Origin of the sequence: Porphyrobacter sp. AAP60, from assembly GCF_001296025.1 — a bacterium.
In the GTDB taxonomy this organism is placed as follows: Bacteria; Pseudomonadota; Alphaproteobacteria; order Sphingomonadales; family Sphingomonadaceae; genus Erythrobacter.
This window is the reverse complement of the sequence record NZ_LJHV01000002.1, coordinates 280365-392929: the sequence shown is the minus strand read 5'-3', so window position 1 is coordinate 392929 and position 112565 is coordinate 280365. Positions and strand designations below refer to the sequence as shown.

The following is a 112565-nucleotide window of genomic DNA, read 5'->3' as shown; positions in this document are numbered from 1 at the left end:
CGGGTTGCTTCTTCCAACGCTTCGTGCGTCCCGGAGATGTGTAACTGCTGAAGCGGCTGCATTGATCCGGTCGGCACATCGTGAAAGGTAATGCCTTCGGGCAATTTATCTCTGATCGCGGCCAGTTCCGCCCCTGCCAGCAGGCTGCTGGCACCCACACGCAGCCGGGTGTGAAAAATGCGCCGGACATTGTCGGGTATCACGCTGTTGTCGCGCAACAGCCGGGGCATCACCAGCCACAGATATGGCAGGGCGAACAGTGCCGCCACCAACACGATGGGCGTAAACTCGAATACGCCGATCGTGTCCATGCCGATATCCTGGGCGATGCTCACGACAAGGATGTTTGTCGATGTGCCGATCGTGGTCGCCATCCCGCCGATCAGCACCGCAGCGTTGATCGGCATGAGCGATTTTGACGAGGCAATCAGGCCCTTGCCCGCCAGCGCCACAAGAACGGGCAACAACAGCACCATCACCGGTGTGTCATTGACGAACATCGAGAGGCTCATCGCGATCAGGAGGGCTACAAGCAGGCCCAGTTGGCCATTGATCCGGAACAGGCTTTCAAGCAGCCTGGCAAAGGGCTCAAGCGCACCCGTGACCACCAGACCGCGTCCCATGATCATCAGAGCGCAGATCGTAATCAACGCCTGATGCCCGAAACCGCCAAAGGCGATAACAAGACCATCGGTTGGCTTAGCCCCTTCAAGCGGCGCGAAATACAGCCCCACGCCGATCACGGCGATGGTAATCAGCGAGATGATCTCTTCGGGATAACGGCCCCGCGCGAAGGCGATGAACATGGCGATCGTAACAGCCATGGCCGCAATCGCGTGATAAGATGGAGCTTCAAGCATGGTTCCCGCAGGGGCTAACCACTGCAGCAGGTCTTCGACAAGCTGTTTATGGTTCGCTGCATGCGATCGATCATGATTTGGGGTTTTTCAACAGCAATCCGGCCCACCAAAATTTTTTTGAGATGCCATGAAACATTGCCGCAAAAGCGATGTTTTCCCGTCTGCATCGACAAAGGACCCCGATGCTCCCGAACTGCGCCTCCGCCATCCCAGCGATGTCGGAGGCGTTTTTTCGTGCTGCTCGAGTCCCGAAGAGTGAGAAAAAAATGCCGGGCCGCGGCGGAACATTCGAAAAAAGTCACGGTTAACCCCACCACACTTCAAGGAGATGGTGAAATGACTTTTATTATGGTTATTGTTGTCGGCGGCATTCTTGGCTGGTTGGCAAGTATTGTTATGCGCACTGACGCTCAGCAGGGCATTCTTCTCAATGTCGTCGTCGGCATTGTCGGCGCGGTTGTGGCAGGATTTCTTATCACCCCGCTTATCGGCGGCGCGCCGATCACCAGCGGTGCTTTTGACATCCGTTCGCTGATCGCGTCGTTCATCGGTGCAGTTGTACTGCTCGGCGTCATCAACCTGCTTCGTCGCGGTTCGGTTCGCTAAGAGTTTGTCATGGCCCGGTTGCTGACCCTTGTCCTTTCCGGTCCCGCCAGCCTGGCCCTGATTGCTTGCAATCAGGGACCAGCGGCGGAGGCCAACAGGGAAGCAGAGGCCATCGAAGCCATGACCAACGATCTGCGCAGCGATGCTGAACAAGCGTCAAAACGCGCTGATGATGAAGACGCTGTAAAATCGGGTTTGGTCGACGGCCACAGCAAAACAGATGGTGATGCGTCAGCCGCAAAGGCTAACCCGGCAACCAATTAAAGCGAAAATATTGCATGGCATGAAGCGTAACATGCGAAACATAGGAAGCGGGCCTGTTCACTTGAACAGGCCCGCTTTCTTGTCTCTATGTTACCGATAAAAAAGAGATAGGACCCGTGCGAACCACATGAATCCTCAGGGGGCTTTGCGCGCGATCAGCCGATGGAAAAAAGCGATGTCAGCCGACCAGCTCGGGCGGCGCGCCTTCGACCATCTGCTTTATTGCCACACGTCCGCGATTGAGGCGGCTTTTCACTGTTCCGATGTTGCAGCCAGCCACTTCGGCGGCTTCTTCATAGCTGAGCCCAGCACCTGCGATCAGCAGCAAAATTTCCCGCTGCTGCGCCGGCAACTTGAGCATTGCCTTACTTACATCATCAACATTGATACCGTTTTCTTGGGTTGGCTCTTGCACCAGAATCCGTTCAGCCGCCTCAGGATCCCAAGAGGTAAGGCGATTGTTTTTGCGTACGGCTGTATAAAAGTGATTGCGCAGGATTTTGAACATCCAGGCACGAAAATTGGTTCCGGGGGTATAAGTATGACGCGACGCCCACGCCCGCATCATGGCTTCCTGAACCAGATCATCGGCGAATACGCGGTCGCGGCAAAGGCCGCGCGCAAAGGCGCGTAGTGCCGGGATCAAGGCAACCAAATCGTCCCTGAAGTCCAATGGTTCAGCGTCAGCCGGCGCGGTGGAGGGATCTTCGCCCATCTATTTCGCTTTCGGCTCATTGGGATTTTTGCCAAGCTTGGCGACGAGATCAGCGAAATCAGCGGGAACGTCCTCCGACGCCACATCATCAAAAATCTGCCGCAATGCTGCTTCAACTGGGTCAAAAGCCATCGGGGGCCCATCTTTGGAGCCCTTTTCCTTCGGCTGCTTACGCTCGGTCATTTATGGTTCCGTTTTGGCCTTCGCGAGAGGCTGACAAAAAGGTTAACCGCGGCACGGAGCCGGACACGGCTGCGGGCGGTGTACTGCTCAAAGCGCCCTTTTTCAAAAATTGTTCCACAAGAGCGGAACAATTTTTCCAGGGCGCGGGTTTGAACGCCTATGGAGGGCTACCAAAGATGACTTTTCAAACTGCAATTGCCAACGAATTACCCTTTCTGCGGCGCTATGCCCGCACGCTCACCGGATCTCAGGCTGTTGGCGATGCTGCCGTGCGCGAAACCCTTGAAGCGCTGATCGCCGCGCCCGATGAATTCATCGGCGATGCAGGTGTCAGGATTGAACTGTATCGTGTGTTCCACAAGATCTGGACCGATACCTCGCTGCGACCAATTGATATTCCAGGCGCAATCGTAGGCTCGATGCCTCGGCCGCTGCGCAAAGCGTTGCTGCTGACCACCATCGAAGGCTTTTCCGCAAGCGAAGCCGCCTACATCCTTGGCATGACCGAAGAAGAGGTTCTTGCCAGTGTCAGCAGTGCGCGCGAGGCTGTACATGCCATGCTTTCGGCCAAGGTGATGATCATCGAGGACGAGGCCATCATTGCGATGCACCTCAAATCGCTGCTGGTTTCCATGGGCAATGATGTTGCCGCCATCGTGCGCACCGAGAGCGAAGCGATTGCAACGGCCCAGCAAATCCAGCCCGAACTCATTCTGGCTGACGTCAATCTGGCTGACGGTTCAAGCGGGATCGACGCGGTTGACCATATCCTGACCGAAATGACTGTGCCGGTGATCTTCATTACCGCCTTCCCGGAAAAACTGCTGACCGGGGACAAGGTTGAACCGGCCTATGTCATCAGCAAGCCGTTCAATCCCGACGATGTCGTGGCCACCGTGTGGCAATCATTGCTGGTGGCGCGCGAAAAGGCTGCGATGGCAGAATTCTCATAACGCCTTTCCTGAACGCCGCCGCAGAACTGTGCGGCGGCGGCTCCATCAATCGCAATGCCCCGAAGCTGCAGGCCGATTGCAAGCATTGCGAGATTTTTTCCGAACAATGACCAAAGTTGCCCCACTTCCCTTGCCAGCGATCACGGAGCCAGTCGTCAGGCTGGCGCGAACCTTTTCGTTCGCACGCCCTTGGCTGCCACTGACAGCGGGGCTGCTGATCGTCGTGGTGGTCGGCATGTTCACCGCCAGCACGCTGGTCCAGTCACAGAAGTATGACATTCAGGTGCGCCGTTCGCTCGTCGCGCTAAGCTCGGTCGACGCGCTGCTGTTGACCGTGCTTGAAATGAATAATGCCCAGCGCGGTTATGTTCTCAGCGGCGATCCTGCATTTATCGAGCGATATCGCAGGGAACGGGACAGCATCGAAGACAATTTGCGCAAGCTCAGCGCAATTTTGCCGGCTGCCGGTGCATCGCAGGAGTCGATCGAAAATTTCGAACGATCATTCCAGCAGCGCATGGGGGCTTTCGAAGAAATTGATGAGCTTATCAACGATAGCGAATTCGCCACGGCAGGGCGTTATTCGGCCTATACCCGCACGAACACCGACGGTGTTCGGCAATCGCTGGCGGTGATCAAAACGCAATTGTTTGACAGTCTAAGCCGGCAGCAGCAGGTTTCGAAACAAAGTAGCGATCGGGCACTGTTTCTCATGATCGCCGGCCTGATCAGTGCTGCATTGCTGATCCTGATCTCGATCATTTTTCTCGTCCGCCGATCAAACGAAGTCGAGCGCGCCAATGCTGAAATCCGCGAAATGGCCACCAGTCTGGAAAGGCGCGTTGACGAACGCACTGCCGATCTTGCCGAGGCGAATGATGAAATCCAGCGCTTTGCCTATATCGTCAGTCACGATCTGCGCAGCCCGCTGGTCAACGTAATGGGCTTTACCGCTGAGCTTGAAGACGCCCAGCAAACCATGGCCGACTATGTTTCTGCTGCCGATGCGACCGGGGCTGATGCCATCCCGGCCGATGTGCGCGCTGCAGTGATGGAAGACATGCCCGAAGCCATGGGCTTCATCCGCGCTGCGACGGGACGGATGGACCGGCTGATCAAAGCCATTCTGCAAATTTCGCGCGAAGGCCGTCGCTCGCTTGCGGCCGAAACTGTGGAACTGGACGAGCTGTTCGCCGAATTGCAAGATTCACTCGCCGGACAGCTTGATGCGGTGGGCGCTGAATTGGAAATTGGCGCACTGCCGCAGATCCATTGCGACCCGCTGGCAATGGAACAGGTGTTCGGCAATCTGCTCGACAATGCGATCAAATACCTGCGACCGGGCGTTCCGGGCCGCATCGCGGTGACGGGCGAAGCACGGGCAGGCAAGGCAATCATCCGGATCGAGGACAATGGTCGCGGTGTCGGCCCGCATGACCAGCGCCGGATTTTCGAACTTTTCCGCCGGGCAGGCGAACAGGACCAGACCGGCGAAGGGATCGGCCTTGCGCATGTTCAGGCGCTGTTACGACGACTTGGCGGAACCATTCAACTTACCAGCACGCTGGGCGAGGGAAGTTGCTTTACGGTGACTTTACCGCTCTCTATGGCGCGCGGCGGACGATAAAAGGAAGGCAGCAATGGCGCCCAAGGAACACCATCAAGTCACCATTCTCATGGTCGAGGATGATCTGGGTCACGCCCGGCTGATCGAAAAGAACATCCGCCGCGCCGGGGTGATGAACGAGGTAATCCACGCCACCGATGGCACCACCGCGCTCAACCATCTGAAAAAGGGCCTGGCTGCCGAACACCGCCCGTTTCTGGTGCTGCTTGATCTGAACCTGCCCGACATGAGCGGAACGACGATCCTTGAACACCTCAAATCGGATGCGGGCTTGCGCCGCTTTCCGGTGATCGTGCTGACCACCACCGATGACGAGCGCGAGATCCAGCGTTGTTATGATCTGGGCGCGAATGTCTATATTACCAAGCCGGTCGATTATGAAGCTTTCACCACAGCGATCCGGCAACTGGGCCTGTTTCTTGCGGTGATGCAAGTCCCCGGCGCGGACGACCTGACGTGACCACAGAGGCGCCCCGCCCTCGCCTTCTCTACATCGACGATGACGAAGGATTTGCGAGACTATTGTCGCGCAATCTCGACCGGCTGGGCTTTTCCGTTACACATTTTGCCAATGGCAAAGCAGGCCTTGAGGCATTGGCAGAGCACGATTTCGATATCATCGCTCTCGATCACTACATGCCCGGCATGTCAGGCGAAGAGACGCTGGCGCATATCGTAGAACAGCGGGATCACCCGCCTGTGGTCTATCTCACAGCATCGGACGAATGCCTGGTTGCCGTCACTGCGCTCAAGGCCGGCGCGACGGATTACGTGATCAAGGATGTCGGCGCGGGCTTTTACGAGCTTCTCGCCGCGATCCTGTCGCAGGCGATCGAAGGTGACCGACTGAAACGGGCAGAAAAGGATGCGCAGGCCGAAGTGGCCCTTGCACGCGAGCGGGCGGAGCTGCTGCTCAAGGAGGTCAATCACCGTGTTGCCAACAGCCTCACGCTGGTGGTTTCGATGGCGCATTTGCAAGCCGGATCATTGCCACACGGCGATGCGCGCGACGCGATGGAGGATTTCGCAAACCGCGTTTACGCCATCGCCCAGGTGCACAAGCGGCTTTATACCTCGCAGGACATCCGCACCGTTTCGCTTGAAACCTATCTGGCCGAACTGGTGCGCGATCTGCATCGCAGCGTCACGAGCCAGAAAGCGCTGACCCGGATCACTTTTGAATGCCCGCCTTTGGCAGTCAGCATCGACAAGGCGATTTCACTCGGCGTGATCGTGTCGGAACTGATTACCAATGCCAGCAAATATGCCTACCCCGGCGACCTGAAGGGTGAAGTGCGGGTGAGAATTGCCTGCGATTCGCCGGGCGAGGCGATGATGGTGGTCGATGATGATGGTGTCGGACTTGGTGACGGTGTGCCGGGCGGTACCCGTCTGGGCACGCAGGTGATGGAGGCGCTGGCAACTGGTCTCAACGGACGGCTCGAACTGATCGGCAAAGATCGCGGCGCGCAGGCCACGCTGCATTTCCCGGTGGACTTGGAAACAGAATAAATCCCCGCAGGGGCCGCACCTTTCGTCCACGTCAAAGCCTTTTGACCTGCGATCGCGGAACATTCGAGTCTCCTTGCGGTTATGCCGCTTCTAAGGAGACACACAATGATCAGGAACCTGATCGGTGCCAAACTCGGCGCCGAATTTGCCAAGAAGTCGTCGAATGTGGGCACCGGACGCGGCGCTGCTATCGGCGCGCTCGCACCCCTCGCCATTGCGCGGTTGAGCCTGCCTGCGCTCGTAGCGATTGGTGCAGGCGGGTACCTTTTCAAGCGGTATCGTGACGGAAAGGCGCCTCAGACCCCGGCGCAGAATCCGGCCAACCAGACCCCGTCAGGTGCAGTGCGCCCCCCCGTGACCGGCGCCTGACACCCCCCGGGGCGGCGGCACTCAACAGCTGCCGCCCCACCCTTTTTCCGCAAGTTCGACAGGAGTCCGCGATGTCCGCAGCCCCGCAACGCAATGCCCGTGCAAAAGAAACCGAAGCGAAATCCGCAGCCTTCGCGCAGGCAAAGCGCCTTGCACCGCACTTGGCGGTGCGCATCGGCAGCACCCCTGCGACCACGTTTCGCGGAAACCCCGACATTTTCGGGCGCCTTGTCGAAGACCACGATCATCACCGCGCGTTGATCGCCATGGTCGAGGAAACCACGGGCGATTCCGAGGATCGCCGAATGTTGTTTGCTGAACTGACCCGCGAAATGCAGTCCCATGCTGCGGCAGAGGAACAGGCCTTGTGGTCAAGCGTGCTACGCAAGCCCGAGACAACCGACGACGGCCGCCATGCCGTGGCCGAACACTACCAGATCGACAAGCTGATCGAAGAGCTTGAAGAAATCGACATGGCATCATCGGCTTGGTTGCGCCGGTTTGATGCGCTCAAGGAAAAATATCTCCACCACCTGCGCGAGGAAGAGCAGGAACAGTTCGTTGCGGCGGAAAAGCATCTGAACGATGCGGATCTGCGTCATATGAAGAGCGTTTTCGAACGCCGCAAAACGGAGGAGAAGGCGGCGCAGTAACAGCCGCAACAATCGGCAGCGGTGAAGGTGGTGCCCCTGGCCAGACTCGAACTGGCACTTCTTTCGAAACTCGATTTTGAGTCGAGCGCGTCTACCAATTCCACCACAGGGGCGCCTGCGCGGGAGCACGGCTGTTAGCGAGGTGTGCGGCCTGCATCAAGCATCTTGCGCCAGTGTTTCACGTGAAACATGGGCCTAAGCCGAACCTGGCAGGGGTCACGACGGGTCTGGACCGCACCTGGCGCGGCCAAAACGCCGTCTGAAACCCTATCGCAAAGCCCCGGCGAGCAATTTGTGCAACTTGGAATGCAGCGCATCATTGGCTGCCAGTACCTGCGCGGCGTGAATCGGTTCCGACCGTCCGCGGAAATCGGACACGAAACCGCCCGCCTCGCGCACCAGCAGGCAGCCTGCTGCCGTATCCCAATCGGACAGGCCGCTTTCCCAGAACCCGTCAAACCGGCCCTGCGCCACGTAAGCCAGATCGAGCGATGCTGCGCCGAACCGGCGGATGCCCGTCACTTCAGGCCCGATCGCGCCGAAAATCCGGCTCCATTCGGCAAAGTCGCCGTGGCCGAAGAATGGCACGCCGGTCGCCACCAGCGAATCCGCCAGACGCGAACGGGCCGAAACCCGAAGGCGCGCATCCTGCAACCATGCGCCGCGTGATTTTTCGGCCCAGAAGGTCTGATCGGTGATCGGCTGATACACCACCCCTGCCACCACATCGCCCCAGCCCTTGCCATCAAGCCGCGGTTCCTGCGCGGCGATGGAAATAGCGAAATGCGGGATGCCGTGGAGGAAATTGGTCGTGCCATCCAAGGGATCGACGATCCAGCGCGGCATGCCGGGATCGCCTTCGATCACGCCGGCTTCTTCCATGACAAAGCCCCAGCCCGGACGGGCGGCGAGCAATTCGTCATAGATCGTGCGTTCGGCGCGAATATCGGCCTTGCTCACGAAATCGGCCGGGCCCTTGCGGCTCGCCTGCAAATGTTCGACTTCGCCGAAATCGCGCCGCAAACGCCCGCCCGCTTTGCGCGCGGCGCGTTCCATCACGCGGATCAGGCCGGAAATAGCTGCCATTTCAAACTCTCTGCCTTTCGTCTCGAGCCGGGTCGAGAGGCCTTGCCGTTACGCAAGGGTGTCTCGACTTCGCTCGACACGAACGGGGTGTTCGCTTCACACGAACGGGGATGTTCGCTCGACACGAACGGTGGGTGCGGCCTCAGCTCGCCTTGCCGACGTAGGCCTGTTCGTACACATCGACGATGATGCGCGTGCCGCTGCCGATATGCGGCGGCACCATGATGCGCACGCCGTTATCGAGGATCGCCGGCTTGTAGCTGGACGAAGCGGTCTGCCCCTTCACCACGGCATCGGCTTCCACGATCATGGCTTCGATCTGCGAGGGCAGTTCAACCGAGATCGGCTTTTCGTCCCACAATTCCAGGTTAACCTGCATCCCGTCCTGAAGGAAGGGGCGCGCATCGCCCAGCAGATCGCCGGGCAGCGTGATCTGTTCGAAGGTGTCATTATCCATGAACACCAGGTCTTCGCCTTCGGCATAAAGGAACTGGTGTTCCTTGGTGTCGAGCCGAACGCGTTCGACCGTGTCGGCGCTGCGGAAACGCACGTTGGTTTTGCGGCCATCCTGCAGGTTCTTCATTTCGACCTGCATATAGGCCCCGCCCTTGCCCGGCTGGGTGTGCTGGATCTTGGCGACCTTCCAGATGCCTTTTTCATATTCAAGGATATTGCCGGGGCGAATATCGACGCCGCTGATCTTCATGGGGCTATGGGCCTTTGTGCGAGACTGAGGAGAGGCGCAACGCCGCAACCGGCGTATCCTGCTCAAATGATGCGCGCCCATAGCCGAGCCTGCCGATCCGGGCAAGCGCAGGGCTATCGGCAGCGGAAAAGACGTGGCTTATCGCAGGATCGGCTGGTAAGGGCCGCATCCTTATGAAGACCCGTTATGTCATCCTGCTGATTGTTGGCGCTGCTGCTGCTGCTGCCACCATCCCCGATCATGCCCGCAGCCAGAACGCCGCCGCCCGGCCATCAACGGGGATGCTCGGCATTCTGCAACATGGCGATTGGCAGTGCACGCTGCCCGGTGACGCCGGAAGCGCGGCCTTTGTCGAAGTGCCCGAAGAAGGCTTTCGGATTGGCACGGCCTCAAGCTATCTCAACGACGAAGGCACGGGCATCTATCTGATGCGCGGCAACGAGGTAATTTTCACCCGCGGCCCGAAGAAAGACCAGCGCTTCAAGCGGCTTGGCGAAAATACCCTGCAAAAACTGAACCGCGATGGTTCACCCAGCAAGCTGATCTGCACCCGGCTCGGCGGAGCGGGCTAGGCTGAGAAGCGGGGAGTGCGGATCGGCCTCAAGGCTATGTCCGCTTGTGCTGCCTGAGGGACAAAACCTGCCGGTCGGCAAGCGACCCCAAAGTGGTCATTGCGGCCATACTGATCATCGTCGAGGGTCCAGCCATTTGGTAGCGATTAAGAATAGCGTAAACGGTCCTGCTTAAGCGAACACATTGCGCGTGTGCTGCGGGAGAAAGTGCGATGGTCTATTCGCTTGGCAAGGTCAGTGTCTATGAGACGACGCCCGACATTGAAACTGTGGGCGGCAATGAAGCATGGACAAAGGTCGATTATCTGCATCCAGATGCGGTGGACCTGCATGCAAAAAGCCAAAGTAATCCTAGTCGGCGCTTGGGCTATGGTCATCCCATCGCGCCTGAAACTGCTCCGAAGGCGATGATCTGGAAAAGCAAAAGCAAGTTGCCGCCTGATTACGCCTTCGGCAATAACGAGATCATGCTGGTATCGGGAAGGTTCCGCGATCTGGTTGAATGTTTTGAACCCGGAGTGCATCAGTTCTTACCGGTTGAAATGTATTTCAATCGAAACGATACCGATCCGTTCGATACCTTCTACTGGTTTGTTTGCTGCACTTTGATCGATAGCCTTGATCCTGAGCATACGACCATCCCGTGGGACGGAGACTATAACAAACGAAAAGATGATGGGTTTCGTTTAGGTTCGTGGCACATCGATGCTGAGGCTGAACCTCCTCAGAAGCCGGTATTCAGCCTCGCAGCCATTGGAGAAAACCATCTGTGGCGCGATCCTCATCGTGTGCGGGGCTTTGTGCACTGCTCCAATGCTTTTGGCGATGCAATGGAGGCTGCTGATTTGAGGGGCTTTGGCCTTAAGGAGTTCGATCAGGTCTAGACCATCATACCAGACATTCCCCTTTCCACCCAGTTCCGGCCATCGGCAGCCATCTCGGCCATTCCCGAAACCCGTCATCCATCGACTGATCCCGCCCAACATCATCGCACCGTGCTTGACGCGGGGCTTGGCTGACTTTGGTGAGGGGCGAAAAGCCAGAACCCGGATCAAGCCTGGGCGGCGCAAGTGGTGATTATCGCTGCATCACCTTCGCAAAGGCTTCGATGGCCGCGACTTCATCCCCGGCCCACACAGCGCCCGACACGGCAAGGAAGTCCGCACCCGCTGCGATCAGCGGCGCGCAGTTATCCGGCGTGATCCCGCCGATGGCGACGCAGGGGATTTCGAAAATCTGCGTCCACCATTGCAGCAGTTCAAGATCGGGCACCTCGGCGTCCGGGCCCTTATCCTTGGTGGTCGAGGGGTAGAACGCGCCAAACGCGACGTAATCGGCCCCCGCCTCGCCCGCATCCATGGCCATGTGGCGGCTGGCATGGCAGGTGACGCCGATCTGCCCCTCGCGGCCCAGTTCCTCGCGTGCGTCGCGCGGTGAACCGTCGTCCTGCCCCAGATGCACCCCGTCAGCCTTCAGCCGCTTGGCGAGGCTCACCGAATCATTGACGATAAAGGCCACATCATGCGCCGCGCAGATCGCCTGCAGCGGTTCTGCCAGTGCGGCGGCCTCGTGGCTGTCCACGCCCTTCACCCGGAACTGGAAGGCCGTAACCAGCCCCTTCCCCGCCACCAGCGCCCGTTCGAGCCGTTGGGGAAAGTCGCCGGTCACATCGAGCGGCGAGATGAGATAGAGCTGGGTATCGGTCATGCGGCGCTCGCTAATGCTTTACGCCGCGCCTGTCACGCTTTGCCGCTTCAGACGCTGGCGCTAGCGATCTGGTCGATCGCCTTGCCGAGCACGGTGTTGAATTCGTCATCCGACTGGCCCTTGCGCAGATCCTGCAACAGCCCGCGGCTGAAGCTGGCGATCATGCCGGGGTTGCGAGCAAGGCGCGAACAGGCATCATCGGTCGAGAACCCGCCCGACAGCGCAACCACGCGCAGCACCTTGGGATGCTGGGTCAGCGGGGTGTAGAGGCCCGCTGTGGCCGGGATCGAAAGTTTGAGCATAACCTGCTGGCCTTCCGGTAGGGCATCCACGTGCTTCGTGATCTCGCCCAGCAGGATCGCCTCGCCCTCGGCGCGGTCTTCGGCTGTGATATCATATTCGGGTTCGATGATCGGCATCAGCCCTGCGGCGATGATCTGAGCGCCAACCTCGAATTGCTGGGCGACGATTGCGGCAATCCCTGCGGGGTTGGCTGACTTGATCACCGAACGCATCTTGGTGCCGTACATGCCGGCCGCGACCGACTTTTCGAGCAATGCCGCCAGTTTCACCATCGGCTTCATCAACTGGACGCCATCAGCCTCGTCCGCCAGACCTTCATCGACCTTGATGAAGGGCACAATGCCGCGCGCCTTCAGCGCATCGCCGGTGGACTTGCCGTCGACTTGCCCGTCCATCGTGCGTTCGAACAAAATCGCGCCGAGCACCTTGCCGCTGCCGAAGCAGGGCGAGGTGATCACGCGGGCGCGCATGGCGTGGATCGCCTGGAACATCTCGTCCTCGCCCGACCATTCGCCATCATCCACCCCGTAACCGCGCAGCGCCTTGGGGGTCGATCCGCCCGACTGGTCAAGCGCGGCGATGAACCCCTGTCCGGTGGCGATGCGGGCAGTCATTTCCTGGGTGTTCATTGCGGCGTTCTCCAATGGCGCGGTGGCGGTGTGTGATGCGGCCCGGTGGTCTGTGCATACCTATGCATAAACCCGTGACCGCGCCCTTAGCGCCCCGCTTGCATCGCTGCAACAGCCGATGCTGCACTTGCACAAAACCGGCAGATGTACGGTTTCAGCGCCTCGAAAGGCGGCGAATAATCCCGCTGAAGCTGAGCGCCGGTTGCCCGTCGCCCGTCACCAATCCGCGCACGAAAATGGTCTTGCCGCCGCCGCGCGTCACCTCGCCCCGCGCCTCGACCAGCGCGCCCGATTGCACCGACCCCAGAAAGTCGCCCGCAAGGTTCAGCGTCACTGCATGATCGCCAGCCAGTGTATCAGTGGCGATGGCAAACAGCGCGAAATCGGCGAAGGTCAGCAGGCACCCGCCGTGCATGAAACCGCCGCCGTTCATGTGGCGCGGTTCGGCGCGGAAGGCGCTGATGTAGGTGCCGTCATCTTCGCGGCGGTAGTAAAACGGGCCGGAGCGGGTTTCGAACGGATCGCCCTGCCAGAACCGCCAACCGGAAAATTCGCCCGATTCCATCACCGAAAGCCTGCCGTAACTGGTTTCTACCGCTTCGCTCATGCTCACTTCCACAATTGCAGCTTGCTGACCGCGGCAGCGAAGCCATCAGCCTCTTCCAGCTTTCCAAGGCTCAATTCGGCCAGCTTCCAGCCACCGATCGCGCCCTTGCGCCACAGGCCGGACAGGAGAAACGGGCCGGACCACGCCTGAAGGCCCGATCGCAGATCCAGTTCGGCCCCTGCCGCCAGCCAGGCCGCCTTGCCATGCTGCCTCACGTACACCTCTCGCAGGGCGAATTTGGTGCAGGCAAAGCCGCGATCCAGCGCTGCCAGAAAGCTGGGCCGGTCGAGCAGCTGCGGCGGCAGCGTGCCGATCATCGCAGTAAAGTCGCGCGCCAGCAGCTTTTTGGCTTCCTTGCCATCGCTCGCCACCCAGGCCCGCATGAAGCGCAATTGCGCCGCCTCGATTTCGCCGGTTACGTCACCCATATCAGGCTTCGAGCGCGGCGACGCCGGGCAGCACGCAGCCTTCCATCCATTCGAGGAAGGCCCCACCAGCGGTTGAAATATAGGTGAAATCACCCGTCACACCGGCCTGCGCCAGCGCCGCAACCGTATCGCCGCCACCCGCCACGCTGATCAACGATCCATCCTGTGTCAGCGCCGCTGCGGTGCGCGCCAGCGCGACTGTGGCGGTATCGAAGGGCTCGGTCTCGAACGCGCCCAGCGGCCCGTTCCACACCAGCGTGCGGCAGGTCTTGAGCACATCGGCGAGCGCTTCGGTCGCCTGCGGGCCGAGATCGAGGATCATCTCGTCCGCGGCGACTTCATGGACGTTGCAGGTGCGCAAGCTGGCGGGGTTAGCGGCAAATTCGGTCGCCACCACCACATCATAGGGCAGATGTACGGTGCATCCGGCAAGATCGGCTTCGTCCATGATGCGGGCAACGGTATCCGCCAATTCATGTTCGCACAGCGACTTGCCGACATTGACCCCGCGCGCGGCAAGGAAGGTGTTGGCCATGCCGCCGCCAATGATCAGGTGCTGCACCTTGCCGACCAGATGTTCGAGCACGGCCAGCTTGCTCGAAACCTTCGCCCCGCCCACCACGGCGGCAACCGGCTGCTGCGGCGTGCCGAGCGCGGCGTCGAGCGCTTTCAGTTCGGCTTCCATCGAACGACCGGCATAGGCAGGCAGGAACTGCGCCAGCCCTTCGGTGGTCGCGTGCGCCCGGTGCGCGGCGCTGAAGGCATCGTTGACATACAGCGTGCCGTTGGCCGCAATCGCCTGCGCGAAATTGGGATCATTGGCTTCTTCGCCCGGCCAGAAGCGCGTATTATCAAGCAAGCCGATATCGCCGCTGCGCAAGATGCCGACCGATTGTGCCACCACGGGGCCGGTGAGTTCGGGGATGAACATAATTTCCTCCCCCAGCACTTCTTCGACATCGCCAACGACCATGCTGGTCGACAGCATCGAGGAGCGCTGGCCGCCCGGTCGCCCGAAATGCGCCAGCATCAGCACCTTGGCCCCGCGCCCGGCGAGTTCGAGGATGGTGGGCCGCACCGCCTCCACCCGCGTGACATCTGTGGCCGAACCATCCTTCATCGGCAGGTTGAGATCGACGCGCACCAAAGCGACCTCGCCGGTCAGGTCGGCGGGCAGATCATCGAGGGTTTTGAACTTGGGCATTGCTTGCTCCTTCCCCCCTCCCGCCTGCGGGAGGGGCCGGGGGTGGGCACGAGCGCGGCGCAGGCCCACCCCGCTGCGACTAGCGAGCAAGCTCGCAAGTCTCGCTCCCCTCCCGCAAGCGGGAGGGGAGAGCGGTTACAAAAACTTCGCCATTACCCCGGCGGTGTCGATCATCCGGTTGGAGAAGCCCCATTCGTTATCATACCAGCTGACCACGCGGGCAAGCTTGCCTTCCATCACGCTGGTTTCCAGCGAATCGACGGTCGAAGACGCCGGATAGTGATTGAAATCGCTCGAAACCAGCGGCTGATTGGTGAAATCGAGCACACCCTTCATCGGGCCATCGGCAGCGGCCTTCAGCGCGGCGTTGACTTCCTCGGCCGAGGTATCGCGGCTTGGCACGAAGACCAGATCGACCATCGAGACATTCGGCGTCGGCACTCGCACGCTCGATCCATCCAGCTTGCCCTTCAGTTCCGGCAGCACCAGGCCGACAGCGCGGGCCGCGCCGGTCGTGGTCGGGATCATGTTCTGCGCGCCCGCCCGCGCACGGCGCAGATCGGAGTGGATCTGGTCGAGCATCCGCTGATCGTTGGTGTAGCTGTGGATCGTGGTCATGAATCCGCGCTCGATCCCGATCGCGTCGTTCAACACCTTCGCCACCGGCGCGAGGCAATTGGTGGTGCAGCTGGCGTTGGAGATGATCACATCATCGGCCGTCAGCGTTTCGTGGTTCACGCCGTAAACGATGGTCTTCGACACGCCGGTTGCAGGCGCGGAGATAAGCACGCGCTTGGCCCCTGCGGACAGATGCGGGCGGCTGGCTTCGTCCGACTGGAAGAAGCCGGTGCATTCCAGCACGATATCCACGCCCATCGCGGCATGCGGCAGATTGGCGGGATCACGTTCCTTGGTCACCGCGATCCGCTTGCCATTGACGATGATCGCATCGCCATCGGCGGTCACTTCGCCAGCAAAACGGCCATGCACCGAGTCGAAAGCGAACAGCAGCGCGTTCGACTTGGCATCGGCCAGATCGTTGATCGCGACCAGATCGAGATCATGATCGGTGCGTTCAAGAATGGCGCGGGCGACAAGCCGACCGATGCGACCGAAGCCGTTGATGGCAACTTTGGTGGCCATGAGAGGTTCTCCTGCTTAAGCGTTCAATTTGTTCTGGATTTGCGGCACGATTGCCGCTGCGGTGAGGCCGAAATGGGCGTAAAGATCGGCAATCGGGGCCGAAGCGCCGAAGCTGTCGATCCCGATGTTGAGGCCGCCGGTGCCGGTGTAACGCTGCCAGCCAAAGGTGCTGGCTGCCTCGATCGAAACGACCAGCGCATCGCCGGAAATCACATCGGAGCGGTAGGCGGCATCCTGTTCATCGAACAATTCGGTGCAGACCATCGAGACGACATCCACGCCTACCCCTGCCGTTTCCAGCTCGGCGGCGCAGGCCATGGCGATTTCGACTTCCGAACCGCTGGCAAGGATCACGACCTTGCGCGCAGCGTCCGCCTGCTTGATGCGGTAGGCGCCCTTGGCCGAAAGGTTCTCGCCCGCTTCTGTGCGCAATTGCGGCAGGTTCTGGCGGGTCAGCGCCAGCACGGTCGGGCGGTCGGCCTGGCGCAGGGCAAGTTCCCAGCACTCGGCAGTTTCCACCGCGTCTGCAGGGCGCATCACCAGCAGATTGGGCATGGCCCGCAGCGAGGCAAGGTGTTCGATCGGCTGGTGGGTCGGCCCGTCTTCGCCCAGCCCGATGCTGTCATGCGTCATCACATAGATCACGCGCGCGCGCTGCAAGGCAGACAGGCGAATTGCGCCGCGGGCATAGTCGGTAAAGACGAGGAACGTGCCGCCATAGGGAATCACGCCGCCGTGCAGCGCCATGCCGTTCATTGCCGCAGCCATGCCGAATTCGCGGATGCCGTAATAGACATAGCGGCCGGCGTAATTGTCACGGTTGAAGGTGCCGATCCCGCCCGCCAGCGTGTTGTTCGACCCGGTCAGGTCGGCGCTGCCGCCAATGGTGTCGGCCAGCATCGGGTTGATCGCGGCGAGAGCGATTTCGGATGCCTTGCGGGTGGCGATCTTTTGCGGCGCGGCGATCAGGCCGTTGATGTGGTCATCAAGGCTGAAACCTTCCGGCAGTTCGCCTGCCATGCGTCGTTCGAATTCGGCCTTGTGCGGACTGGCTTCGAGGTGGCCCGCCCAGGTTCCATGCGCGCGGCGGCCCGGTTCGCCCGCCATGTGCCAATCGGCGAGGATTTCCGAAGGGATCACGAACGGCTCGGCGCTCCAGCCCAGTGTTTCGCGGGCAGCAGCAACTTCGGCCGCGCCGAGTGCTGCGCCGTGCGTGGCGCTGGTGCCCTGCTTGTTGGGCGCGCCCTTGCCGATGACCGTGCGGCAGGCGACGAGCGAGGGGCGCGGATCGGCCTTGGCCTCGTTCAGCGCACGCTCGATATCGGCGAAATCATGCCCGTCGCACTCGGTGACATGCCAGCCTGTGGCGGCATAGCGGGCCTTGATGTCTTCCGAGGTCGAAAGATCGGTCGCCCCGTCGATGGTGATGCGGTTGTCGTCCCACAGCACGTTGAGGTGGCCGAGGCCAAGGTGGCCGGCCAGCCCGATGGCTTCGTGGTTGATGCCTTCCATCAGGCACCCGTCACCCGCAATCACCCAAGTGCGGTGATCGACCAGTTCATGGCCGAACACGGCATTCAGATGCCGCTCGGCCATCGCCATGCCGACTGCCATCGCAATGCCCTGCCCCAGCGGCCCGGTGGTGCATTCCACTCCGTCAAGCAGGAAGTTTTCGGGGTGTCCGGCGCAAGGGCTTGAAAGCTTGCGGAAATTGCGGATGTCGTCAATTGTCGGCGCAGCATAGCCCGACAGGTGCAGCAGGCTGTAGATCAGCATCGAACCATGGCCCGCGCTCAGCACGAAGCGGTCCCTGTCGGCCCAGTCCGGCGCGGAGGGATCGAACTTGAGATGACCGGTAAACAGCACCGTGGCCACATCGGCCATGCCCATCGGCATGCCAGGGTGACCGGAATTGGCGGCCTCCACCGCATCCATCGAAAGGGCGCGGATGGCATTGGCCATCTGCTGGAGGCGGGCTGGTTCGAACGTCATAGGCGCGCGTATCTCCTGATGCTGCCCTGATCATCGCTGATCCGGGCCAAAACCGACCGCGCCTTGATCTTCGAGCCATAGCGGCGGGCGAGCGATTCGATGCCTCGATTGCGGGCTGTGCCATTGCCGAGCGATCAGGACAGGTCAACCTTGCGCGGGCATGGTGTGCCGGGTCAATCCACCGGCCGGTCGCAGGCATTTATCAACAGACCCCATCAAGCCTTTGCGCTGCCACCGCTATCTTGGTATCGCTACGCCCCATGAGTGCCGAGCGTATCGACAGCGCGATGAAACGCATCAAAGCCGCGTTGGAGCGGATCGAAGCCGCGCGTGATGCGGTTGGCGATGCTGGCGGAAAGGCCGCAGGCGGATCGGCGCGGGTCATCGGGCTGGTCAACACCCATGAAAAGTTGCGCGAACAAGTTGCGGAAACCCTTCGCGAACTTGACGATGTTCTGGCCAAGCTGGAAGAGTAACGCCCGATGAGCACCGTAACTCTCACGATTGGCCCCAAAAGTTACTCCGTGGCCTGTGCCGATGGGCAGGAAGCGCACATCACACAGCTGGGCGCGATGATAGCGGAAAAATACGCGCAGCTAGGCACGTCGCGTGCGCCGCTGGAAGCGCAGAACCTGCTGTTTGCCGCGCTGTTCCTTGCCGATGAGCTGGCCGAGGCGCGTAAGGGTATGGGGGATGCGCCTGCCGCCCCTGCCACAGTCGACCCCGAAGCAGTCGAGGCGCTGCGTGCCGCGATCAGCGAGCTGGAGCGTGATCTGGGCGAGGCCCGCGCCGCTGCCGCCGCGCCGGCTGTCCTCGACCAGGAAGCCGGCCCCACCCCAACCGACCAGCTGACTGACAATCTTGCCAGCCAGCTGGAAGCGCTCGCCGATCGCGCCGAAGCCAATGCAGCCGCGCTTGAAGCGGCGGTCACAAGCGCCTAGATAGGATACGGCGGGACTGCCCGGCACGAGCCGATTGAACATCCCTGAGGCTATAAGTAATCCAAATGGGAGCTGTCCCTGCCCTTGCCTGCCGGTTCGTCCGGAAAGCTTGGGCATACGGCGCCCACCTGACGTAAAACGCGTCAGAGGATTTCTAGCGCAAACGACCCATGGTGGTTCCGTCACTTTCTTGTTTCCGCACGCCCCTCCGGGCGTGCGATTTCCTCGCTCATGCGGCCCGAGGGCCGCGTCGCTGCGGGCGCCCGGTCGGGCTTGCGGCCCCCCGGGCCGTTTTTGTGTTCCGCCCCCCTTATATCCGTTTTGTGCCAGCCACCGTTCGGGCTGAGCTTGTCGAAGCCCTGCTTTTTCTTCACTTGCGAGGCAGAGGTCATGCAATGAACACCAAACCAGAACTCCGCCGCTCTCTGCGCGCTGCGCGCAAGGCCCATGTGGAGGCACTGCCGGATTCGATCCGCGGGCTGCTGTTTCACAGGCCGCCTGCGCCGATCGCAGCGCGTGTCCCGTCCGACGCGGTGATAGGGCTTTATCATTCCGGCCCATACGAAGCACCCGCGCAGGGCTATGCCCGGTTCTTCCATGAAGCCGGGCACGCCATCGCCCTGCCCCGGTTTGAGACCCGCGATTCGCCGATGGTCTTTGCCCGCCACACCGATCCTCACGCACACAGCGATCTTGCGCCCGGCCCGTTCGGCATGATGCAGCCAGCGAGCGATGCCGAACTGTTGATCCCCGACATCCTGTTCGTCCCATTGATCGGTTTCACCGCCGAGGGGCAGCGTCTTGGACAGGGCGGCGGGCATTATGATCGCTGGCTGGCGGAACATCCGGCGCGCCTGACCATTGGGATGGCGTGGGACGTGCAGCTGTGCGCCTCCTTGCCACTTGAACCCCATGATATGCCGCTAAACGCGGTTGTCACCCCAACCCGCATTTACGGAATCAGCTGATGCGTGAAACCCCGACCTGGCGAATTCCCTTCGGCATCATCAGCCTGTTCATCGGGCTGATCGTCTATGGCGTGATCATCGCCCGTTACGCCCCCGGTATCATCGGAAGCTGGCCGGGCCTGGCGCAAACGGTTGTTTATGTGGTGCTGGGCCTGATCTGGCTGTTGCCGCTCAAGCGGTTCCTGATCTGGATGGAAACCGGCAGCTGGAGCCCGCCCGTGTCAGGCGAACCGCAGGAATAACCTGCGGCTTTCAAGGATCAATGCGTCTGGGGGATGGGCCACTTCCCGCTTGGGGAAAGTGGCGCGAGTGACGGGGCTCGAACCCGCGACCTTCGGCGTGACAGGCCGACGCTCTAACCAACTGAGCTACACCCGCGCATTGTTTCCTCCGGAGCGTTTCGGCGATGCCGTCCCGCTCGTTGGAGCAGCGCCATTAGGGCGGTCGCTTCGGGCTGTCAACGCCCTCCGCGCACCCGCCGGCGCAATATTTCAAGTCAATCCACCAGCAGCAACGCCGGGGTTTCGATCAGGCGCTTGATGCCCTGAATAAAGCTTGCCGCATCATGGCCATCAACCACGCGGTGATCGCAGCTGATCGAGATATTCATCAGCTTGCGCTTGGCGATTCGTTCGCCGCCCATGCCGTCGGAAACGAACATCGGGCGTTCGACAATGCGGTTGGGGCCGATGATCGCAACTTCCGGACGGTTGATCACGGGCGTGGTCGCCACCCCGCCCAGCGGGCCGAGCGAGGTGACCGTCAGGGTCGATCCGGAAAGCTCCTCCGATGTCGCCTTGCCGCTGCGCGCGGCCTCGGCCAGACGCCCGATTTCACGCGCCAGCTGCCACAGATTGCGGCTTTGGGCGTCGCGAATCACCGGCACCATCAGCCCGGCATCGGTCTGCGCCGCCATGCCGAGGTGGATGCTGCCATAACGCGTCACCACATTCGCCTCGTCATCGAAGCGCGCATTGATCATCGGGAATTGCGGCACCACTTTGCAGATCGCGGTAATCAGCAACGGCAGCATTGTCAGCTTGGGGCGATCGCCACGGCCTTCGTTCAGCTGGGCGCGCAGCACTTCGAGATCAGTGACATCGCATTCCTCGACATAGGTGAAATGCGGGATGTTGCGCTTGGCGGCGGCCATGTTCTGGGCAATGCGCTTGCGCAGGCCGATCACCTTGATCGACTCGTCAGCGCGCACCTTGCCCGCCGCTCCGAAACCGCTGCCTGCGTTGTAGGCGAGGAAAGCATCCAGATCGCCGTGGCGCACGCGGCCATCCTCGGCAGGCTTCACCTCGGCCAGGTCCACGCCCAGATCGCGCGCACGCTGGCGCACGGCGGGGCTGGCGAGAACTTTCGTATGGGCCTCTGGCGCTGACGCGGGAGCAGGTGCGGGTGCGGTTGAGGCCGCCTCTTCCGCTCCTTCGGCATCGGACATTTCGTTTTCAATCTGGTCGGCGCTCGCTTCTGCCTCGGCTTCTGCCTGTGCTTCTGCCTGTGCATCGCCCTCTATCGTCGCTTCGGCCTTGGCTTCGGGTTCCGGCTCAGCCTCACCCTCGCCATCGGCCTCGATCACCAGCAGCATCGCGCCGATGGCGATGGTGTCACCCACCTCGCCCGCCAGCGCGACCACGGTTCCGCCCACCGGGCTTTCGATATCGATGGTCGCCTTGTCGGTCATCACATCGACAAGGTGCTGGTCTTCCTCGACCCGGTCACCGATCTTGACGTGCCACTCGACGATTTCCGCCTCGGCCACGCCTTCGCCCACGTCGGGCATATTGAATGTGAACTTGGCCATTGGGGTCAGTCCTTCAGAAGCTTGTCGATGGCCTCGCCGATGCGGACAGGGCCGGGGAAATAGGCCCATTCGAGGCTGTGGGGATAGGGCGTGTCAAAGCCGGTCACACGTTCGACCGGGGCTTCGAGATGGTAGAAACAGCGTTCGGTCACCAGCGCGGAAAGCTCTGCGCCAAAGCCGGACGTGCGGGTCGCCTCGTGCACGATCATGCAGCGGCCGGTTTTTTCGACCGAAGCTTCGATCGCCTTGATATCCAGCGGTACCAGCGTGCGCAGATCGAGGATATCGGCATCCACGCCCTTTGCCTCGCACACCGCCTGCGCCACGTGCACCATGGTGCCATAGGCCAGCACGGTCAGCGCCTCGCCTTCACGTAAGTGCCGCGCCTTGCCCAACGGGATGCGATAGTAACCTTCGGGCACCACAGAATCGGGGTGCTTTTTCCACGGTTCGACCGGCTTGTCGTAAAAGCCGGTGAAGGGGCCGTTGTAGATCCGTTTGGGTTCGAAAAAGATCACCGGATCATTGTCTTCGATCGCGGCAATCAGCAGGCCCTTGGCATCATAGGGCGTTGCCGGGATCACCGTTTTCAGGCCCGAAACATGAGTGAACAATGCCTCGGGGCTCTGGCTGTGGGTCTGCCCGCCGAAAATCCCGCCGCCGAAGGGTGAGCGCACCGTCATCGGCGCGATGTAGTCGCCCGCCGAACGGTAACGCAGCCGCGCCGCTTCGGAAATCAGCTGATCGAGGCCGGGGTAGATGTAATCGGCAAACTGGATTTCGGGCACCGGGCGCAGACCGTAAGCCCCCATCCCCACTGCCGCGCCGATAATCCCGCATTCGCTGATCGGCGTATCGAACACGCGGTTCTTGCCGTGCTTGGCCTGCAATCCGGCGGTGGCGCGGAACACCCCGCCGAAATAGCCGACATCTTCGCCCATGATGATCACATCGGGATCGCGGGTCAGCATGATATCGAGCGCTTCGTTGATCGCCTCGATCATGTTGATCCGGCGCTCAGGTGCATCGGCGGGCGCGTCGGCGGCGATGGCATCGCCAATGTTTGCGGTCTTCTCGCTCATCCGAAAGGCCTTTCGCTGCCGAACTTGGTAATGCGTTCGCGGATTGCCTGTTCGGCCTGTTCCTCAAGGTGCCAGGGCAGCTCTTCGTAGACATCCTCGAACATGGTGTGGAACGGGTGGTGGAGGCCATGGCCGAGGATGCCGTTCTTTTCGGCTTCCTTGGTGACGGCCTTGACCTGCTCGGCGCAGGCAAGATCCATCGCCGCGTGGCGATCCTCGTCCCACTCACCGATTGTAATCAGGTGCTTTTTCAGGCGCGTGACCGGATCGCCCAGCGGCCATTCCTCGCGTTCCTGCGCGCTGCGATAGCCGCTGGGATCATCGGAGGTGGAATGGCCTTCGGCGCGGTAGGTGAAGTATTCGATCAGGGTTGGCCCGTGGTTGCCGCGCGCCCGGTTTGCGGCCCATTCGGCTGCGGCATAGCAGGCCAGCGCGTCGTTCCCGTCCACCCGCAGCGCGGCGATGCCATAACCCAGCCCGCGCGCAGCAAAGGTGGTGCGTTCGCCCCCGGCAAACCCGCTGAAGCTGCTGATCGCCCATTGGTTGTTGACCACGTTGAGGATCACCGGTGCATTGTAAACGGCGGCAAAGGTGCAGGCAGCGTGAAAATCGCCTTCGGCTGTGGAGCCTTCACCCACCCAAGTCGCAGCAATGCGGCTGTCGCCCTTGATCGCCGATGCCATCGCCCAGCCCACCGCCTGCGGGCATTGGGTGGCAAGGTTGCCGGAAATCGAGAAGAAGCTGTGCTCGCGGCTCGAATACATGATCGGAAGCTGGCGGCCCTTCAGCTTGTCGGCACGGTTGGAATAGATCTGGTTGATCATCTCCAGCAACGGGTATCCGCGCGCGATCAGGATGCCCTGCTGGCGGTAGCTGGGAAAGATCATGTCATCGCTCGCCAGCGCCATCGACGATGAGACGCTGGTCGCCTCCTCGCCAGTGCACTTCATGTAGAAGCTGGTCTTGCCCTGCCGCTGCCCGCGAAACATGCGTTCATCAAAGGCCCGCACCATCGCCATGTGGCCGAGCATGGTGCGCAACATTTCGGGATCGAGCCGGGGGTTCCACGGGCCATGCGCCTGATTATCATCGCCCAGCACCCGCACGAGACTGTAGGCAAGCTCGCCCATTTCCGATGGGTGCGCAGCTTCATCCGGTCGCGGCTGCCCGCCTGCCGTACCGACATCGATATGGGCGAAATCCACCGGATCGCCGGGACGATAGGTCGGTTCCGGCACATGCAGCGCGAGTGCGGGGCGATTGGTATCTGCCGGTTTCGCAGTGTCGGCCATGGCGGCGCTCTCCCCGTGCTGGCACCTGCGCGCATGCGGGTGCGATCATTGCTTGAATACGTATTTTTATTTCAACGCCGGGGAGCGGTCAAGCGCGGTGCGCAGTATGGGCCTAGACCGCAACAGGGGCACTGATCGGCGGTAGCGGGGCGTAATCATGCACCACGAAATCCTCGATCCGGTAATCGAATATTGTTTCAGGCTTGCGGGTGATCTCGAGCACCGGACGGCCATGCGGCTCGCGGGTGAGCTGTTCTTCGATCAGATGCGCATGGTTGAGATAAAGGTGCACATCGCCCCCCATCCACACCAACTCGCCCGGCTGCATCCCCACCTGCTGCGCGATCATCCGCGTCAGTAGCGCGGCCGACCACAGGTTGAACGGCAGGCCCAGCGCGACATCGCAACTGCGCTGATAGAGCAGGCAATTCAGCCGAGCGTCCGCACCCTCCCCTGCGACATGGAACTGGTAGGTCTTGTGGCACGGCGGCAAAGCCATCCGGTCAAGCTCGGCCACGTTCCACCCTTCGATGATGTGACGGCGGCTGCCGGGGCTGGCGCGCAGCGATTCGATCACGGCAGACACCTGATTGATCCCCTCGCCCTTTTCGTAAAGGCCGTCCGCGCGGTAACGGTAGGTCGGCCAATCGACCCATTGTTTGCCGTAGACCGGCCCCAGATCGCCCCAGCGCAGCGCAAAAGCCTCGTCATCCGCGATCCGTGCGACAAAATCTTCAAGCCCGATCTGATCGCCCGTTTCGCGCACATAATCGGCATGCGGCCACTCGTTCCAGATCTTAACGCCTTGCAGCACCAGTGGGCGGATATTGGTGCTGCCAGTCAGAAACCACAGCAATTCGCGCGTCGCGGTTTTCCAATACACCCGTTTGGTGGTGAGCAGCGGCATCGCCCCGCCCGCCAGATCATATCGCAGCATGCTTCCGCAAACCGAACGGGTGCCGATGCCGGTACGATCGATCCGCTCGCTGCCCCCCTCCCATATGCTGCGCATCAGGTCGAGATATTGCTGCTCGGGATGCGGATCGGCCGGGTCGGAAAAGGGAATCGCTGGGCTCGCCATGTGGGTGACTATAGGTGCGCAATTGTCCGCTTGCCACCCCGCCCTGTCCCTCCTATAGGGCGCGCCTTGCCTCGATCCGCAGGGGTTTTTGCCCTTGCGGAGCCGACACGGTCGGGGAGTAGCTCAGCCTGGTAGAGCACTGTCTTCGGGAGGCAGGGGCCGGAGGTTCGAATCCTCTCTCCCCGACCAATTTCGGCGCCTGGCGCCCCCCACTCATCATCTCACCCGCGCCGCGTTGGATAGAAGCGTGCATCCGCACTATCGCGACGCACCCCCATTGACTCCGACTGCCGCCGTGATATTTTGATATTTCTCGAAAGGTGGTTCAATGGACGATCACGCAACACAGGTCTGGGCAGTCGACGCCTTGGGCGCGCTGGCGCATGAAACGCGGCTTGCCGTGTTCCGGTTGCTGGTCACGGCCGGGCCGGATGGCATGATTGCCGGCGCCATTGCCGAACGTCAGGGCGTGCCGCCGTCCACCATGTCGCATCATCTTGCCACGCTGGAACGCGCCGGACTGGTGCAATCCGAGCGTGAAAGCCGTCTGATCCACTACCGCGCCGATTATCAGGGCATGCGCCGCCTGATGACCTTCCTGATGCAGGATTGTTGCGGCGGCGCGCCTGAAATGTGTTCCGGCCTGATGGCCGGACTGACCTGCGAACCCGCGGCCGGAGGCTGATGATGTCCGATAACCCCTTCACCGTGCTGGTGCTGTGCACTGGCAATTCCGCCCGCTCGATTCTTGGCGAGGCGCTGTTCAATCATCTGGGCGCGGGCGAAGTGCGAGCCTTCAGCGCCGGCAGCAAGCCCAAGGGCGTGCCCCACCCCGGCGCGCTGCGGTTGCTGGAACGGCGCGGAATCGACACAACGGCCTTCCGGTCGAAATCCTGGGACGAATTCACCGGCACCGATGCGCCCGCGATTGATCTTGCCATAACCGTATGCGGCAATGCTGCGGGCGAGGCTTGCCCCGTGTTTCTCGGCAGCCCGCTGAAAGCCCACTGGGGCCTGCCAGATCCCGCCGACGTGACCGGCACCGATGCGCAGGTCGATGCCGCTTTCGAAGAAACCTGGCGCCTGCTGGAAATGCGGGTGCGGGCATTTCTCGCCATTGACCGGGCGGCGATGGACAAGGCGGCATTGCAGTCTGCTCTGGCCGAAATCGGCGCGATGGAAGGTGCGGCATGACTGCCGCCGCATCCCCGCTCGGCCTGTTCGAGCGTTACCTTTCGGTCTGGGTGCTGCTTGCCATTCTGGGCGGGTTGGGACTGGGGCTGGCTGCACCCGGTGCCGTCGGCGTGCTTGCCGGACTGGAATATGCTTCGGTCAATCTGGTCGTGGCGGTGCTGATCTGGGCGATGATTTTCCCGATGATGGTCGGCGTCGATTTCGCCAGCATCAAGGACATTGGCAAAAAGCCCAAAGGGCTGGTGATCACGCTGGCGATCAACTGGCTGGTCAAGCCGTTCACCATGGCGGCCCTCGCCGTGCTGTTCTTCGACTACATTTATGCAGACCTGCTCCCCCGCGCCGATGCGCAGGAATATATCGCCGGGCTGATTCTGCTGGGCGCCGCGCCCTGCACCGCGATGGTGTTCGTGTGGTCGCAGATGACCCGCGGAGACCCGGCCTATACGCTGGTGCAGGTATCGGTGAACGATCTGGTGATGATCATCGCCTTTGCGCCGCTGGTGGCGCTGCTTTTGGGCGTGACCGACATTGTCGTGCCGTGGGAAACGCTGCTGCTTTCGGTCGCGTTGTATGTCGTGATCCCGCTGGTGGCGGGGGCGTTGACCCGCAGCCGTGTAATTGCAGGCCATGGCGGCGATGCGGCGGCGGTCGATGCTTTCACGGCCATGCTGAAGCCGTGGTCGATCATCGGCCTGCTGGCGACGGTGGTGCTATTGTTCGCCTTTCAAGCAGGCACGATCATCGGCAATCCGCTTCTGATTGCGCTGATCGCCTTGCCGATCATCATCCAGTCTTACGCCATCTTCGCCGCCGCCTATGCCTGGGCTTATGCATGGCGCGTGCCGCACACTATTGCTGCACCCTGCGCGCTGATCGGCACTTCCAACTTCTTTGAACTGGCCGTGGCAGTGGCGATCGGGCTGTTCGGCCTTTCGAGCGGCGCGGCGCTGGCCACGGTGGTGGGCGTGCTGGTTGAAGTGCCGGTGATGCTGTCGCTGGTGGCCTTCGCCAACCGCACCCGTGCCCGCTTTCCCGGAGAAGCAGCATGACCGAATATACACGCCTGCGCACCCTGCCCGATCCGGCACATCTTCCTGCGCTCAAGCCGGAATATGTCCACGCCCGCCCGGCGCTGGGACTTGGCGCGCTCGATCCGCCGCCGCGCGTGCTGCTGCTCTATGGATCGCTGCGCGAGCGGTCTTTCTCGCGCCTGGCTGCCGAGGAAGCGGCGCGGTTGTTGCAATTCTTCGGCTGCGAGACGCGGATCTTCGATCCCTCGGATCTCCCCCTGCCCGACCTGCACACCGCCGACGATCACCCGGCAGTGCACGAACTGCGCGAACATTCGCTGTGGTCGGAAGCGCAGGTGTGGTGCAGCCCGGAACGGCACGGAACGATCACCGGGATCATGAAGGCGCAGATCGATCACCTGCCGCTCGCCTATCAGGGGATGCGCCCGACACAGGGGCGCACCCTGGCGGTGATGCAGGTGTGTGCCGGATCGCAGAGCTTCAACACCGTCAACGCCCTGCGCATTCTGGGCCGCTGGATGCGGATGTTTACCATCCCCAACCAGTCCTCAGTCGCCAAAGCCTATATGGAGTTCGACGAGGCCGGACGGATGAAGCCATCTGCCTATTACGACCGGATTGTCGATGTGATGGAGGAACTGGTGCGGTTTACCATACTGATTCGGCCTCATGCCGCGCAGATGGTGGATCGTTATTCCGAAAGGGTTGACGCAGATCGCCCGGTTTCACCGGCCAGCGGGATCCTAGGATCGATCAGCACAAAAGGCTGAAGCGAACTTTACCGCCATTTTCAACGGATAAACACAGATGCTTAAACGAAAAAAGCCCCGGTTTCCCGAGGCTTTTTATCAAAAAGCGCGACGCCGTATTAGCGACCGCCCAAGAGAAGCGAGAAGTAGCCCCACATAATTTTTCTCCTATCAGCGGCAATTGCTGTAGGACCTCTTTAACACATTATTAACCTTAATCAAGCGTTAACTACGCTCCGTCCGCCGCACATCATTGCCAGCAGATCGGGCATCGCAATCGCTGGGGAAAAGAGATAGCCTTGCGCATGGTCGCAGCCCATTGCCAGCAAGGTGGCGGCGACCGACTGCTGCTCGACCCCTTCGGCCACAACGATCTTGCCGAGCGAATGGGCAATCTCGATCGTCGCCCTAACCACAGCCAGGCTTTCGTCAGACGTCGCCATGTGCTGTACGAACTTCTTGTCGATCTTCAGCTCGGAACTGGGCAACTTTTCGATATATTCGAGGTTCGATTGGCCAGTGCCGAAATCGTCGATCGAAAGGCAGATGCCGCGCTGTTTGAGTGCCTTGATCTGCGGAGCAATGCGTTCGTCTTCCAGCTTGGCGGTTTCGGTAAGTTCAAGGGTCAGGTTTTGCGGCGGGAAGGCGTGCCGGCCCAACATCGTCATGATATCGAACAGCAGATGCGTATCACTCAGGCTTTTGGCTGACATGTTGACCGCCAGCTTGAAAGCCGGGTCCAGCGCGATCGCCTGCTTGCCGTCAGCCAGCGCAGCCTCCATCACGACTAGCGTCAGCTCATTAATGCGGTCGCCCGCTTCGGCTGCCAGCACCAACTCCTGCGGATTGACGTAATCGCCGCCGTCAGGCTGCCAGCGAATCAGCGTTTCCGCGCCGACAATCCGTCCGCTCCTGAGATCGACCTTCGGCTGATAGGCGACTGTGATGCTGCGTTCGCGCAGACCTTTTTCCAGCACGCGGAGCAATTCCATCCGCTGGTTGCGCGCTTCGAGATGCGCCGCATCATTGATAATGAACCGCGCACCGCGTGATCCAGCCTCTTCGGCGGCCTGCATCGCTTTGCGAATGCGCTGGCTGAGCGGCAAGGCATGGTTGGTATCGATCCCCAGCGCCGGGCCGGTGCTGGCTGACCGCCAATCATGGCTGATGGCGGTCTTGAGCATCAGCGCAAGTCCGTCAGCATGACGCTCCAAGTCGTCGACAATCATGCGCGGGGCGAGCCACACCAGAATGTCACGTTCGAACGCGACGTCTCCCGTATCGCCCGGCCCTTTGACATAGGCAATCAGCGTGTTGACGAATTCGCCCAGTTCGCGCGCGCTCCAATCATCGGATATTTCGGACAGGCTGGCGATCTTGAGCGCGTAGACATCGCTTTCGCTGTTCGCTTTGTCAGAACTGATTGCCGAAGTCGTCATCGCATCGACTTCGCTGCTATAGTACTTGTGAGCGAGCCGCTTGAATCCGATGCCGGCCCACAACAAGGCAAGCACGGCGGGCATGATGTCCACATTGATGCCGAATTCGTCGAACAATAACGGGATGAACAGCAGGCCGACTCCAACCCCGAGAAGACTGCGCGTCGATTTTGTGCGACCGAGCATAAGCGCGAAGATAGCGATCCCGGCGACAAGCATAGCCGGATACCACATGAAGTCTGCTGGCACCCCGCGCTTGAGCGTATGCGCACCCATGATGTGGAAATAGGCTCCGGCCACACGCCCGTCGCGTAAGGGCATTAGATGGTAATCGGAGGATTCGTAGTAGCTTGACCCGACAACCACGGCCTTCCCTGCAAGTACAGTTGCCGGAACGCCGCCGTTCAGCACATCGATGTAGCTGAAGGTGGGTATGGTTCTAGGATCGAAGGCATAGTCCGGACGGTATTTTCTCTCCGGCCCATCATAACCAGCCAGCGCAGCCGACAAGGACGGGTGCGAAACGCCAGCTAGCCCGACCTTAGTAAAAAGTGTCAATGAAAGGCGAAATGGAGACCCTATCGCATTCATCGCAGCCAGATTGGCGTTTTCACGAAACTCCTTAAGGGGGACGATCTCATCAACGATTTGAAATCCGACTTCATGCTTTGGCGAAAAGCCCAGCCATACCTTGCCCTTGTGGCGCTCCAGCGTGCGTGCAAACAGCGCATCGGCCTTCGGGTTTTCGGGATCAGCGTGGGCGCGGTCGAAGGCGATGCGTTCCACCCCCGAGGCGAAGAGCCTGTCGATCAACTGGCTATCGTGCACCCGCGAAGGCTTGTCGCGATTGAAAGCGTTGAGCGTCTTGTCGTCAATCGCGATCATCGCGATGTCTTGCGGTGCAGGGCGGCTCCTGATTTCGGCGCGCACGGCCCGGTAGAAGTCCTCTGCCGGAAGCGGCAATTCGATCGCAGCGGACACCAGCCCGAACAAAACCGCCAGCGCGGCCACTTTGGCACGTTTGCGGCGCAGCAGGCTGCCGACGCCGCCCGGGTTGCGCGCAAGAAGCTGCGGGATACCGGCAGCAGCATCGCCCGCAGGGCCAAAGCCGCGGCGCAAGTTTTGTATCAGTGACTTATTAGATCCGAGCATGAACCGCGCTGTGTCCCAAGGGAAACCTCGGGTTAACCCTAGGCCGCTTTGGTTAACGCATCGCAAAGAAACCCGGATTGCAACCCGCAGCGCTTTCAGATCGCTTCGGCAGCAGCAACACCAAGCGTAATAGTCAGCAGCCCCAGCCCCAAAGACAGGTGCCAGCGCAAGCGCATGAAATCGGGCGCGGCAAAGCCCAAAGCCCGGTCGATCAGCGGCGATCCCAGGATCAGCGCGCCCAGATACATCAATGCAGGGCCGGGCCATTCCCACCCGAACGACCACGGCATAAACAGCGCGACGGCCAGCAGGCTTGGCATCACGGCCACCATATAGGCCCCGGCGGTGGCAGGTCTGCCCGATCCGGCACTCTGCACAGCCTGCCCCCACCACACCCCGCCCAGAAAGCTGAAGATGGCTGCTGCATAGGCATATCCGCCCGCCAGCGCGGAAAAGCGCCATTCATGCCCGGTCACAACCATCGCAACGCAGAATATCTGCGGCAGCAGCCCGGCATAACCCAGCACGCGGGCCGTGTTCGAAAGCGAAGGCGGGGTTGGAGATGATTGATCGGTCATCCGGCCTTAAACCCTGCCGAGCGCCGTGGTTCCCGCATCTCTTGCAGGGCGCCGCCGATTGCGCCAGTTGCTGCTTCATGGAACTGTTCGATCTATCGGGCCGCACGGCCATCATCACCGGCGGCAATGGCGGGCTGGGCCTTGCCATGGCACGCGGGCTGGCCAAGGCCGGCGCCAATATCGCGATCTGGGCGCGCAACGCGGACAAGAACGCCGCGGCGCGCGAAGAACTGCGTGACCTTGGCAAAGGCCAGATCATCACCCTCGCCTGCGACATCGCCGATGAAGCCGGCATCGAAGCCGCGATGGCCGCCACGCTGGAAGCGCTGGGGCGGGTCGATATCTGCTTTGCCAATGCCGGAATTTCGGGCGCAGGCACCGCAATCCCCGATATCACGGCGGACGGATGGGATCACACCATGGCGGTCAACACCCGCGGCGCGGCGCTGGTTTACAAGCATGTCACCCGACACATGATCGCCCGCGCCAAAGATGGCGATGCGGGCGGAAAGCTGATTGCGACATCATCGGACCAGTCGATCATGGGGGTCAACCGATCGTCGGACTATGCCGCGTCGAAAGCAGCGCTGAACGGGCTCACCCGTGCCGCCGCGTTTGAACTCGCGCGCCACCGGATCACCGCCAACGCGCTGTTGTTCGGATATTATGAAACCGACATTACCGCGAAAGCAGATCCCAGGTTCGGTGAATGGATGGCAAAACGGATCCCGCTGCGCCGCCCCGGCGATCATGCCGGGCTGGAAGGGCTGGCGGTGTTTTTCGCCTCGTCGCACTCGGATTACATCACCGGGCAATGCCTGCCGGTTGACGGCGGCTTGTGCATTAGCTGACCGGCCCCATTTCAGCAGGAACGCTGGCGCGTCCAAGCCGTTGCCAGCGAAAGCCTCTCGCAAATGGAACTCCCCTCCCCGTGGCCGACGACAACATCCCTGACTTCGATAAGCTTCCCGAAGATCGCAATCGCCAGCGCGCCGTTCCATCGGGTCGAATTGCGCGCTTCGGCACCTTCGGGCGACTGGTTGGCGGGGTGGCGGGCGGCATGGTGGCCGAAGGCGCCCGGCGGCTGGCAAGCGGCGAAGGCATCAACGCCCGCGACCTGATCCTGACCCCCGGCAATGTCCAGCGCATGACCGACCGCCTGTCGCACTTGCGCGGCGCCGCGATGAAAATGGGGCAGATGATCAGTCTGGATGCAGGCGATTTCCTGCCAGAGGAACTTTCCAAGATCCTCGCCACCTTGCGCGATCAGGCCAATTTCATGCCGACCAAGCAGTTGGATGCCGTCTTGCGTGCCGAATGGGGGCCGGATTGGCGCAAGCAGTTCCGCTGGTTCAACCCCCGCCCCATCGCCGCCGCCAGCATCGGACAGGTGCACAAGGCCCTTACCCGCGATGGCGAGGAACTGGCGATCAAGGTGCAATATCCCGGCATTGCCACCAGCATCGATAGCGATGTCGATAATGTGATGACCCTGCTGAAGGTCGCAGGATTCGCACCGCCCGAACTCGAAATGGAAAAGCTGATGGCAGCGGCCAAACAGCAGCTTCATGAAGAGGCCGATTACACCCGCGAAGGCGAACAGATGGCGCTGTACCGCGAAAAGCTGGCAGGCACCCCCGGCTTTGTCGTGCCGCGCCTGCATGAGGGGCTGACGCGCGGATCGATCCTGGCGATGAGTTTTGAAGACGGTGTCAGCATCGAAGAACTCGGCAATGAACCACCTGATCGCCGCGACGAGGTATTCGCCCGGCTGATCCGGCTGGTTGCGCGCGAATTGTTCGATTTCGGCGTGATGCAGACCGATCCCAATTTCGCCAATTTCCGGTACCGGCGCGATACGGGCGAGATCATCCTGCTGGATTTCGGCGCGTGCCGCCCGGTCGATCCGGCAGTGGCAAACGGCTATCGCAACATGCTGCAGGCGGGATTACAGGGCGATGCTGCCGAAGTACTCGCCGCAACAATCGAAGCCGGTTTCATGATGCCGATCGTCGCCGAAAAGCATCCCGAACGGGTCAATCGCATGATTGAAATCGTCGTCAACGAAATGCGCGAGGATGCACCGTTCGATTTCGGGGACCGCGCCTTTATCCCGCTGCTGCGCGACGAAGGCTATGCCATCGCGCAAGACAAGGACACATGGGCCTTTCCGCCGATCGAAACACTTTTCGTGCAGCGCAAGGTTTCGGGCACAGCCCTGCTGGGTGCGCGTCTTAAAGCGCAAGTGAATATCCGGCGGATCACCGAAGAGGTTCTGGCCAGCACATCGCCCGCGCCTGCTCAAGCCGCCTGACGGGCCTGATTTGGTATGGTTCCAGCCCCGCGCCAGCTTGCTCCAGACCCCTTCTAGACCCCCTCTAGGCCCGTCTTGGTCTGATTTTCAGTGCCCTTGCGGCATGTTTCACGTGAAACATTGGCAGTCCGGAATGGACAATTGCGCGGGCTTGTCATAGAGGCGCGAAATGCTCGGGGGGGTCAATCACAACATATCGGTGCTTTTCGTGTGCCTTGGCAATATTTGCCGGTCACCGATGGCTGTGGGCGCCTTCATCGCCTCGGCGCGGCTGCGTGGGCTGGAATGCCCGGTCGATTCGGCCGGAACCGCCGCCTATCACCTTGGCAGTCCGCCCGATCCCCGCGCGATTGCGGTCGCGGCAGCGCATGGCATCGATATCACAGGGCAAACGGCCCGGCAGGTCGAGCGGGATGATTTCTACCGCTTCTCCCACATCATCGCCATGGACCGCGCCAATCTCGAAGGCCTGCGCGCCCGCGCGCCGCGCGATGGAACTGCGCAATTGGCCTTGCTGATGGATGTGGTGGACGGGCGACGGGGCGACGGGGTGGTCGATCCCTACCATGGCGACGCCGAAACCTTCGCTGCCACGTGGGATGACATCAGCCTCGGCGCAACTGCCTGGGTGCGCCGCCTGATGCACAGCGGGCACGATTTGCAGGTCTAACCCCCGCGCAGCAACTGGACGCCCCAGTCACGCTCGAACAGATAAAGCAGCAACCGCGCCGCCTCTCCGCGAGGGCTTGTAAGGCCGCCGTCCCGCTCCATCAGCAACCGCGCATCGCCGTGAGCGACCGGCAGAAGCTTCTGCATCTGTTCAAGATTGGCGATCCGGAAAGCCGCCTCCCCCGATTGCCGCGTGCCGAGCAATTCGCCCCCGCCGCGCAATTCCAGATCCTCCTCGGCGATCCGGAACCCGTCCTGCGTTTCGCGCATCAGCGCCAGCCGCGCCCGCCCCGTTTCCGACAGGCCAGACCCCCGCAGCAGCAGGCAGGTGGACTTCTCCGCCCCCCGCCCCACCCGTCCGCGCAGCTGGTGCAGCTGGGCAAGGCCGAAGCGTTCGGCCTGTTCGATCACCATCAGCGTGGCGGCAGGCACATCAACCCCGACCTCGATCACCGTCGTTGCCACGAGCAACCGCGCCTGTCCGCTGGCGAAACGCTCTATCCCGGCGTCCTTGATTTCCGGGCGCAATTGCCCGTGGACCAGCACCACCGCATCGCCAAACCGCTCCTTCAGCGCGGCATAGCGGGCCTCGGCTGCGGCAATATCGGCAAGGTCGGGCACGCCGTCGATCTCGCGCACCATCGGGCACACCCAATAGGCTTGCTGCCCGCTGGCAAGGTGGCGTTCGACCCCGGCGACGACCTCGTCCATCCGGTCTTGCCCGACCACGCGGGTATCAATCGCCTGTCTGCCCGGCGGCAATTCATCGAGGCGGCTGACATCCATCTCGCCATATTGCGCCAGCGTCAGCGAGCGAGGGATCGGAGTGGCGGTCATGGCCAGCGTATGCGGCGCGCGGCGGCCCTTTGCCGCCAACGAAAGCCGCTGCGCAACGCCGAACCGGTGCTGTTCATCGATCACCACAAGCCCCAGATCGCGGTAATTCACCGTGTCCTGAAAGATCGCATGAGTGCCGACGAGTATCTGGATAGAGCCGTCCATCAGCCCCATCAGTATGCTCTCGCGCTCACGCCCCTTCGCCCGGCCGGTCAGCAGTGCGATCTCCACCCCGGTGGGGCCGAGCATCTTGCGCAGCGTTTCGAAGTGCTGCCGCGCCAGTATCTCGGTGGGTGCCAGCATCGCCGCCTGCTTGCCTGCCTCTACCGCGATCAGCATTGCGTTGAGTGCCACAACGGTTTTGCCCGCACCGACATCGCCTTGCAGCAGCCGCAGCATCGGCGCTTCCTGCGCCATGTCGCCTTCGATCTCGGCGATGGAGCGGGTCTGCGCGCCCGTCAGCGCAAAGGGCAATTGCAGCTTTCCGCGCAACACACCGTCGCCTGCCAGCGCCTGCCCCTTCCGCCTGCGCCCCTCGGCCTTGACCAGCAGCAGCGCAAGGCTGTTCGCCAGCAGTTCGTCATAGGCGAGCCGGTCACGCACTTTTTCGTTGGTTGTTTCATGCCCCAACCGCAGCGCATCGCGCCACGCGGGCCATCCCGCCTTGGCCAATTGTCCCGGTTCGATCCATTCGGGAAGTTCGGGCAAACGCGCCAGCGCCTGTTCGACCAGACCCGCCACCTTGGGCTGTGTCAGCCCTTCGGACAGGCGATAGACCGGCTCGCTCAGCCGCCCCATATTGGCGGCGCTGTCCACCTCGATATGATCGGGATGCACGATCTGCAGCATGTCGCCATAGCGGTCGAGCCGTCCGGCGATCCAGCGCTGCTCGCCCACGGGGAGCAGCTTTTTCGCGCCATAGGCCGCCTTGCCGAACCACGTCAGCGCGCAGATATTGCCCGCCGCATCCTGCGCCAGCACGCGGTACGGCCCGCGGCTTCCAGGCCTTGGCGCCCGGTGTTCGATCGGAGTGAGCGCGATGATCACCTGCTCGCCTTCGCTACCCGCATCCAGATCGGCGATCGCATGACGGCTGACGAAACGTTCGGGCAGGTGATAGGCGACATCCTTGACCCGCGTCAGGCCAAGCTTCTCCAGCGGCTTCATCACCTTCGGCCCGACGCCTTCCAGCGACTGGACTTCAGCGAACAACGGATTGAGAGCCTCGGGGCGCATGGCGGTTCGCTAACATCACTCAGGCATCATTGCGAGTTGAAGACGCGCAGACCTGTGGCTAGGTGGAGCGCATGACCGACATACCCTCTTCTGGCCCAACCTTCGAACAACGTCTCGCCCGCGCCAAGTTCCGCGCCTGGCATCGCGGCACGCGCGAGGCCGATTACATGATCGGCGGTTACTATGATCGCTATCATGCGAGCTGGAGGGAAGCGGAACTGGCGTGGTTCGAAGCCCTGCTTGACGAAGATGATGTCGATGTGATGGCCTGGGCGCTGGGATCGCAGCCTGCACCAGACCATCTGGCGGGTGATCTGCTGACGACGATGCAAAAACTCGATTACGTCGATATTCCGCGCTGAGCGCTGGCGCTGCGCGGGAACGCTTTGGGCCCGCGCGGCTTGACTGGAAACCTATGCCCGATCTGAACCGCATTCTCGCGGCCCAAAGCCCGCTGACCTTGTCCTCACTGCCGCGCGGCAGCTTGCCATTGGTGCTGTCCGATCTGGCGCGAGCGGCAAAGCGCCGGGCCGTGTTCATCGCGCCCGATGATGCCGCCATGCGCGCTGCGGTAGAAGCCGCGCAGTTCTTCGCACCCGAAGTTGACGTGTTCGCCTTCCCTGCGTGGGACTGCCTGCCCTACGACCGAGCCAGCCCCGCGCTTTCGATCAGTGCCGAACGTCTGGCCGCGCTCCACCGCCTGCAACAGCCCGGCAGCGCGCAGCAATTGCTGGTGACCACCGTCAACGCCGTGCTGCAACGGGTGCTGACACCGTTCCGGGTGCGCGAAAGCGTGCGCGAGTTCCGGGTGGGCACGACGATCGGTCACGAAAGCCTTGCAGCCTTGCTGATACGGCAAGGTTACGGCCGCACCGATACGGTGATCGATCACGGCGAATTTGCGGTGCGCGGGTCGATTGTCGATATCTTCCCTTCCAGCCTCGATGCCGGGCTGAGACTCGACTTCTTCGGGGACAAACTGGAGAGTCTTCGCCTATTCGACCCCGCCACACAGCGCACCGTGGAACGGGTCGAATCCCACCTGCTGCTGCCAGCGTCGGAAGCTCTGCTCGACGAAGACAGCATCAAACGTTTCCGCAGTCGTTACCGTGAATTGTTCGGCGCCAACGCGACGCAGGACCCGCTTTACGAAGCCGTGTCCGAAGGGCGGCGTCTGGCGGGGATGGAGCACTGGCTGCCGCTGTTCGAAGACCGGCTGGCCACCCTGTTCGATCACATCGCCAAGGATGACGTGGTGATCATCGATCAGGGCGCGCTGGGTGCGGCGGAAGAACGCCTGACCGACATCGCGGATTATCACGACCAGCGCGGGCGGATCGCAGGCGAACGCAAGGGGTCTTACCGCCCGCTCGCCGCAGACGCACTGTACCTCACGCGGGCCGAGTTCGACGTCGGCCTCGCCGCCATGCCCGCCCACCGCGCCACGGGATTTGCCAGCGAGGGCGCTGAGCAGGTGCTCGATTTCGGCTTCCGCTCGGCCCGCGATTTTTCGCCCGAGCGTGGACGCGGGGAGAATGTTTACGAGGTTGCGGCAAAGCACCTGAAGGCCGTGGCCAAGGCCGGTCGCAAACCGATGGTTGCGACCTATTCCAACGGCAGCGCAAGGCGCATCGCTTCGATCCTTGAAGAAGCGGGCGCGCCCACTGCCCTCGCCGACAGCTGGCAACAGGCGCTTGGTCTGGCTGCCAAGGGCAAGGCCGCCGTGGTCATCCTGCCCCTCGAAACCGGTTTCGCGAGCGACACCCTGGAACTGTTCACCGAACAGGACATGCTTGGCGACAGGCTGGTGCGGCGCAAGAAAAAGCGCAAGGATTCCGACGCATTTCTCGCCGAACTTCAGGCGCTGGGCAAAGGCGATCTGGTGGTTCACATCGAACACGGGATCGGACGCTATCTCGGGCTGGAACCGATCCCGGTCGGCAAGAGCCAGCATGATTGCGTCGCGCTGGAATACGCCGGCGGGGACAAGCTGTTCATCCCGGTCGAGAATATCGATGTGCTCAGCCGTTATGGTTCATCCGAACAGACGGTGCCGCTTGACCGGCTGGGCGGGGAAGCGTGGCAACGCCGCCGCGCGAAGCTGAAGGAGCGGATTACCGCCATCGCGGGCGAACTGATGCAGGTCGCCGCTGCCCGTGCGCTGCGGCAGGCAACGGTGCTGGCAACCGATCCTGCAACACTCGGCCAGTTCACCGACCGTTTTCCCTGGCCCGAAACCGAAGATCAGGACCGCGCCATTGCCGATGTCCTGTCAGACCTTGAAAGCGGGCGCCCGATGGACCGGCTGGTGTGCGGCGATGTCGGCTTCGGCAAGACCGAGGTAGCTTTGCGCGCTGCGTTTGTGGCGGCAATGGCAGGGCAGCAGGTGGCGATTGTCGCTCCCACCACCCTGCTCGCCCGGCAGCACTTCCAGAACTTTGCCGAACGTTTTGCAGGCTTCCCGCTGCAAGTCGGCCGCCTGTCACGTCTGGTCACCGCGAAAGAAGCAACCGAAACCCGCGAAGGGCTGGAGAACGGCCAGATCGATCTGGTGGTGGGCACCCATGCGATCCTGTCCAAGAACACCAAGTTCAAGAACCTGGGCCTTGTCATCGTCGACGAGGAACAGCGGTTTGGCGTGACCCACAAGGAGAAGCTGAAACAGCTGCGCGCCGACGTTCACGTCCTCACCCTCACCGCCACCCCGATCCCGCGCACGCTGCAAATGGCGATGAGCGGCCTACGCGAGCTTTCCACCATCCAGACCCCTCCGGTCGATCGGCTTGCAGTGCGCACCTATGTGATGGAATGGGACGATATGGTGATGCGCGAAGCCTTGCTGCGCGAACATCACCGCGGCGGGCAAAGCTTCATCGTCGTGCCGCGCATTTCCGACATGGCCGATGTCGAGGAATGGCTGCGTGAACACGTGCCCGAGATGAAATCGGTCTCCGCCCACGGCCAGATGTCGCCCAGCGAGGTCGAGGAGCGGATGGGTGCGTTCTATGATCGCAAGTATGACGTGCTGCTATCGACCACCATCGTCGAAAGCGGGCTGGACATCCCGTCGGCCAACACCATCATCATCCACCGCGCCGACCGCTTCGGTCTTGCCCAGCTGTATCAGCTGCGTGGCCGTGTCGGGCGGGCAAAGCTGCGCGCCTATGCCTATCTGACGCACGAGGTGGGCGTTGCGCTTTCGGAAGTCGCGCAGAAGCGGCTGAAGGTGCTGGGCGATCTCGACAGCCTTGGCGCAGGTTTCCAGCTGGCCAGCCACGATCTCGACATTCGCGGGGCGGGCAATCTGCTGGGCGATGAACAATCAGGCCATATCCGCGAGGTCGGCTTCGAACTTTATCAGGCGATGCTGGAAGAGGCGATCCTTGCCGCGAAGGCTGGCGAAATGGGCCTCTCCCCTGCGCGCGACAAGGTCACACCCCAGATTACCGTCGATGCCCCGATCATGATTCCAGAGGAATACGTGCCCGATCTTGCGGTACGCATGGCGCTCTATCGCCGCCTCAATCAGGCCGAAGGGCAGCACGAGATCGAAAGCATGGCCGCCGAGATGATCGACCGCTTCGGCGATCTGCCTCAGCCGACCAAGAACCTGATCCGCCTGATCGAGATCAAGCATCAAGCGATTGGCGCCAACATCGCCAAGATCGATGTCGGCGCGCGCGGTACGCTCGTCACCTTCCACAAGGACGATTTCCCCGATCCCATGGGTCTGATCGCCTATGTCGAGAGGCTCAACGAAGGCGGCAAGGACACGGCCAAGCTGCGTCCGGACATGAAGCTGGTGATCAACCGCGCCTGGGGCGATCCGCAAAGCAGGCTCAACGGGCTGTTCCAGCTGACCAAGGGCCTGTCTGGCATCGTCAAGAAGGCAGCAAAAGCCAGCAAGGCGGCCTGATAGCAGCCCTCCGACCGGGCACGGCGGGGGCTGGCCCTCGCACTTGCAGCATCGGATAATCTGGCTTATCGGGCTGCCATCTTCGCCGGACCCGGATCATTTCGGGTGGCTCGGCCCGGCGCCTATCCCCGGGATAACCTTTACGTCTTGTCCGATCCGCTTCCCGCATCGCGGCCAACACGGCCAGCGCGCCGGACTTCGCGGAACATCAAATCGCAAGCAAGGTCACACATGACATATATCGAAACCATCAAGCGTGAATGGTTGTCCAACCCGCGCAATGACATTCTGGCCGGGATCGTCGTTGCGCTCGCGCTGATCCCTGAAGCGATCGGCTTCTCCATCATTGCCGGGGTCGATCCGCGGGTCGGGCTGTATGCCTCATTCTCGATTGCGGTGATCATCTCGCTGGTGGGCGGCAGGCCGGGGATGATCTCGGCCGCCACCGCTGCCATCGCGGTGCTGGTGCTACCGCTGGTGCGGACATACGGCGTGGATTACCTGTTCGCCGCCACGATCCTGATGGGCGTGATCCAAGTGATTGCGGGATTTCTACGGCTCAATCTGTTGATGCAGTATGTCTCGCGCTCGGTGATCACAGGGTTCGTGAATGCACTGGCGATCCTCATTTTCATGGCGCAATTGCCCGAACTGATCGGCGTGCCGGTGCTGACCTATGCACTGGTCGCGGGCGGGCTGGCGATCATCTATCTGTTCCCCTACCTCACCAAGGCCGTGCCGTCGCCACTGATTGCCATTCTGGTTCTGACGGCGCTGGTTTACTACACTGGCTTCGATGTCCGCAGCGTGGGCGATATGGGCGAACTGCCCACATCATTGCCGATGTGGCTGATCCCCGACGTGCCATTCACGCTGGAAACGCTTCAAATCATCCTGCCCTTTTCGGCAACGATGGCAGCAGTGGGCCTGCTGGAATCGATGATGACGGCGCAGATCGTTGACGATCTGACCGATACCCCGTCCGACAAGCAGCGCGAGATGAAGGGTCAGGGCATCGCCAACTTCTTCACCGGCTTTCTCGGCGGCATGGGTGGCTGCGCGATGATCGGACAATCGGTGATCAACGTAAAGTCCGGCGGTTTGACACGGCTTTCCACATTCGTCTCCGGCACATTTCTGCTGTTTCTGCTGATGGTGCTGGGCGGATTGGTGGCGATTATTCCGATGGCTGCGCTGGTTGCGGTCATGATCATGGTTTCGATCGGCACGTTCTCGTGGAGCTCGATCAAGGACATTCGCTATCACCCCTGGCAATCGTCTGTCGTGATGGTCGTGACGGTCGTGGTCACCGTATGGACCCACGATCTGGCGCAGGGTGTATTGTCCGGTGTGATCCTGTCGGGCCTGTTCTTCGCCAGCAAGGTCAAGCGCAGCTTCAGCGTGGATTCAGAACTGTCGGGCGATAGTCTTGTCAGGCGCTATCGGGTTTCGGGGCAGGTTTTCTTTGCCTCCTCCGATAGCTTCGTCGAAGCCTTCGATTTCAAGGAGGTGGTTGATCAAGTTGTGATCGACGTTTCCGGAGCGCAGTTCTGGGACATCTCTGCGGTCGGAACGCTCGACAAGGCGATGTTGAAGTTCCGGCGCGAAGGCACTGCGGTCGAGATCGTCGGCCTGAATGATACCAGCGCGGCGCTGATCGAACGCTTCGCCACGCATGACAAGCCCGGCGCCGAAGCGCAGATAGGGGCGCACTGACAGGAGAGAGAATGATGGAACAGGTACTCGCAGCGATCGATGCCTCGGCTTATGCACCCAGCGTCTGCGGCTATGCCGGTTGGGCAGCACGGCGGCTTGGATTGCCGGTAGAACTGCTCCACGTCGTTCCCAAGCAAGATCCGGTCACCACGCGCCGCGATCTTTCAGGCGCGATCGGTCTCGGTGTGAAAACCGATCTGATGGAAGAACTGGTGCGGCTTTCGGAAGAAAGCAGCCGCGCCGAAATCGCCAAGGGCCGGGCATTGCTTGCCGCTGGCGAACAGATTCTGCGCGAGGCGGGCGTAACCGACATCACGGCGCTCCACCGACACGGAGGTGCGGTCGAGGAAATCCTCGAACGTGAAGCGCAGGCACGGCTGGTGGTTATGGGCAAGCGCGGCACCGACCATGAATTCTCGCCAGAACAGATCGGCTCGATCATCGAACGGGTCGTGCGTGCCAGCGAAAAGCCGGTGTTGATCGCATCGCGCACCTACACCGCGCCGGAACACGTGGTATTCGCCTATGACGGCAGCCCGGCGGCCAATCGGGCGCTCGAACGCCTCGCCAACTCCCCGCTGTTCGAAGGCCTGCCCGTCACTATCGTCATGGCCGAAGCGAAGGGCGAAGCGAAAACCAGCCTGCTGACCGAAGCCGAAGCCGCTTTCGGCGCGGGACATGCCGTCTCAAGCGTCCTTGATCCGAACAAGGCGGAGGATGTGATCCCCGCCGTGGTGGCAAGCAAGCCCAACCCGCTGCTGCTGATGGGTGCCTACGGGCATTCACCGCTGCGCCGCATGTTCATCGGAAGCACAACCACCGCGATGATCCGCACAGTCAAGACGCCGGTGCTACTCGTGCGATAAGATGCCCTGTGATCCGCTCAAGGAGCGTGTGGCCGGACGTTTGGCGGCAACGGGGCGCTCACCCGTGCCCCATCCCCCGCGCCGTGCGCGCCAGTGCCAGCACGCTTTCGCTCGGCATTGGCTGCGCCCGCAGGAAACCCTGCCAAAAATCACACCCTTCGGCGGTAATCGCTGCGCGCTGGATCTCGTCCTCGATCCCTTCCGCGTAGACCGCAAGGCCCAGTGCCTTCGCCAAGGCCACGATAGCTCGCAACACGGCGAGCGCAGTACCATCGGCGGGCACGCCTTCGACCATCGCTTTGTCAAGTTTCAGCGCATCCAGTGGCAGTTCGCGCAAGTAGCGGAAATTGCAGAACCCTGCCCCGAAATCGTCGAGCGCGGTACGAAAACCCAGTCCCCGCAAAGCCTTGAGCGCGGAACCGGCCTGCGGCAGGTTCCTGAGCAGCAGATCCTCGGTAATCTCCAGCATCAGTCTCTGGGGCGCAATGTCCGAACGCCCGATCAGCGCGGCAAAATCTGCGGCAAAGCGAGGGTCGCCCAGTTCTTCAGGCGTGATGTTGAGCGACAGCGTCAGGCCTTCAGGCCAGGTCGCTGCGTCCTCCAGCGCGCGGGCGACCACATGGCGCGAAAGCGGTGCAACCAGCGCTGCCCGCTCTGCCACGGCAAACAGATCGCGCGCTCCAATCTCGCCCAGTGTCGGGTGCCGCCAGCGCGCCAGCGCCTCGGCCCCCACCACCGCCCCAGTGAGGCAAGAAAATTGCGGCTGGAACAAGACTTCGATCTCACGCCGGTCAAGCGCGCTCAACAGATCCGCTTCGAGCACGCCGGGGCTGACGCCGGGAAAGCGCCCGCGGGATTTGTCACGTAATGATGCCCGCCCCTGCTCCATCGCACTCCCCTTGGCCCCGCTGCCTTAGCCATTGAAACTGCCCCTGACTCGCATCAATTGCAATCCGCCCGAAACTGGCACATCAGGGCAAACACAAAGCGATGCACCGGGGATAAGTGGCGCAAGGCAGCTTTTGCCCTGGGGAGAGAAACAAATGGCGAGCAACGGGACATCCCCTCAACGGCTTGCGCTGCTGGCTTCGGATACGCCGCGCGCGCAAGAAGCGTTGGCAGGGCTGCAGGAACAGCGCGAATGGGTGCCGGTCGAAGATGCCGATGCCGTCGTGGTTCTGGGCGGCGACGGATTCATGTTGCAGACGCTTCACGCGATGATCGATGCGGGACGGGTGTTACCGGCATTCGGAATGAACCTGGGCACAGTCGGCTTCCTGATGAACCGCTATGATAAACGCGCCGCGATTGCCGCAAGGTTGGCGCGCGCGCGGCGCTGGACGATTTCGCCACTGCGGGTCGAAGCGATCACCCAGGATGGCGAAACGCACGAGATGTGCGCGATCAACGAAATCTCGCTTCTGCGCGAGACCCGCCAGACCGCCAAGATCGAAGTTACCGTGGGTGATCGGGTCAGGATCAAGGAACTGGTTTGTGACGGGGTGCTGGTGGCAACACCGGCGGGCTCCACCGCCTATAATCTTTCGGCCAATGGCCCGATCCTGCCATTGGATAGCCGGATGCTGGCGCTGACCCCGATCAGCCCGTTCCGCCCTCGCCGCTGGCGCGGGGCGATCCTGCCTGACCGGATGAAGATCATTCTGCGCGTGCTCGACCCGGCCAAGCGTCCGGTGGCCGCAGTGGCTGACCAGAAGGAACTGCGCGACATCGCCGAAGTGCGGCTGGAAATTGCGCGCGACCGCGAATTGACGCTGCTGTTCGATCCCGGCCAATCGCTGGAAGAACGCATCGTCGCCGAGCAGTTCATTACCGAGTGATTGCAACGCGGCTTCGCGCAAAAGCCCCTTGCATTCCTTTTTGCCGCCCCATATAGGCGCGCTTCCGCTCTTCCTTAGACCGCTTGGAAGAGTTGCTCCCCGATAGCTCAGCGGTAGAGTAGGTGACTGTTAATCACTTGGCCGTAGGTTCGAATCCTACTCGGGGAGCCATTTTCTTTGTTCGGCGATTTGGATTGTCGGCTCGTCACACTCCCGCCAGAAGCCGCACCCCTACCACCAATACCAGCGCTGCTGTAATCCACCGGATCCATTGCGGCGGGAGCAGGCGTGCGGCGAGCAGACCGCCGATCTGGCCGCCAATTACGACTGCGATCAACAGTGGTAGCGCAGCACCCAAAGCGGTGCCGAACAGCCATGGTCCGTTCTTCAGCAACTGTCCCGCCAGTCCGAAAAGCGAATTGACGAGGATGAACAGGCTCGCCGTTGCGGCAATTCCGCGCGGTTCATGCCAGCGTGCAAGATGAAGCAGCGGCGCGAGGAAGATTCCTCCGCCGATTCCGACCAGACCGGCAAAGTAGCCCAGCGGTGCGGCCGCAATCGGCATCCAGCGGGCTAACCCCAATGGCGCTCCGTTAGCTCTTTCACGCACAGGGATCAGCATGGTGAGGCTGGTCAGCACCAGGCTGCCACCCAGTAGCGCAAGGAAAGTTGCCTCCCTGATCGGAGTCATCCCGCCAAGAAAGCTGGCCGGTGCGCCCAGTGCCACAATCACCAAGGCCTTGCGCCAGGGAGTCAGACCGGCACGGGCGAACCGGATGCTACCGCCAGTGACCACCACGATATTGCAAGCGAGCGATATCAGCGGCAGCAACCGGTAATCCAGCCCCGAAAGCGCCAGGAGGGCCGAATAGGTCGATCCCCCGCCAAATCCGACGCTGGCATAAAGCAGCGCGGTGACGAAAAAGGCGAGCGCCAGCAGAGCCGGAACCGCACCGATCATCACCGTCTCCGCCTACCCCCGGCGTCGATCAAACCGTCTGTGCGCCGGCGATGGCACCGTGACAGTGCTTGTACTTGTTTCCGCTTCCACAAGGGCACGGTGCATTGCGGCTGATGTCGAGATTGGCCCAGGGATTGTCAGTATTCGCGCCCCCCGGCCCGCTTGCTGCACGCGGACTTCCGGCCAGCGAACCGAACAGTTCCGGACGCAATTCCGATCCATCGCCGTCGTCCGAGTTATCGAGGCCGGTCAAAGGATCAATGTGGCCGGTAAGAAAGTCCGGCAAATCAGGCAGCGATTGCGGCTGCGGCGGTTCCATGCGCAGCTCAGCCCGAAACAGGATCTTGGTGACTTCCTCGCGCAGGGTATCCAGCATCGATTCAAACAGGCCGAAAGCTTCCTGCTTGTATTCGTTGATCGGCTGTTTCTGGGCGATGCCGCGCATCCAGATCACCTGACGCAGCGCATCGAGCGTCGCGAGGTGTTCCTTCCAGTGGTGATCGAGTTGGCGCAGCAGCACGTCCTTTTCGACAATCCGCCAGATTGCCGGATCGGCCACCATCTTGGCTTCGGTCATTTCATCGGTCAGCGTGCGCAGGCGCTCTTCCAGCAATTCGGGCTCTACCTGATCTTCGGCAAGCCAATCATCGAACGGCGGCTGGATGCCGAAGATCTCTTCGACCTTGGCCTTCAACCCGGCAATATCCCACTGTTCGGGATATGATCCCGGCGGGCATGCGGTGCCGACCGTGTTGTTGATCGTATCATGACGCATATCGACCACGACATCGTCCACCGCTTCGGAATCCATAATTTCGGCGCGCTGTTCGTAAACGACCTTACGCTGGTCGTTCATCACGTCATCGTACTGAACCACCTGCTTGCGGGTATCGTAATTGCGCGCCTCGACCTTCTTCTGCGCGGTCTCGATAGCCTTTGACAACCACTTGGAACCGATCGCCTCACCATCGGCGAGGTTCGATTTCATCATCTTCGAAAACAGCGTGTCGGGGCCGAAGATGCGAAGCAAATCATCTTCAAGGCACAGGTAAAAGCGCGACAGACCCGGATCACCCTGACGGCCCGAACGCCCACGCAGCTGATTGTCGATGCGGCGCGATTCGTGCCGTTCGGTGCCAAGCACGAACAAGCCACCTGCGGCGATGACCTGCTTCTTTTCAGCAGCGACCTCGGCGCGGATCCGGGCGATGGCTTCATCTCGTTCCGGCCCCGCGGGCACTTCGCCAAGTTCATCCTGGATACGGTATTCGATATTGCCGCCCAGCTGGATGTCGGTCCCGCGTCCGGCCATGTTGGTGGCAATGGTGACAGCCCCGAGACGCCCGGCCTGCGCCACGATGCGAGCTTCCTGCTCATGCATACGGGCATTGAGGACAGCGTGCTTCACGCCTTCCTTGTCGAGAAACTGGCTGAGCAGTTCGGACTTCTCGATCGAGACAGTGCCGACCAGCACCGGCTGACCGATCTCGTTCTTCTCCTTGATCGCCTTTGCGATTGCACCGAACTTGTCGAGCGTGTTCTTGTAGAATTCGTCTTCCTCGTCGATCCGCGCGACCGGCAGGTTCGTCGGGATTTCGACCACACCAACCTTGTAGATATCCCAGAATTCCGCAGCTTCGGTCGCAGCTGTGCCGGTCATGCCCGAAAGCTTGGGGTACATGCGGAAATAGTTCTGGAACGTGATCGAAGCCATGGTCTGGTTTTCCGGCTCGATCTTCACGCCTTCCTTGGCTTCGACCGCCTGATGCAATCCGTTCGACCAGCGCCGGCCATCCATCATGCGACCGGTGAATTCGTCGATGATCACGACCTTGCCGTCTTTGACGATGTAATCGGTATCGCGCTTGCGGGCGAAATTGGCAACCAGCGCCTGATCGAGATGGTGAACGACCTGGGTGTTTTCGACATCATAGAGATTATCGGTGGCAAGCAGGCCCTTTTCGATCAGCAGCTTCTCGGCCTCTTCCAACCCGTCTTCGGTCAGTTGGACGCGCTTGACCTTTTCATCAATGTCGAGCCATTCGACCGGAAATTCCCGGGCTACCTGATCAAGCTGGACATACAGCTCGGACTTATCCTCGGTCGGGCCTGAGATAATCAACGGCGTACGCGCTTCATCGATCAGGATCGAATCCACTTCATCCACAATCGCGAAATTGAACGGGCGCTGTGCCATCTGCGCGCGTTCGTGCTTCATGTTGTCGCGCAGGTAATCGAAGCCGAATTCGTTGTTGGTGCCGTAAGTGATGTCAGCGTGGTAGGCGTCACGCTTGGTTTCCTCCGGCATGCCGGGAACGATCACGCCGACACTGAGGCCAAGCCAGTTGTAAAGCTGCCCCATTTCGGCGGCGTCGCGGCGGGCAAGGTAATCGTTCACCGTCACCACGTGCACGCCCTTGCCTTCGATCGCGTTCAGATACACCGCGAGCGTCGCCATCAGCGTCTTGCCTTCGCCGGTACGCATTTCCGCGATCTCGCCGCGGTGGAGCACGATGCCGCCGATCAGCTGCACATCGAAGTGGCGCATCCCGAACACCCGTACCGATGCCTCACGCACAGTGGCAAATGCCTCGGCCATGATGTCATCAAGTTTGGCACCATTATCGATCAAGGCGCGCAGCTTGGCAGTCTGCCCCTGCAATTCACTATCGGAAAGCGCCTGCAGTTCGGGCTCCAGCCCATTGATCTGTGCAACGATCTTGCGCAGCGATTTGATGTAGCGGTCATTTGCGGAACCGAACACGGATTTGACGAGTGCGTTGATCATGGAAATGCGTAACCTTTGATCGGGCTAGACCCGCTTTGCAGGCCAGATTAGTTCTATCGGGAAAGCGCGCAGCCCTTGGGCAAAGCGTACGGTAAATCAGGGGTATGATCGCGGAACAGCGCCTATTCGTAGGCGCGTTCAATCCCCATCAGCACCGGCAGGCGCAGCGCACGCGGCGGAGCCGGGCGGCTTTGGGGCGCTTCGACAGCGCGGCTTTGCTTGAGCGTCGAAGGCGCGGGCTGGATAGCCGCACTTTCGCTTCGCAAAGCCTCGTCACCGGCAGTCGCCGCGATACTGGAATTGCACGACAATGCCTCGGCCAACGATGCCTGAGCCGGGCTGCCAAGTGCAGCAAGGCCGGTCAACAGGGCCAGAAATGCGAGGATATGCCGGGTCATTGCGCCTGCTAGATAGTAATTCCGTGGCGCTTCGTCCACCAGCTTTGATGATTTACTGTAAGGCTACGCCCGCCTAGATGCGCAAATCATGCAAACCACCCGTTCGCCCCTTGCCCGCCCCTTTCCGCATCTGCCCGCAATCGCCGGAGTGACGCTCCGCGTTGCGCGCGCGCAATACAAGACATGGGATCGCTGCGACCTTACCTTCGCGACGCTGGACGAAGGCACGAGCGTTGCAGGAGTCTTCACCAAAAGCGCCTGCGCATCGTCCGAGGTCGAACTCGGGCGCGAGGCGGTAAAGCAGGGCCGCGCGCGGGCTTTGATTGTCAACGCGGGCAATTCGAATGCCTTTACCGGCTGGCGCGGGCGCGAGGCGGTCGAGGCAATCCAGACGCAGGTCAGCACGGCTCTGGGCTGCGGCATGGACGAAGTGTTCGTGTCCTCCACCGGCGTAATCGGCGTGCCACTGCCCATCGACAAAGCTCGCGCAGGGATCGAAGCAGCACTCGTGGCCGCGCCAAGCGGGTGGGAGGATGCGGCCGACGCCATCGGGACGACCGATACCTTTGCCAAGGGCGCAGGCGCGAGCGCGATGATCGGCGAAACGCGCGTGGAACTGGCCGGGATCATCAAGGGCAGCGGCATGATCGCGCCCGACATGGCGACCATGCTCGGCTATATCTTCACCGACGCCGATATTGCTCCGGCCTTCCTGCAAGAGGCGCTGGAGCGCGCCAATGCCGCGACATTTTCCTGCATCACGGTCGATGGCGATACCTCGACCAGCGACACGGTGATGGTCTTCGCCACTGGCAAGGCGGGCAATGCGCGGATTGAAGGGTGGGAAAGCCCCGGCGCGGATGCTTTCGCAGCGGCACTGGCCGATGTGTGCCGCAATCTTGCGCAACTGGTTGTGCGTGATGGCGAAGGTGCACGTAAATTCATCACCATCCGCGTTTCTGGCGCGGCGAGCAATGATAGCGCCCGCCGCGTCGGCCTGGCCATCGCCAACTCGCCGCTCGTGAAAACAGCGATTGCGGGGGAGGATGCAAATTGGGGCCGCGTTGTCATGGCGGTGGGCAAAGCGGGCGAACCGGCTGACCGCGACAGGCTTTCGATCGCGTTCGGCGGTGTATGGGCAGCCCGCGATGGCCTACCGGTCGATGACTATGATGAAACCCCGGTGGCCGCGCATCTCAGGGGCGAGGAAATCGACATCACAGTGGATCTCGGCCTTGCCGATGGCCGCGCCACAGTGTGGACCTGCGATCTTACCCACGGTTATATCGCCATCAACGCAGACTATCGTTCATGAGCGCGCTGGACGATGAAATCCGCGATTTGATGCGCTTTGCCGCGCAGCGTTCGATGCTGCCGCGTTTCCGGCAACTGGCCGCGGATGAAATCGAGATGAAGGGCACGGATGACCCCGTGACCATCGTCGACCGTGAAGTGGAAGCCTTCCTCACCGAAGCACTGACCAGGCTTGCCCCCGGCGTAGCGGTGGTTGGCGAAGAAGCCGTCCATGCCGACAAAAGCGTGCTCGATCACCTCTCCGGCCAATGCTGGATCATTGATCCGCTCGACGGCACGGCGAACTTTGCGGAAGGCAAGGAACCGTTCGGGATCATCATCGCGCTTGCTGATGCAGGCCGCGCCGTGGCGGGGTGGATTTACGATCCGAACAAGGATCGCTTCTGCCACACGCGACTGGGTGAAGGGGCATTTGTGAACGGCGAACGCATTGTAGCCCGGACCACTGGCAGACAGCAGCCCGTCACTGCGGTGAGTCGCATTTTCCTTACCCCCGAACAAGCTGCCATGGTCGATGCGAAGCTCGCCCCGCACTACACGCTGGTGGACATCCCACGCTGCGCGGCAGAGCAATATCCCCGCCTTGCACTAGGCGAAAACGATATTTCCAGCTTCAAACGGACGCTGGCATGGGATCATGCCGCCGGCGCCCTGTGGCTCAACGAAGCGGGCGGCAAAGCGGCCCGCCTTGATGGCAGTGAATACCGGGTGGATGACCAGGACAAGCCGGGGCTCGTCGGTGCATCCAGCCCGGCACTTTGGGAAGAATTCGTGGCGAGGGTAATGGACTGAGGCTTACAGCTCGCTTTCGAGCCACGCCTTGAGCTGGCTTTTGGGCGCGGCACCCAGCTTGCGAGCAACAGCTTCACCGTTCTTGAACAGAACCATCAGCGGGATCGATTGCACGCCCATTTGCGCAGCGATATCGGTGTTTTCCATGATATCGATCTTGGCGATGCGCACCTGCCCGGCAAGCTCATCGCTGATTTCTTCCAGCGCGGGTGCGATCATCTTGCAAGGGCCGCACCAATCAGCCCAGAAATCGACCAGTACGGGGGTATCGCTGTCCAGCACATCGGCTTGAAAGCTGGCATCGGTTACATTGACGGTGGCCATGGTATAATCTCCTTGTTGCCGCCCAGCATAGAAGCCCGCAGCGTTGCAATGCAATCTAGTGCGCGCCGCGTTTCACTCAATAGCGAGCGGCCAATAGCTTTCCTGCGTGCTGTCCAACTGCTGCTTGGGCCCGGAAAGCTGCTCGGGCGCGAGTTCAAACAATACGGGCGAATGGGTGTACAGAACCCCGGAGCGCACTTCACGATCCGGATAGATCGATTCGAGGGCAGCAACATAGGCTGCCATCTGGCGCAAGGTTGCCGCCGGAATTTCATCAGCGCTGGCGGGCGGACGGCGGGTGGTTTTGAAATCGACGACTGTGATGCGATTATCCTCGATCAGCAGCCGGTCAACCGTGCCCGCCACCACGATCCCGCCAATGGTCGCCGCCAACGGTACTTCCGCAAGCGCTTGCGACGAAAACAGCGCTGCAAATTGCGGATGATCAAGCACTCCGAGCGCTGAAGATATCATCTCATCGTGTGCGGCAGTATCCAGATCGTTCGCCTGCCGAGCCAGCCACCTGCGCGCCGCCTCAAAGCGGTCAGCGTCGGGAACATCGGGCAGGCGTTCAAGCAGGCGATGGATCAGGCTTCCGCGCCGGGCTGCATTGCGCATCGCCTCGGGCGGAAGTGGCGGCTCTGCCCCACTTTCCTCCCCCGCACCCGAAGGCGCGAGCGGACGCGGCGGGCGCGGTTCGGGGCCGATTGGAGTGACCATCCAATGTGGCAACTCCGGTCGTTCGTCCGCGACGACTTGGGGCGCATCATCGGGCACCAACGGATCGGCCCGCTCGCCCGATTCCTTGCGCCAGAGCCAGAGGGGATCGGAAATTTCATCGCCCTCGAACAATGGGCAGAGCCGTGCATACCAGCTGTCGGGGTGGGGTTCGCGTTTCTTCGCTTCGTTTTTGTTGAGCGAGCCGCCGATGAACAGCGCTTCTTCGGCACGGGTAAGCGCCACGTAGAGCAGACGCCAATGCTCCTGCATGGCTGCGGTATTCGCCGCTTCTGCCGCCTCTTCAATCCGCCCTGCCCGCTCGTCCTTCGACAGTGGCGGGAGCGGCACCTTGCGCGCATGATCGTGATCGGAGTTATGGCCGAGCACATCGTCTTCCAGCGCCAGATCGCCCGCCTCGCCGGGTGCGCCCGTGGCATCGGCAAGGATCACAATCGGCGCCTGAAGGCCCTTGGAGCCATGCACCGTCATCACACGCACCTGACCGGTCGCGCTGTCCGAATCACGCTTGAGATCCGCGGTGCCGGCATCGAACCATTGGAGAAACCCGACGAGGCTCGGCCAATGTTCGCTTTCATAGGCGAACGCCGTGTTGATCAGTTCGTCGAGCGGATCATTCGCCTCGCTTCCTAACCGCGCGACCAGCCGCGCACGTCCCTGCCACGGGCCGTTCAGCAGCCATGTGATCAGCGCCTGCGGTGTCTGGTAATCGCCCAGCCGCAGCAATTCGCGTAACTTGTCAGCCGTGGCCAGAACGAGCGAAGGAGCGTCTTTCCGGCGCAGATGATCCCACAGCCGCACCTTCGACGGTCGCGGGACATACGCCAGAATGTCATCCTGTGACCACCCGATCAAAGGGCAAGCGAGCAGGTTCGCTAAAGCGAGATCGTCAAGCGGCTGCGCAGCGAACCGCAAAGCGGCCAGCATGTCCTTGACCGCCAGCGGAGCGCCAAGCCTAAGCCGGTCAACCCCCGCCACCGCGACACCGCGAGCGTGAAGCTTGGCCACGATCTGCGCGGCGAGTTCCTTGCGCTGGCGAACCAGCACCATGATATCGCCCGCCTGCGCATGACGGCGCGTTCCCTTTTCGAGAACAAAGGGCTCGCCATCAGGGCTAAGCCAGCGCTGCACTTGCGCAGCGATCTTTTCAGCCAACATGGTATCATGGCGCGGCAACCAGTCGCGGCCATCGCCCTCGGTTTCGCTTTCGTCCCCGTCGTCGCCGTCGTCCTTTTCGGGCACGACCGGTGGCCAAAGCGTGACCAGACCAGGGCGCTCGTCCCCGATATGTAGAGGCGGTTCCTGATCAAGGCCGAACTCGGCAAAGCCAAGCATTGCAATCATGCGATTGACGAAATCGAGCACGATATTGGCTGTGCGGAAAGATCGACCGAGATCGAGATCCTGCCAGCCCGGCTCCCGCCGGTTGATCCGGCTGGAGCGGATGCCGTCGCGCGCCTGCACGATCCGCGCCTTGACCTTCGCTTTCGCCTTGGCGAAGTTTTCCGGGCTGGTGCCCTGAAAGCCGAAGATCGCCTGCTTATAGTCACCGACAGTGAATACGGTGCGCAGTTTGTCGCCGCGCGCACCCTCACCGCTGAAGAAATCGTCGATCAGCGCGAATACGATGTCCCACTGGCTCTGGTTTGTATCCTGCGCTTCATCGATCAGGATGTGGTCAAAATGCCGGTCCAGCTTGTACCGGATCCAGTCTGCGGCTTCCGAATTGCCGAGCAGGTGGGCGGCCTTGCGGATCAGATCAGAAAAATCGAGCAAGCCCTCTCGTGCTTTCCGCTCCTCCCAGCGCAGCGCAAAAGCACGGCCGATTTCCAGAGCAGCAGTGACAATTTCTGCGGTGGCAATCAGATTTTGGCGGATCGTCATTTCTTCGAGTGCGGCGGCGATGATTTCCTGGTTCTCGGCAAAATCCGGATCTGTCTCGCGCGGCTTTCTGAGCTGGAGATTGGGTGTCCCGTCGGCCTTCAGCAGGGTCTTGCGAAAGCCCGCAGCCGCTGTCACCCGCGCCGGAGCATCGAGTTCAAGCCATTCACGCATGAAGGCAAGGCACTTGTCCGATGTTGCGGTGCGCCATGCCTCCAGCGGCGGGATCATGGACAGCAGATGATCGTCCGGGAAGATATCAGGATGCAGCGGAGCGTTCGCCCAACCCTCGTCCGCATCAGCTGGCATGCCTAGCGTTTGGCGCACCCTTGCGTCCATTGGCGAAAGCCAGGCATCCCGGCCTTCCCACATTTCATGCGCACTGGCAGCGCGCATCAGCCATTTCTGGAGCGCGCCCGGTTCCTTGCGCGTGGTGAACAGCGTAATCGCGTCCAGCAGCCGCACATCATGCACTGCTTCGGCATTGACGATCAGATCGGTCAGAACCTCGCGCGCGAGCAAATCCCGGCTGCGGTCATCGAGCACCCGCGTGCCCGGGGCGAGGCCTGCTTCTTCGGGAAAATTGCCGATCAGAAACTGCGCAAAGGCGTGGATCGTATCGATCCGCAAACCACCACCGGGGCAATCGAGCACGCTGGCAAACAAGCTACGCGCCCGTTCGATTGTAGCAGGGCCAAAATCAGCCCCGAGAAAGCCAAGTTCCTTTGCCAATGCCCCGGCAGGAAGACGCACCCAGCGCGCCAGAACCGCGTTGATCCGGTTCGACATCTCCGCAGCGCCAGCTTTGGTGAAGGTCAGACACAATATCTGCGAAGGTGCCACATCCTCGCGCAGCAACAATCGCAACACCCGGGCCGAAAGAACTTGAGTCTTGCCCGTCCCGGCCGAGGCAGACAGCCAGATATTGTCTTCCGGATCAGCCGCCAGCAACTGATTGTCCACCAAGGGATAAACGAGCCCCCCGCCGCCGCTCATGAACCATTCCCCTGATCGGTCAGCGATGTCACCCATTCTTCAAGCCGCATCAGCTGATCATATTCGTTATAGCCCTGATAATCCGGATTCTCGCGGGCCTTGAACGGTTCCGACCCGTTGATGAAGCGACCGATTGCCTCTTCCAGTTTTGATAGATGGTGCGGCAGAAACTCTTCCGGCAGCAGGCCGCTTTCGCGCGATGACATCTTCATCGGGCTGGCCTTCTTTCCGAAGCCCTCATCATCCTTGCCGAATGACCAATATTCAAAACGGGTCGGCTCGGCTGCGGCAATGCCTTCGCGCACAAAGCCGCCTGCCTGCCCTATCAAACCCAACAGGCCAAGCTGGAGGGCGAAACCCTTTTCAACCTGCTTCTTGCTAGGCACTCTGCCGGTTTTGTAATCCACGATAGCAAGAGTGCCGTCAGCCAGGCGGTCTATCCGGTCTGCGCGGCCCATCACTGTCACCCCGGAAATCGTCATGCTGCCGGTGGCCTCGCTGGCCAGTACAAGGCGCCCTTCGTCCTGCGGATCGGCAATCCACTTTTCGAACCGTTCGAGCGCTGCGATCAGACGCGGCTGCCACAGCAAGCGAAACAGCGGGTGGACACGTTCAGCGGCAAAATGCGCGGAAGCAAAGGGTGCAAGCGCGAGTGAAGGATTTTCCGCCTTTGCGCGATGCCATTTGTCGAGAATGTCGTGCACAAGTGTTCCGCGAAGTGCGGGATCGCTGAAGGGATCGGCAGAAAGTGGTTGCAACTGCCTCAGGTCAAGTATCGCCTGCGCATAGAACTGGTAAGGATCGCCCAGCAGGCGATCGAGCGCGGTGACCCTGATGGGCACCAACCGCAACGCTGGCGAAGGAACAGGTGCAGGTCTTGGGTAAGGATCTGCTTTCGCGCGCAACCGGTCAAGGTGCGGCAGAAGCGCCGGGATCGCGGTCTCTCGGTGCTCCTTTGCCAAATCCTCTCCAAGCAAGGCTTCGACGCGTAGCAAAAAGCGCGACGGCAAGGTCGGGCCATCGGCATCACGCAAAGCACGGCTCAACACAACCTTTGGCGCGCCCATCGCGCCGGCCAGATCATGTGCGGCAAGCCCGATGCGGAACTCTACGCCCGGCACGCCGAGCGCCCGCAGGATCGCCGGAGCCAGAAGCGGATCGGCAGCCGGCGGCTGGGGCCAGCTGCCTTCATTCAGTCCGCCGCAAATAACCAGATCGGCGCGGGCCATACGCGCTTCAAGCAGCCCGTAGATGCTAACCCGCGGATGCCCGCCATAGCCGGGGCGCACTGCCACATCGTCCATCACATCGCGCAAAATTCCAGCGATGTCGGCGCTTTCGATCACTGTCCCCAGCGCCTGGGACTGACTGCGCAGTTCATTGATCATCGTGCCCAACGCGCGCCCGTCCTCGCGCTCCCAGACCATCAGTCCCGCGATAGCCTCGGCAGCATCGGCAAGAATACGCAGCGCGTCGGCAAAGGCGATCTGTGTGGGCCATTCACCGAGGGGTTCAATCAATGACTCTGCCTCTGCCCACCAATCGGACACTTCGGCCTTTTCAGCGGCCTTTCGCAGCGGATCGAGTCCCGGGGCGATCGCCGGCCCGCGCAACTGGCGGTCAAAGGCTCTCAACCCGGCCAGCCACGCGCGGCGCGCCTCGCCATCATGACCCCGCACCAGAGGGTGCCCGAATGCGGCCACAAGATTGCCCGGATCAGGCCCATGGGCGGCGATCTCTGCCAACAACCCTACCAGGCGGCCCGCCGGGGTCGTCGACAAGGGGCGACCGGCGGTGTCATCCGCGACGATATTCCAGCGCGCAAGATGCTGCGTCACCCGCCGCGCCAACCCCCGGTCAGCCGTGACAACGGCGATGCGCTGTTCGGGTTGCTCCAGTGCCTCACGCACCATCAACGCAATTGCCTGCGCTTCGATCTCGATAGTTGGGCTGGTAAGCAGCCGAACGCCTGCCAACCGGCGGTATTCCGCGCCCAAGCCCACCCATGTCCGACTGGCCTGTGGCGGCAGAAACAATGAGGAAATCGCCCGGCTGCGGGAGGGCTCTGCGGCGGCAGCTCCCCGCCGATGCCATTGCTGCACTTCCGCCCGGTTCACTCCCATCCGGTTCAGCAGCAGCTTGAGATGATATTGCGGATGGGAAAGCGCATCGTCCACTCCGAACACCGCGCCATCGGGTCCATCTGTCGCCCCTGCCCGCCCAAGCTCGTCCCACGCCGGATCGTCCATGGCCAAATCGAGATCAGGCAACACGACCGCGCCTTGCGGCAATTCGGCGATCACCCGAAGCAAGCGCGCCAGCGCAGGCGAAGCGCTTGTCACCCCGGCAGCCACAATCGGGTGCGGCGGCGGGCTTGCCTTCCAGAGGTGGGCCGCCCGGTCGAACAAAAGGTTGCGCCGATGGGCAGCGTCAATCTCGCCCCGATCCGCAAGCTCGGCCTGCCAGCGCTTGTTGACCCGCGCAAATAGCCGGATCGCACGCTTCCAGTGATCGGCGACACCGGTCACGCTATAAAGTACTGGCGCACCGAGAAGATCGTCAGCGGTCTTTTCCTCGACCAGCAACCGGTCCATTGCCCGAGCGATTTCGCGCGCCAGATTGAGTCGAGCCCGGCCAGGCAGCGCGTCCATACCTTCGGCGGCGCGTTCCTCGGCAATCAGCCGGTCAAGCGCGAGCCAGCGCCGCACCGGATCGCAGGCAGGCGGGATATCGGAGGCCCCGAGCGGATCAAGCGCCGCGCCGAGCTTCTCGTCAAGGTCCAGATCGCCCACCGCGATCATGCGCGGCATCAGCAACCCGCGCTCGCCTGTCTCTCCGGCATGGCGAATGAAGGCTTCGGACAAGGTGCGCGCTGCCCGGCTCGAAGGCACCAGCAGTGTCAGACGCGCAAGGCCGAAACCGGGTTCACGGTAACGCGGAACAAGCCCGGCGACCAAGGCATCGGCAAATCCGCGGTGTGCGGCGATCGAGTAAACCAGCGGGCCTGTGACGCGTGGCTCAGCCACCGTGCAACGCCTCCTCTGTCGGACGGATCGCCTGCGGCGTGCCGACTTCGAACCACAGACCGGTGAAGCTGAGGCCGTATAGCCGCCCTTCCTCCATCGCCCGGTTCCAGAGAATATTGGTGGAAAACGGCCCCTCCGGGGCGTCACGCAACAAACGGTGGCTGACCAGCTGGATGCCGGTGTAAATGAATGGCGCAACCCGTCCGTCACGGCGACGCGTGAGTTTGCCCTGCGGGTCCATGTGGAAATCACCCGGTCCGTTGAAGTTTGCCGCGCGGGCGTGCGGCACTACCAGCAACAGCGCGTCCATTGCTTGCGGATCCCAGCGACGCGACAGATCGTAAAACCCGCTCTTTGGCCCATCGAGCCAGATGTTGTCAGCATTCAGCGCAAAGAACGGATCAGGCAGAAGTGATTGCGCTCTGATCATTCCTCCCCCCGTCTCGAGCAACTGCGTGCGTTCGTCGGATATTGTCACAGTCGGGGTGCTGCGGGCGAGTACATGAGCTTCCAGCGCGTCGGCAAGATAGTGCACATTGACTACAGCGTGCGCCACGCCGGCTTCGGCCAAGCGGTCAAGCGCGTGATCGATCAGCGGCTTACCCGCCACCCGCACCAGTGGCTTGGGCTGGCTGGCAGTGAGCGGTCGCATCCGCTTGCCAAGCCCTGCGGCCAGGATCATCGCGGTGTCTGAGGCCAGCAAAGCGGTGCTCATGCAGGATAGGCTCCGTTCGCGGCCCGCAGATCAGCCGGGACATTCGCATCGAACCAGCGCGCCACCGGCTCCAGCGCGGCATGCGCCAGATCACGCTCCATCGCCGCCCAGACGCGCGGAATCATGTCCAGGTATTTCGGCTTGCCATCACGCCGGTCGAGCCGGGTGAAGATGCCGACGATCTTGGCGTTCCGTTGCGCGCCAAGACGGGCATAATCTCCAAAGAAACCTTCGTCTTCTACGCCTGCTGCGGCGCAATAGTGGGCCAGCATCGCCGCTTCCAGCGGCTCGGGAACATCGCGCCGCGCATCCTGCAACAGCGAGACAAGGTCGTAAGCCCGATGGCCGACCAGCGCGTCCTGAAAGTCGATGAGACCTTGCGGCGCATGTGGTTTCCCGCCGAGCAGCATTATGTTTTCGGCATGATAATCCCGCAGGATTGTCACGCTAATTGCACCACTTGGTTCAAGCGGTTCCAACACCTCGCGCCACGCCGACGCGAAGCCGGCCTCATCAACGGTAAGGCCCATCGCCGGGCAATACCAATCCGTAAATAGAGCAACTTCGCGCAGGTATGTTGCCGTATCATAGGGTGCAAAGGGGCCTGGCGGTACTTGGTGCAATGCCACGAGCGCATCGATCGCAGCGGTATAGGCTGCTTCTTCATCGGCCGGATGCAGATCCAGCCAGTCGCGCATCCGGTCATTGCCGAAATCTTCGGTCAGTACCCAGCCTGCCGCAGCATCCTCTGCCAGGATTGCAGGTCCACGCATTCCGTTGCCGTTCAACCAATGGGCAACGTGGAGGAATGGCTTGGGGTCTTCATGCGGCGGCGGCGCGTGCATCAGCATTGCCGATTCGCCAGCGCGTCTGGTCAGCCGGAAATACCGCCGGAACGAGGCATCGCCGGGCAGCGGGTCGATCACCGCTCCCTCCCAACCGGCGTGGGCAACAAAATCGGCAAGGCCTTGAGGAAGCGCGCTCATGGCATCCGCCCTACCCAATTCGCACCGCCACGGGCAATCGCAATCCGTCCCCCGGCACCGCTTTCCCCCGCCAAATCGAGCATGATCGTCAAACACCCCGGCTCATGGCTGAAGCCGCCCGCATGATCCGGCCATTCCGCCAGCAGCACGGCGCCATCGCGGTAATCGTCGAGCCCGATTTCGTGGCGTTCTTCAGGGTGCTTCAGGCGGTAGAAATCGGCATGAACCACCGGCAGGCGCAAGGACGGACTGTCGTATGTTTCGATGATGGTGAAGGTTGGTGACGGCACCTCTCCCTGGTGGCCAAGTGCTGCCAGAATAGCCCGCGCCAGAGTAGTCTTGCCCGCGCCCAGCCCGCCCTCCAGTGCCACCACATCTCCCGCTTGCAGCCGGGCTGCAATAGCAGCTCCGTAGGCCTTCATCGCTGCAAGATCGGGCAGAACGATGCCTGTATCGGTCATGGCAGGTGGATCGTTGCTGTTGTGCCGGCGCCCTTTCGGCTGGCAATGTCCAGCGTGCCTTCATGCGCCTCGATCAGCTGGCGGGCGAGTGGAATGCCGAGGCCGGTGCGGCGTTCGGGCGCGCCATCCTTCGCCGCTTTCAGTCCGCCTTGCGCGCGGGCGAGTTCCTGAGCCGTCATCCCGCGGCCATTATCCGCAATCACGATTTCGATCCCCGCGCCCCCGTCATCGGGCAGTTTGCGCAGATCAATCACGATCCGGCCGCCGTCGGGTGTGCCCGCCACCGCATTGTCGAGCAGATTGCCGATCGCCCGGCCCAGCTGGCGCGGATCGGCTTCGACCACCCTCCCCCTGCGTCCCTTCAGATCAAGGCTGAGGCCTGCCGCGATGATCGCCGCCTCGCGCTCGCGCACAAGCGTGGTGAGGAAATCGAGCAGATCGACCCTTTCCTTGCGGATCGGCAGCAGACCCGCTTCGCTCTGCGACAGGTCGAGCACATTTTCGACCTGTTCGGTCAAGCGTTCGACAGCACTGAGGATCGCATCGACATATTCGCCCGCCGCTTGCGGATCGGCGGCCGCGCCGCTCTTGAGCAGTTCGGCATATCCGCCAATCGTGGTCAGCGGAGTACGGAATTCGTAGCTCATATTCGCGAGGAAGCGCGCCTTGACCGCATCAGCCTCCTCCAGCGCTTCGGCACGTTCGCGCAGGGCCTGCTCGGCCTTCTGCGAAGCGGTGATATCAAGAACCGTCAGCAGGCCATTGCCATCCGGCAGCGGAATGCCCGCGAACCGCAGCGTGCGTCCGTCGGCGAGATCCACCTGCCCGCCCTTATCTCGCCGGTCGAGCGTAGCAGCGCGCACCGCTGCACCAATCAGTTCCGCCTCATCCGGCCTCACCAGATTGCGCCCGATCGCGTTCAGCAGTTCATCAGCACTGGGATGCCGATCAAGCAGCTCGGGGGTAAGCCCCCAGGTTCCTGCAAAACTGCGATTCCACAACTGCACCGAACCATCCGGAGCGAAGATGGCGAGCGCTTCAAACAGGCTGTCGAGAGTGGCGGTACGAGTTCGCAACAAAGTGTCGCGAACGGCAGACAGGGCAAGGCTTTCGGTGCGATCTTCGGTGATCAGAACCAGGCCGCCATCTGGCATCGGCTGCGCAACCACCCGCAGGTGCGTGCCGCCGGGCAGCGGCCATGCCTCTTCCTGGGTCTTGTTGCCATCAAACCAAGCCAGACGTTCACGCCGCCATTCGGGGAAATCGCGCACTTCTGGCGTTCGTCCCCGTTCGCGCGATTCGGCGAGGAACCGTTCGAAGGGCGTGCGCGCATCAATCGCCTCATCCGTGAGCGAGAACAGCCTGCGGAACGGAAGGTTGGCAAAAGTCAGCCGTTCTTCGGGGTCGAACAGTGCGACTCCAACCGACAATTGGTCAAGCATCGCACGCTGGGCATCGCGGAAGGCACGAAACTCGCGCGAGACCTGCTGCTGTTCCTCGATATCGATAGCGTAGCCCGCAACACCTTCCTGCCCGAGCGGTAAATCGCTGACCCGTAGGGTCCGGCGCGCACCGTGGATCGTTGCAGCGACGATACGCTCGGACTTATCCTGGCTTTTCAGCGAAACCGCCGCAATTTCAGCTGGAGAGCGCCCTCCTTCGGGTTCCAGTAGTTCGATCTGGCTTTGAACGGCTTCGGCGGCGCTGGCTGCGCCCACCGCATCAACATAGGCCTGATTGACCAGCTGAAGGGTCAGATCGCCGCCGCGGAACCACATCGGCATCGGCGCTGCTTCGATCAGCCCGACCAGCGCTGCGAAATCACCCGTCGCGCGCGCCGCTGCAGCGCGCAGCCGCGCCAGTTCGGCATGGCTTTCGGTAAAATCGAACACCCAAACCAGCGCCGCGCCGCCGGGCGACACCTGCGGATCGGCCAGCGTACCATAAAGCGCAAGGCTGCGCTGCGAACCAGGCAGGTTGATCGCCATGCGAAAGGGGGCGGCGCTTTTCTGGGTGGCCTGCACCTTGGCCCACAATTGATCGATCTGATCCTTCGCCAGGCCACCGCCTTTGGGTGCACCTGCTTCGCGTGCCAGTTCAGTGAGATATTTTGGCATGGCAGACAGACCAAGCATCCGCGCCAGCCGTTCTGGCGCCTCGATCCGCCCGTCAACCCTTACCAGCAACGGCAGAGCAGGTGCGACGTCCATCAACGTCTGCATCCGCTTGAGGCTGGTCTTCACCGCCCTGGCCCGCTTCATGCCGCGATTGGCGCGCAGAATCACCATCGCCGCACCCACGGTCCAAGCGGCCAGCACAAGCGCGATCAGCACAAGCGAAAGGGGCGATATATCCATGATGCAACCGCTATGCGCGTGAGCGCAGCAGCGCAACGGTGATGAACCCGCCCGCCCCCAACCCTGTGATAAAACAGGGTGGGACGGGCGGCTTCACCGGATCAGTAGCGGTAGTGATCAGGCTTGAACGGGCCAGCCTGCGGCACGCCGATGTAGCTGGCCTGCTTGTTGCTGAGCTGGGTCAACTTCACGCCAAGCTTTTCAAGGTGCAACGCGGCGACCTTTTCGTCGAGATGCTTGGGCAGGACATAGACGTCGTTCTGGTATTCGTCCGCCTTGGTGAACAGTTCGATCTGGGCGAGCGTCTGGTTGGTGAAACTAGCGCTCATCACGAAGCTGGGGTGACCGGTGGCGCAGCCGAGGTTCACCAGACGGCCCTTGGCGAGGATCAGGATCGACTTGCCATCGGGGAAGGTCACAAGATCGGTGCCTTCCTTGATTTCCTTCCAATCGTAGTTGGAAAGCGCGCTGATCTGGATCTCGCTGTCGAAGTGACCGATGTTGCAGACGATCGCCATGGGCTTCATGTTCATCATGTGATCGGCGGTAATCACGTCTTCGTTTCCGGTGGCAGTCACGAAAATATCGGCGCGCTTGACGGCGTCTTCCATGGTGACAACTTCAAAGCCGTCCATCGCCGCCTGCAGCGCGCAAATCGGGTCGACTTCAGTTACCATGACGCGCGCGCCGCCATCACGCAGCGAAGCAGCCGAACCCTTGCCGACATCGCCGTAACCGGCAACGCAGGCGACCTTGCCAGCCAGCATGACATCAGTCGCGCGGCGGATCGCGTCGACCAGCGATTCCTTGCAACCATAGAGGTTGTCGAACTTCGACTTGGTGACCGAATCGTTCACATTGATGGCCGGGAACGGCAGCTTGCCCTGCTTGGCAATCTGGTAAAGCCGCATCACGCCGGTGGTAGTCTCTTCCGAAACGCCCTTGATCGCCTTGACGGTCTTGGTGAGGTAACCCGGACGGGCGGCGACGAATGCCTTAAGCGCACGCTGGAATTCGACTTCCTCGTCGTTGGTCGGCTTGCCCATTTCTTCGCCCGCTTCAAGGCGCGCGCCCCACAGCGCGAACATGGTGGCATCGCCGCCGTCGTCGAGGATGAGGTTGCAGGTGAGATCAGGATTCTCATCAGTTGCCCAATCAAAGATGCGGCCCACGTAATCCCAGTAATCGGCCAGCGTTTCGCCTTTGATTGCGAACACGGGAATGCCGCTTGCTGCGATCGCCGCCGCCGCGTGATCCTGGGTGGAGAAGATGTTGCAGGTCGCCCAGCGTACTTCGGCACCGAGCGCTACCAGCGTTTCGATCAGCACCGCGGTCTGGATCGTCATGTGCAGCGAACCGGTAATGCGGGCGCCCTTCAACGGCTGGGCAGCACCATATTCCTCGCGCAACGCCATCAGGCCAGGCATTTCGGTTTCGGCAATCTGGATCTCGTCGCGGCCAAAACGGGCAAGCGCGATGTCCTTGATGACATATTCGTGGGTCGGGGCAGCAGCGAGCGTGGCCATGAGTAATTCTCCTGCGCGAAAACACGCGCTTTGGGGGACAGGTTGTTCTGGAACAGGCCCCTAGCCGCGCGCGGCGCGGGAGGCAAATATAAACTTATCTTTATATGTCTATTTGTTGCCCCCTGCCGTGAGCCACGGTAGAGACCCGTGGATACCCCGCATATAAAAGGATACACAGATCATGACGATTTCCGTTGGCGACAAAATCCCCGAAGTAACAATGGTCAAAGCCACCGCGGAAGGCCCGCAGGCGGTCAAGTCGAGCGATTATTTCGCAGGCAAGCGTGTTGCGCTGTTCTCGGTGCCCGGTGCCTTCACCCCGACCTGTTCGGCCAAGCACCTGCCGGGCTTTGTTGACAAAGCCTCCGATCTGAAAGCCAAGGGCGTTGACGAAATCGTCGGCACTGCGGTCAACGATGCTTTCGTAATGGGCGCCTGGAACAAGGCTTCGGGCAGCGACGACATCACCATGCTGGCAGACGGAAATGCCGAATTTGTCGAGGCCATCGGTCTCACCATGGATGGATCGGGCTTCGGCATGGGCAAGCGCGGGCAGCGCTTTTCGATGGTCATCAACGACGGTGTGGTCGAACAGCTTAATGTCGAAGAGCCGGGCGACTTCAAGGTTTCAAGCGCGGATCACATGCTCGGCCAGCTCTGATACAAAAATGACGGAATCAAAAAGGGCGCCCTTTGCGGGGCGCCCTTTTTTTAACGGGTTGGCCAAAGTCTAGCCTTCGCGATTGGTTGCCCGAAGACTATCGGCTTCAGCGAGAATGGCACTGCGATCCTGCTCAACCAGTTCCAGCATTGCCATGCGGAAGGTTTCGCGGCGGGAATCGACCAAGCGGTCGATCGCGTTGGCCTGCGTCTGGCACCATCCCGGGCGGGAGCCGCTGGCAACATCATCCCCCGTCATCGAACGTCGTGAGTTGAGGGTATCGCCAACCTTTGCTGTGCGTTCAACGCTGAGCGAAGCAGTCCAGATGCATCGCAGGGTGCTAGGACGACCAGCCACTCCCGCAGAACCAACCTGACGGGTCTCTACCGTAACGGTGCCCGCATAATCTGCGGCGATAGTGCCGGCGGCATGCTCGATAACTACTTCATGTTCCAGCGCCATTGCGGGCGATGCGATGCACGCCCCCAACAGCACTGCAATGCTGAGTTTTTTCATCTTCATGTCTCCTGCTTTGCCCCAGCCTTATGTGGCCAGTGACGTGCCAACTGTAGCATGTAGAAGACGCGAATTCAAATCGGGCAATCGCGAACCGGGGCTCTACCGCAGTTATATTACAATATGTTAGGAGATTTTTTAAACCGTAGAATCAATAGCCCATCAGGCTCATCACTTCCTTGCGGCTGCGATCATCATCCAGAAAGCAGCCCAGCACCCGGCTCGTGATCATGCCAACACCGGGGGTCTTCACGCCACGCCCGGTCATGCAGCCGTGCTGCGCTTCGATCACCACGGCCACGCCGTGCGGTTCGAGATTGTCCCAGATGCACTTGGCGACTTCTGCTGTCAGCCGTTCCTGGATCTGCAACCGCTGGGCATAGCCATGCAGAACGCGGGCAAGCTTCGAGATACCAACCACCTTCTTATTGGGAAGATAGGCAATGGCCGCCTTGCCGATGATCGGTGCCATATGATGTTCGCAGTGCGACTGGAAGGGAATGTCTTTGAGCAGCACGATTTCATCATAGCCGCCCACTTCCTCGAAAATGCGCGAAAGGTGGATCGCTGGATCCTCCTTGTATCCCTCGCAATATTCCAGCCAGGCCCTCCCAACCCGCTTGGGCGTATCACGCAGTCCCTCGCGATCCGGATCATCGCCAGCCCAGGCGATCAGTGTACGGATCGCATCCTGAACGTGATCGGGCACTTCGGGTTTGCCCAACGGATTCTCGGGATCGAAATCGTGATCGTGGGCAGACGTATAGTTCATGGGTTGTCGTCTTTCTTCCGTCATCGGCTCTTAAAGAGCCCCTCACCTGTTGATCCAGAATGACGACAACCCCCGGCTGCCCAAGGCGTTCCGGCCAAATGACCGATTGCGCAAGGATGATGGCGTCCCCAATTTCGCGATGTAGGAAGAATCCGCGCCATTTCATCCCCCGGCGCCCGAAAGGAGCAAGCTTTTGCGCGATCTCACGATTGCCGACTTCGAGAATGCGGCGCGCGCAGTGCTTGCGAAGCTGCCTGCAATGTTTCGGGATCAGTTAGCCGGTGTGGTAATCCAGGTGGAGGATTTTGCCACGCCCGAACAGCTCGCTGCGGTTGGACTGTCCGACCCTTGGCATTTAACCGGCCTGTATGAAGGGGTGGCCCTGCCCGATCAGTCACAATCGGATTTCGCAACGCTTCCGCCGGTGATCAGCCTGTTCCGTCAGCCGCTGCTGGAAGAGATGGGCGAAACCGGGGTCAGCTTCAAAGATCTGGTGCGGCACGTCGTGATCCACGAAGCGGGCCACCATTTCGGCTTTTCCGATGATGACATGCACTCACTGGAAGATAGCGTCGAAGATTGATGACAAATAGCGCCGGGCCATGAACCGACAACGCCCGCCCCTTTTTCAAGGAGCGGGCGTTATTGGCGCACCCGGAACGATTCGAACGTCCGACCCCCAGATTCGTAGTCTGGTGCTCTATCCAGCTGAGCTACGGGTGCGTGTTGGAGCGCGCCCAATAAGGGGGTCTTTCAATCTTGGCAAGGCCCGTTTGCTGCAGAAACGTTATTTCGGAACAACTGCCGTGCCAAGGCGACGTCAAGCGGGGGTTTTGACAGAGCCAACACCTCTTCGGGGGTGAACCAGCAGACCTCTCCGCCCTCCAGCGCTTCCGGCACGCCCTGCCAGTGACTGATTGTGTAAAGGAGAAGGACAATCGCCCGTTCGTCGTTATTCGCTGCGCTTTGGGCAAATCCGGCCGGATGACAGTCGAAGAAATCTATCGTGATCCCGATCTCTTCTGCGAGTTCCCGCTTGAGGGATTGGATAGGAGTTTCAAAGGGTTCAACCTTACCCCCGGGAAACTCCCATAGGCCGCCATGATGCTTTTCGGGCGGACGACGATGCATCAGCCAACGGCCGTCCGCACGGTATAGCGCGCCAGCAACGACAGTGATCCAGCCGGTCGTCATGTCGGTTTTTTTTCCATCATGGAGGCTTCCATAAACCTTTTCTTAACTCGCAAGCGCGATTTTGAAGGTGTCAGAAAGCTTGGATAGGGGGGGTTCCTCAATGTTGTCGACAAATCTGAAGAAGTTGCGCGACGACACCTCGGGGGCGACCGCAATCGAATACGGACTGATCGCCAGCCTCATCGTCATCGGGATGATGGGCGCGCTGGGCCTGTTCGCAGGTTCGGCCATCGGCACGTGGGAACGCGTTGCAGACGAAGTGGCGGAAGCGAGCGGTAATTGAGCGGAGTTAGTAATTTCGCAAGAACTATCGCTTAGACAAAAATTCGTCCGGCACGGCAAGTATCGGACGCGGGTACCGAAGACCAAACCAGGAGACTACACATGACCTTTTTCAAGAAGCTCGCTCGTGACGAACAGGGCGCCACTGCTATCGAATACGGCCTGATCGCTGCTCTGATCGCCGTCGCTCTCATCGCGTCGCTGGGCGCCCTCGAAGGCAGCATCAGCGGCACCTTCACCGATGTTGGTACCGCGATGGACAACGCCGGCTAAGCCAGGCGACATCGCAAAAAAAGAAGAGCGGCGGGGCACAACCCCGCCGCTCTTTTTTTGTGTGTCGGCAATAAGGATGCGGCCTGCGACTTAGCGCCCGCGCACCACGATTTTGACCTTCTGGCCCGGCGTCAGACTTTCACCGCTCGCCAAGGCATTCAGCACCCGGAAGCGCTCTTCCTGTGCTGCCGGATAGGCCATTCGGCGCGCAAGGCTCGCCACGGTATCGCCGCGAGCGACGGTCACTACCTGCAATTTCTTGGGCACCACCGATGATGCTTCGGTGTCGGTAATCCGCCGCATTGACTGGAACATCGCGTTAAAAGTGCCAGCCTGTCCTGCAGGGGTAATCGTAGTGAAATGATAGGCCCGGTCGCGGGCGAATTCATACGCGAACACCACTACATCCACCTGGCTGTTGCCATTGGCAACACGGGCCGTGCCATAGACAGCCGGAAGGCCATTCACCGTCGTACGTTCGAGCGCTGCGGGCGCAAGCGTGCTGTTCTGCCCGCCCAGAGCTGTGAAAGCCGAGCGGACGTAGGTTTCAAGATTGCCGTTATAGGGCGCAAGCGTCATCTGCGCTTGCCCGCCTTGTCCCTGAATGCTCACCGCACGGGTGCCATTGACCATGTAGAAGCCCTGCGGGGCGGTAAAGGCAAGTCGCAGTTCCGGGTGGATAAAGCGACTGCCTTCGATAAATCCTTGTGCGGGATCATCGCCATAAAGCAGCCCGTCAATCCGGTTCAGGAAGGTGTCGCGATTCGTCACGCCTCCCGTCGCCGGGCCTGCCTTGGACAGCGCGCTTTGCACACGGCTTGCAGGATCAGGGTGGGTCGAAGCCCATTCCGGAACGCTAGCATTTCGACCCTGAAGCCGCGCATCAAGCGCGTTTTGTGCTGCAAGGCTCGCCAACACAGTGCCCATTGCGCGCCGATCATATCCGGCCTTGGTCAGGTACTCGATGCCAAGGTCGTCTGCCTGCAGCTCCTGCGTGCGCGAGAATCGCAATGTCAGCAGCTGCGAGCCTTCCATGAAGGTGCGCGACAAGGTGTTACCGAGACCCGAATCGCCCAGAAGGATCGAAGAACCGATCGCACCCAGCACACCGAGAATGGAATTGCGCTGCGCTGTCTGCTGGCGGCGTTGCGAATGGCGCGCGGCAACATGGCCGACTTCATGCCCAAGAACGGCGGCCAGCTCCGCCTCGTTGTTCATCAAAGTTACCAACTGGCGGGTCGTGTAAATGTAGCCACCCGGCACCGCAAAGGCGTTGTGAACAGGCGAGTTAAGCAGGCTGACTGTGAAGCTCTCGCGGGCGTTACCCAGGCCCGATTGCACCGCAATGTTCTTGCCCACCTGTTCGACGTATTGGGCGTGAGTGCCGCTCATCGCACCGCCGAATTCGTTCAGCAATTGCGGGTGATACTGCGCGCCTTGCTGCGCCTCGGACTGCGTGATCGGGGTGGATGCGGAAGGCACCGAGCCGCCGGCGCCCATGCATCCAGCCAGCGCAAAGGGCGCTGCGCCGATCATCAGAAACTTGCGATTGAAACGTGGCATGGCGCATTCTCCCGGAGACAAAATCTACCCCCAGAATATCGGCCTGGTCACGACACGCAAACCCCGGGAGCGTCGGGCCTAACCACCGATTGCGAGAAAACGTTCCTCGCGCGCGGTAATAAGTTGGTCACCGCTTTTTGTGGCCAACAGGTCCAGCTCTTCGGTCAGTGCCGCGCCGAGAAGCCTTGAGGCTGCCACCGGATCGCGATGTGCGCCGCCGACCGGCTCTTTCACGATACGGTCGATCACGTTGTCACGCTTGAGATGCTGCGCGGTGACTTTCATCGCCTGCGCAGCATCGGCTGCCTTTTCGCTGGTGCGCCACAGGATCGATGCGCAACCTTCAGGCGAGATCACCGAATAAACCGCGTGCTCCATCATCAGCACACGGTTTGCAGCAGCCAGCGCCACCGCGCCGCCCGATCCGCCTTCGCCAACAATCACCGCCACCATCGGCACAGCCAAGGCGAGACAAGCTTCGGTCGAGCGGGCGATAGCTTCTGCCTGACCACGTTCTTCAGCCTCGATCCCCGGAAATGCGCCCGAGGTATCCACCAGCGTCACCACCGGCAGCCCGAATCGGGCAGCCAATTCCATCAGGCGGATCGCCTTGCGGTAGCCTTCGGGTTTGCCCATGCCGAAATTGTGTTTGATCCGGCTTTTCGTGTCGTTGCCCTTCTCGTGGCCTATCAGCATCACCCGCCGCCCGTTGAGCGTCGCAAAACCGCCCATGATGGCGAGGTCGTCGGCATAGAGCCGGTCACCGCCCAAGGGCATGAAATCACTGAACGCATGGGCGACATAGTCGCGGAAATGCGGGCGCTGGGGGTGGCGCGCGACCTGAGTCTTCTGCCACGGCGTGAGCGAGGCATAGGTGCTGGCGAGAAGTTCGGTGCTTTTGGCCTCAAGACGGCCAATCTCGCTGGCCACATCGACATCATGCAACGCGTTGACGCTGCGGAGCTGCGTGATGCGCTCTTCAAGCACTGCTACCGGCTTCTCGAAATCGAGATAGGAAATCATTGCGCGGCGCTAGTCCGATGTTGCCCTTGTTGCAAGCGGGTGACGGGAATTGACGAGCGCAACCAGCCGCGCAGCGTCCACATGGGTGTAGATTTGGGTGGTGGAAATGTCGGCATGGCCGAGCAGGGTTTGCAGCACCCGCAGGTCTGCCCCGCCTTCGAGCAGATGGGTCGCAAAGGCATGGCGCAGCACATGCGGGCTGACCTGCGCAGGATCAAGCCCGGCGCGGGCAGCCAGCGCCTTGATCAACTGGTACAACCGAATCCGGCTGAGATGCGCACCGCCTTTCGAAGGGAACAGGAAGCGAGAGGCCGGCAGCGCCGGGCGAACCGCCATCCAGCGGCCCACCGCCTCCAGCGCGCGTGCGCCAACCGGCACCAGCCGGGTCGCCCCGCCCTTGCCCGTGATTGTCAGGAACGGCGCATCGCGCGGTACGGCGCTTAATGGCAATGCGACCAATTCGGTGGCGCGCAGGCCCGATCCGTAGAGCAGTTCGATCAAGGCCAACTGGCGCACGGCCCTGGGTTCATTCCCCATGGCGTCATCCTCGGCGCGGGCGAACAGCGCAGCGATCTGGTCATGCCCCAGTAGCTTGGGCAGCGGCCGGCGACTGCGCGGAGCAGGCAGAGCGCCCGAGGGATCATCGCCCCGCCAGCCTTCATCCATCGCAAAACCGAAAAACTGGCGTAGCGCCGATGCCTTGCGCGCAACGCTGGCCGGGGCAAGGCTTGCCCATTCCTGCGCCAGACCTGCCACCGCATCACGCTCTACCGCGGCGAGATCGCCAATCGCCTCCTCTGCCCCACCGAGATCGCGGCGATAAGCGGCGAGCGTGTTGAGTGCCGCCCCGCGTTCTGCTGCCAGCATGGCGAGAAACGCCTCGGTAGCGGCGGACACCGGCGGCGCCTCAGCCGCGCGCGACCGCCTCGGCGGCGATCATGCGGGCCTCGGCCTCAAGACCCACGCGGGTGAGCGCGCGCGTGATGTGATAGAGATGCAGCGGGGTCATCTGGTCCCAACTTGTTCCTTGCATCCCCAAACCTGCGAGCAGGCTGACCAGCACCGGATTGTTCACCTCAGCCGCACGATCAATCGTGCGGCTCCAGCGGGTCTGGCGGCCGATGTCGATGCCAAGATTGTTAGCCAGCGCATTGGCATCAGCTTCGGTCAGGCGTCCGATCCCGGCAAGGCCTGCCACCAGAAACGCCGATTTGCGCGCCCCGTTGCTTTCGTCGTCGCTGATGAAGTCTTCAACCGCGCCCTGGCCCACGCCATTGCTGCGCGGTGCACTGAGCACGATCAGTGCCCAGCCAAGCGAGCCTTGGTCCACCACATTGCGCCACGCCAAAGCATCGCGATCCAGACCAGCGGCGAGCATCGCGGCGATCAGATCGCCCGCCGCACCAGCGTTGGCGGCATTGGCCGGAATACGCGCGGCAGCATAGGCGGTCAGCACCCGCGCACCGTAACCATCGCCTCCGCCCAGGGCGGTGCCTGCGGCCCACAATCGTTGCATTGCCGCAATCCGCGCCGCCGGATCAGCTGCAATATAGGCGTCACGCAAAGCGCGGGCGTGATCGGCGGGCTCGCCCGTGGCCGCAGGATCGGCATAGACCTCGCTATAAAGATCTACCATCGCATCGGACGAAAGAATGCCCTCTCGCCCGGCGCGTCCGGCAAAGCGGGCACGCTGGACGGCCGGCAACATAGGCAGCAGAGCGCCCGACCTTTCGTAATGAGCACCGCCTTGCGTCGTCAGCGCTCTGTCCAACAACGTTTCGGGCAAGGGTTCACCAAGCGCAGTGGCGAATGCAAAACGCCAGGGATTGAGTTCCTCGACCCCGCTCCATTCGATCTCGACAGCGCGTTGGCCGCGCCCTGCCGCCCCGGCAAAGCGCCGCGCCAACAGCACATCGATCCGCGGAGCAACCCCGCGGCCCAGCGCCCGATCAAGCTGCGATGCGGCGAGAGCGGTTTCCCCGGCATAGGCATTGCAGACCGCCTGCAACATCTGCCAGTCGCCATCCTGGCGCGCCGAGCCCTGCAACCGCACTGCCGGGCACGACCCGGTGATGTCTCCGCTGGCGAGATAGGCGGTCAGCCCCTCGGCAGTGAGTTCGGGAGACCAGTTGGCGGTATCGATGTCCTGCACCACTGCGCGGGCGAGTGCGTATTCGCCCATGCCGTTAAGCGCCTTTACTCGCAGCGCGGCAAATTCGATCGGGTCCATGCCCAGTGGCGCAGCTAAGCGGCTCGCCAAAACGCGGCGCAACAGAATGTGGCCCCAGCGCGAGACAACCGGCCCCTTGGTGCCGGAAAGGCTGGCGCGGACCAATGCTTCGGGCTGGTTGAGCAATGCGGCAGGCGGCAGTCCGCCTTCATCGCCAGCCAGCACCCCGACTCGAGTCAGGGCGCGGCGGGCACCATTGGGAATATCGGATTTCGCCTTGAGGCCAAGCAGCTGGTCAAGCTCTTCGGTCGACATGCTCTCCAGCTCTTCGAGGCTGGGCAGCCGAGCCAGCTGATCTCGGGTGATCGATGGCAATGGCGCGGCGCTTGCAGTGTCGGCAGGGCTTGCGGGAGGCGCCGGAACGCCGGGAACGAACACTGTGCCGCCCGGCGCAGGGCGCGGCGGCTGAGGCGAGGTGCCCTGCGTAGGAGAAGGTGCCGGAGCCGGCGCGGGCGATGGATCGTCAAAGCCCGGAGGCAGAATCGATTCCGGCTTCTGCTGCGCCGAAGCAAATCCCGCCAGGCCAGCGCCGCCTGCCGCCCCGACAACACCCAGCGCCAGAACACTGGCCGCCAGCTTCATGGCGCTCCGCCCGCCGGTCATGATTGTGGCTCCGGCAGGATAACGGGTTCGGCAATCGGATGCACCGGTTCTTCCCCGCCTTCTATCCACGCCAGCACAAGCAAAGCCAGCACTGCTGCTCCGGCAATCAGCGGCCAGCGCGGAAATGCCTGCCGTTTTGGCGAGCTTTCCCGGGACATGCCTTGCAGCGACGAATGCGGAGAGCGCAGGTTTGCCATATTGCGCGTGCCCTAGCCCATCTATAGGCCTTGCCGCAATGACCGGAACGCCGCCTCCCCACTACGAACGCGATCTTGTGCAGATCGCTGCCCGGATCACCCTCCCGGTGGTGCTGGTGGGCCTGATGGGTGTTGGCAAATCCACCGTGGGGCGCAAACTGGCCGCGATGCTCTCGCGCGATTTCGTCGATGCGGACGATGCCATTGTCGAAGCCGCCCAGCGTTCCATTCCTGAAATTTTCGAGACCTTTGGCGAGGCCTATTTCCGCGATGGCGAGCGGCGGGTGATCTTGCGGCTGATCGAGGAAGGGCACGGCGTGATTGCGACTGGCGGGGGCGCTTTGATGGACCCCGTCACCCGCGCAGCAGTGCTGGATCGCGGGATTGCGGTGTGGATCGATTGCGATGTCGATACCCTGGTGGAACGCACCGCGCGGAGAGGCAATCGTCCGCTGCTGAACGCCGGCGACCCGCGCGAGATCCTCACCCGGCTGGCGCAAGAACGTGCGCCCTTCTATGGGCAGGCGCATATTCGCGTGGTGAGCGAAAACGGCCCCCATGCCGATACCGCCCGCGCCATAATCGAGGCGATTGATAAATGGCTGTGATCGAAGTGGCGTTGGCCGGTCGCGCTTATGAAGTTGTGATCGAGGAGGGGGTGCTGGGGCGGCTGCCTGCTGCGGCAGACGCTTTTCTCCGCAGTTATGCAGGCGGGCGCGCCGTGCCCTTCGTGGCCGATAGCAACACCCACCGCCTGTTCGCCGCGGGCATCGATGCTGATCTCGCCGAGCAGGGCTTTGTCGCCGATTGGTTCGTGGTCGAGCCGGGCGAGGATGCGAAGACCTGGCCCGTGCTGGAACGCCTGACCGACTGGTTGTTGGCGGGGGGCGTAACTCGTTCCGATCACGTTTTTGCGCTGGGCGGCGGGGTCGTGGGCGATCTGGTCGGGTTCGCCTGCGCCATTACCAAGCGCGGCTGCGGCTTCGTGCAAATCCCGACGACGCTGCTTGCGCAGGTCGATTCGTCGGTTGGCGGCAAGACCGCAATCAATACCAAGTCGGGCAAGAACCTGATCGGCGCTTTCCATCAGCCCGCCCTCGTGCTGATCGATCCGCTGGTTCTCGCCACCCTGCCCGACCGCGAGATGCGGGCCGGTTTTGCCGAAGTGATCAAGTACGGATTGCTCGGCGATACGGCATTTTTCGATTGGCTGGAACTGAACGGCGACAAGGTTTTGGCCCGCGAACCGGCGGCTCTGGAACACGCGATTGCCACCAGCATCGCGATGAAAGCGCGGATCGTCGCCGAGGACGAACGCGAGACGCTGGATCGCCGCGCGCTGCTCAATCTGGGGCACACCTTTGGTCATGCACTGGAGGCGGAGACGGGCTTTTCCGATCGCTTGCTCCACGGCGAAGCGGTGGCATTGGGCATGGTTCTGGCGGCGCGATATTCAGCGCGGCGCGGCGAACTTTCCGATAGCGATTCCGGGCGTGCGGCACAGGCGATTGCGGCTGCGGGGCTGCCTGCCCGGCTGCCATCGCTGGGCCTGACCTGCGACGGAGCGCGGCTGGTCGATCATATGCGACATGACAAGAAAGCCGAGGCCAGCACCCTGCCCTTCCTGCTGCTCAAGGGGTTGGGCGCAGCCTATGTGGCGCGCGATGTTGATCTGGCTGATATTGCAGCGTTTCTGGATGATGAACTGGTCCGTTCCGCCGTATGATTACCGCGCTGGCCGACCTTGCTGACCCGGATGTTCAGGCGCTGATAGCCTATCAACAGCAGACGATGCAGCAGGGGTCTCCGCCGGGACACAGCTTCGCACTCGATCTGTCGGGCCTGACCGATCCGGCTGTAACTGTATGGGCGGTGCGAGTGGATGACCGGGTGGCGGCCATCGGCGCTCTGAAGTTGCTGGGGAACAAGCAGGCCGAGATCAAATCGATGCGCACTCATCCTGATTTCCTGCGGCGCGGGATTGCTGCCTGCCTGCTGGAGACGATCATCGATTTTGCGCGCGACAACGGCATCACACGACTGAGTCTGGAAACCGGAAGCGGGCCTTTGTTCGACCCGGCGCTGGCACTGTATCGCCAACGCGGCTTTGCCAATGGCGAAGCATTTGGCGCCTACCGGCTGACCGATTTCAATCAGTGCCTGCATCTGGAGCTAAGCTAGAAGGGGGCAAGAGGGGAGCTAAACCGACCTAGAGAGGGTCTAAACCGGCCTGAATTTTAATTTTTACGTTATTTTTGAGGAATATAGCCGATTTCGCGATCAATTTCGCCGCGAAATCGGCCATGTGTTGCATTTTGCCCCTGCCTCGCCGGGTAGGAAAGCGCGCTATTCCAGCTCCAGAATCACCGCATCCACCGCCAGACTCTCGCCCTCGGCGGCGTTGATTTTGGCGATCACGCCTTCCTTTTCGGCGCGCAGGATGTTCTCCATTTTCATCGCTTCGACCGTCGCCAAGGGCTGACCCGGCTGCACGGTTTCGCCTTCTGCCACATGCAGCTTCATCAGCATTCCGGGCATCGGGCAGATGAGGAACTTCGAAAGGTCAGGCGGTACCTTCTCCAGCATCAACGATTCGTGCCGCGCCAGCCGCAGCGGGAGCACCAGCGCAGTGTGCGCTGCGCCGCGGGTTGTAACCTTCCACTGGTTGCCGATCCGCTCGACAATCAGGCCGAAGCGCACCTCCTCGCCGCCTTCGACCTTGCCGGTCGCTTCGGCCTGCACCATGCCGGGCAGCCAATTGCAGGTGCCATCCACCCGCACCCCGTCCACCATCGCATGGCCATCACCCAGAACGACCTCGAAGCGATCATCGCCGATCTTGACCAGCCATTCGCCGCTGACCGGCAGGGGCCCGTCAAGTTGACCCGAAATCTGCCGGGCGCGCGCCTGCCAGCTGAATTCATTGCCCGCACACACCGCCGCCAGAATACGGCGGAAACCTTCGGTGGTCGCGGCCCCGTGGAAGCCTTCGGGATATTCCTCGGCGATGAAGCCGGTGGTCAGCTCGCCCGAACGGAAGCGCGGGTGCTGCATGATCGCGCTGAGGAAATCGACATTGTGGCCGAGCCCCTTGATCCGGAAATTGTCGAGCGCCTCGATCTGCAAATCCGCCGCTTCATTGCGGGTCGGCGCCCAGGTAATCAGCTTGGCGATCATCGGATCGTAGAAGCGCGAAACCTCGCCGCCTTCGTACACCCCGTCGTCGACGCGCACAGAGCCAGCACCGCGTGCCACCCCGCGCCGCGCCTTGCCCGCGACGGTTTCGTCTTCCGTCCATCCGGCCAGCGGCGGTGAATACTGCACCAGCCGCCCGGTGGAAGGCAGGAAACCGCGATAGGGGTCTTCGGCATAGACGCGGTTTTCTATCGCCCAGCCATCGATCCCGATGTCGTCCTGCGTCATGGCGAGCTTCTCGCCATAAGCCACCCGGATCATCTGTTCGACCAGATCGATGCCGGTAATCGCTTCGGTGACGGGGTGTTCGACCTGAAGCCGGGTGTTCATTTCGAGGAAGTAGAAGCTCTCCCCCGTCGGGTCAGCACCGCTGACGATCAGTTCGACCGTGCCCGCCGAATAATACCCCACAGCCCGCGCCAGAGCGACGCATTGCTCGCCCATCGCCTTGCGCATCTTTGGGGTCACGAAAGGCGACGGCGCTTCCTCGACCACCTTCTGGTGGCGGCGCTGGATCGAGCATTCGCGCTCGTTCAGGTAGAGGATATTGCCGTGCTGATCGCCAAGGATCTGGATTTCGATATGGCGCGGGTTGAGGATGAACTTCTCGATGAAGACGCGATCATCGCCAAAGCTGCTCAGCCCTTCGCGCTTCACGCTTTCGAACCCTTCGCGCACGTCGGCTTCACTGTAGGCAAGGCGCATGCCCTTGCCACCGCCGCCCGCGCTGGCCTTCATCATCACCGGATAGCCGATCTCGTCCGAAATCCGCACCGCATGTTCGGTATCCTCGATCTCGCCGACAAAGCCGGGGACGACATTGACGCCCGCCTGCATGGCGAGTTTCTTGGATTCGATCTTGTCCCCCATCGCGGCAATCGCGCCGACCGGCGGGCCGATGAAGGCGATGTTTTCCTTTGCCAACGCTTCGGCAAAGCTGGTGCGTTCCGACAGGAAGCCATAGCCGGGATGCACGGCCTGTGCTCCGGTCTGCTTGGCCGCGGCGATGATCTTGTCCGCGATCAGGTAGCTTTCAGCCGCGGGCGAAGGGCCGATATGCACCGCCTCATCCGCCATCGCGACAAACGGCGCGCGCGCATCGGCATCGGAATAGACCGCGACGGTCTTGATCCCCATTTTGCGGGCAGTGGTGATGACCCGGCAGGCGATTTCGCCGCGATTGGCAATCAGGATTTTGGAAAACAAGGCGGACAACCTCTCTTGCAGTCGTGTTATCTTGTCACCGGGCTATGCCGCCTCATTGCAGCGCCTGCAAGCTAGCGGATTTGCGGCTTCAACCGGGGGTCTCGACCAAAGCCTTGAGTTCAGCCGTGCGGAGGCGGGTGAGGTTGGCCTTGCAGAAGGAGGCAAGCATCGGTTCCATACTGCCGCCGCGCGCGGTGTAGCCATCCAGCCGGCAATGGGCATCGCGATACCGCAGCCAGCCGCGCTGGGCTTCGAGCAGGCTTTCGAAAAAGCCTTCGCGGATATCGTTATCGCCATATTCGGCAAAGCTGGCGTCTTGCGCCTTCATCGCGGCTGCGGTGATTTTCCACTGCGCGTTCAATTCGGCATCGGCTGCGACATAATCCTGCGCGGCGCACCAGTTCATTTCCTGCTGATAGCGCGGGTCTTCGCAATTCCAGCCGGGCACGGGCGGAGCCTCCTGCATGGGGGCAGATTGCAGCAGCAGCGGGAGGATCAGCGAGGCGATCATGCGGCGTTCCTTTCAGCAAAACCGATCAGGCTGGCAGCATAGGCGGGGGCACCCCTGCGGTCACCCTCGCCGCTGACGAGGGTTTGCACCGCTTTGCCCAGCATGGCGATATTGGCGGGCGAGAGCGTGCCAAGCGGTTCCACATAGATGCCGATGGTGAACAGGATCGCGCCCGTCTGCGGCAGGCGGCGCAGGGTCTGGCGTTCGGAGCGCACGAACAGCGTGCTCCCTGCATTGTCCGGCGTGACATGGGCGAAGGCCTGATGCGGCGGCCGGTCGGGGAGCCAGCGGCGCTCTTCGGTGGCCGCGATGAACCAGTTGCAGCGGGCGTAGATCGGGCCGGGACGGAGCGTCTCCATGAAGCGATCAACCCCGGTGGCGAGTTGCTCCTCATATCCCGCGATGGGGGCATGCAGGGCGCGCAGGGGGAGGCCGATTTTCTCCGCCGGGTGCCAGTCCGAAGGCCAAGCGACCGCCGCGCCGATCAGGCGATACACGTCCTCGCCTTCGCGCTGTGTGAGTAGGCACAAATCCTCGTGGGTGGCGATTGCCGCTTCGGGAAGCGCGCCGGGGACGCCCAGCATCGCGGCCAGTTCTCGACCCGGCGCGTCCACTTCCGGCGTGAGTTGCACCCCTTGGGGCCAGTCAACGAACCCTGCCGCTCGTGCTGCCAAATCGGGCGCAGGTTGCAGCCACTCGCGCTCAGCCAGTTTGACCAGCCCCATGCGCAACTGCCCGCCCCCACGCGCCTTGGGCAGCAGCGTGTCGACGGAGAAGCCGAGGGTCAATCCGGTAGTCTCTTGATGATGCCCCGCGCGAACCACTGAAGGAAAACCGTGCAGATGAGGCCGTAAAGGATCGTGGGAATTGCGCTGCCGGCAAGATATCCGCCTGTCGATGGCTCTTCACCCTCGCGCACGAAGCTGATGATCTCGAAGATCATCGAGGCAAAAATCCAATAAAAAACCGAGAAGAGCGAGAAGGCGAGACTGCAAAGCCTGACGAACCGCCCCATCATTCCGCCGCCACTGTCGTCTTGCACGCTCGCGCAGGTTCTTCGCCCTTGAGCGCCGTCAGCCCCAGCTTGGCGAACAGCGCTCCGTCCCTGTCATCGCCCGCGTTGGGCGCAGTCAGCAGTTTGTCGCCGGTGAAGATCGAATTCGCGCCCGCGAGGAAACACAGCGCCTGCGTCGCTTCGCTCATAGACTCGCGCCCCGCCGAGAGCCGCACCATCGAACGCGGCATGGTGATGCGCGCGACCGCAACCGTGCGGACGAATTCGATATCGTCGATCTTGGCGAGCGGCGTGTCGGCCAGCATGTTGCCAAGTACCGTACCCTTGACCGGCACCAGCGCGTTGACCGGCACGCTTTCGGGATGCTGCGGCAGGGTGGCGAGCGTGTGGATGAAGCCCACCCGATCCTCTCGCGTCTCCCCCATGCCGACGATCCCGCCGCTGCACACGTTGATCCCCGCCTTGCGCACGTGATCGAGCGTATCGAGCCGGCACTGGAAATCGCGGGTGGAGATCACGCGCTCGTAATACTCGGGCGAGCTGTCGATATTGTGGTTGTAGTAATCGAGGCCCGCCTCGGCCAGCATTGCGGCCTGATGCGGTTCGAGCATCCCCAGCGTCATGCAGGTTTCCAGCCCCATGTCGCGCACGCCCTTCACGATTGCGACAATCGCAGGCATGTCGCGGTCCTTGGGATTGCGCCACGCCGCGCCCATGCAGAACCGCTGCGAGCCTGCATCCTTGGCCTGCGCCGCGCGCTGGAGCACAGCCTGCACGTCCATCAGCTTGGTGGCTTCAACGCCGGAGTCCGCCTTCACCGACTGCGAGCAATAGCCGCAATCCTCCGGACACCCGCCGGTCTTGATGCTGAGCAGGGTGCAGAGTTGCACCTGCGTGGGCGGGTGGAATTCGCGGTGGACGCTGGCGGCCTGGAACAGCAGCTCGGTGAAGGGCAGGTCGAAGAGGCCTGCAATTTCGGTGCGGGTCCAATCGGTGCGGGGGTGGGTCATTCGTTACTTTCTGACTTCAATGGTCCGGTATGCGGACTTTCCATGTTCTCGTCTCGATAGCCGGGACAGCTGCAGTCCAAACAGGTGCAAAACATCTCCGGCTCCATTCCGCCATGATGGTAGCCAATCTCATGGCCGCAATTGAGGCATTCACCGGCCATTTGAGAGCGTCTCATTCCTCACAATGCACAAATAACCGTTCTGGCTGAGCTTGTCGAAGCCCTGCCCTGTCTTCAGGGCTATCGGATAAAGAGAAAAGCAGCCCTTCGACAGGCTCAGGGCGAACGGACTAGGAGGAAACTCTACTCCGCCGCCTCGTCCAGCCCCTCGCCCAGCGGCGGCATGTTGTGGCCGAGCAGCACCAGAATATCCGCTGCGCACTCCACCACGTTGCTCCCGGGGCCATAGATGCCCTGCACCCCCGCCTCGCGCAGGTAGTCGTAGTCCTGCGGCGGGATCACGCCGCCTGCGGTGACCTTGATATCGCCCCGCCCAGCTTCACGCAGCAACCGGATCAGTTCGGGGATCAGGGTCTTGTGGCCCGCCGCGAGGCTCGACGCGCCGACCACATCGACGTCATGCTCCAGCGCCATTGCGACGGATTCCTCGGGCGTCTGGAACAGCGGGCCGGAGATCACCTCGAAACCCATGTCACCGAACGCGCTGGCGATCACGTTGGCGCCGCGATCGTGGCCGTCCTGGCCCATCTTGGCGACCATGATGCGGGGCGCACGGCCCAAGCGGCGGCCCACGGCTTCCACGCCGTCCAACACCTGCGCCCAGCGGCGGTCGAACTCGTAGGCGCTGGCATAGACCCCGCTGACCGGCGCAGGGGTCGCATCGTGTCGGCCGAAGACCTCTTCCATCGCGGCGGAAATCTCGCCCAGCGTCGCATCGTGGCGGGCAGCTTCCACCGCAAGCGCCAGCACGTTCTCGCCCGCAGCGCAGCCTGCCGTCAGCGCCGCCAGCGCCGCACGGCACGCCGCCTCGTCGCGGCCTGCGCGCACCTTGGCGAGGCGGGCAATCTGCCCCGTGCGCACCTTCTGGTTGTCGATATCCAGCGTATCCATCGGGTCTTCGCTGTCTTTGCGGTATTTGTTAACGCCGACGATCACCGTCTCGCCCTTGTCGATGCCGGTCTGCTTTTCCGCCGCCGCGCGCTCGATCGCAGCCTTGGGCGCGCCGGTGGCGACATAGGCGGTCATGCCGCCCGCCGAGTCCACCTCGGCCATCATCGCTTCGGCCTGCTCGACAAGCGTAGCCGTCAGCGCCTCGATGTAATGCGAGCCGCCGAGCGGATCGACGACGTTGCAGATCCCACTTTCCTCCTGCAGCACCAACTGGGTGTTGCGGGCGATACGGGCCGAGAAATCGGTCGGGAGCGCGATGGCTTCATCCAGCGCATTGGTGTGGAGCGACTGGGTGCCGCCCAGCACTGCCGCCATGGCTTCCACCGTAGTGCGGATCACGTTGTTGTAGGGGTCCTGCTCCTGCAAGCTCACGCCGCTGGTCTGGCAGTGGGTGCGCAGCATCTTGGAGCGTTCGTCCTTCGCCCCCAACCCGTCCATCACCTTGTACCACAGCGTGCGTGCGGCGCGCAGCTTGGCGATCTCCATGAAGAAGTTCATGCCGATGCCGAAGAAGAAGCTGAGGCGGCCCGCAAAGGCATCGATATCCAGCCCGGTTTCCATCGCGCGCTTGGCGTATTCCTTGCCATCGGCAATCGTGAACGCGAGTTCCTGCACCGCCGTCGCCCCGGCCTCGTGCATGTGATAGCCACTGATCGAAATCGAGTTGAATTTCGGCATGTTGGCGGAGGTATATGCGATGATGTCCGCGATGATCCGCATCGAAGGTTCGGGCGGGTAGATATAGGTGTTGCGGACCATGAACTCCTTGAGGATGTCGTTCTGGATCGTGCCCTCAAGCTTGTCCTGCGACACGCCCTGACGTTCGGCGGCGACGATGAAGAAGGCCAGCACCGGGATCACCGCGCCGTTCATCGTCATGGAAACGCTCATGGCATCAAGCGGGATCTGGTCGAACAGGATCTGCATATCCGCGACCGTATCGATCGCCACGCCCGCCTTGCCGACATCGCCGACGACGCGCGGGTGATCGGAATCGTAACCCCGGTGGGTGGCAAGGTCGAACGCGACTGACAGCCCTTTTTGCCCCATCGCCAGATTGCGGCGGTAGAAAGCGTTGGATTCCTCGGCGGTGGAGAAGCCTGCGTACTGCCGGATTGTCCACGGGCGGCCTGCATACATCGAGGCTTTCACCCCGCGTGTGAAGGGCGCGAAGCCGGGCAGGCCAGGATCGAAATCCGCGTGATCCTCTGCCGTATAGAGCGGCTTGACCGCGATACCTTCGGGCGTTTGCCAGGTGAGGTCGCGCCCCTTCACTTCCTTGTCGGCGAGGGCTTTCCAGTCGGCGGGGGTGGGTTTTTGGGTCATGTCTCGGCCTTTAACCGTTCGTGTCGAGCGAAGTCGAGACACCCTTGCAAGGTATCTCGACTGCGCGCTTCGCGCTCCGCTCGATACGAACGGAGGTGGTGGGGCGTTACGCCCCCTTGAACTCAGGCTTACGCTTCTGGAGGAACGACATTCCGCCCTCCATCGCGTCCGCGGTGCCGCCAGCAACCCGCTGGGCTTCAGCTTCGGCCAGCAGCACCATTTGCAGGTTGGTGTCGAGCGCGGTGGCAATGTTGCGCTTCATCTGGGCGTAGGCGATGGTCGGGCCGTTGGCCAGTTTGGTCGCCAGCGCGCGGGCTTCATCCATCAGCGCGGCGTCATCGACGCATTTGTAGATGAGGCCCCATTCCTCGGCCTGCCGCCCCGAAATCTTCTCGCCCAGCATCATCATCCGTGTGGCGCGGGCGCGGCCGATGGCGCGGGCGAGCAGCCAGGTCGATCCGCCATCGGGCACCAAGCCGATATTGACGAAGGCTTGCAGGAAATACGCAGAGCGTCCGGCAATGGTAAAATCGGCAGCCAAAGCCAGCGAACACCCCACCCCCGCCGCCGGGCCATTGACCGCGCAGATCACCGGCACCTGCGCGCGGATCAGCTGGCTGATCGCGGGGTTATAGTGATTGATCAGCGCCTCGTGGCTGCCGCCCTTGCCGCCCAGCGCAGAGCCGTCGCCGCGCGCGGACAGGTCAGCGCCCGAACAGAAGCCCTTGCCCTCGCCCGTGATCAGCACGGCGCGCGCATCGCGCAGATCATAGAACGCCTGCCCCAGCTCGTCCGCCATCTTGGGCGGCATCGCATTGAGCCGCTCCGGGCGGTTGAGGGTAATGGTCAGCAGCGGGCCGTCACGTTCGGCGCGGATGGTTTCGTAGGACATTTTCGTTTCTCTCCGTTCGGGCTGAGCTTGTCGAAGCCCTGCCCTTCAACTTTTCCGACGCACCCAAAAAAGTGCGGCCCTTCGACAAGCTCAGGGCGAGCGGTGTTCAACTAATTCGACCAGTGCGCGTCCTCGCGCGGGGTCTCCATGATTTCGGTAAGCATGCCGCCCATGTCCTTGGGATGGACGAAAAAGATAGGGGTGCCGTGCGCGCCGATCCGCGTGGGGCCGAGGATGCGCTTGCCCATCGCTTCGTAGGCGGTGCGGGCCTCCGCGATGTCGGGCACTTCAAAGCAAATGTGATGCTGCCCGCCGAGCGGGTTCTTGGCGAGGAAGCCCGCGAGGGTGGAGTTCTCCCCCAGCGGCTCGATCAGCTCGATCTGCGTGCCGTTCATCGCCCCATCCGCGCCGGGGGTGTCGACGAAGCAGACCTTCACGCCCTGCTCCTCAAGGTCGAACGGCGTGTGGATCTTGGTCGCGCCCATCACGTCGCGGTAGAACGCGATCGAGTCCGCGATGGAGGGCGTGGCGACCCCGATGTGGTTCAAGCGTCCGAGTTTCATTGTTCTTCCCTATCTCGCACAGTGCCCATTCCTCCGCCGCGCTTTCCGGGCGGCAGCATGTCGAGCACCAGCACCATCGTCTTGCCGTTGTCGCACAGCGCCACTTCCGCACTTCGTGCCGCCCCGGCCTGCGTGGTACGGCGATGATAGCCGTAAAACGCGCAGCCGGGATAACCGCTGTCCGGTTCAAACCCGGCAGCCAGAAGTTCGGCGACGACCGTGTCGCGCGAAGCAATGCCCCGATCAGCCAGAGCTTGCAGATGAGCTTTGGCCGCTTCTGCATCGCCGAGCACGACAGCCTCAAGCGGACTGCGCGGTGTCAGGTCCACCTCTTGGGCCAGTACGGCAGAGTGCAGCGCCAATGCCGGCAGGAATGCGCTAAAGCGGAATATTGTCATGCTTCTTCCAAGGGTTCTCCAACTGCTTCGTCCGCAGCTTCCTTAGCCCCAGCGCGATCCGCCGCCGGGTCGAGTGCGGGTGGATCACCTCGTCGATATAGCCGCGCTGCGCCGCCACGAAGGGGTTGGCGAAGCGGTCTTCGTATTCCCTGGTCTTCTCGGCGATCTTTTCGGGGTTGTCGCGGTCTTGCCGGAAGATGATCTCCACCGCGCCCTTGGCGCCCATCACCGCGATCTCGGCCGTGGGCCACGCGTAGTTCAAATCGCCGCGCAGGTGCTTCGATGCCATCACGTCATAGGCCCCGCCGTAAGCCTTGCGCGTGATGACGGTGATCTTGGGCACGGTCGCCTCGGCATAGGCGAACAGCAGCTTCGCGCCGTGCTTGATGATCCCGCCCAGTTCCTGGCTCGTGCCGGGGAGGAAGCCGGGAACGTCCACGAACGTCAGGATCGGGATTTCGAAAGCATCGCAGAACCGCACGAAGCGCGCGGCTTTCTTCGAGGAGTTGATGTCGAGGCACCCCGCCAGCACCATCGGCTGGTTCGCCACCACGCCCACGGTGCGGCCTTCCACGCGGCCGAAACCGCACAGGATATTGCCCGCATGCATCGGCTGAATCTCGAAGAAATCGCCTTCATCCAGCACCTTGGCGATGACTTCGTGCATGTCATAGGGCTGGTTGGCGTTATCGGGGATCAGCGTGTCGAGGCTCATGTCCAGCCTGTCCCACGCATCGCCGGTTGGCAAGACAGGGGCTTCCTCGCGGTTCGATAGCGGCAGGAAGTCCATGAACCGCCGCGTCGCCAGCAGCGCCTCGATGTCGTTTTCGTAGGCGAGATCGGCAACCGAGGTCTTGGTCGTGTGGGTGATCGCCCCGCCCAGTTCTTCCTGCGTCACGACTTCGTTGGTGACGGTCTTCACCACATCGGGGCCGGTCACGAACATGTAGCTGGAATCCTTCACCATGAAGATGAAGTCGGTCATCGCAGGCGAGTACACCGCCCCGCCCGCGCACGGCCCCATGATCAGGCTGATCTGCGGCACCACGCCGCTGGCCAGCACATTGCGCTGGAACACCTCGGCATAGCCGCCAAGGCTAGCGACGCCTTCCTGAATCCGCGCACCGCCCGAATCGTTCAACCCGATCACCGGCGCGCCGACCTTCATTGCGGTGTCCATCACCTTGCAGATTTTCTCGGCGTGGCGTTTCGACAGGCTGCCGCCGAACACGGTGAAATCCTGGCTGAACACATAGACCAAGCGCCCGTTGATGGTGCCGCTGCCGGTTACCACCCCGTCGCCGGGGATCTTCTGTGTCTCCATGCCGAAATCGACGCAGTCATGTTCGACATAGGTGTCCAGCTCTTCAAAGCTGCCTTCGTCGAGCAGCACATCGAGCCGCTCGCGCGCGGTCAGTTTGCCCTTGGCGTGCTGGGCTTCGATGCGCTTGGCGCCGCCGCCCATGCGGGCAGCTTCGCGGCGGCGTTCCATTTCGGCGATATTGGCGGACACGCGGGGGATCCTCTCTTGATAGCTTTGCCCGATGCGTTGCCTTAGCGCGTCCCAAGCGTCAACGTGGCAAAATTGGCGGGCAGGAGTGTGAGCGGAGCAATGCAGCGGGCAGATATGCTGGTGATCGGCGGCGGGATCGCGGGGCTATCGGTCGCCGCGCGACTGGCGGAGCATGGGCGGGTGGTGGTGCTGGAAGGCGAAACCGCACCCGGATACCACGCATCGGGCCGCAGCGTTGCTTTTGCCCATTACGGGCTGGGTAATGAACCGGTGCGGACGCTTACTGCGCTGAGCATGAACGCGCTTGCAGCGCATGGCGCGGTGCATCCGGCGCTACACATTGCTTCGGCAGAGCAGGTCGCGGAACTGGAGGCCTTGGAGGATGTCCACCGCCAGTTCGGCTGCGATTACACGCGCGTCGGCTCTGACGAAGCCTGCGCGCTCATGCCGGTGCTGCGCCCAGAAGCCTGCGCCGCCGCGCTGATCGACCACGGATCGCTGAAACTGGATACCAACGCAATGTTGCAGGCCCATGCGGCGGCCTTGCGAATGGCAGGGGGCGAACTGATCACCGGAGCGCAGGTCAACGCCATAGCCCGCGACGGGAGCAACTGGCGGGTCGAGGCTGCGGGCAAGGTCTATTCCGCCCCGCTGTTGGTCAACGCGGCAGGCGCATGGGCGGATGTCATTGCGCGCCTGGCAGGCGTCCAACCCATCGGGATCGAACCGCGCCGCCGCACCGTCATCAGCTTCGCCGCTTCAGAAGGCGAGGATGTGAGCCGCTGGCCCTTCACCAAGACCGTGGGCGAGGGCTTCTACCTGCTGCCGGAAGGGCGCGGCCAATTGCTCGCCTCGTCGATGGACCAGACCCCGTCGGAGCCCTGCGATGCGGCGGCAGAGGAACTGGACATTGCCATCGCCGCAGACCGGGTGGAACAGGCAACCACCCTCCCCATCCGCCGGATTGCGCATTCATGGGCAGGCCTGCGCAGCTTTGCGCCAGACGAAGTTCCGGTGATCGGCCATGCGGCGGATTTGCCGGGCTTTGTGTGGTGTGCAGGCCAAGGCGGCGCAGGGTTCCAGACTGCCCCTGCCCTGTCGCGCATCGCTGCGGCGGCCGCCCTTGGCCTGCCCTTCCCCGATGATTGCGCCGCCGCTGGGCTGGCGCCGGAGATGTTCTCCCCCGCCCGCCTCGGCGCCTAGATCAGAAACGCAAAGTCATTCGCCGGGCCAGTGCTGGCGAAATTGATTCCACAAGACGCAGTGTCCGCGTCATGCCGATATTGGCCTCGTCGCGCCGTTGCTCGATCGCGGCGACGATCTGACGCGCGCATTCATCCGCGGGCATTTTGTTCATCGGGTTGCCATCGTTCATCTGGGTATCGACCACCGGCGGCAATGCCTCGATCACGCGGATCGCAGTGCCTTTGAGCTGTTCGCGTAAGGCCAGAGTGTAGAACCGCAGCCCCGCCTTGGTGGCGCAATAGACCGGCTGGCGCGCCGCCGGAGCGACGGCGAGACCGCTGGTGACATTGACGATCGCGGCCTCAGGGCGGGCGCGCAATTGCGGGACGAGCGCGGTTATCAGCCGGATCGGCGCGGTCAGGTTGGCATAGATGCCTGCGTCAGCCGCTTGCGGATCAGGCGCACCTTTGCGGAAATCGTGATCGATCAGCTGCCCGGCATTGTTGATGAGAATATCGAGCCGGCGATCCCCCAGCGCGGCAACAAGAGCATCGACCCCTGCGGCGTTCGAAAGGTCGGCGGCCATCGCCTCGAACCCCTCGGCCTGCATCGCGCCCAGCCGTTCGGGATCGCGGCCCGTCAGGATGACATGTGCGCCCTTGGACTTGAGCTGGCGGGCGATTTCGCGTCCGATGCCCGCGGTGCCGCCGGTCAGCAGCACTGTCTTGCCTGAAACGTCCATCGCAAATCCCCCGTCCGGCGCTGTGCCGGCTATTTGAACAGCACCAGTTCTTCCGCCATCGTGGGGTGGATAGCAACGGTCGCGTCAAAATCGGCCTTGGTCAGGCCCGCCTTCACCGCAATCGCAGCCGCCTGCATGATTTCCGGCGCTTCCGGCCCGATCATGTGAATGCCCACTATCCGGTCATTCGCGGCATCGACGATCATCTTGTAAAGGCAGCGTTCGTTGCGGCCTGCCAGCACGTGTTTCATCGGGCGGAAATCGGCCTGATAGACCTTGATATTGCCCAGCGTGTTGCGCGCTTCGCCTTCGGTGAGGCCGACAGCGGCGATCGGCGGGTGGCTGAACACCGCACTGGGCACGCAGGAATGATCGACAGCGTATGGCTCGCCATCGCCGAACAGGCTGTCAGCAAAGGCCTGCCCTTCGCGGATGGCGACGGGGGTCAATTGCACCCGGTCGGTCACATCGCCAACGGCATAGATGTGATCGACATTGGTCTTGCTGAAAGCATCAACGATGATCTCGCCGCGCTGGCCAACCTCGACCCCGACCGTTTCCAGCCCCAGTCCTTCCACATTGGGCACGCGCCCGGTGGCCACCATGACAGCATCGAATTCGCGCGGCTCCTGCCCGGTCAGCTTGACCAGCAGCGTGCCATCATCCTGCTTTTCAACGGTTTCGAACTCGGCCTTGAAACAGAATTCGATCCCCTTGGTCAGCGAGATTTGCAGCAGCCGGTCGCGCACTGCCGTGTCATAGCCGCGCAGGATCGTGTCTGACCGGTTGGCGATCGTCACCTTGCAGCCGAATTCGTTGAAGATGCCCGCAAATTCATTGGCGATGTAGCCGCCACCTGCAATCAGGATGCGGCGCGGCAGGGTTTCGAGATGGAACGCCTCGTTCGAGGTGATAACATGTTCGTTGCCCGGAAAAACGGGCACATGCGGGCGCGCGCCGGTGGCGATCAGGATGGTTTTGGCGGTGATCACCTTGCCGCTGGCAAGCGTGATCTCGTGCGGCCCGCTGATTGCTGCGCGTTCGGCGATGATGTCGACGTCGTGGCTGCCCAGAGTCTGGCCATAGAGGCCTTCAAGCCGGGTCACGTCGTTCTGCACACTATCGCGCAAGGTGGCCCAATCGAAGCTCTTGCCTTCGATAGTCCAGCCGAACTGCTTTGCGTCTTCGAGGTCTTCGGCAAAATGCGCACCGTAGACGAGCATTTTCTTGGGCACGCAGCCGCGGATTACGCAGGTTCCGCCGACGCGGTATTCCTCGGCCACGGCCACCCTTGCGCCATGCGCTGCGGCGACCCGGCTGGCGCGCACGCCGCCCGATCCTGCGCCGATAGTGAAGAGGTCATAATCATATTCGTCGGCCATCGCGCAGCTCCTCCGGTCGGTTGAAGCGCGCTATGGCCGATGCAGCCGCGAATGCCAACCGCCGGACGCACCTTCCCGCGATGGAAAGGTTCGTCCGGCGGCAAGAAATTGTTACGCGGTGATATCAGACGCTTGCAGAGCGCGGACGGCCACCGCCGCCGCCGCCGGGACGACCACGGCCACGGCCACGATCACCGCCGCCCCCGCCCGAGGGACGGCCGCCGCTGCCGGGCTGACGCCGGTCGCCACCGCCGCCATTCCCGCCGGGACGGGCCGCACCCTGCGACTGCTGCGGCTTGCGATCACCTTGCGGACGCCGCTCGCCATCGGGGCGACGTTCGCCCTGCGGCTTGCGATCACCCTGAGCGCGCTGGCCCTGCGGACGCTGACCAACGGGGCGCGGCTGCACCCGCTTCATCGGTACGCGGGGTGCAGGCTTGGTCGGGCCTTCGCCTTCCACCACGGCGCGGAAGTTATCCGGCAGCGGCAGGCGATCGAGCTCTGCGCCGGTGACCTTGCGGATATCCTTCAGATATGCGCGTTCATCCTCGGCACAAAAGGCAATCGCCACCCCGTCCTTGCCCGCACGCGCGGTGCGGCCAATACGGTGGACGTATTGCTCTGGCACATTGGGCAGTTCGTAGTTGATCACGTGGCTGACGCCCGGAATATCGATCCCGCGCGCGGCCACATCGGTCGCGATCAGCACCGGCACGCGGCCCTTGCGGAATTCGTCAAGCGCACGCTGGCGCTGCGGCTGCGATTTGTTGCCGTGGATCGCGTTGCTTTCGATCCCGCCTTGCGCCAGCCGCTTCACCACCCGGTCCGCGCCGTGCTTGGTGCGGGTGAAGATCAAAACGCGTTCAACCGCGCCGGGCACTTCGTGACGGCCCTTGAGGATCATTTCGAGCAAGGACAGCTTTTCGTCCTGCTGCACCATGAACAAATATTGGTCGATCCGCTCTGCCGTGGTGCTTTGCGGGGTGACCGAGACCTGCACCGGGTTGTTGCAGAAGCCGCTGACCAGTTCCTTGATCGCCTTGGGCATGGTGGCGCTGAAGAACAGGGTCTGGCGATCCTTGGGTGCCAGTTCCTTGATCTTGCGCAGTGCATGGATGAACCCGAGGTCGAGCATCTGGTCGGCCTCGTCCAGCACCAGTACTTCGATGCCATTGAGGTTCAGTGCCTTCTGTTCGATCAGATCGAGCAGACGGCCCGGCGTGGCGACAAGAATATCGGTGCCGCGGTGCAGCTTGTTGCGATCCTTGCCCACCGATGTGCCGCCAACGATGCATTGCACCTTAAGGCCGGCCAGCGCGCCATAATCCTTGGCGCTATCGGCAATCTGCACCGCAAGTTCGCGGGTCGGCGCCAACACCAGCATGCGGCAGGATTTGAACGGGATCTGCTTGTCGGCTTCGCGCAGGCGATCAATGCTGGGCAGCATGAAAGCAGCGGTCTTGCCGGTGCCGGTCTGCGCGATGCCAAGCAGGTCGCGGCCCTTCAGAACCGGCGGGATCGCCTGTTCCTGGATCGGGGTCGGCGTGGAATAGCCCTTCATGTCGAGGGCCTGGAGAACGGGCTGCGACAGCCCGAGTTCAGCAAAAGTAGTCATGTAAAAAATGCTCGCAAATAGTCTGCGACGCGCGCTGGGCTGCCCGAACGCCAAGCGTTCACGGGCACGCCACGCGCGGCGCGGGGGTTGAAACCGCCCGCGTGAAATGGGAAGTCTGGAAAGGTAGAACCGAGGCGCGGCCGGGGCGGATGCTTTTAGATTTCCGCCGCTTCACGCATGGCTAGCGCGCTTCGATGCGGCGCAAATGGGCGCGATTGTCAGGAATGTCAACCTCGACCGCGCTGCTGAACACTTCAGCCCTGCCCGGGTGCCTATTCCTTTTCGCGCATTTCCATGAAGTTGAGCCGCCCTTCATAGCTGCCGTCCACCGCCGAACCTGTCGCGTCCAGCGCGGGTTCGAAGCTGTGATGCTTCATCAGCACGTCGCACAGTTTCACATTCACGTAGTTCATACGAAACCTGTCAACCAATTCGCATTCGGTCGGAGTGCCCGCGGCATCAACTTCGAGGGTGTAACCGATCTCGCCCCGCCACACGCGCAAGCGCGCAGATTCCTTGAGCAACTCACGCTCGCCCGTAAACTCGATCAGGCGTGCCGGTTTGACCATCGACCGCGCCGTGCCGCCATCTGCCAGAGCCGGAACGGGGGTGGCCGCGATGGCAGCAAGCATCGCAGGAAGAAACACTGATTTCATCGGAGAGCCCTGGTAAACAAACGGAACGGGACGCGGATGATCCACGTGCCTTGAACAATACGCATATGTCACAGGTGTGCAATTCGAACGCGACGGGCGGAGCAAATCGGCAGCTTCTGTCGCGTTCTTCGGTGCGCTCTTCCCGGTAATAACACGCTGGCGAAACCATCCTGCGTTCCCGCAGAACAAGCGGAATGCCGCTGCAACTTACGCCAATCCTGCCGCCGCCATCAGCGCCTGCGTGCTGGGATCGAAACTGCCCTCACCCGAATCGATCTGCTTGGCAATCGCCTTGCCCAGTTCCACCCCGAACTGGTCGAACGGGTTGATCCCCATCAGCACCGCATTGGCAAAGGTGCGCTGTTCATGGAACGCGATCAGGGCGCCCAGTGCCGCCGCATCGCAATCATCGACCAGGAAAGTGGTGGAGGGGCGATCGCCCGCATAGGCGCGGGCCGGGTCTTCAGAGCTCTTGCCCGCCATCAGCGCCGCGCCCTGTGCAAGGCAGTTCAGCAGCAGCGTGCGGTGGTGCGCAGGATCAAGCTGGTCTCCGGGTCCGATGCTGGCGATGAAATCGACCGGGATCAGGTGCGTGCCCTGATGCAGCAGCTGGAACACTGCGTGCTGCGCATCTGTACCCACCCCGCCCCATGTGACCGGCGCGGTCGGCCCTTCGACGGGAGTGCCATCAGCCTTCACGCTCTTGCCGTTCGATTCCATTTCCAGCTGCTGGAGGTAATCGGGCAGCAGCTTCAGCCGTTCGTCATAGGCGAACACCGCGCGGGTCTGGCAGCCCTTGATCCGGGTATAGAACTGGTCCGCAAAGGCGGCGATCAGCGGGGCGTTGGCGCGGCCTTCGGTTTGGCGGAAGTGATCATCCACCGCCTTGGCCCCTGCCAGCATGGCGCGGAATTCTTCCATCCCCACCGCCAGCGCTACCGGGAAACCAATCGACGAAAACAGCGAATAGCGCCCGCCGACGCTTTCAACAAAGGGCAGTACGCGGGTTTCGTCCACTCCCCATTCCACCGCCTTATCGGGCGCGGCGGTCAGCGCGATCACCCGCCCGCCGGGATCTTCCACCCCGTTATCCGCGAGCCATTTGAGCGCGCTGTTCGCATTGGTCAGCGTTTCGATGGTGGTGAAGGTCTTGGATGCGAGCGCAATCAGCGTGGTGGCCGGATCGCAGGCGGCAAACGCCTGTTCCAGCGCAAGGCCATCGATGTTCGAGACCACATGGACATCGACCAGCGCCAGATCGCGGGTCAGCGCGTCGATCGCCAGTGCCGGGCCCAGCGCCGATCCACCGATGCCGATGGCGATGCAGTGCCGCACTTCGCCCAGAGCGCCTTCATGGATGGCTTCGACCAGCATTCCCATGCGGGCGAGCAGCGCTTCGGCTTCCTCCACCTGGGCATCCGTGCCGCTACCGCGCAGCGCGCCGTGAGTGGCGGCGCGGCCTTCGGTGGGGTTCACGATCCCGCCGCCGAACAGCGCATCGCGCGCGGCGCCAAAGCCCTGCGCTTCGGCCAGCGCCTCGAACGCGGCCAGCGCCTCATTGCTGAGGTGGGTTTTGGAAAAGTCGATGATCATCCCGGCTTCGGCGCTGCTGCCCGGTTCGATCGGCCAGCTGATCCGCCGGGTCAACGCCTCAGGACGCGCCGGGTCATTGGCGAACAACTGCGCAAGGGTGGGCGTTGCCAGCGTGCGCAGCGTGGCCCACGCGGCCGCGGCATCGCTTGCCTGTCCATTGCCCGCTGTGCTCATCATCGTTCCCCTTTGCGCATGTCTGCCGAGCCGAGTAAGGGCATGAGAGATGGATGTTAAGACCCAATCTCCCGGCGATTTCGCGCCCGCTGCCAGCGCAGGCCCTTCGCAGACTGGCGAAAAACAGGGCAGTTTCATCTGGTTTGTGGTCAAAGTGCTGCTGGTGGTGCTGGCTTTTCGGGTATTCGTATTCTCGCCCTTTTCGATCCCTTCTGAAAGCATGTTGCCACGGTTGATGAACGGCGATTACCTGCTGGCAGCCAAGTGGCCTTACGGCTTTTCGCGCCATTCGCTCCCCTTCGATCTGCCGCTTCCCGGCGGGCGAATCTTCGCTGCGACACCTGAACGCGGCGATATCGTGATCTTCAAGCATCCGGTTGACGGGCGCGATTACATCAAGCGGGTGATCGGCCTGCCGGGCGACAATGTGAGCGTGATCGACGGGCAGTTGATGCTCAATGGCAAGATGGTGCCGCGCGCCCGCATCGCCGACGCGCTGATCGTGCAATCGGCCAACACCGGCTGCGAATGGGGCGGCGACCTGGAACAGGCCGCAGATGGCAGCGCCGTGTGCCGCTATGCCCGGTTCCGCGAAACTCTGCCGGGCGGCAAAAGCTACGATGTGCTCGATTTCGGGCTGACCCAGGGCGATGCCTATGCCCCGCAGACCGTACCTGCCGGAAGCCTGTTCGTGATGGGCGACAACCGTGACAATTCGCGCGACAGCCGCTTTGCGGCAGTGGCGGGCGACGCGGTGGGTCTGGTGCCGCAAGACCTGCTGGTGGGCCGCGCAGCGATTATCGTCTGGTCCACCAATGGCAGCGCCGAATGGATCAAGCCCTGGACATGGTTTTCCGCCGCGCGCTGGAACCGGATCGGAGACACATTGTGACCACCCTCGATCCTGCCGCCCGCGCATGGCTTGAAGCGCAAGGCTTTGTCATCGGCGATGAAACCCCGTGGCTGGAGGCGTTGACCCATGGCAGCTTCAACGGTTCGGGCGCAGAGGCTGCGGATTACCAGCGGCTTGAATTTCTGGGGGACAGGGTGCTGGGCCTGTCGGTTGCCAGCTGGCTGTTCCGCGCGGGCGATGCGCCCGAAGGCAAGCTGTCACAGCGCCTCAACGCTCTGGTCAGCGGCACCACCTGCGCCCGGATTGCGCGGGCCATCGGCCTTCCCGTCCATATCCGGCTGGGCAAACAGGCCCGCGATGATGGCGGGGCGGATAGCGACAAGATCCTTGGCGATGTGATGGAAGCGCTGATCGGCGCGTGCTTTATCCAGCACGGTTTCGATACCGCGCAGGCCATCATCTACCGCCTGTGGGCGCATGAACTGGAAGGCGATGTCGGCAAGGCTAAGCATCCCAAAAGCGCACTTCAGGAATGGGCCGCAGGCAACCGCCGCGCCGGGCCGGTTTACGAAGTGACCGACCGCAGCGGGCCGGATCACGCGGCACGCTTTACCGTGCAGGTCAGCGTCCGCAATGTCGGCAGCGCATCGGCCACCGCGACCAGCAAGGGCGAGGCCGAAAGGCTGGCCGCAAAGGCGTTTCTGGAGCAATTCGGCTGACACCCTGTTCCCGCAATGTTTCACGTGAAACATTTGCGCGCAAAGAGCGACCAAGGGTCTAACCGACACCTAAGGGGGGTCTAACCCGCACCTAACTGCCGCAAGCGCTGCGCCGGGCTTCGACAAATGCACGGCAAATGGATATGGGGCGGGCATGACACAAACACCCTCTTCACCTGACTCCACCTCCCCTGCCCTTACCCGCTGCGGGATGATCGCCGTGATCGGTGCGCCGAATGCCGGCAAATCGACTCTGGTGAACCAGCTTGTCGGCCAGAAGGTCGCGATCACATCGGCCAAGGCGCAGACCACCCGCGCCCGGATGCTGGGCATTGCGCTGCATGAACTGGCAGGCGCGCCGGTGCAGATGATTCTGGTCGACACCCCCGGCATCTTCGCGCCGCGCCGCAGGCTCGACCGCGCCATGGTCAGCGCCGCGTGGGAAGGCGCAGAGGCTGCCGACGCGGTGGTGCTGCTGGTCGATCCGATCAAGCAACGCCGCCACGAGCTGGAGCCCTTGCTGGAAGCGTTGGCCGGAAGACCCGAACGCAAGATCCTCGTCATTAACAAGGTCGATCGGTCGAAGAAGGAACCGATGCTGGCGCTGGCGCAGGATCTGGCCGGCAAAGTCGAATTTGCCGAAATCTACTTCGTTTCCGCGTTGACCGGTGACGGTGTGCCGGAACTGAAAGACGCGCTGGCGGGCATGATGCCGGAAGCCGAATGGATGTATCCCGAAGATCAGGTCTCCAACGTATCCGAACGCCTGCTCGCCACTGAAATCACCCGCGAGCAGCTCTACCAACAGCTCCACGAAGAACTGCCCTACGACAGCGCCGTGCGGCCCGAAAAATACGAAGTGCGGGCCGATGGCAGCATCGAAATCCACCAGCAGATCGTGGTCGCCCGCGAAACCCAGCGCGCCATCGTGCTGGGCAAGGGCGGATCACGGATCAAGCAGATCGGCGCGGCGGCGCGGGCGGAGTTGTCAGAGGTGCTGGGCGTGCCGGTGCACCTTTATCTCCACGTCAAGCAGCTCGAAAACTGGGCCGAAGACAAAGAAATTTTCGAGGAGATGGGGCTGGACTGGGTGCGTTAAGGGGTCTGCTTCAGGCAAATTCGCGCCAAAAGCCGGCATTCTGAAATCGACCCCGTTGCGGTAGTTCGATCACTGATTAATTTCGTTCGAAGGCTGCATTCTCGGCAATAATCGTCAGCAGGCCCCGCTTCGAGAACAGTGATTTCCTTGCGAAGTAGATCGACCACTTCCCATCGTCCAATCGGAGATCATTCACATGGCAATTGAGCACATCGCTCAAGTCGCCGTGGATGATTTGTGCCCCATCAAAGACCAACCACCCTCCGCATGGATTGCGATCGCACATTTCTGAGCTCAGCAAGTTGGGCCATTCGTCATCGATTTCAATTCTCAACTTCGACCCAGCCCAATGAGCGGAAACTGCAATAGCATCGTGCAAGGCAGCTCGATCTGCCAGCCAGTCCGACGTGATGGTCTCTAGTTGTGCCATAGCCATCTTATGGCCGATGATCGCTTAATGTCGTCTTTCCACCCAGTTTCGGCCATGAGCGGCCTTGCGGCGACATGCCGAAAGCAGACGTCGGTCTGCTCTCCTCGCAATAACAAACACTCCCGTCTTCCCGGGCATGACCCGGGATCCCGCTTTCTTTGTTTGTAGGCATAGAAAAAGGCAGCGGGGCCCCGGATCAAGTCCGGGGAGAATAGGAGGGAGGTTGGATTAGCTCACCCCCGCCCCAGCTTTTTCAAACCTGAAATATCGTCATCGCGAGGCCCGTAAAGCCGTGGCGATCCATGGACCGGGTTCCCGGCTTGTGAGGGCAGGTCATGGATTGCCGCGTCGCCTGCGGCTCCTCGCAATGACGAAACTTCGGCTTCCCAGCCAAAGCCAGAGCTTGGCGCGGCTTGGCTCCAGGAGAGCAATCAAAGCGCTTACCTCCCCTCGCCCATCGCGCAATTCCTATCGCCACGGAACATTCCCGACCAATCTCCGGTTGAGCCATTACAATTGTGGGAGATGTGCAGTGAACCTGATTATTCTTTTGATCGTCGGCGGCTTGATCGGCTGGGTTGCCAGCATTCTGGTAGGCGGCGGCGGCGGTATCCTGATGAATGTCGTCGTCGGGATCGTTGGCGCGCTGATTGCCGGTTTTCTGCTCAATCCGTATATCGGCGGCGGCAATATCATGAGCGGCGATCTCAGCCTGAGCGCGATTGCGGTCTCGCTGCTTGGATCGGTGCTGCTGCTGCTGGTGCTCAATCTGGTTCGTCGCCGCAGGGTGTGACCCGAGCGAAGGATCACCCCCGCCCCAGCTTCTCCAAAACTGAAAACTCGTCATCGCGAGGCCCGTAGGGCCGTGGCGATCCATGGACCGGGCTACCAAATTCGCCGGTCAGGCCATGGATTGCTTCGTCGCTGTGCTCCTCGCAATGACGAAGTGGCGCTATCAACCTCGCCCCAGCTTCTCCAGCTTGGCCTTCAACGCTGCCTCGTCGAACGGCTTGACGATGTAGTCATCCGCGCCCGCAGCAATGCCGTCGTGGATGTCCTTCGCCTCGCCGTTCGATGTGCAGAACACCACCACTGGCTCCTTGGGCGTGGGAATGCTGCGCAGTTTGGCGACGAATTCGATGCCGTCCATTTCAGGCATGTTCCAGTCGGTCAGCACCAGATCGGGCATGGACTTCTTGCAGCGGGCGAGCGCCTCTTCGCCGTTTTCGGCCTCGATCGGAACATAGCCGAGGCTGATCGCGATCTTGCTGGAAACCTTGCGGATTACGCGGCTGTCATCGACGATGAGGCAGGTTTTGGCAGCGGACGATGGTGCGGGACCACCAGCATAGCGTTCGCGCATCGCCTTGGCGGCAGCGACCACGGCATCGGTTTCCGTTGTGTCCGCAGCCGCCGGTTCAAAGCCGGCAGGTTTCACGGGAAAAGCCGGTTCCGGCAGGCGATCATCCGCTTGCGCCGGAACCTCGGCCACACGCGCGGCATCGGCGTATACCGCTTCCTGCGCGGCTTCGTTCTGCGCGAGCTTTTCGGCCAGCGTCTTGCCTTCCATGCCCGAACGGCGGTTGGGGCCGGAATTGCGCTTGATCAGGTTCTGCACGTCTATCGTCCCCCGTCCATCGTCGCAAAGCTGGCTTCGAAAGCCTTGGCGGCGAAATCATCCGAGTAGGGATCGGCCTCTTCCAGCGTGCCGGCGGCTTCGCCCGGCGTCATGCGGATGTGCAGATATGGCATCCAGACATCGCCGAATTCGGCTTTCTGGTACCAGACGTCGATCACGTCATAACTTGCCCACATGCCGTCGGGTGCGCGCAGGCGAATGCCTTCGCCGATGCGCGGCACCGCGGCGAAGCGGATGCGGTCCTGGCTCTGGTGGGTCTCGTTCTGGACTTCAATTTCTATCACGGTGCAGCCCCTGGTCTGGGATCACAGTGATAGGCAGCAATGCTTTATGATTTACGAACGCGCAGATGATGGGCGGGCCATTTTGCCCGCCCCTCGCCTCATTTGGCCGCAGGCGCCGCTTTTTTCTTTGCCGGAGCCTTCTTGGCTGCCGGTTTTTTTGCGGGCGCCTTCTTGGCTGCGGGCTTTTTGGCAGCCGCTTTCTTTGGCGCGGCTTTCTTCCGGCCTTTCTTGGCAGGCGGGCCCTTGGCAATGCGGGCATCGATCAGCGCGATGGCAGCATCGAGGGTGACGTCTTCGGGCTTCACGTCCTTGGGGATGGTCGCGTTGGTGGTGCCATCGGTGACATAGGGGCCATAACGGCCCGGCATCACCTTGATCTCGCCCGCCGTGGTGGGGTGCGCGCCCAGCGCGGCGATGGGTTCGGCAGCGGCGCGGGTGCCGGGGCCGCGATTGGCCGCCTGCGCCAACAGATCGACCGCGCGGTTCATGCCGACTTCGAACACCTCGCGGGTATTGGTCAGTTTGCCGTATTTGCCATCGTGGCGGAGATAGGGACCGTAGCGCCCGATATTGGCTTCGATCTCCTTGCCCGTATCGGGGTGCGCGCCGACGATGCGCGGCAGATCGAGCAGCTTCACTGCCCAATCGAGATCGAAATCGTCGAGATCCTTGGGAATGCTGGCGCGTTTGGCTTCCTTGCCATCACCCATCTGCACATAGGGGCCGAAACGGCCGGTCTTGCGGTGGATATCCTCGCCCGTTTCGGGGTGCTGGCCCATGATGCCATCATCTGCCCCATCCGCGCCATCGCCGCCCGGCTGGGCAAAGCGGCGAGTGAACTTGCATTCGGGGTAATTGGCGCAGGCGACGAACGCGCCGAACTTGCCGCCGCGAAGGCTCAGGCGGCCATTTTCGCGGCCTTCGCTGGCGCACAGCGGGCACGCACGCGGATCGGCCCCGTCCTCACGCGGCGGGAACAGGAAGTCGGAAAGGTATTCGTCCAGCGCCTCGGTCACTTCCGAAGGCAGCTTCTCCATCACCTCGTCGGCCTTGGGTTTGAAGTCCTTCCAGAACCGGGCGAGCAACAGCTTGTATTCCTCGCGCCCGTCCGAGACGACATCGAGTTCATCTTCCATTCCGGCGGTGAAATCATAGGCGACATAGGTGGGGAAGAAGCGTTCGAGGAAGGCGGTCAGCAACCGGCCGGATTCTTCCGCGAAGAAACGGTTCTTTTCCATGCGGACGTAAGAACGATCGCGCAGGGTCTGGATGGTCGAGGCATAGGTCGAAGGGCGCCCGATGCCGAGTTCCTCCAGCCGTTTCACCAGTGACGCTTCGGAAAAGCGCGGCGGCGGCTGGGTGAAATGCTGGGTGGCATCGACCGTGCGCTTGGCGGGCGCGTCCCCGGCTTTCATCACTGGCAGCAGGCTGCCGTCCTCATCGTCACTATCGTCGAAGCTTTCCTGATAGACCGCAAGGAAGCCGGGGAAACGCACCACCTGACCGGTGGCGCGCAACTCGTGCTGCCCGGTGGCATCGCGCAAGGTGACGGTGGTCCGCTCCAACTGCGCGGTTGCCATCTGGCTTGCCATGGCACGCTTGAAGATCAGATCATACAGCTTGCCCTCGTCACCCGCTCCAACACGGTCGCGAGTGAAATCGGTCGGGCGGATCGCTTCGTGCGCTTCCTGCGCGTTCTTGGCTTTTGTGCTGTAAAAGCGCGGCTTTTCCGGACGGTAATCTTCGGAAAAACGCTCCGCGATGGCATCGCGCGCGGCCATAATCGCGCTCATATCCATCTGCACGCCGTCAGTCCGCATGTAAGTGATTGCGCCCGCTTCATACAGGCTCTGCGCCAGTCGCATGGTGTGCTGCGCGGAGTAGCCGAGCTTGCGCGCAGCCTCCTGCTGAAGCGTCGATGTCGTGAACGGCGGGGCGGGGTTGCGCTTGACCGGCTTGGTCTCCACGCCTTCGACGGTGAAGCGCCCGGCCTCGACTGCCGCCTTGGCTTCCATGGCAATGCCTTGCGCACCGAGGCTCAGCTTCTCCAGCTTGTCGCCGCGGAACTTCACCAGCCTTGCATCGAATTCGGTGCCGTCGTGCATCATCCGCGCAACGACCGACCAGTATTCATCCGCGCGGAAGGCTTCGATCTCGCGCTCGCGCTCGACGATCAGGCGCAGCGCGACCGATTGCACGCGGCCTGCGCTTTTCGCGCCGGGCAGCTTGCGCCACAGCACCGGCGACAGGGTGAAGCCGAACAGATAATCCAGCGCGCGCCGCGCCAGATAGGCGTCGATCAGCGGTTGATCGAGTTCGCGGGGCTTGGCCATCGCTTCGGTTACGGCCTGCTTGGTAATCGCGTTGAAGGTGACGCGGTCGACCAGCGACGGCACGCTTTTGCGTTTCTTCAGCAGTTCCAGCACGTGCCAGCTGATCGCTTCGCCTTCGCGGTCAGGGTCAGTCGCCAGCACCAGACGGCTTGCGCCCTTGGCGGCATCGGCGATTTCCTTGAAGCGGCTTTGCTTGTCGCGGTAAAGTTCCCACTCCATCGCGAAGTCCGCATCAGGATCGACGCTGCCATCCTTGGGCGGCAGATCGCGGACGTGGCCGTAGGATGCGAGAACCTTGAAGTCCTTGCCGAGATATTTCTCGATAGTCTTCGCCTTGGCGGGCGATTCAACGATGACAAGCTGCATGATGCTTTCGGGGTGTCCCTTACGTGTGTACGCGCGAGGGTGGAGCCGCCGCGCTTACATCGTCAAGCGGGATGTGCAAGCGAAAGGGGGAAGACCGATCACCCGAAGACATCCTCGATCGTGGTGTCTTCGCAGCCCAGCCGTTCATAGGTCGCCACCGAAAGGCCGAGCAACAGCAGCGGCAGAAAGTGCCCCGATACAACGTTCATCAATTCCATCCCGGCCCGGCTGCCGAGCGCCCGATCAATGCCCGCTATTGGCGTCAGGATCGCGATCATGATCAGGAACAGCACCACCACAGCTGTCATAACCTTGCCAGTCTGGCCGCGCACCGCCGCCGCGCTGGCACTTGCGGCGGCGAAGGCACCCTCGCCACTTGCAACGATATATGCAGGCGCGGCGATCCAGCGGGCGACAAGAAACAGACCGGGCACGATCAGCATGGCAAGGCCAAGCATGATCGGCAGAATCAACAGCAGCGCAAGGCCAAAGAAGCTGAGGAAATGGATCCGCTGTGTCCGCAGCATCCCGCGCCTTTTCAGCAGGCGGCGGAAAAGCCAGTATTGCCCGGCGAAATAGAACAGGAGCTCAATAAACCCCGTCGATTTGTCTTCGAACAGCGGCATTCCCAGACCCAGCACTGTGGCGACCGCCAGATAGGCCAGCAATTCGCGCCAGATCAGGCGGAGATTGCCAAAGGTCTGCTCCATCAGCGCGCCGTGGGTGACTTCGCGCCGGATCGGGTAGCTGGCGTTCAAAAGGCGGCCTTTCGTTTGGCATTGAAACGGTTGGACAAATCCAGCCTAGTGATTGCATCCCCGTGCGCAACGGGTTTGCAGGATGTCTGGCGCAGCTGGCGATTAGGCGCAGCATAACGTGTGCGCCGCCCGTTCTGCCCCTTGTGGGGGAACATGCGACCGGCGGCGGCACTTGTGGGGGCATGACAATCAGGAGATTTCCCATGCGCTGCCCTACCCCGATCCGCCGCCTTTGCGGTGCTGCCGCTATCGGCATGGCCGCTATGGTCGCTCTGCCCGCCTCCGGCTTTGCCGAGGATGCCGCTGCTCAGGAGAGTGACAGCGCCACCAAGTCCGTGACGCTGATGACTGCCGATGGCGGAGAGGCCGGTACTGCAACCTTCAGGCAGGCGCACCACGGCGTGATCATCACGCTCGATCTTGCTAACCTGACGCCGGGCCCGCACGGATTGCACATCCACGAAACCGGCGCGTGCACGCCCGATTTCAAGGCCGCCGGCGGACACTATAATCCGCAAGGGTCAGAACACGGCTTCGGCACTGAAGGCGGTCACCACATCGGTGATCTGCCCAACATTGTCGTTGCAGATGATGGCACTGCACGCGGTGATGTGTTCGTGCCGGAAATGTCGCTGAACGAAACAGAGGACGACCGCAACCCTTACTCGCTGAGCGATGCCGATGGTTCTGCAATCATGGTTCACGCAGGTGTCGATGATTATCGCGACATGGCATCAAGCGGAGACAGGGCTGCGTGCGGTGTGATCGTGCCCGGCGGCGGCTAAGTTCACTATTGCGGCCCGCTGCGCCGCACCAGCCCGCCTTCGTGGCGCTCCAGATCGCCTGACAGCTCCAGTTCGAGCAGGGCCATGTGCACGGCGGCGGCGCTTGCTCCCGATTGCCGGATCAGCTCGTCCACTGCGACAGGCGCGTTGGAAAGCAGGGCGGCGATGGCTTCGGTGCCTGCGCCGTCCCATTCGGCTGTGGCGAGTTCGGCGTAGTCGAAATCTGCCGCGCTTTCGCTCACCCGGAAGCGCGACCGCGGCGCTCCGGTGAAGCTTTGCAGCAGTTCCACCACCTCCTCCGGCGTCTGCACCAGCACCGCACCCTCGCGGATCAACTGATTGCACCCCAGGGCGCGGGCATCGAGCGGGGAGCCGGGGATCGCCATGACCTCGCGCCCCGCCTCGCCCGCCAAACGCGCCGTGATGAGGCTGCCCGATTTCGGCGCGGCTTCGACCACCAACGTGCCAAGCGCCAGGCCTGCGATTATGCGATTGCGACTGGGAAAGTGCCGACCGCGCGGCTCGGTGCCGGGGGGTTGTTCTGCGATCAGCAACGCCTCTGACGCGATACGTTCCTGCAAGTCGACATGCTGCGGGGGGTAAGTGATGTCGATCCCGCTGGCTATCACGCCGATCGTGGGCCGAGACTCCAGGCTCAATGCGCCTTCGTGTGCCGCACCGTCGATCCCGCGGGCGAGGCCGGAGACGACGGTGAAGCCTGCCTCCGCCAACCCTGCGCCGAAATCACGCGCCAGTTTGACCGCCGCCGCGCTGGCGTTGCGCGCACCCACCAGCGCTACGCACGGCGCGCTGGCCAGTGCCAAACGTCCCCGGCAGGTGATAATCGGCGGGGCGGAATCGAGTTCGGCCAGCAGTGCGGGGTAATCGGGCTGATCGTGGAACAGGTACCGCGCCCCGGCCTTGCGCACAGCGGCGACCTCGCGCTCGATGCTGTCAGCAGGTGCCGGTCGATACGGCCCCCGCCCCCGGCTGACGAGATCAGGCAAGGCCTCCAGCGCCGCTGCCGCCGTGCCGAACCGGGCGAGCAGCTGGCGATAACTCACCGGCCCGATATTGGGCGAACGCAGCAAGCGAATGCGGGCGAAGGCTTCGTGTTGCGAGAGCATCGGCTGCGACCCCTGTTGCTCCATCAAATGATGCCCCGCATCACGGCTTGGCAGAGGAACCCACTTTGGGCTCCTCCCCGCGCATCAGCCGCCCGATATTAGCGCGGTGCTGCACCAGCACGATCGCCGCAATCGCCAGCAGCGGCACGATAGCTTGCGGATACCCCAGCGCCCACGCCACCAGCGGCGCGGCGACCACGGTCACCATCGAAGACACGCTCGAAATCCGGCTGAGATACAGCGCCGCCGCCCAGATCGCAGCGCAGGCCAGCATCGCCGGCCACGCCAGCGCCAGCAGCGCGCCGGCCGCGCTGGCAAAGCCCTTGCCTCCTTTGAACGCCAGCCACGGGGTGAAGCAATGCCCCGCCACCGCCGCGACTGCCGCTACGCCTTCAGCGAGCCCGTCAGCCTGGGGCCAGAAATGCCCCGCCGCCAGCACCGGCACCGCCGCCTTGGCCGCATCGAGCAGCACGGTGGCTGCCGCCAGCCCCTTGTTGCCGGTGCGCAGCACATTGGTCGCGCCGATGCTGCCGCTGCCAATGTTGCGGACATCACCCAAACCGGCGGCGCGGGTCAGGATCAGGCCGAAAGGAATCGATCCCAGCGCAAACCCCAAAAGCGCGGCAAAAAGCAGTTCCAAAACAACTCTCCGTTCGTGCTGAGCTTGTCGAAGCACTGTCCTTCTTCTAGCGCCCCGTAAACCAAAAGAAAGACAACCGTTGGGTTTCACCCACCTTCGGTTCCGACAAGGTCAGGGAGAACGGTAGTGAGGTTTTCGTGAATCCATCCTCTCCCATTTTGCTGTTCGATTCCGGCGTTGGCGGGCTGACCGTTTACGATGCCCTGCGCGAAGTGCTGCCCGATGCGCCGGTGATCTACGCCGCCGATCTGGCGGGCCTGCCCTATGGCACCAAGACCGAGGCGCAGATTGGCGCGCGGGTTGCCGGATTGCTGGGGCGCATGGCCGAACGGTTTCGCCCGCGCCTCGTCTGCATCGCCTGCAACACCGCCAGCACTATCGCATTGGGCATGGTGCGCGATGTGCTGGAAGTGCCGGTGGTGGGCACGGTGCCCGCGATCAAGCCTGCCGCCGCGCTCACCAAAACCGGCACCATCGGGCTTGTCGGCACAGAGGCAACCATCCGCCAGGCCTATGTCGATGATCTCGAAGCCAGGTTCGCCAATGGCACCCGCCTGCTGCGCGTGGCCGCTCCGGGCCTTGTCGCCGCGGCAGAGGCCAAGCTGCGCGGGCAGCCAGTCGATCCGGCGCTGATTGCGGATGTCCATGCAAGGCTCACCGCGATGGAGGGCGGCGCGGATATCGACACACTGGTGCTCGCCTGCACCCACTTCCCGCTATTGTCGGAAGAACTCAGTGCCGCTTTCGGCGCGCAGGTCACGCAGATTGATGGCGCCCGCGGCATTGCCCGCCGGATCGCACATCTTCTCGAAGGTCAGCGCTTTGCCGCAACTGGCCCCAGCCGTTTTGTCGTCACCGGGCCGTTGGCGGGCGCAGACGGTCTTGAACCGGCGCTGGCCGCGCGCGGTTTCGGCCCTGCCGAAGCGTTCTGAAAACGCACGATGCCTTGCGAAACAATCGCAAAGATCGCTGTGGCAAAAGCGCGCCCGCGGCTCTAAATATCCGCGAAACCAACCGCCATCTGATGCGTTAAGGCGGGACACAAAACACGGCAGGAACCGCAGCCGCCCCCGATGGCCGCGAGAGCAGCGAGACGCGCATAGTGAACTACGATCAGATTTTTGATTCCGCGATCGACCGGCTGCACGAGGAAGGCCGTTACCGCGTCTTCATCGATATCCTGCGCAACAAGGGCGCCTATCCCAACGCGCGCTGCTTTCACGGGCACAACGGGCCCAAGCCGATCACGGTGTGGTGTTCCAACGATTACCTTTGCATGGGCCAGCACGACAAGGTGATCGGCGCGATGGAAGCCGCGCTGCACGATGTCGGCGCAGGATCCGGCGGCACGCGCAATATCGGCGGCAACACCCACCTGCACGTGCAGTTGGAAAATGAACTGGCTGATCTGCACGGCAAGGAAACCGCGCTGCTGTTCACCAGCGGCTATGTTTCCAACGATGCGACGCTTTCCACTCTGGCCAAGCTGCTGCCGGGCTGCGTGATCTTTTCGGACGAATTGAACCACGCCAGCATGATCGCGGGCATCCGCAATTCGGGCTGCGAAAAGAAGGTGTTCCGGCACAATGATGTCGCGCATCTTGAAGAACTGCTGGCGAGCGTCGACATCGAAACGCCCAAGTTGATCGCCTTTGAAAGCGTCTATTCGATGGATGGCGACATCGCCCCGATCCACGCGATCTGCGACCTTGCGGAAAAATACAATGCGCTGACCTATATCGATGAAGTCCACGCCGTTGGCATGTACGGCGCGCGCGGCGGCGGCATTTCGGAACGCGATGGTGCAGCCCACCGGATCGACATTATCGAAGGCACGCTGGGCAAGGCGTTCGGCGTGATGGGCGGATATATCGCGGCCAGCACCAAGGTGGTGGACTGCATCCGCTCCTATGCGCCGGGCTTTATCTTCACCACATCGCTTTCGCCGGTACTTGTCGCAGGCGTGCTGGCTTCGGTGCGGCATCTGAAGGAAAGCAGTGTCGAGCGGAACGCGCAGATGCGCGCTGCTGCCATGCTCAAGCTGAAGTTTGCCGAAGCGGGCCTGCCGGTGATGGACAGCGTCACCCACATAGTGCCGCTGATGGTCGGCGATCCGATCCGCGCCAAGAAGATCAGCGATATCCTGCTGGCCGAATACGGCGTCTATGTGCAGCCGATCAACTTCCCCACCGTGCCGCGTGGGACGGAGCGCCTGCGCTTCACCCCCGGCCCGCACCACACCGATGCGATGATGGACGAACTGACCGAGGCGCTGGTGGAAATCTGGGACCGTCTCGAGATGCGGCTGGCGGAAGCCGCCTGAAGCCTCTCGCCTTGCCGTAGCGTCCTTTGTAGTCGCGGCATTTGTCGCTAGCACTCCTCCCCGAAACAGGATTCGGGAGAGAGAAAATGAGCGGCACGCCTGACCAGACTTATGCCGAGGTTGTCCTCGGCCGGCGCAGCATTCGCGGTTATCTCGACAAGCCGGTGCCGCGTGCGCTGATCGAAGAGGTGCTAACGATGGCCATGCGATCGCCCACCTCGATGAACACCCAGCCGTGGCATTTCCACGTCATCACGGGCGAACCGCTTGACCTGATCCGCAAGGGCAACACCGAAAACATCCTTGCAGGCGTGCCCGACAGCCGCGAATTCCGCCGGGGCGAAGCCTTTGCGGGCGTCCACCGTGATCGGCAGGTTGAAGTTGCCAAGCAGTTGTTCGGTGCCATGGGGATTGAGCGTGATGATAAACCCGCACGTCAGGACTGGGTGCTGCGCGGCTTCCGCCAGTTCGATGCGCCGGTCTGCGTGATCGTCACCTATGACCGCGAATTGTCCGGGTCTGACGACACCGCCTTTGATTGCGGCGCGGTGACGACAGCGCTGGTCAATGCGGCGTGGTCGCGGGGTCTGGGCTGCGTCATCAATTCGCAGGGGATCATGCAAAGCCCGGTGGTGCGCGAACACGCCGGGATTCCGGAAGATCAGGTGATCATGAAAGCTGTCGCGCTGGGCTGGCCCGATCCCGATTTCCCGGCAAACGCGGTGGTGTCTTTGCGCAAAAGCGTGGACGAGGCAGCGCGTTTCGTGGGGTTTGATTAAGAGCCTTCGTTCGGCACCAATCGCTCCGGCTTCGTGATGATCATCCGGTTAACCCGATGTGAAAACTTCTGCGCCAATGAGACGGGTGGGTTTTACGTCCCCCAACACTGCCGCGCATCAATGTGACGACAAATGGCAGGATGTCGGATCATCATCGGGCAGATTGGCATGAACAAACTCAAGGTTTCCAGCGATACCTCCGCATTTGAAGTGCCTGCTGTGCTGGATGAAACCGGCAAGCTGGCGAATGATTGCGTCCGGCAAGCCCTAGCGATGATGGACACGCACGGTCTGGTTATCCTGACCGGCCTGCTATCAGATGCGGAAGCCGATGCCGGTCTGGGTCTGATCCGGCAAACCGTTGACGATCCCGATCGCAACCGCTGCGCCTTCGCCAGCCAGACCGACAATCGCTATCAGCGCCGCGACTTTTGCTCGCTGCCTTCCAGCCCGCCGGTGACGCAGTTTGCCGCCACCTTGTGCCAGCGGCTGGAAGCGGTGATCTCGCCATATTGTGGCCGGCCGCACCCGCTGCTGGAGGTGACCACTCTGACCAGCTATCTGGGATCGTCGCACCAGTATATCCACCGCGATCCCAGCGGCGTAATCAGCATGTTCGCTGCCGTGGAAGATGTGTCGGAGCAGCAGGGCGGCACGGTGTTTGTGCCGGGCACCCAGCTGTTCGACGGTGCGAAACACAAACACGGCGCCGAAGCGACAGCGATGATGGAGCTGTTCCGGACAAGGTGCAATTACACCATCCTGTGGCATAATCTGAAGAAGCTGTGGGGCATGCGCAAAAGCGCCGAGGCTCCGCTGGCATCCGGTGAGTTCTTCGACCGGGTGTTTTCGACCAAGTGGGATGAACACCAGCCCAACCTGACGCGCTTTGCCTTGGGGAAGAATTCCCAGTTCAGTCTGCGGATGCTGGGTCCGGGGACGCTGTGGAAGCTTTATCGCCGCCGCAAGGCGCTGGATAAGATGTTTGCATTGATCCAGACCGCACCGGGCAAGGGCACGGTGATCCTCTATCAAAGCGACCTGCTGCATGCCGGGCCAGACAACCGGGCGCCGCAACCCAGGCGGTTTTTCAGCATGAGCCTCGCGCGCGGCTTCGTCGAACCCAAACTGTGGCATGACGGCTATTCGCCGCACCCGACTTTGAAGGCGCAACCGATGAGTTTCGGCGATCTTCTGGATTGCCCAACGCATTCTGCGCCATCAGGCGTGCCGGATGATCACGCGGAAGCGCTGGTAAGCTGATACCAGCAAGGTCGTAACACCGACGTAAACCGCCGCCCTGCCGCAATGGCAGGGCGGCAGGAATTAACGCAGGCTCACCACGTTATCGCTGGCTTCGCGCACGCGGGTGCCGTTGAACAGGCTCATCATCGGTTCGTCAGCCACGGTGACGACCTGCGCCGCGCCGTAACCGTTGAAACCGGTCTTCATCGCCGCGCCATAGGCACCGATCATCCCGATCTCGATGTAGTCGCCTGCCTGAATGTCGGCCGGAAGCGCGAACGGGCCCTTCATGTAATCGGCATCGTCGCAGGTCGGCCCGTAGAAAGCGAAATCGGCGTTGTCTTCGATCAGATCATCTTCCAGCGCACGCACCGGAAAACGCCATGCGACGTGCGCGGCATCATACAGCGCGCCGTAAGCGCCATCGTTGATGTAAAGCTCTTCACCGCGGCGCTTGTTCACCTGCACGATCATCGAGCTGTATTCCGCGCTCAATGCCCGGCCGGGCTCGCACCACAATTCGGCGTTGTAGGCGATCGGCAGCGCTTCGAAGTGCTTGGCAATGATCGCGAAGTAATCTTCCATCGGCGGCGGTTCGAGACCTGGGTAGGAACTGGGAAAGCCCCCGCCCACGTCGATCATGTCGATCACCACCGAAGCCTCGGCAATGGCGGCGCGGGTGCGGTCAAGCGCCTGCACGAACGCGAACGGGGTCATCGCCTGGCTGCCGACATGGAAGCACACGCCCAGCCAGTCACAATGCTGGCGGGCCTGCTGCAACAACTGCGGCGCTTCGATCAGGTCGCAGCCGAACTTCGAGGCCAGCGAAAGTTCGGAATACTCCGAAGACACGCGCAAGCGAACGCACAGGCGCAGATCGCGCGGTGCTTCACCAGTTCCGGGGTTGCGGCAGGCGTCGACAATCTTCTCCAGTTCCTCGACCGTATCGAGGCTGAAGGTGCGCACGCCATGTTCGAAATAGGCTTCGGTAATCGCCGCCGGGGTCTTCACCGGATGCATGAAGCACAGCACTGCGCCGGGAAGAATCCCGCGCACCAGCCGAACTTCGGCAATCGAAGCGACATCGTAATGGGTCACGCCGGAATCCCACAGCACCTGAATCAGGTCAGCCGCAGGGTTGGCCTTCACCGCATAGAGCACCTTGCCCGGAAACTTTTCGACAAAGTAACGGGCGGCGCGCCGCGCGGCGTGCGGGCGGTTGAGGATTACAGGTTCGTCCGGACGAAGGTCGCGAACTACAGCCAGTGCGTCAGGATAGATGTGCAACTCAAGGGACCCCCGAAACGGTTCGTTAAAACCATAAAACGACAAGCTGCCTTGCGGTTAGGAAGTCCCCTTGGGGCAGCGGGAACGGGGCAAATAGGGCTTGGGGGGCGAATTGCAAACGAAAAATGCGCACCCCCGGGGTGGAGTGTGTCTTTTCAAAGACACCTGCCCGATCACGACCGCATTATGACGGAAATCCGGTGGTTTTCCTGTAATTTTTACAAGATCAGAAGCTGATCCGGGGCACCTGATCGACAGTGCCCTGTTCGCTGTCGTCAAGCCGGTGGAAATCGGCCTCGGCAAACCCCAGCATCCCTGCAAACACCACCGCCGGAAAGGATTCGCGCGCACTGTTGAAGCGGGCAACCGCGGCGTTCAGAGCGCGGCGGGCGGCGGCGAGCTTGTCTTCGACATCGCCGAGTTCGGCCTGGAGCGACTGGAAATTGGCGCTCGCTTTTAGATCGGGATAGGCTTCCCCCAAGGCCAGCAGATTGTCGAGCGCCACGCGCAACTGCTTTTCGTCGCCCGATGATGGCGCACCCTTGGCTGCGGCATTGCGTGCCGCAATCACCGCTTCCAGCGTCTGCGATTCGTGTCCGGCGTAGCCCTTGACCGTCTCGACCAGATTGGGGATCAGATCGTGCCGCTGGCGCAGCTGCGCATCGATATCGGCCACGCCCTGCCGCACGCCCTGACGCAGGCCGACGAGATTATTATAGATGCCGATCACCAGCACCGCGAGCACCGCAAGGATGCCCAAGACCACCCAAAAGCCCATATCGAATATCCCCCTCTTTACCAGGTACCCACAATTGTGGTGCAACCTGATTAAAGAATCGCGCGGGAGAGGCAATGCGCACGAATATTGATACCCTGATGCAGGGGCCGCTTGGCGCGTGGCTTTCCGAGCAGACCGAAATGCGCGCAGCCGCCAAGGAAAAGGCGCGGTCGCGCTGGGTGTGGGGTGCAGCCATCCTGATGCCGCTGCTGGCCTTCCTGTGGTTCGGCCCCGACCTGGGCCCGAATTTCAAGATGTTCCTGGCCCTTGGCGGTGTGATGGCTGCCGGGATTTGGGGTTATCAGCCGATTGCCGATGCCAAGAAAGCGATCAAGATCGGCATCAATTCGGCCATCGCGACCAGTTTCGGGATCTCTTACGAACATGATGTCGAACCGGGCGACGAGTTTGAAACGGCACGGACTTACGGCCTCGTCCCCGGCTTTGACCGCTCCGGCTTTGAAGACCGCTGGCACGGCATGCTCGAAGGGCACGCTTTCGACCTTTACGAAGCCCATCTCGAAGAACGTCGCGGGTCGGGCAAGAACCAGCGCTGGGTCACGGTGTTTCGCGGCGTGATCATCCGCATGGGTTTTGGCCGGCCGTTCCATTCCACCACCCTGCTCCAGCGCGCAGGCGCCCACCGCAAATGGCTTGGGCTTGGCGGGATCAAGGACAGCGTCAGCTTTCGCGGCCACCGGCTCGACCGCGTCGATCAGGTGCACCCCGCCTTTGCCGAGGTGTTCGGCCTGTTCAGCGATGATCAGGTCGAAGCCCGCGTGCTGGTGCATCCCAGCTATGTCGAACACCTGCTGGCGCTGGAAAGCGCCTTTGGTGCGACGGAGCTGCGCGCGCTGTTTTCCCGCGGCGAAGTGATCATCGCCGCCGAAGGGCGCAACATGTTCGAAAGCGGGGCGATGGACGCCAGCACCGACCGCGCCCGCGCCGAGGAAGCAGCGCAGCAATTCGCCGCGATCGCAGGCCTTGCGCTGGCGATCAACCAGAACGAACGCGGGCGGGTGCGGCCATCCGATGATCAGATGCCGGGTGTGGCCTGACCGCTATTCCTCGCCCGCAGCGATCGGATACGTCTCTTCCACCAGAACCAGCAGCACGTTCACGTTTTCACGGATATTGGCCATCATCACCCCGTTGTCGAGCACCTGATACCGCGTGAAGCCCAGCGTCTTGCCCTCGAAATCGGCCCAGCTGTTGAGCGCCGCCTGTTCCAGATTGGCCTTCGCCAGCGTTGCGAAGGAGGCAGTTTCCGGCAGATCATAGCGCACCTGCATCATGATCCCCTGACAGCCGGGCACATCATTGACGTCGCACGCCGTGCCGATCAGGAAGTAACGGGTCGCGTCCTGGGTTTCGGCAACGATGTAAACAGCGCTCGCATCCCCCTGTTCGATCACCTGATGACCGAGCGATCCAGCCACAGCGACAAGATCGGCCTGCGTGACCGATTTCTTGAGCCTGTCAGGCGCGTAATCCTGCGCCGACAGCGGCGCCGCACTGGCAACAAGAATAGCCGCCGCAGCTGCAACACAATGCCTCATCATTTCCCCCCTGCCCCGTCGGAATGCCCGTTAACTCAGGCGGTCCC

General features: G+C 62.0%; 111 protein-coding genes, 5 tRNA genes, 1 other RNA gene and 1 other annotated feature (2 of these 118 cut by a window edge). Of the genes, 49 read left to right on the top strand and 68 right to left on the bottom strand.

The features are described from left to right. Nucleotides 1-824: the beginning of an SLC13 family permease gene (locus IP79_RS02415; RefSeq protein WP_324608162.1), read on the bottom strand. 976 nt of this gene lie to the left of the window's left edge; the window shows 824 of its 1800 coding nt (coding positions 1-824); it begins with the start codon at nt 822-824; its stop codon lies off the left edge, out of view. 372 nt (nt 825-1196) lie between these two features. Here IP79_RS02415 and IP79_RS02410 point away from each other — a divergent pair, with 372 nt between their 5' ends. Both IP79_RS02410 and IP79_RS02405 read left to right on the top strand, forming a co-directional pair. Continuing rightward, entirely contained in the window at nt 1197-1466 is a 270-nt protein-coding gene (locus IP79_RS02410; RefSeq protein WP_054117639.1) for a GlsB/YeaQ/YmgE family stress response membrane protein, read from the top strand. 9 nt (nt 1467-1475) lie between these two features. Next, nucleotides 1476-1730 carry a hypothetical protein gene (locus IP79_RS02405; RefSeq protein WP_054117638.1) on the top strand — a complete coding sequence of 85 codons (255 nt, stop codon included), beginning with the start codon at nt 1476-1478 and terminating at the stop codon, nt 1728-1730. A gap of 178 nt (nt 1731-1908) precedes the next feature. Here the strand turns inward: IP79_RS02405 and IP79_RS02400 are convergent, their stop codons facing one another. Next, on the bottom strand, nt 1909-2445 hold the full coding sequence (locus IP79_RS02400) for a sigma-70 family RNA polymerase sigma factor (protein ID WP_054117637.1): 537 nt from the start codon (nt 2443-2445) through the stop codon (nt 1909-1911). After that, nucleotides 2446-2628, bottom strand: a complete 183-nt coding sequence (locus IP79_RS15620; protein WP_054117636.1) for a NepR family anti-sigma factor — start codon at nt 2626-2628, stop codon at nt 2446-2448. 176 nt (nt 2629-2804) lie between these two features. Here IP79_RS15620 and IP79_RS02390 point away from each other — a divergent pair, with 176 nt between their 5' ends. From IP79_RS02390 to IP79_RS02365, 6 genes are all read left to right on the top strand, one after another. Further along, the gene (locus tag IP79_RS02390; protein WP_054117635.1) at nt 2805-3581 is read left to right on the top strand and encodes a response regulator; all 777 of its coding nucleotides are present in this window, start codon (nt 2805-2807) and stop codon (nt 3579-3581) included. 106 nt (nt 3582-3687) lie between these two features. Then, nucleotides 3688-5208 (top strand): sensor histidine kinase, encoded by a 1521-nt coding sequence (locus tag IP79_RS02385; protein ID WP_054117634.1) that lies wholly within the window; start codon nt 3688-3690, stop codon nt 5206-5208. A 13-nt stretch (nt 5209-5221) separates the two neighbouring features. Continuing rightward, nucleotides 5222-5668, top strand: a complete 447-nt coding sequence (locus tag IP79_RS02380) for a response regulator (protein ID WP_054117633.1) — start codon at nt 5222-5224, stop codon at nt 5666-5668. Next, nucleotides 5665-6720 (top strand): sensor histidine kinase, encoded by a 1056-nt coding sequence (locus IP79_RS02375; protein WP_082336963.1) that lies wholly within the window; start codon nt 5665-5667, stop codon nt 6718-6720. The genes IP79_RS02380 and IP79_RS02375 overlap by 4 nt, the downstream gene beginning before the upstream one ends. Before the next feature lie 105 nt (nt 6721-6825). Further along, nucleotides 6826-7089: a hypothetical protein gene (locus IP79_RS02370; RefSeq protein WP_054117631.1), complete on the top strand. Its 264-nt coding sequence runs from the start codon at nt 6826-6828 to the stop codon at nt 7087-7089. 71 nt (nt 7090-7160) lie between these two features. Then, nucleotides 7161-7742 (top strand): hemerythrin domain-containing protein, encoded by a 582-nt coding sequence (locus IP79_RS02365; RefSeq protein ID WP_082336962.1) that lies wholly within the window; start codon nt 7161-7163, stop codon nt 7740-7742. Nucleotides 7743-7770: 28 nt separating this feature from the next. On the opposite strand, the gene IP79_RS02360 is transcribed toward IP79_RS02365, so the two are convergent. The 3 genes from IP79_RS02360 to efp form a co-directional block, all read right to left on the bottom strand. Beyond that, a tRNA-Leu gene (locus IP79_RS02360) sits at nt 7771-7855 on the bottom strand. Nucleotides 7856-8009: 154 nt separating this feature from the next. Continuing rightward, entirely contained in the window at nt 8010-8828 is an 819-nt protein-coding gene (locus IP79_RS02355) for an inositol monophosphatase family protein (RefSeq protein WP_054117630.1), read from the bottom strand. 142 nt (nt 8829-8970) lie between these two features. Then, nucleotides 8971-9534 carry an elongation factor P gene (efp, locus tag IP79_RS02350; protein ID WP_054117629.1) on the bottom strand — a complete coding sequence of 188 codons (564 nt, stop codon included), beginning with the start codon at nt 9532-9534 and terminating at the stop codon, nt 8971-8973. Nucleotides 9535-9707: 173 nt separating this feature from the next. Here efp and IP79_RS02345 point away from each other — a divergent pair, with 173 nt between their 5' ends. Together IP79_RS02345 and IP79_RS02340 are read left to right on the top strand one after the other, a co-directional pair. After that, a complete protein-coding gene (locus tag IP79_RS02345; RefSeq protein WP_054117628.1) occupies nt 9708-10106 on the top strand; it encodes a hypothetical protein in 399 nt (132 codons plus the stop codon). Between the two features lie 212 nt (nt 10107-10318). Beyond that, entirely contained in the window at nt 10319-10990 is a 672-nt protein-coding gene (locus IP79_RS02340) for an imm11 family protein (protein WP_054117627.1), read from the top strand. A 193-nt stretch (nt 10991-11183) separates the two neighbouring features. Here the strand turns inward: IP79_RS02340 and thiE are convergent, their stop codons facing one another. The 7 genes from thiE to tkt form a co-directional block, all read right to left on the bottom strand. Further along, a complete protein-coding gene (gene thiE / locus IP79_RS02335) occupies nt 11184-11813 on the bottom strand; it encodes a thiamine phosphate synthase (RefSeq protein ID WP_054117626.1) in 630 nt (209 codons plus the stop codon). A 47-nt stretch (nt 11814-11860) separates the two neighbouring features. Next, complete coding sequence (locus tag IP79_RS02330; RefSeq protein ID WP_054117625.1) at nt 11861-12745, bottom strand: fructose bisphosphate aldolase; 885 nt, start codon at nt 12743-12745, stop codon at nt 11861-11863. 154 nt (nt 12746-12899) lie between these two features. Then, nucleotides 12900-13352, bottom strand: coding sequence for a PaaI family thioesterase (locus IP79_RS02325; RefSeq protein WP_054117624.1), 453 nt, complete (start codon nt 13350-13352; stop codon nt 12900-12902). Between the two features lie 2 nt (nt 13353-13354). Next, nucleotides 13355-13780 carry a nuclear transport factor 2 family protein gene (locus IP79_RS02320; protein WP_054117623.1) on the bottom strand — a complete coding sequence of 142 codons (426 nt, stop codon included), beginning with the start codon at nt 13778-13780 and terminating at the stop codon, nt 13355-13357. A gap of 1 nt (nt 13781) precedes the next feature. Next, a complete protein-coding gene (locus IP79_RS02315; protein WP_054117622.1) occupies nt 13782-14984 on the bottom strand; it encodes a phosphoglycerate kinase in 1203 nt (400 codons plus the stop codon). Nucleotides 14985-15119: 135 nt separating this feature from the next. Continuing rightward, nucleotides 15120-16127, bottom strand: a complete 1008-nt coding sequence (gene gap / locus IP79_RS02310) for a type I glyceraldehyde-3-phosphate dehydrogenase (protein ID WP_054117621.1) — start codon at nt 16125-16127, stop codon at nt 15120-15122. Nucleotides 16128-16142: 15 nt separating this feature from the next. Continuing rightward, nucleotides 16143-18119, bottom strand: coding sequence for a transketolase (gene tkt / locus IP79_RS02305; protein ID WP_054117620.1), 1977 nt, complete (start codon nt 18117-18119; stop codon nt 16143-16145). Nucleotides 18120-18379: 260 nt separating this feature from the next. On the opposite strand from tkt, the gene IP79_RS02300 reads away from it, so the two are divergent. From IP79_RS02300 to IP79_RS02280, 5 genes are all read left to right on the top strand, one after another. After that, entirely contained in the window at nt 18380-18595 is a 216-nt protein-coding gene (locus tag IP79_RS02300) for a hypothetical protein (RefSeq protein ID WP_054117619.1), read from the top strand. Between the two features lie 6 nt (nt 18596-18601). Beyond that, nucleotides 18602-19060, top strand: a complete 459-nt coding sequence (locus IP79_RS02295) for a cell division protein ZapA (protein WP_082336961.1) — start codon at nt 18602-18604, stop codon at nt 19058-19060. Between the two features lie 10 nt (nt 19061-19070). Next, nucleotides 19071-19244, top strand: a non-coding RNA gene (ssrS, locus tag IP79_RS15160) — 6S RNA. 211 nt (nt 19245-19455) lie between these two features. After that, nucleotides 19456-20028, top strand: coding sequence for a 5-formyltetrahydrofolate cyclo-ligase (locus tag IP79_RS02285; RefSeq protein ID WP_054117616.1), 573 nt, complete (start codon nt 19456-19458; stop codon nt 20026-20028). Next, on the top strand, nt 20028-20270 hold the full coding sequence (locus IP79_RS02280; protein ID WP_054117615.1) for a DUF2842 domain-containing protein: 243 nt from the start codon (nt 20028-20030) through the stop codon (nt 20268-20270). The genes IP79_RS02285 and IP79_RS02280 overlap by 1 nt, the downstream gene beginning before the upstream one ends. Before the next feature lie 59 nt (nt 20271-20329). On the opposite strand, the gene IP79_RS02275 is transcribed toward IP79_RS02280, so the two are convergent. The 5 genes from IP79_RS02275 to thyA all read right to left on the bottom strand — a co-directional run bounded on the left by IP79_RS02275 (nt 20330) and on the right by thyA (nt 25293). Next, nucleotides 20330-20406, bottom strand: a tRNA-Asp gene (locus IP79_RS02275). Between the two features lie 118 nt (nt 20407-20524). Further along, on the bottom strand, nt 20525-21838 hold the full coding sequence (locus tag IP79_RS02270) for a dihydrolipoamide acetyltransferase family protein (RefSeq protein WP_054117614.1): 1314 nt from the start codon (nt 21836-21838) through the stop codon (nt 20525-20527). Between the two features lie 5 nt (nt 21839-21843). Further along, nucleotides 21844-22920, bottom strand: a complete 1077-nt coding sequence (locus IP79_RS02265; RefSeq protein ID WP_054117613.1) for an alpha-ketoacid dehydrogenase subunit beta — start codon at nt 22918-22920, stop codon at nt 21844-21846. Then, nucleotides 22917-24212, bottom strand: a complete 1296-nt coding sequence (locus tag IP79_RS02260; RefSeq protein WP_054117612.1) for a thiamine pyrophosphate-dependent enzyme — start codon at nt 24210-24212, stop codon at nt 22917-22919. The genes IP79_RS02265 and IP79_RS02260 overlap by 4 nt, the downstream gene beginning before the upstream one ends. Nucleotides 24213-24324: 112 nt before the next feature. After that, nucleotides 24325-25293, bottom strand: a complete 969-nt coding sequence (gene thyA / locus IP79_RS02255) for a thymidylate synthase (protein WP_054117611.1) — start codon at nt 25291-25293, stop codon at nt 24325-24327. A 112-nt stretch (nt 25294-25405) separates the two neighbouring features. Here thyA and IP79_RS02250 point away from each other — a divergent pair. The 5 genes from IP79_RS02250 to arsH all read left to right on the top strand — a co-directional run bounded on the left by IP79_RS02250 (nt 25406) and on the right by arsH (nt 28291). Further along, nucleotides 25406-25482, top strand: a tRNA-Pro gene (locus IP79_RS02250). 139 nt (nt 25483-25621) lie between these two features. Then, complete coding sequence (locus IP79_RS02245) at nt 25622-25978, top strand: ArsR/SmtB family transcription factor (protein WP_054117610.1); 357 nt, start codon at nt 25622-25624, stop codon at nt 25976-25978. A 2-nt stretch (nt 25979-25980) separates the two neighbouring features. Next, the gene (locus tag IP79_RS02240; protein WP_054117609.1) at nt 25981-26487 is read left to right on the top strand and encodes an arsenate reductase ArsC; all 507 of its coding nucleotides are present in this window, start codon (nt 25981-25983) and stop codon (nt 26485-26487) included. Further along, nucleotides 26484-27539 (top strand): ACR3 family arsenite efflux transporter, encoded by a 1056-nt coding sequence (gene arsB / locus IP79_RS02235; RefSeq protein ID WP_054117608.1) that lies wholly within the window; start codon nt 26484-26486, stop codon nt 27537-27539. The genes IP79_RS02240 and arsB overlap by 4 nt, the downstream gene beginning before the upstream one ends. After that, a complete protein-coding gene (arsH, locus tag IP79_RS02230; RefSeq protein WP_054117607.1) occupies nt 27536-28291 on the top strand; it encodes an arsenical resistance protein ArsH in 756 nt (251 codons plus the stop codon). The genes arsB and arsH overlap by 4 nt, the downstream gene beginning before the upstream one ends. Nucleotides 28292-28488: 197 nt before the next feature. Here the strand turns inward: arsH and IP79_RS02225 are convergent, their stop codons facing one another. Further along, nucleotides 28489-30828 carry an EAL domain-containing protein gene (locus IP79_RS02225; protein ID WP_054117606.1) on the bottom strand — a complete coding sequence of 780 codons (2340 nt, stop codon included), beginning with the start codon at nt 30826-30828 and terminating at the stop codon, nt 28489-28491. A 128-nt stretch (nt 30829-30956) separates the two neighbouring features. Beyond that, nucleotides 30957-31439, bottom strand: coding sequence for a DUF3429 domain-containing protein (locus tag IP79_RS02220; RefSeq protein ID WP_054117605.1), 483 nt, complete (start codon nt 31437-31439; stop codon nt 30957-30959). A gap of 77 nt (nt 31440-31516) precedes the next feature. Between IP79_RS02220 and IP79_RS02215 the strand changes: the two genes are divergently transcribed. The 3 genes from IP79_RS02215 to IP79_RS02205 all read left to right on the top strand — a co-directional run bounded on the left by IP79_RS02215 (nt 31517) and on the right by IP79_RS02205 (nt 34423). Next, on the top strand, nt 31517-32290 hold the full coding sequence (locus tag IP79_RS02215; protein ID WP_054117604.1) for an SDR family NAD(P)-dependent oxidoreductase: 774 nt from the start codon (nt 31517-31519) through the stop codon (nt 32288-32290). An 80-nt stretch (nt 32291-32370) separates the two neighbouring features. Beyond that, complete coding sequence (locus tag IP79_RS02210; protein ID WP_082336959.1) at nt 32371-33753, top strand: ABC1 kinase family protein; 1383 nt, start codon at nt 32371-32373, stop codon at nt 33751-33753. 169 nt (nt 33754-33922) lie between these two features. Then, nucleotides 33923-34423: a low molecular weight protein-tyrosine-phosphatase gene (locus IP79_RS02205; protein WP_054117603.1), complete on the top strand. Its 501-nt coding sequence runs from the start codon at nt 33923-33925 to the stop codon at nt 34421-34423. On the opposite strand, the gene recG is transcribed toward IP79_RS02205, so the two are convergent. Further along, nucleotides 34420-36495: an ATP-dependent DNA helicase RecG gene (gene recG, locus IP79_RS02200; protein ID WP_054117602.1), complete on the bottom strand. Its 2076-nt coding sequence runs from the start codon at nt 36493-36495 to the stop codon at nt 34420-34422. The genes IP79_RS02205 and recG overlap by 4 nt on opposite strands. A 71-nt stretch (nt 36496-36566) precedes the next feature. On the opposite strand from recG, the gene IP79_RS02195 reads away from it, so the two are divergent. The 4 genes from IP79_RS02195 (at nt 36567) to IP79_RS02180 (ending at nt 42993) form a co-directional block, all read left to right on the top strand. Beyond that, complete coding sequence (locus tag IP79_RS02195; RefSeq protein ID WP_054117601.1) at nt 36567-36857, top strand: succinate dehydrogenase assembly factor 2; 291 nt, start codon at nt 36567-36569, stop codon at nt 36855-36857. A gap of 53 nt (nt 36858-36910) precedes the next feature. Next, the gene (gene mfd / locus IP79_RS02190) at nt 36911-40411 is read left to right on the top strand and encodes a transcription-repair coupling factor (protein WP_054117600.1); all 3501 of its coding nucleotides are present in this window, start codon (nt 36911-36913) and stop codon (nt 40409-40411) included. 84 nt (nt 40412-40495) lie between these two features. Beyond that, nucleotides 40496-40550: a sequence feature (sul1 is cis-regulatory element that is thought to sense ions involved in sulfur or methionine metabolism; They are found in Alphaproteobacteria), on the top strand. Between the two features lie 92 nt (nt 40551-40642). Continuing rightward, nucleotides 40643-42127 carry a SulP family inorganic anion transporter gene (locus IP79_RS02185; protein ID WP_054117599.1) on the top strand — a complete coding sequence of 495 codons (1485 nt, stop codon included), beginning with the start codon at nt 40643-40645 and terminating at the stop codon, nt 42125-42127. Between the two features lie 11 nt (nt 42128-42138). Further along, nucleotides 42139-42993, top strand: coding sequence for a universal stress protein (locus IP79_RS02180; protein ID WP_233994051.1), 855 nt, complete (start codon nt 42139-42141; stop codon nt 42991-42993). Nucleotides 42994-43051: 58 nt separating this feature from the next. Here IP79_RS02180 and IP79_RS02175 read toward each other — a convergent pair whose 3' ends face one another. Beyond that, a complete protein-coding gene (locus IP79_RS02175) occupies nt 43052-43882 on the bottom strand; it encodes an EAL domain-containing protein (RefSeq protein ID WP_054117597.1) in 831 nt (276 codons plus the stop codon). Nucleotides 43883-44036: 154 nt separating this feature from the next. Here IP79_RS02175 and IP79_RS02170 point away from each other — a divergent pair, with 154 nt between their 5' ends. Beyond that, entirely contained in the window at nt 44037-44831 is a 795-nt protein-coding gene (locus tag IP79_RS02170) for an NAD kinase (RefSeq protein WP_054117596.1), read from the top strand. 96 nt (nt 44832-44927) lie between these two features. Continuing rightward, nucleotides 44928-45002, top strand: a tRNA-Asn gene (locus IP79_RS02165). A gap of 34 nt (nt 45003-45036) precedes the next feature. Here IP79_RS02165 and IP79_RS02160 read toward each other — a convergent pair. From IP79_RS02160 to IP79_RS02150, 3 genes are all read right to left on the bottom strand, one after another. Further along, nucleotides 45037-45792 carry a sulfite exporter TauE/SafE family protein gene (locus tag IP79_RS02160; RefSeq protein WP_054117595.1) on the bottom strand — a complete coding sequence of 252 codons (756 nt, stop codon included), beginning with the start codon at nt 45790-45792 and terminating at the stop codon, nt 45037-45039. A gap of 28 nt (nt 45793-45820) precedes the next feature. After that, complete coding sequence (gene secA / locus IP79_RS02155; RefSeq protein ID WP_054117594.1) at nt 45821-48580, bottom strand: preprotein translocase subunit SecA; 2760 nt, start codon at nt 48578-48580, stop codon at nt 45821-45823. Between the two features lie 122 nt (nt 48581-48702). After that, a complete protein-coding gene (locus IP79_RS02150) occupies nt 48703-48978 on the bottom strand; it encodes a hypothetical protein (protein ID WP_054117593.1) in 276 nt (91 codons plus the stop codon). Between the two features lie 88 nt (nt 48979-49066). Here IP79_RS02150 and argJ point away from each other — a divergent pair, with 88 nt between their 5' ends. Together argJ and IP79_RS02140 are read left to right on the top strand one after the other, a co-directional pair. After that, nucleotides 49067-50293, top strand: coding sequence for a bifunctional glutamate N-acetyltransferase/amino-acid acetyltransferase ArgJ (gene argJ / locus IP79_RS02145; protein ID WP_054117592.1), 1227 nt, complete (start codon nt 49067-49069; stop codon nt 50291-50293). Continuing rightward, nucleotides 50290-51084 (top strand): inositol monophosphatase family protein, encoded by a 795-nt coding sequence (locus tag IP79_RS02140; protein ID WP_054117591.1) that lies wholly within the window; start codon nt 50290-50292, stop codon nt 51082-51084. Before argJ ends, IP79_RS02140 begins: the two co-directional genes overlap by 4 nt. A 3-nt stretch (nt 51085-51087) precedes the next feature. On the opposite strand, the gene trxA is transcribed toward IP79_RS02140, so the two are convergent. The 8 genes from trxA to ahcY form a co-directional block, all read right to left on the bottom strand. After that, on the bottom strand, nt 51088-51408 hold the full coding sequence (trxA, locus tag IP79_RS02135; RefSeq protein ID WP_054117590.1) for a thioredoxin: 321 nt from the start codon (nt 51406-51408) through the stop codon (nt 51088-51090). A gap of 72 nt (nt 51409-51480) precedes the next feature. After that, nucleotides 51481-55023 carry a double-strand break repair helicase AddA gene (gene addA, locus IP79_RS02130; RefSeq protein WP_054117589.1) on the bottom strand — a complete coding sequence of 1181 codons (3543 nt, stop codon included), beginning with the start codon at nt 55021-55023 and terminating at the stop codon, nt 51481-51483. Further along, nucleotides 55020-58049, bottom strand: coding sequence for a PD-(D/E)XK nuclease family protein (locus IP79_RS02125; RefSeq protein WP_054117588.1), 3030 nt, complete (start codon nt 58047-58049; stop codon nt 55020-55022). Before IP79_RS02125 ends, addA begins: the two co-directional genes overlap by 4 nt. Then, nucleotides 58042-58764 (bottom strand): nucleotidyltransferase family protein, encoded by a 723-nt coding sequence (locus tag IP79_RS02120; protein WP_054117587.1) that lies wholly within the window; start codon nt 58762-58764, stop codon nt 58042-58044. Before IP79_RS02120 ends, IP79_RS02125 begins: the two co-directional genes overlap by 8 nt. Next, a complete protein-coding gene (locus IP79_RS02115; RefSeq protein ID WP_054117586.1) occupies nt 58761-59750 on the bottom strand; it encodes an aminoglycoside phosphotransferase family protein in 990 nt (329 codons plus the stop codon). Before IP79_RS02115 ends, IP79_RS02120 begins: the two co-directional genes overlap by 4 nt. After that, nucleotides 59747-60211 (bottom strand): tRNA (adenosine(37)-N6)-threonylcarbamoyltransferase complex ATPase subunit type 1 TsaE, encoded by a 465-nt coding sequence (gene tsaE / locus IP79_RS02110; RefSeq protein ID WP_054117585.1) that lies wholly within the window; start codon nt 60209-60211, stop codon nt 59747-59749. Before tsaE ends, IP79_RS02115 begins: the two co-directional genes overlap by 4 nt. After that, nucleotides 60208-62568 (bottom strand): PAS domain-containing sensor histidine kinase, encoded by a 2361-nt coding sequence (locus IP79_RS02105; RefSeq protein ID WP_054117584.1) that lies wholly within the window; start codon nt 62566-62568, stop codon nt 60208-60210. Before IP79_RS02105 ends, tsaE begins: the two co-directional genes overlap by 4 nt. 101 nt (nt 62569-62669) lie before the next feature. Then, nucleotides 62670-64094: an adenosylhomocysteinase gene (gene ahcY, locus IP79_RS02100; RefSeq protein WP_054117583.1), complete on the bottom strand. Its 1425-nt coding sequence runs from the start codon at nt 64092-64094 to the stop codon at nt 62670-62672. Between the two features lie 181 nt (nt 64095-64275). Here ahcY and IP79_RS02095 point away from each other — a divergent pair, with 181 nt between their 5' ends. Further along, on the top strand, nt 64276-64755 hold the full coding sequence (locus tag IP79_RS02095; RefSeq protein ID WP_054117582.1) for a peroxiredoxin: 480 nt from the start codon (nt 64276-64278) through the stop codon (nt 64753-64755). Between the two features lie 69 nt (nt 64756-64824). On the opposite strand, the gene IP79_RS02090 is transcribed toward IP79_RS02095, so the two are convergent. After that, a complete protein-coding gene (locus IP79_RS02090; RefSeq protein WP_156318039.1) occupies nt 64825-65271 on the bottom strand; it encodes a hypothetical protein in 447 nt (148 codons plus the stop codon). Nucleotides 65272-65422: 151 nt separating this feature from the next. Then, nucleotides 65423-66043: a GTP cyclohydrolase I FolE gene (gene folE / locus IP79_RS02085; protein ID WP_054117580.1), complete on the bottom strand. Its 621-nt coding sequence runs from the start codon at nt 66041-66043 to the stop codon at nt 65423-65425. A gap of 193 nt (nt 66044-66236) precedes the next feature. Between folE and IP79_RS02080 the strand changes: the two genes are divergently transcribed. Then, nucleotides 66237-66626, top strand: coding sequence for a metallopeptidase family protein (locus IP79_RS02080; RefSeq protein WP_054117579.1), 390 nt, complete (start codon nt 66237-66239; stop codon nt 66624-66626). A 63-nt stretch (nt 66627-66689) separates the two neighbouring features. Here the strand turns inward: IP79_RS02080 and IP79_RS02075 are convergent. Both IP79_RS02075 and IP79_RS02070 read right to left on the bottom strand, forming a co-directional pair. Then, nucleotides 66690-66766 (bottom strand) — tRNA-Arg (locus tag IP79_RS02075). 30 nt (nt 66767-66796) lie between these two features. Beyond that, on the bottom strand, nt 66797-67237 hold the full coding sequence (locus IP79_RS02070) for a (deoxy)nucleoside triphosphate pyrophosphohydrolase (protein ID WP_054117578.1): 441 nt from the start codon (nt 67235-67237) through the stop codon (nt 66797-66799). 100 nt (nt 67238-67337) lie between these two features. On the opposite strand from IP79_RS02070, the gene IP79_RS02065 reads away from it, so the two are divergent. After that, on the top strand, nt 67338-67520 hold the full coding sequence (locus IP79_RS02065) for a Flp family type IVb pilin (protein ID WP_054117577.1): 183 nt from the start codon (nt 67338-67340) through the stop codon (nt 67518-67520). Nucleotides 67521-67621: 101 nt separating this feature from the next. Further along, nucleotides 67622-67792 (top strand): Flp family type IVb pilin, encoded by a 171-nt coding sequence (locus IP79_RS15155; RefSeq protein WP_082336958.1) that lies wholly within the window; start codon nt 67622-67624, stop codon nt 67790-67792. Between the two features lie 90 nt (nt 67793-67882). On the opposite strand, the gene IP79_RS02060 is transcribed toward IP79_RS15155, so the two are convergent. The 5 genes from IP79_RS02060 to IP79_RS15375 form a co-directional block, all read right to left on the bottom strand. Further along, nucleotides 67883-69355 (bottom strand): M48 family metalloprotease, encoded by a 1473-nt coding sequence (locus tag IP79_RS02060; RefSeq protein WP_054117576.1) that lies wholly within the window; start codon nt 69353-69355, stop codon nt 67883-67885. Between the two features lie 78 nt (nt 69356-69433). Then, a complete protein-coding gene (locus IP79_RS02055) occupies nt 69434-70378 on the bottom strand; it encodes an acetyl-CoA carboxylase carboxyltransferase subunit alpha (protein ID WP_054117575.1) in 945 nt (314 codons plus the stop codon). A gap of 9 nt (nt 70379-70387) precedes the next feature. Next, nucleotides 70388-71275, bottom strand: a complete 888-nt coding sequence (locus IP79_RS02050) for a tyrosine recombinase (RefSeq protein WP_082336957.1) — start codon at nt 71273-71275, stop codon at nt 70388-70390. A gap of 10 nt (nt 71276-71285) precedes the next feature. After that, nucleotides 71286-73211, bottom strand: coding sequence for a hypothetical protein (locus IP79_RS02045; protein WP_233994050.1), 1926 nt, complete (start codon nt 73209-73211; stop codon nt 71286-71288). Then, complete coding sequence (locus tag IP79_RS15375; protein ID WP_156318037.1) at nt 73208-73369, bottom strand: hypothetical protein; 162 nt, start codon at nt 73367-73369, stop codon at nt 73208-73210. The genes IP79_RS02045 and IP79_RS15375 overlap by 4 nt, the downstream gene beginning before the upstream one ends. A gap of 77 nt (nt 73370-73446) precedes the next feature. Here IP79_RS15375 and IP79_RS02040 point away from each other — a divergent pair, with 77 nt between their 5' ends. The 3 genes from IP79_RS02040 to IP79_RS02030 are packed head-to-tail and all read left to right on the top strand — an operon-like array spanning nt 73447 to nt 75589. Then, nucleotides 73447-74016, top strand: a complete 570-nt coding sequence (locus IP79_RS02040; RefSeq protein ID WP_054117573.1) for a shikimate kinase — start codon at nt 73447-73449, stop codon at nt 74014-74016. Further along, nucleotides 74007-75134 carry a 3-dehydroquinate synthase gene (gene aroB / locus IP79_RS02035; RefSeq protein WP_054117572.1) on the top strand — a complete coding sequence of 376 codons (1128 nt, stop codon included), beginning with the start codon at nt 74007-74009 and terminating at the stop codon, nt 75132-75134. Before IP79_RS02040 ends, aroB begins: the two co-directional genes overlap by 10 nt. Continuing rightward, nucleotides 75131-75589: a GNAT family N-acetyltransferase gene (locus tag IP79_RS02030; protein WP_156318035.1), complete on the top strand. Its 459-nt coding sequence runs from the start codon at nt 75131-75133 to the stop codon at nt 75587-75589. The genes aroB and IP79_RS02030 overlap by 4 nt, the downstream gene beginning before the upstream one ends. Nucleotides 75590-75754: 165 nt before the next feature. Here IP79_RS02030 and IP79_RS02025 read toward each other — a convergent pair whose 3' ends face one another. From IP79_RS02025 to IP79_RS01980, 10 genes are all read right to left on the bottom strand, one after another. After that, nucleotides 75755-77809, bottom strand: a complete 2055-nt coding sequence (locus tag IP79_RS02025) for an acetyl-CoA carboxylase biotin carboxylase subunit (protein ID WP_054117571.1) — start codon at nt 77807-77809, stop codon at nt 75755-75757. Nucleotides 77810-77897: 88 nt separating this feature from the next. Then, nucleotides 77898-78320, bottom strand: coding sequence for a lysozyme inhibitor LprI family protein (locus tag IP79_RS02020; protein WP_082336956.1), 423 nt, complete (start codon nt 78318-78320; stop codon nt 77898-77900). After that, nucleotides 78317-79108 (bottom strand): heme-dependent oxidative N-demethylase family protein, encoded by a 792-nt coding sequence (locus IP79_RS02015; protein WP_054117570.1) that lies wholly within the window; start codon nt 79106-79108, stop codon nt 78317-78319. Before IP79_RS02015 ends, IP79_RS02020 begins: the two co-directional genes overlap by 4 nt. Then, the gene (locus IP79_RS02010; protein ID WP_197273711.1) at nt 79105-79362 is read right to left on the bottom strand and encodes a hypothetical protein; all 258 of its coding nucleotides are present in this window, start codon (nt 79360-79362) and stop codon (nt 79105-79107) included. Before IP79_RS02010 ends, IP79_RS02015 begins: the two co-directional genes overlap by 4 nt. Further along, a complete protein-coding gene (gene bioB, locus IP79_RS02005; protein WP_054117568.1) occupies nt 79335-80345 on the bottom strand; it encodes a biotin synthase BioB in 1011 nt (336 codons plus the stop codon). The genes IP79_RS02010 and bioB overlap by 28 nt, the downstream gene beginning before the upstream one ends. 302 nt (nt 80346-80647) lie before the next feature. Continuing rightward, on the bottom strand, nt 80648-82801 hold the full coding sequence (gene scpA / locus IP79_RS02000; protein ID WP_054117567.1) for a methylmalonyl-CoA mutase: 2154 nt from the start codon (nt 82799-82801) through the stop codon (nt 80648-80650). A gap of 106 nt (nt 82802-82907) precedes the next feature. Next, entirely contained in the window at nt 82908-83693 is a 786-nt protein-coding gene (locus IP79_RS01995; RefSeq protein ID WP_054117566.1) for an enoyl-CoA hydratase-related protein, read from the bottom strand. Between the two features lie 110 nt (nt 83694-83803). Then, nucleotides 83804-84256, bottom strand: a complete 453-nt coding sequence (gene mce / locus IP79_RS01990) for a methylmalonyl-CoA epimerase (RefSeq protein WP_054117565.1) — start codon at nt 84254-84256, stop codon at nt 83804-83806. After that, the gene (locus tag IP79_RS01985) at nt 84253-84654 is read right to left on the bottom strand and encodes a hypothetical protein (protein ID WP_156318031.1); all 402 of its coding nucleotides are present in this window, start codon (nt 84652-84654) and stop codon (nt 84253-84255) included. The genes mce and IP79_RS01985 overlap by 4 nt, the downstream gene beginning before the upstream one ends. Then, nucleotides 84635-86167 carry an acyl-CoA carboxylase subunit beta gene (locus IP79_RS01980; protein ID WP_054117563.1) on the bottom strand — a complete coding sequence of 511 codons (1533 nt, stop codon included), beginning with the start codon at nt 86165-86167 and terminating at the stop codon, nt 84635-84637. Before IP79_RS01980 ends, IP79_RS01985 begins: the two co-directional genes overlap by 20 nt. A 99-nt stretch (nt 86168-86266) precedes the next feature. Between IP79_RS01980 and IP79_RS01975 the strand changes: the two genes are divergently transcribed. Beyond that, nucleotides 86267-87370, top strand: coding sequence for an NAD(P)/FAD-dependent oxidoreductase (locus IP79_RS01975; RefSeq protein ID WP_054117562.1), 1104 nt, complete (start codon nt 86267-86269; stop codon nt 87368-87370). A 1-nt stretch (nt 87371) separates the two neighbouring features. On the opposite strand, the gene IP79_RS01970 is transcribed toward IP79_RS01975, so the two are convergent. The 5 genes from IP79_RS01970 to pgi form a co-directional block, all read right to left on the bottom strand. Next, on the bottom strand, nt 87372-88094 hold the full coding sequence (locus IP79_RS01970; protein ID WP_054117561.1) for an SDR family oxidoreductase: 723 nt from the start codon (nt 88092-88094) through the stop codon (nt 87372-87374). A gap of 29 nt (nt 88095-88123) precedes the next feature. After that, a complete protein-coding gene (gene gor / locus IP79_RS01965) occupies nt 88124-89476 on the bottom strand; it encodes a glutathione-disulfide reductase (RefSeq protein ID WP_054117560.1) in 1353 nt (450 codons plus the stop codon). Nucleotides 89477-89600: 124 nt separating this feature from the next. Beyond that, nucleotides 89601-91091: a DEAD/DEAH box helicase gene (locus tag IP79_RS01960; RefSeq protein ID WP_054117559.1), complete on the bottom strand. Its 1491-nt coding sequence runs from the start codon at nt 91089-91091 to the stop codon at nt 89601-89603. Nucleotides 91092-91363: 272 nt separating this feature from the next. Further along, on the bottom strand, nt 91364-91747 hold the full coding sequence (locus tag IP79_RS01955) for a hypothetical protein (RefSeq protein ID WP_156318029.1): 384 nt from the start codon (nt 91745-91747) through the stop codon (nt 91364-91366). Between the two features lie 207 nt (nt 91748-91954). After that, nucleotides 91955-93517: a glucose-6-phosphate isomerase gene (gene pgi, locus IP79_RS01950; RefSeq protein ID WP_233994049.1), complete on the bottom strand. Its 1563-nt coding sequence runs from the start codon at nt 93515-93517 to the stop codon at nt 91955-91957. A 46-nt stretch (nt 93518-93563) separates the two neighbouring features. Here pgi and lepB point away from each other — a divergent pair, with 46 nt between their 5' ends. The 3 genes from lepB to era all read left to right on the top strand — a co-directional run bounded on the left by lepB (nt 93564) and on the right by era (nt 96185). Continuing rightward, nucleotides 93564-94406 (top strand): signal peptidase I, encoded by an 843-nt coding sequence (lepB, locus tag IP79_RS01945; protein WP_054117557.1) that lies wholly within the window; start codon nt 93564-93566, stop codon nt 94404-94406. Further along, nucleotides 94361-95086: a ribonuclease III gene (gene rnc, locus IP79_RS01940; protein ID WP_197273710.1), complete on the top strand. Its 726-nt coding sequence runs from the start codon at nt 94361-94363 to the stop codon at nt 95084-95086. Before lepB ends, rnc begins: the two co-directional genes overlap by 46 nt. A 154-nt stretch (nt 95087-95240) precedes the next feature. Then, complete coding sequence (gene era / locus IP79_RS01935) at nt 95241-96185, top strand: GTPase Era (protein ID WP_054117555.1); 945 nt, start codon at nt 95241-95243, stop codon at nt 96183-96185. Nucleotides 96186-96261: 76 nt separating this feature from the next. Here era and IP79_RS01930 read toward each other — a convergent pair whose 3' ends face one another. Then, nucleotides 96262-96621 (bottom strand): hypothetical protein, encoded by a 360-nt coding sequence (locus tag IP79_RS01930; protein WP_156318025.1) that lies wholly within the window; start codon nt 96619-96621, stop codon nt 96262-96264. A 526-nt stretch (nt 96622-97147) separates the two neighbouring features. Here IP79_RS01930 and IP79_RS01925 point away from each other — a divergent pair. Then, complete coding sequence (locus IP79_RS01925; protein WP_054117553.1) at nt 97148-97408, top strand: GlsB/YeaQ/YmgE family stress response membrane protein; 261 nt, start codon at nt 97148-97150, stop codon at nt 97406-97408. Nucleotides 97409-97570: 162 nt separating this feature from the next. Here IP79_RS01925 and IP79_RS15885 read toward each other — a convergent pair whose 3' ends face one another. From IP79_RS15885 to IP79_RS01905, 4 genes are all read right to left on the bottom strand, one after another. After that, nucleotides 97571-98233 carry a response regulator gene (locus IP79_RS15885; RefSeq protein ID WP_324608161.1) on the bottom strand — a complete coding sequence of 221 codons (663 nt, stop codon included), beginning with the start codon at nt 98231-98233 and terminating at the stop codon, nt 97571-97573. A gap of 2 nt (nt 98234-98235) precedes the next feature. Then, nucleotides 98236-98538, bottom strand: a complete 303-nt coding sequence (locus tag IP79_RS15615; protein WP_054117552.1) for a hypothetical protein — start codon at nt 98536-98538, stop codon at nt 98236-98238. Nucleotides 98539-98636: 98 nt separating this feature from the next. Next, nucleotides 98637-101237, bottom strand: coding sequence for a type I DNA topoisomerase (topA, locus tag IP79_RS01910; protein ID WP_054117551.1), 2601 nt, complete (start codon nt 101235-101237; stop codon nt 98637-98639). Nucleotides 101238-101335: 98 nt separating this feature from the next. Further along, the gene (locus IP79_RS01905) at nt 101336-101995 is read right to left on the bottom strand and encodes a hypothetical protein (RefSeq protein WP_054117550.1); all 660 of its coding nucleotides are present in this window, start codon (nt 101993-101995) and stop codon (nt 101336-101338) included. 203 nt (nt 101996-102198) lie between these two features. Between IP79_RS01905 and IP79_RS01900 the strand changes: the two genes are divergently transcribed. Continuing rightward, nucleotides 102199-102780 (top strand): superoxide dismutase family protein, encoded by a 582-nt coding sequence (locus tag IP79_RS01900; protein ID WP_197273709.1) that lies wholly within the window; start codon nt 102199-102201, stop codon nt 102778-102780. A gap of 5 nt (nt 102781-102785) precedes the next feature. Here IP79_RS01900 and dprA read toward each other — a convergent pair whose 3' ends face one another. Then, nucleotides 102786-103907 (bottom strand): DNA-processing protein DprA, encoded by a 1122-nt coding sequence (dprA, locus tag IP79_RS01895; protein ID WP_233994048.1) that lies wholly within the window; start codon nt 103905-103907, stop codon nt 102786-102788. Between the two features lie 40 nt (nt 103908-103947). After that, on the bottom strand, nt 103948-104547 hold the full coding sequence (gene plsY / locus IP79_RS01890; RefSeq protein ID WP_054117547.1) for a glycerol-3-phosphate 1-O-acyltransferase PlsY: 600 nt from the start codon (nt 104545-104547) through the stop codon (nt 103948-103950). 137 nt (nt 104548-104684) lie between these two features. Between plsY and murI the strand changes: the two genes are divergently transcribed. The 4 genes from murI to IP79_RS01870 all read left to right on the top strand — a co-directional run bounded on the left by murI (nt 104685) and on the right by IP79_RS01870 (nt 108912). After that, nucleotides 104685-105479 carry a glutamate racemase gene (gene murI, locus IP79_RS01885; RefSeq protein ID WP_054117546.1) on the top strand — a complete coding sequence of 265 codons (795 nt, stop codon included), beginning with the start codon at nt 104685-104687 and terminating at the stop codon, nt 105477-105479. 170 nt (nt 105480-105649) lie between these two features. Beyond that, nucleotides 105650-106870 (top strand): 5-aminolevulinate synthase, encoded by a 1221-nt coding sequence (gene hemA, locus IP79_RS01880; RefSeq protein WP_054117545.1) that lies wholly within the window; start codon nt 105650-105652, stop codon nt 106868-106870. An 86-nt stretch (nt 106871-106956) separates the two neighbouring features. Continuing rightward, nucleotides 106957-107649: a nitroreductase gene (locus IP79_RS01875; protein WP_054117544.1), complete on the top strand. Its 693-nt coding sequence runs from the start codon at nt 106957-106959 to the stop codon at nt 107647-107649. Nucleotides 107650-107817: 168 nt separating this feature from the next. Then, the gene (locus IP79_RS01870) at nt 107818-108912 is read left to right on the top strand and encodes a hypothetical protein (RefSeq protein ID WP_156318018.1); all 1095 of its coding nucleotides are present in this window, start codon (nt 107818-107820) and stop codon (nt 108910-108912) included. A 63-nt stretch (nt 108913-108975) separates the two neighbouring features. Here the strand turns inward: IP79_RS01870 and IP79_RS01865 are convergent, their stop codons facing one another. Both IP79_RS01865 and IP79_RS01860 read right to left on the bottom strand, forming a co-directional pair. Next, nucleotides 108976-110181 (bottom strand): type III PLP-dependent enzyme, encoded by a 1206-nt coding sequence (locus IP79_RS01865; protein WP_054117542.1) that lies wholly within the window; start codon nt 110179-110181, stop codon nt 108976-108978. Between the two features lie 226 nt (nt 110182-110407). Then, nucleotides 110408-110959: a LemA family protein gene (locus IP79_RS01860; RefSeq protein ID WP_054117541.1), complete on the bottom strand. Its 552-nt coding sequence runs from the start codon at nt 110957-110959 to the stop codon at nt 110408-110410. A gap of 74 nt (nt 110960-111033) precedes the next feature. Here IP79_RS01860 and IP79_RS01855 point away from each other — a divergent pair, with 74 nt between their 5' ends. Beyond that, nucleotides 111034-112017 carry a DUF3137 domain-containing protein gene (locus IP79_RS01855; RefSeq protein WP_054117540.1) on the top strand — a complete coding sequence of 328 codons (984 nt, stop codon included), beginning with the start codon at nt 111034-111036 and terminating at the stop codon, nt 112015-112017. Between the two features lie 3 nt (nt 112018-112020). Here the strand turns inward: IP79_RS01855 and IP79_RS01850 are convergent, their stop codons facing one another. After that, nucleotides 112021-112521 carry a hypothetical protein gene (locus IP79_RS01850; protein WP_054117539.1) on the bottom strand — a complete coding sequence of 167 codons (501 nt, stop codon included), beginning with the start codon at nt 112519-112521 and terminating at the stop codon, nt 112021-112023. A gap of 27 nt (nt 112522-112548) precedes the next feature. Beyond that, on the bottom strand, nt 112549-112565 hold the 3' end of the coding sequence (locus IP79_RS01845; protein ID WP_054117538.1) for a carboxynorspermidine decarboxylase. 1177 nt of this gene lie beyond the right edge of the window; only the last 17 of its 1194 coding nucleotides appear in the window; the start codon falls outside the window, past its right edge; it ends in the stop codon at nt 112549-112551.

Bases quoted from the DNA above. Each gene is read 5' to 3' on its own strand.
- IP79_RS02120 (WP_054117587.1), bottom strand. From the start codon at position 58,764: ATGAGCACCGCTTTGCTGGCCTCAGACACCGCGATGATCCTGGCCGCA.
- era (WP_054117555.1), top strand. From the start codon at position 95,241: ATGACACAAACACCCTCTTCACCTGACTCCACCTCCCCTGCCCTTACC.
- IP79_RS01975 (WP_054117562.1), top strand. From the start codon at position 86,267: ATGCAGCGGGCAGATATGCTGGTGATCGGCGGCGGGATCGCGGGGCTA.
- recG (WP_054117602.1), bottom strand. From the start codon at position 36,495: ATGCGCCCCGAGGCTCTCAATCCGTTGTTCGCTGAAGTCCAGTCGCTG.
- IP79_RS01970 (WP_054117561.1), bottom strand. From the start codon at position 88,094: ATGGACGTTTCAGGCAAGACAGTGCTGCTGACCGGCGGCACCGCGGGC.
- IP79_RS15375 (WP_156318037.1), bottom strand. From the start codon at position 73,369: ATGTCCCGGGAAAGCTCGCCAAAACGGCAGGCATTTCCGCGCTGGCCG.
- IP79_RS02170 (WP_054117596.1), top strand. From the start codon at position 44,037: ATGGCGAGCAACGGGACATCCCCTCAACGGCTTGCGCTGCTGGCTTCG.
- IP79_RS02280 (WP_054117615.1), top strand. From the start codon at position 20,028: ATGCGTGAAACCCCGACCTGGCGAATTCCCTTCGGCATCATCAGCCTG.
- IP79_RS02185 (WP_054117599.1), top strand. From the start codon at position 40,643: ATGACATATATCGAAACCATCAAGCGTGAATGGTTGTCCAACCCGCGC.
- tsaE (WP_054117585.1), bottom strand. From the start codon at position 60,211: ATGACCGATACAGGCATCGTTCTGCCCGATCTTGCAGCGATGAAGGCC.
- IP79_RS15155 (WP_082336958.1), top strand. From the start codon at position 67,622: ATGACCTTTTTCAAGAAGCTCGCTCGTGACGAACAGGGCGCCACTGCT.
- IP79_RS02180 (WP_233994051.1), top strand. From the start codon at position 42,139: ATGATGGAACAGGTACTCGCAGCGATCGATGCCTCGGCTTATGCACCC.
- IP79_RS02285 (WP_054117616.1), top strand. From the start codon at position 19,456: ATGAACACCAAACCAGAACTCCGCCGCTCTCTGCGCGCTGCGCGCAAG.
- IP79_RS02385 (WP_054117634.1), top strand. From the start codon at position 3,688: ATGACCAAAGTTGCCCCACTTCCCTTGCCAGCGATCACGGAGCCAGTC.
- IP79_RS02260 (WP_054117612.1), bottom strand. From the start codon at position 24,212: ATGGCCGACACTGCGAAACCGGCAGATACCAATCGCCCCGCACTCGCG.
- IP79_RS01850 (WP_054117539.1), bottom strand. From the start codon at position 112,521: ATGATGAGGCATTGTGTTGCAGCTGCGGCGGCTATTCTTGTTGCCAGT.
- IP79_RS02150 (WP_054117593.1), bottom strand. From the start codon at position 48,978: ATGACCCGGCATATCCTCGCATTTCTGGCCCTGTTGACCGGCCTTGCT.
- IP79_RS01985 (WP_156318031.1), bottom strand. From the start codon at position 84,654: ATGACAATATTCCGCTTTAGCGCATTCCTGCCGGCATTGGCGCTGCAC.
- gor (WP_054117560.1), bottom strand. From the start codon at position 89,476: ATGGCCGACGAATATGATTATGACCTCTTCACTATCGGCGCAGGATCG.
- secA (WP_054117594.1), bottom strand. From the start codon at position 48,580: ATGATCAACGCACTCGTCAAATCCGTGTTCGGTTCCGCAAATGACCGC.
- IP79_RS02245 (WP_054117610.1), top strand. From the start codon at position 25,622: ATGGACGATCACGCAACACAGGTCTGGGCAGTCGACGCCTTGGGCGCG.
- IP79_RS02045 (WP_233994050.1), bottom strand. From the start codon at position 73,211: ATGACCGGCGGGCGGAGCGCCATGAAGCTGGCGGCCAGTGTTCTGGCG.
- IP79_RS02340 (WP_054117627.1), top strand. From the start codon at position 10,319: ATGGTCTATTCGCTTGGCAAGGTCAGTGTCTATGAGACGACGCCCGAC.
- IP79_RS01930 (WP_156318025.1), bottom strand. From the start codon at position 96,621: ATGGCTATGGCACAACTAGAGACCATCACGTCGGACTGGCTGGCAGAT.
- IP79_RS02405 (WP_054117638.1), top strand. From the start codon at position 1,476: ATGGCCCGGTTGCTGACCCTTGTCCTTTCCGGTCCCGCCAGCCTGGCC.
- IP79_RS02040 (WP_054117573.1), top strand. From the start codon at position 73,447: ATGACCGGAACGCCGCCTCCCCACTACGAACGCGATCTTGTGCAGATC.
- IP79_RS02330 (WP_054117625.1), bottom strand. From the start codon at position 12,745: ATGAACACCCAGGAAATGACTGCCCGCATCGCCACCGGACAGGGGTTC.
- mfd (WP_054117600.1), top strand. From the start codon at position 36,911: ATGCCCGATCTGAACCGCATTCTCGCGGCCCAAAGCCCGCTGACCTTG.
- mce (WP_054117565.1), bottom strand. From the start codon at position 84,256: ATGAAACTCGGACGCTTGAACCACATCGGGGTCGCCACGCCCTCCATC.
- IP79_RS02265 (WP_054117613.1), bottom strand. From the start codon at position 22,920: ATGAGCGAGAAGACCGCAAACATTGGCGATGCCATCGCCGCCGACGCG.
- IP79_RS01860 (WP_054117541.1), bottom strand. From the start codon at position 110,959: ATGGGCTTTTGGGTGGTCTTGGGCATCCTTGCGGTGCTCGCGGTGCTG.
- arsH (WP_054117607.1), top strand. From the start codon at position 27,536: ATGACCGAATATACACGCCTGCGCACCCTGCCCGATCCGGCACATCTT.
- IP79_RS02105 (WP_054117584.1), bottom strand. From the start codon at position 62,568: ATGGATATATCGCCCCTTTCGCTTGTGCTGATCGCGCTTGTGCTGGCC.
- lepB (WP_054117557.1), top strand. From the start codon at position 93,564: ATGGATGTTAAGACCCAATCTCCCGGCGATTTCGCGCCCGCTGCCAGC.
- IP79_RS02070 (WP_054117578.1), bottom strand. From the start codon at position 67,237: ATGACGACCGGCTGGATCACTGTCGTTGCTGGCGCGCTATACCGTGCG.
- IP79_RS02320 (WP_054117623.1), bottom strand. From the start codon at position 13,780: ATGGGTGACGTAACCGGCGAAATCGAGGCGGCGCAATTGCGCTTCATG.
- IP79_RS01855 (WP_054117540.1), top strand. From the start codon at position 111,034: ATGCGCACGAATATTGATACCCTGATGCAGGGGCCGCTTGGCGCGTGG.
- scpA (WP_054117567.1), bottom strand. From the start codon at position 82,801: ATGACCCAAAAACCCACCCCCGCCGACTGGAAAGCCCTCGCCGACAAG.
- argJ (WP_054117592.1), top strand. From the start codon at position 49,067: ATGCAAACCACCCGTTCGCCCCTTGCCCGCCCCTTTCCGCATCTGCCC.
- IP79_RS02220 (WP_054117605.1), bottom strand. From the start codon at position 31,439: ATGACCGATCAATCATCTCCAACCCCGCCTTCGCTTTCGAACACGGCC.
- arsB (WP_054117608.1), top strand. From the start codon at position 26,484: ATGACTGCCGCCGCATCCCCGCTCGGCCTGTTCGAGCGTTACCTTTCG.
- tkt (WP_054117620.1), bottom strand. From the start codon at position 18,119: ATGACGTTCGAACCAGCCCGCCTCCAGCAGATGGCCAATGCCATCCGC.
- folE (WP_054117580.1), bottom strand. From the start codon at position 66,043: ATGAACTATACGTCTGCCCACGATCACGATTTCGATCCCGAGAATCCG.
- gap (WP_054117621.1), bottom strand. From the start codon at position 16,127: ATGGCCACCAAAGTTGCCATCAACGGCTTCGGTCGCATCGGTCGGCTT.
- IP79_RS02355 (WP_054117630.1), bottom strand. From the start codon at position 8,828: ATGGCAGCTATTTCCGGCCTGATCCGCGTGATGGAACGCGCCGCGCGC.
- IP79_RS02345 (WP_054117628.1), top strand. From the start codon at position 9,708: ATGAAGACCCGTTATGTCATCCTGCTGATTGTTGGCGCTGCTGCTGCT.
- IP79_RS02365 (WP_082336962.1), top strand. From the start codon at position 7,161: ATGTCCGCAGCCCCGCAACGCAATGCCCGTGCAAAAGAAACCGAAGCG.
- addA (WP_054117589.1), bottom strand. From the start codon at position 55,023: ATGAGCGGCGGCGGGGGGCTCGTTTATCCCTTGGTGGACAATCAGTTG.
- IP79_RS01960 (WP_054117559.1), bottom strand. From the start codon at position 91,091: ATGACTACTTTTGCTGAACTCGGGCTGTCGCAGCCCGTTCTCCAGGCC.
- IP79_RS15620 (WP_054117636.1), bottom strand. From the start codon at position 2,628: ATGACCGAGCGTAAGCAGCCGAAGGAAAAGGGCTCCAAAGATGGGCCC.
- efp (WP_054117629.1), bottom strand. From the start codon at position 9,534: ATGAAGATCAGCGGCGTCGATATTCGCCCCGGCAATATCCTTGAATAT.
- IP79_RS02140 (WP_054117591.1), top strand. From the start codon at position 50,290: ATGAGCGCGCTGGACGATGAAATCCGCGATTTGATGCGCTTTGCCGCG.
- thiE (WP_054117626.1), bottom strand. From the start codon at position 11,813: ATGACCGATACCCAGCTCTATCTCATCTCGCCGCTCGATGTGACCGGC.
- IP79_RS01870 (WP_156318018.1), top strand. From the start codon at position 107,818: ATGAACAAACTCAAGGTTTCCAGCGATACCTCCGCATTTGAAGTGCCT.
- IP79_RS02390 (WP_054117635.1), top strand. From the start codon at position 2,805: ATGACTTTTCAAACTGCAATTGCCAACGAATTACCCTTTCTGCGGCGC.
- thyA (WP_054117611.1), bottom strand. From the start codon at position 25,293: ATGGCGAGCCCAGCGATTCCCTTTTCCGACCCGGCCGATCCGCATCCC.
- topA (WP_054117551.1), bottom strand. From the start codon at position 101,237: ATGCAGCTTGTCATCGTTGAATCGCCCGCCAAGGCGAAGACTATCGAG.
- rnc (WP_197273710.1), top strand. From the start codon at position 94,361: ATGGTTTTCCGCCGCGCGCTGGAACCGGATCGGAGACACATTGTGACC.
- IP79_RS02400 (WP_054117637.1), bottom strand. From the start codon at position 2,445: ATGGGCGAAGATCCCTCCACCGCGCCGGCTGACGCTGAACCATTGGAC.
- IP79_RS02240 (WP_054117609.1), top strand. From the start codon at position 25,981: ATGTCCGATAACCCCTTCACCGTGCTGGTGCTGTGCACTGGCAATTCC.
- IP79_RS01995 (WP_054117566.1), bottom strand. From the start codon at position 83,693: ATGTCCTACGAAACCATCCGCGCCGAACGTGACGGCCCGCTGCTGACC.
- IP79_RS02030 (WP_156318035.1), top strand. From the start codon at position 75,131: ATGATTACCGCGCTGGCCGACCTTGCTGACCCGGATGTTCAGGCGCTG.
- IP79_RS01875 (WP_054117544.1), top strand. From the start codon at position 106,957: ATGAGCGGCACGCCTGACCAGACTTATGCCGAGGTTGTCCTCGGCCGG.
- IP79_RS02410 (WP_054117639.1), top strand. From the start codon at position 1,197: ATGACTTTTATTATGGTTATTGTTGTCGGCGGCATTCTTGGCTGGTTG.
- IP79_RS02115 (WP_054117586.1), bottom strand. From the start codon at position 59,750: ATGAGCGCGCTTCCTCAAGGCCTTGCCGATTTTGTTGCCCACGCCGGT.
- IP79_RS02295 (WP_082336961.1), top strand. From the start codon at position 18,602: ATGAGCACCGTAACTCTCACGATTGGCCCCAAAAGTTACTCCGTGGCC.
- IP79_RS02205 (WP_054117603.1), top strand. From the start codon at position 33,923: ATGCTCGGGGGGGTCAATCACAACATATCGGTGCTTTTCGTGTGCCTT.
- aroB (WP_054117572.1), top strand. From the start codon at position 74,007: ATGGCTGTGATCGAAGTGGCGTTGGCCGGTCGCGCTTATGAAGTTGTG.
- IP79_RS02055 (WP_054117575.1), bottom strand. From the start codon at position 70,378: ATGATTTCCTATCTCGATTTCGAGAAGCCGGTAGCAGTGCTTGAAGAG.
- bioB (WP_054117568.1), bottom strand. From the start codon at position 80,345: ATGACCCACCCCCGCACCGATTGGACCCGCACCGAAATTGCAGGCCTC.
- IP79_RS02270 (WP_054117614.1), bottom strand. From the start codon at position 21,838: ATGGCCAAGTTCACATTCAATATGCCCGACGTGGGCGAAGGCGTGGCC.
- IP79_RS02195 (WP_054117601.1), top strand. From the start codon at position 36,567: ATGACCGACATACCCTCTTCTGGCCCAACCTTCGAACAACGTCTCGCC.
- IP79_RS02325 (WP_054117624.1), bottom strand. From the start codon at position 13,352: ATGAGCGAAGCGGTAGAAACCAGTTACGGCAGGCTTTCGGTGATGGAA.
- ahcY (WP_054117583.1), bottom strand. From the start codon at position 64,094: ATGGCCACGCTCGCTGCTGCCCCGACCCACGAATATGTCATCAAGGAC.
- IP79_RS02300 (WP_054117619.1), top strand. From the start codon at position 18,380: ATGAGTGCCGAGCGTATCGACAGCGCGATGAAACGCATCAAAGCCGCG.
- dprA (WP_233994048.1), bottom strand. From the start codon at position 103,907: ATGCTCTCGCAACACGAAGCCTTCGCCCGCATTCGCTTGCTGCGTTCG.
- IP79_RS02060 (WP_054117576.1), bottom strand. From the start codon at position 69,355: ATGCCACGTTTCAATCGCAAGTTTCTGATGATCGGCGCAGCGCCCTTT.
- IP79_RS01955 (WP_156318029.1), bottom strand. From the start codon at position 91,747: ATGAAATCAGTGTTTCTTCCTGCGATGCTTGCTGCCATCGCGGCCACC.
- IP79_RS02065 (WP_054117577.1), top strand. From the start codon at position 67,338: ATGTTGTCGACAAATCTGAAGAAGTTGCGCGACGACACCTCGGGGGCG.
- IP79_RS02380 (WP_054117633.1), top strand. From the start codon at position 5,222: ATGGCGCCCAAGGAACACCATCAAGTCACCATTCTCATGGTCGAGGAT.
- pgi (WP_233994049.1), bottom strand. From the start codon at position 93,517: ATGATGAGCACAGCGGGCAATGGACAGGCAAGCGATGCCGCGGCCGCG.
- IP79_RS02215 (WP_054117604.1), top strand. From the start codon at position 31,517: ATGGAACTGTTCGATCTATCGGGCCGCACGGCCATCATCACCGGCGGC.
- IP79_RS02090 (WP_156318039.1), bottom strand. From the start codon at position 65,271: ATGAAAAAACTCAGCATTGCAGTGCTGTTGGGGGCGTGCATCGCATCG.
- IP79_RS01900 (WP_197273709.1), top strand. From the start codon at position 102,199: ATGCGCTGCCCTACCCCGATCCGCCGCCTTTGCGGTGCTGCCGCTATC.
- IP79_RS02160 (WP_054117595.1), bottom strand. From the start codon at position 45,792: ATGATCGGTGCGGTTCCGGCTCTGCTGGCGCTCGCCTTTTTCGTCACC.
- IP79_RS02020 (WP_082336956.1), bottom strand. From the start codon at position 78,320: ATGATCGCCTCGCTGATCCTCCCGCTGCTGCTGCAATCTGCCCCCATG.
- IP79_RS02175 (WP_054117597.1), bottom strand. From the start codon at position 43,882: ATGGAGCAGGGGCGGGCATCATTACGTGACAAATCCCGCGGGCGCTTT.
- IP79_RS02095 (WP_054117582.1), top strand. From the start codon at position 64,276: ATGACGATTTCCGTTGGCGACAAAATCCCCGAAGTAACAATGGTCAAA.
- trxA (WP_054117590.1), bottom strand. From the start codon at position 51,408: ATGGCCACCGTCAATGTAACCGATGCCAGCTTTCAAGCCGATGTGCTG.
- IP79_RS02370 (WP_054117631.1), top strand. From the start codon at position 6,826: ATGATCAGGAACCTGATCGGTGCCAAACTCGGCGCCGAATTTGCCAAG.
- IP79_RS02315 (WP_054117622.1), bottom strand. From the start codon at position 14,984: ATGCCCAAGTTCAAAACCCTCGATGATCTGCCCGCCGACCTGACCGGC.